Source organism: Rhizobium sp. FG96 (genome assembly GCF_057808655.1).
The window spans coordinates 57,672-170,709 of record NZ_JBMDIL010000009.1 but is presented as its reverse complement, the minus strand read 5'-3'; the positions used below and the strand labels follow the sequence as shown (position 1 = coordinate 170,709).

Below are 113,038 nucleotides of genomic sequence, written 5' to 3'. Positions count from 1 at the left end.
CCTGCAGCGAACCGCTCTCCGTCTGCCTGCATGCCGCGTCAAGGGCGGGCGAGATCCGGGGCAAGCGCGTCCTTGTGACTGGCGCAGGCCCGATCGGCTCGCTGATGGTTGCAGCTGTCAGGCACCACGGCGCCGAGGAAATCGTCGTCACCGACCTTGCTGATGCGGCGCTGCAACGGGCGACCGCGATGGGCGCGACGCGGGCAATCAATGTCTCCGCCGGGGCTTCGGCACTGGCGGAATTCGAGGCAAACAAGGGCTATTTCGACCTGGTCTTCGAATGCTCGGCGGCGGCGCCGGCCATCCGCAGCGCGATCGCCACCGTCAAGCCGCGCGGCACGATCGTCCAGGTCGGCGTCTCCGGTGAAGTGCCCGTACCCCTGAACGCCATCGTCGCCAAGGAGCTGCACATCCACGGCACGCAACGCTTCCATGAGGAATTCGCGACCGCGGTCGCGCTGATCTCCAGCCGGGCAATCGACGTCCGCCCGATCATCAGCCACAGCATGCCGCTGGAGCAGGCCGATGCTGCCTTCGTGCTGGCCGGAGACCGTACTGCGGCCTGCAAGGTACAGCTGACGTTTTAAGCGGGTAGTGAGACACCCAGCCGCTCGGCATGCGGCTTCAGCGAAGCCATGATTCCCGGGAAGAGGGCGACGCCATCCGTCAGTGCCTTGCGCTTGCGGGCAAGGCCATTTTCGCCGGGGAGGCGCACGCGGGGGACGCCGGGGCGTGGTGGGTTGCTGTGGCAGGCGTCAGCGAGCCAGCCGGTCTGGCGGAGAAACGCGTCGCGGCCGCCGAAGGCATCGGGATCGAAGACCTGCACGGTGACCGCTGCATTGGTGCCCTTCGGAGCATCGACGCGGCCGTAGCCGGCAAGACCCTGCGTGAAGGCTTCGACATGCAGCGCCATGCCATAGCCTTTCTGGCCGTGGTCGAGGCCGCCGGTCGGCAGCAGCGTACCGCCACGCTCGATGACACGAGGATCGCGGCTCGGGTTGCCGTTTTCGTCGAGCAGCCAGTCGTGCTCGTACTGCCTGCCTTCGCGGATGAGCCGCTGCGCCATGTTGACGGTGGTGATCGAGGCGCTGATATCGATAAGGATCGGATCGCCAGGCGTCGGGATGCCGTGGGCGACCGGGTTTGGCGTGTAGACGCCGCGCGTGCCGCCGAAGGGCGCGACCTGCGCGCCTGACGGGCTGGAGCTAGCGACGCTGACCATGTAGCCGCGGTCGGTGGCGAGCGTCAGGTAGGCGGCGAGGCAGCCGATATGGTGGCTGTCGGCGATCGCAACGGTGGCGGTACCATATTGCGCGGCGCGATCGCTGGCGAGCTTGACGGCTTCCGACGTCAGCCATGCGCCGGGCAGGCGCTTGCCGTTCCAGGCGATTGCCGGGCCGCGGTCGGAGATGACATCGGGAGCGCCCGATACCTTCATCACGCCGTCTGCAATGCTCTGCAGATACCAGCCGGCGAGCGCCAGGCCATGTGTCGTATGGCCGAGAAGGTCGGCTTCGACGAGAAAACGGGAGACGGCTTCGGCCTTGTCTTCTTCGAGACCGGCCGCCGCAAACAGAGATGTCGCGAAGGCGCGCAGCTTTTCTGCCTGATAGAGGGTCTCAGTCGTATCGGCCATGGGAGCCTCCGGATCGTTGAAAGGTCAGCGGGCGAGGAAACGCGGATGCAGCGTCTCGCCGCGCAGCGTTGCCAGGACGTGTTCGGCCGAGATGACCGACATGGCGCGTTTGGCATCGAGGGTGACGCCCGCCACATGCGGCGTGACGATCGTGTTGGGCAACGAGAAGAGCGGGTTGTCCTTTTCCGGCGGCTCGACGGCAAAGCTGTCGAGGCCTGCTCCGGCGAGGTGGCCGCTTTTCAGGGCGCCGATCAGCGCCGTCTCGTCGACGACTTCGCCGCGGGCGGTGTTGACGAGGAAGGCGCCGCGCTTCATCAGCCCGATGCGGCGCGTATCGATCAGGTCGCGCGTCTCTGGCGTCAGCGGGCAATGCAGGCTGACGATATCGGCAGCCGACAGAAGCCTGTCGAGATCGGTCTCGCGGGTAAAGCCGTCGAAGGCTTCAGCGGGCGTATGCGGATCGAAGGCCGAGACCTCCATGCCGAGCGCCTTCGCCATCTTGCCCAGCGTCTGGCCGATGAAGCCGAAGCCGACGAGGCCGAGGCGCTGGCCGCGCAGCTCACGGCCGTGATACTGGCCCTTGTCCCAGGTTCCGGAGCGGATCAGCGCATCCTGGCGGGAGAAATCCTTGACCAGCGCCATGATCAGCGCCAGCGCGTGTTCGGCAACCGAGATGCCGTTGCTGCCTGTGGTCATCGAGACGGGAATGCCGAGCTCGCTCGCTGCCTTGACGTCGATGTCATTCGTGCCGACGCCATGCTTGGCGATGTGGCGCAGATGCCCACCGGCCTTCATTTCCTCAGGGCCGAGGACATCGGCGAGCAAGCGGATGATGGCGCCATCGGGCTGATGTTCCCGCATCAGGCCGATCACCGTCTGGCGGTCGATATAGGGCTTGGTCTGGACGACCTTGACGTCTTCCTTCTCCAGCACATCCCGGCCTTCGGGCGCGAGTTCTCCTCCGAGAACGAGTACGGTTCTCTGCATGCCTGCCTCCTCATTTCCCCCCGGCAGAGCGGCGCGCAGGCGCCGCCCGGTCCGCTATGCGGCCTTGCGCGGCGAGCGCGCCATCAGCCGGGCGTAAGCGATGGCCGAGAGCATGTTGACGTGATTGGCCTTGCCGGTTCCGGCAATATCGAAGGCCGTGCCGTGGTCGACCGAGACGCGGTCGATCGGCAGGCCGAGCGAGACGTTGACGGCGGTCTCGAAGGCCACGAGCTTGATCGGGATATGCCCCTGATCGTGATACTGGGCGATGACCAGATCGAAGGCGCCGTTATAGGCGCGGGCAAATACCGTGTCGGCCGAAATCGGGCCGACGACATCGATGCCCTTTGCCTGCGCCAGCTCGACGGCAGGCGCCAGGAACTCGGCATCCTCGGTGCCGAACAGGCCGTTTTCGCCGCAATGCGGATTGATGCCGGCGACCGCGATGCGCGGCTTCATCCCGAGACGCATGAAGTGGTTATGACCGGCCTCGATCGTCGCCAGCACGCGCTCGGTCTTGGCGCGTTCGATGGCGCCGCGCAGCGAAACGTGGGTGGAAACGTGGATGGTGTTCAGCCGCTCGGAGGCGAGCAGCATGAAGGAGCTCTTCGAACCCGTCAGATGCGCGAGCAGACCGGTGTGGCCGTCGAAATGATGGCCGGCGAGGTTCATCGCTTCCTTGTTGATCGGTGCGGTGACGATGACATCGGCTTCGCCGGACATGGCGAGATCGACGGCGCGGCTGATGTATTTCACCGAGGCGTCGCCGGCGACCGGGCTGACCTTGCCGATCTCGGGCAGGGGCGCGCCGAGTTCGACTTCATCGACTGCGATGGTCGAACCGTCTTCCGAAGCGGCGGAGCCGAAGCGCAGGCCGCTTCCGGTGGCGCGGTCGGCGCGAACAAGCGCTTCCGTGTTGCCGACGATGACGAAATCCTTGCGCTCGCCGGCGGGCATGGCCGCCAGCGCCTTGACGATCACTTCGGGGCCGACGCCTGCGGGATCGCCGAGCGTCACTGCCACTTTTGCATTCTTCGTCATCGGTCAAATTCCCTTAAAAAGCAGCTTGATAAATGGCGCGGATATCATCGCGGGCGAGATCGCGCGGATTGTTGTCGAGCAGGCGGCGGATAGCAAAGGCGTCGTCCGCCATCGCATCCAGATCGTCGGCGGGGACGCCGAGGCCCGAAAGCTTCATCTCGATGCCGAGATCTGCGCAGAAGGCATAGGCGGCATCAAAGACCGAGCGGACGTCATCCGAAGTCTGATAGCCGAGCGCTGCCATGACGGCGCGGGTCTTTTCCGGCACTGACGGCGTGTTGAAGGCCAGGACATGCGGGAAGATCAGCGCATTGGCGGCGCCATGGGCGACATGCCAGCGGGTGCCGAGCGGATAGGCCAGCGCATGGCCACCGGCCGTATTGACCGGGCCGAGGCAGAAGCCGCCATAGAGCGACGCAAGCGAAAGACCGGCTCGCGCTTCCGCATCCGAGCCGTCCTTGACGGCGCGGGCAAGATACTTGCCGACGAGGCGGGCACCTTCGATCGCGTAGATGTCGATCATCGGGTGGGCCTTGCGGTTGGTGAAGGCCTCGACGCAATGGGCCATGGCATCGACGCCAGTTGCGGCCGTCGTGCGGGCCGGGACGGTGAAGGTCAGCGCCGGATCAATGACCGCGATATCCGCCAACATGTAAAGGCTTTCGACCGCGAGCTTCGCCATCGTCTTCGGGTCGGTGACCAGGGCGCGGGTCCCGGCCTCGCTGCCGGTGCCCGATGTCGTCGGCACCTGCGCCAGCGCCACCTTGCGCGGACCGCTGACCTTGTGCGGGCCGACGACCTCGTGAAGCGTCTGCGACGATCCGGCGAGAACGGCGGCAAGCTTGGCGAGATCCATGGCGCTGCCACCACCGAAGCCGACGATCAGCTCGGCCTGAGCGGCATTCGCGGCTTCCAGCACCTTGTCGAGATTAGGAATGTCCGGCTCGGGCGTGACATCGGCGAAGACCGACACATGGCCCGGAAGTTCGAGCACATCGACGCGCGAGGCGTTGAACGCATCCGAGATGACAAGCGTACGGGCATAGCCCTTGGCGGCGGCCCACTTGCCGAGCTTGCCCGCTGTGCCGACGCCAAACTCGATGATTTCAGGCCTGACAACCGTGATAGGCGAATCCAGACTGACCATGACACGGCTCCTCCATGATTACGGCCAAAGCCGCTATTGATGTAAAGTTGTTATATCAACTGTATGTTTCTGGCAATAAGGCGGACGATGGTTTTTGAGCAAATTCGCAGAAAACCTATGCGGTAGCTATCGATGGGCCGTCTGTATGTGCTCAATAAAGCATTGATTTTCTGTTGTTTTGTGAGCGAGAAGAGCGCTCTTCCTCCTAGTGCCCCTGTTGTTGCCGAGGCAAGAGACGCGCCGCATTCACTTGTAAATGCGATCAAGAATTTCGCGCCAGATGGCGCGAAATCCAGTCGTGTAGGGCCTCAGATCGTGACATCACTTGGCAGGCGAACATATTTGATCGCCCGGCGATAGTAGGTGTAGGCGATGTGCAGCGTTCCATCCGGTCCCTCGGTGATCGAGGGATAGGAGAATTCGCGGTTGAGCGAGTCCTTGGAGTTGTTGCTGAGGCAGTAGCCGTCGCCGGTGTCGAGATCGATGTGGGAATCGAAGCTCTGGCCGCCATTCGTCGAGATCGCCAGGCTCAGGGGCGCACGCGGAACGCCCCAGACGGCCTTGCGGCGCGTCGCAACCGGTGTTTCCGCAGCCTTTACGCCGCCCTTGTCGCTTTCGATCTCGTCATAGAGCGACTCGCGGCGGGCGTCTGATGTCTCGGCGTTGCTGTTGTTGTAAACCATGGCAATGCGGCCGTCTCCAAGCTTGGTTGCCTGGATCGAGGAGTTGTTGTTCGGCAGGTTGATCGGCTTCGGTGCCGACCAGCTCTCGCCATTATCCCCGGATTCCGATGACAGGACATGTTCGGAAAAACGGTTGCGGAAGAAAGCGACCATTTTGCTTCCGTTCAGCGGGATGATGTTCATGTGCACGGCGCCGAGGCTCTCCGGCACGTCGACCATCGTCCAGCTCTGGCCCTGATCCCGCGAGACCAGAACGCCTGCAGTATCGGCATCGCCGCTCCAGCGCTGGCCAGGCAGGCTGACACAGCGGAAGGCCGGCAGCAGCCAGTTGCCTGCGGAATTGACGACGACAGGCTGGCGCACGAAAGTGCCCGGCAGATCGCAGAGGACGCGGACAGCGCCGAACGTCTTGCCACCATCTTCGGAGATCCGGCACTTTACAACTGAGCCGTCCTGGTCGCCAGATGTCTGCGAGGTGTAAAGCAGCCAGACATTTCCGTCCGGCGCATTGAAAATCAATGGATTCTGCTCGGATTTCGCCGGATCGTCAGAGAGTTTTTCCGCTTCGGACCATTGATCCGCGCCGGGCGTCAGCCGGGACATGTAAACGGAAATGTCGCCCATTCCTTCCATCGTGCCGCCGAACCAGACGCAGGTCAGCGTACCATCCGGCAGGAAGGCAAGATTGGCGGCGTGGTTCTGGATGCAGGGGGAGGGCAGATAGGCGTCGGCCCGGCCCGGCTGGGCCGGGTTCGGGGCGATCTTGCCGGTCATCAGCGCCGGCACGGCTTCCGGCGGGAGCGCGGTGAAGCTCATGGCATCCTCCTTACGGCAGCTTTGCGTAACCTTCGGCAAGTGCGGCATATTCCGCGTCGGTGAGGGCAACGAGCGGCGGGCGCGTGCGCTTCCAGGCGGCATTGCCGGTCTTCAGGCCAACCATCGCCTTGATCGTCGGGATCTGCACGTAGGAATTGGAAAGTGTGCGGTAGCCGTTGATGCGCGCCTGCGCCGCATCGACCTTTGCCGTCTGCGCTTCGTCATGGACGTGGTCGTAAACGGTGCGTAGCGAATCGGCGACGAGGTTCGAGGTTGCCGTGATGCAGCCTGCACCGCCGGCCTTCAGCAGCGGCAGCAACAGCGGATCGGCGCCGCAGAGTACGGAGAAGCCCGGATATGCAGCGATGATCGCCTGCATGTTGTTGAAATCGCCTGCAGATTCCTTGATGCCGACGACGGTGTCAGGGAAGGCTTCGACAAGGCGGCCGATCAGCGGCACGGAGAGCGGAATGCCCGAAACCTGCGGGATGTGATAGAGGATCACCTGCAGGCGGTTGTCATTGACGCCTTCAAGGATTGCCGAATAGGCCTTGAAAAGGCCGTCGTCGGAAACGCCCTTGTAGTAGAAGGGCGGCAGCATCACGACCTTGGTGACGCCGAGCGAAAGCGCATGCTTGGTGAGTTCGATGGTCTCTGGAATGGCGGCAACGCCGGTGCCCGGCAGAAGCTTGTCCGGCGAGATGCCGGCCTTCAGCGCAGCTTCGAGCAGCATGCGGCGCTCGCCCATCGAGAAGGAGTTGGCTTCGCCCGTCGTGCCGAGCAGGGCGACGCCATGGCAGCCTTCCTCGATCAGGCGCTTGCAGTGTTCGGTAAACAGGCCGACATCCGGGCTGCCGTCGGCGTTCAGGGGTGTCGTAGCGGCGCTGAAAACGCCCGTGATCTTGTGATTGCTCAACGCATCCTCCTCTGCAGCGCAAGGCTGCTCCTGGCTATATCAGTGCGTGACTTTTCCTCGAAATGATAAGTTGTTGTCAATCTTACAAGCTGCGTCAGAATGGCATGCGTATTTTATCCTATTGAAATTAAATGCTAAAAATTTTTGTCCAAAGTTTGGAAGTTGAAATCTGTAAATTTGGATTGACAGATTTACATTATCGCGCAAATCTCTGGGTCATTGTAAAGCGTCCGGCTCGGGGAGGGTTTTCGAGTACGCGCTGTTTTGCCCATGGGAGGAATGTATGGCAGACCGTAATGACAAGAATGCTTCCACGGTGTCGCGCCGCGATGCGCTGAAGCTCGGCCTCGCCGCCGGCGTCGGCTTCACGCTGTTCGGCATGAGCGCCCGCATCGTCATGGCCCAGGAAGGCCAGGTGCTGAAGGCCATCAACCCGGCCTTCGACCAGGATTGGTCGCCGCTGCGCGGCGGTGGCCGTACGTTCCGCTGGAATTCCTTCTGGTGGGCTTCGCCGATGTATTTCGACGCCGAAGGCAAGCTCAACCCCTACGTCTTCACCAGCTGGGAATCGCCGGACAAGAAGGTCTGGACCTTCAAGATCGACCCGAAGGCCGTCTTCTCCGACGGCAGCAAGATCACCGCGGCCGACGTCAAGGGTTCGTGGGAAGTCGCTTCCCGCCCCAACACCAAGAGCCAGCGCGCCGATCAGGTCATGGGCAAGGTCGAAGGTTACAAGGATGTCGCCGGCGGCTCGGCCACCGAGATCTCCGGTGTCGCAACGCCTGACGAAGGCACCGTCGTCGTCACGCTGACGGAAGCCGATCCGATCTTCTTCATGCGCCTTGCCAACCACATCATCCCGATCACCAAGGCCTCGCAGTCGAAGGGCAGCGACGGCGAGGAAGTGGCTGACTGGTACAAGCCCGACAATAGCGCCGTCTATTCCGGCCCGTTCAAGCTGACCGCGATCGATATCGACGCGGGAACGCTGACCTTCGAGCCGAACGAAAACTTCTTCGGCACCAAGCCTAAGCTCGCCCGCATCGAGATCGCCTCGATCGAAGATAACGTCACTGCAACGCAGCTCATCAAGTCGGGCGAATACAACGCTCATACCGAGCTCGTCACCTCGACGATCATCCAGGATCTCGGCCCGGAATTCTCCGCCGGCCCGATCATCCCGACCAGCCAGCACTTCTGGTTCAACGTCAAGCGCGCGCCGATGGACGATCCGAAGGTTCGTCAGGCGCTGATCATGGCGATCGACCGCGACGGTCTCTTCAAGGCATCCTATCCGGATGGTCCGCACAAGAAGGCCGACCAGATCCTGAACTCGGTTCCGGGTGCCGACAATTCCGGCTTCGAGCCCTATCCGTACGATCCGGAAGGCGCCAAGAAGCTGCTTGCTGAATCGAGCTACGGCGGTCCCGATCGCCTGCCGAAGATCATGTTCGTCGGCATCTCGGCTCCGGCCATTCAGGCAGCTGCCCAGTTCATCGCCGAGCAGTGGCGCCAGAACCTCGGCATCACCGCCGTCGACATGAAGCCGCAGCAGGACTCCTATGCCGGTCCAGACCAGAACTCGGTCCAGATCTTCCGCGACGACGTCGGCACCCGCGTTCCGGATGCCGTGTCCTATCTCGCAGGCTGCATCGCTTCCACCTCGTCCAACGCCCAGAACAAGCTCGGCGGCTACAAGAACGACAAGGTGGATGCGGCTCTGGCAGAGGCAGCAACCAAGGCTGCCGACGATCCGGATCGCGTCAAGCTCGCTCAGGATGCCCAGAAGGCATTCCGCGACGATTGGGCGTTCATTCCGTGGTATTCTCAGGCCATGTCCCGCTGGGCAACCAAGGACGTCAAGGGCATGGAGAAGAACCTCGACTGGCAGGTCGTCGCTCCCTGGGACGTATCGGTCGGCTGATTGAGACGGTAAAGCCGGTCTCTCCAGCCCTCAAGCAACCGCGCGAAGGCCGCAAGGTCTTCGCGCAAGTTTCAAGAAGAGTAGGCGCGTTCCGCGCAGTTTGCGGTAAATGCGCCTGATAACAGGTGGGAGGTGGCCTTGCTTCGCTATGTACTAACGCGATTTGCCATCTGGATTCCGTCGGTTCTGGTCGTGATGCTCGCCGTCTATGCGATGGCCTTCTACGGCGCCGGCGATCCGATCAAGCTGATCTTTCTTCGTGCGCCGGGCGACGTCGCCTATAATCCGGAGCGCATCGAAGCCATCCGCGAAAGCGCGGGCCTCAACAAACCCTTCATCGAGCAGTTCGGCTATTACATCTGGAACCTGCTGCATGGCCAGTTCGGCAATTCGCTGACCTCGGGCCGTTCGGTCTGGGCGATGGTTTCGGCCGCTGCCCCGGTTTCCTTCAAGCTGGCGCTCTGTTCCATCATCCTGACGGCTGTCGTTGCGATCCCGCTCGGCATGCTGGCAGCGCTGAACCAGAATTCCCGCGTCGACTACACGATCACCGGTACGGCGCTGTTCCTCTGGGCAATCCCGGCCTATGTCGCCGGTCCGCTGCTGATGGTCGGCCTCATCGTGCTGCTGCCGATGATCAAGGTGCCCTATGGCTGGGGCGGCGTCTTCGACGTGCGCATCATCCTGCCGCTCATCGTGCTTTCCTTCCAGCCGATCGCGCTGATCGTGCGCCAGACGCGCGCCGCCGTCATCGAAGTGCTGTCTGAGGATTTCGTCCGCACGGCCCGCGCCAAGGGCGTGCCTGAGATGGTCGTTGCCATCAAGCATATCCTGCGCCCGGTGCTGACGCCCGTCGTCACCCAGCTCGGCCTCATCATGATCACCATCGTCAATGGCGCGATCTTCGTGGAGCTGGTCTTCGGCCTGCCGGGCCTCGGCCGCCTCACGGTCCAGGCGCTGACGAATTCCGACTATCCGGTCATCCTCGCCATCACGCTCATCGGATCCTTCCTGGTGATGATCTCGAACCTGCTCGTCGATGTGCTCTATCCGATGCTCGATCCGCGTGCCAACGACGCAAGAAGGAGCCGCTGACCATGTCCGCCATCCCTCTCTCGACAATCGAAACCGCCGACGAACTGCCGGTCAACCTGTGGCGCGACGCCTGGTACCGCCTGAAGCGCAACAAGCTTGCCGTCTTCGGCCTGATCGTGGTGCTGATCCTCGCCTTCGCGGCAATATTCGGGCCGTATCTGACGCCCTATGATTACCTGACGCAGGATCTGCAGGCCCGCAATGCCGCACCGTCGCTGGCGCATCTCTTCGGTACCGACGATCTCGGCCGCGATGTCTTCAGCCGCGTCGTCTTCGGCACGCGCACCGCCTTCCTCGTTGCCGTCATCGTCACTTTCATCGCCGTGATGATCGGCCTGACGCTCGGCGCCATCGCCGGCTTCTTCGGCAATCCGTTCGACCGCGTCATCATGTGGCTGACGGATGTGACCATGTCGGTGCCGAACCTGCTGCTCGTCGTCGTCATCAACGCCTCGCTGAAGTCGCCGATCACCAACTGGATGGAGGCGCAGTATCAGGCGACCCTCAATCCCTTCTATCGCCAGACCATCTGGGTCGACTTTCTCCTGGTCTTCGGTTCGATGGCGCTGATCTCCTGGCCGCCCTATGCGCGTCTCGTCCGCGCCCAGGTCCTGTCGATCCGCAGCCGTCCCTATATTACGGCCGCCCAGGCGCTCGGTCTTTCCAACTGGGTGATCATCAAGCGCTATGTCATCCCGAATGCGCTTGGCCCGCTCATCGTTTCGGTCAGCGCCGGTCTCGGTACCGCGATGGTTCTCGAAAGCGCTTTCAGCTTCCTCGGCGTCGGCGTCAACCCGCCGACCCCCAGCTGGGGCAACATGATCTCGGATGGTCTGCGTGTCTGGCAGCACTATCCGCATCTTCTCGCCGCTCCGGCGGCCGTGCTCGGCCTCGCTTCGGTAGCCTTCAGTTTCCTCGGCGACGGTCTCAACGACGCGCTCAACCCGCGGGGCAGCAAGTGATGAACACGAAGACATCTGAACGCCTTCTCGATGTTCGCGACCTGACGGTCGAGATCGACACCCGCCGCGGTCCCGCCGTCGTCGTCGATGGCATCGACCTCTACGTCAACAAGGGCGAAACGCTCGGCGTCGTCGGCGAATCCGGCTGCGGCAAGAGCCTGACCATGCTGTCGCTGATGCGGCTGCTGCCGAACAAGATCAAGGTCACCAAGGGCACCGCGCATTTCGACGGACGCGACCTGCAGAAGATGTCGAATGGCGACCTGCGCAAGGTGCGCGGCGGCGATATCGGCTTCGTCTTCCAGGACCCGATGACCTCGCTGAACCCGGTGATGCGCGTCGGCGACCAGATCTGCGAGCCGCTGATCTATCATCGCAAGATGAGCAAGGCGGATGCCCGCGCCCGTGCTGTGGAACTGCTGCGCCTCGTCGGCATTCCCGGTCCCGAAGAGCGCCTGATGGCCTATCCGCACGAGCTTTCGGGCGGCATGCGCCAGCGCGTGATGATCGCGATCGGCCTCGCCTGCAATCCGAAGCTCCTGATCGCCGACGAGCCGACAACGGCGCTCGACGTGACGATCCAGGCCCAGATCGTCGATCTGGTGAAGGACCTGCGCGCCAAGCTCGGCATGTCGGTCGTCTGGATCACCCACGATCTGGCGCTGATCGCCGGCCTCGTCGATCGCGTTGCCGTGCTCTATGCCGGCACCGTTGTCGAGGATGCGCCGGTCGACGAGCTCTATGCCCGTCCGAGCCATCCCTACACGCGCGGTCTGCTGTCCTCGATCCCGAAGCTTTCGGATTCCCCGGCAAGCCGTCTCTCCTCGATCGGTGGCACGCCGCCGGAGCCCGGCCGCCGCCCGAAGGGTTGCCCCTTCGCGCCGCGCTGCCCGCTGGCCGAAGCCGTCTGTCATGAGCGCGTGCCGAAGCTCGAGCCTGTTGCGGGCGCCGGCAACCACCGCGCCGCATGTTTCGTCGTCCAGAAAATGCAGGAGGCCGCGTGATGGGTGCCCAACCGCTTCTGAAAGTCGAAAACCTCGTCAAGCATTTCCACGTCAAGCTCGGTGCCTTCGGCGAGCGCGCAGCGACCGTCTATGCGCTCGACAACATCAATCTCGACATCATGGAAGGCGAGACGCTGTCGCTCGTCGGCGAATCCGGCTGCGGCAAGTCGACGACCGGCTTCACGATCCTCAACCTCTACAAGGCCACATCGGGCAGGGTGGTCTACAAGGGCCAGGATATTGCGACGCTCGATGAAAAGCAGATGCGCCCCTTCCGGCGCGACCTGCAGATCGTCTTCCAGGATCCGTATTCGACGCTCAATCCGCGCATGACGATCGGCGAAGCGATCGGCGAGCCGATCCTGTTCCACAAGCTCGCCACCAAGGCGGAGCTGAAGAGCAAGGTCGATGCGCTGCTGACCGATGTCGGCCTGCCGACCCGCTTTGCGCAGCGCTATCCCCATGAGCTCTCCGGTGGCCAGCGCCAGCGCGTCGTCATCGCCCGCGCACTCGCCTGCCAGCCGAAATTCATCGTCTGCGACGAGGCGATCTCGGCGCTCGACGTGTCGATCCAGGCGCAGATCATCAACCTGCTGCTCGACCTGCAGGAAAAATACGGGCTGACCTACCTCTTCATCGCCCACGATCTGGCCGTTGTCCGCCACATCAGCACGCGCGTCGGCGTCATGTATCTCGGCCGTCTGGCCGAACTCGCGAGCCGCGAAGAGCTGTTCGACAACCCGCTGCATCCCTATACGAAGGCGCTGCTCTCGGCCGTTCCGGAAACCGATCCGGAGCATGAGCGCACCCGCCAGCGGCAGATCCTGCAGGGCGACGTTCCGAGCCCGCTCAATCCGCCGACGGGCTGCCGTTTCCACACGCGCTGCCCCGCCGCCATGGACGTCTGCTCCAAGGTCATTCCGGAATGGAAGGAAGCAAAGCCCGGCCATCTGGTCGCCTGCCACGCCGTCAACACGGGACAGACTGCATGACGTTGAAAGCCGCCATCATTGCCGACGACCTGACGGGAGCGCTGGATACCGGCACGCCCTTCGTGGACGCCGGGCTTTCGGTGGCGGTGGCGATCGATGTCGAGACGGCAGATGAGGCGCTTGCGGCGGGGACAGATGTCGTCGTCATCAACACCGCCTCCCGTGCTTTGTCGGAAGACGATGCGGCGCGCCGCGTGCGCCAGGCGGCAGACGCTTTGAGCGCGCGGCAGCCGGCGGTCGTTCTGAAGAAGATCGACTCCCGGCTGAAGGGCAATGTGGCGGCCGAAAGTGCTGCACTCGCAGACGCGCTCGGTCTTGCCAGGATCGTCGTGGCTCCCGCCATTCCCGATCAGGATCGAACCACCTATCGCGGCTTCGTCGTCGGCCGCGGTGTCGAAAAGCCGATTGCCGTCGCCGATCTCTTTACCGGCCGCGATATGGATGTCGTGGTCGCCGACGCCGAGAGCGATTTCGATCTCGACGATATCGCCCTCGGCAATGACTGGAATAGCGTGCTGGCCGTCGGAGCCCGTGGCCTTGGCTCGGCGCTCGCCCGCAAGATCGGCCGTGCCGGCGGGCATCCGCTGCCCTTTCAGGCATCGCGCCGGACGCTCTTTGCCTTCGGGTCCCGCGACCCGATCACGGCGGCGCAGATGAACCGCCTCGAAGCCGCAGGTGCGCTGCGCGCCGTCATCGATGCGCCGATGGGCAGCGTCGAATGTGGCGAGGGGCTGGCGCTGCCGCTGCTTCTGCGCTGCACCGGCGAAATTGCCGGTGAGGGCGCAACGGTCGCCCGCCGCTTTGCAGGCGGTGTAAAATCAGTGATCGATGATACCAGGCCGGACATGATGATGGTCGGTGGTGGTGACACGGCGCTTGCGATCTTCCGCGAACTCGGCATCAAGACGCTGATGCCGAAGGGAGAAATCGAGGCAGGTGTGCCGTGGTTTGACGTAACGGCCGCCGACGGGCGGCATTTCCGGTGCGCGGTCAAGTCTGGGGGCTTCGGCAATACCGAGAGTCTGCTAAGACTGGTTCCACGGAATCAGGCGGCTTGAGCATGGTACCGGCGGGGAGAATGGGTGTGGATGAAGCAAATGGCGCATCGCTGAATGCGGGTAACGGTCCGGCTGCGAAGCCCGAGCGCGGCAAGGCCGTGAAACTCGTCGACCGTGTCTTCGACCAGATCCTCGAGCGCATCCGCGCCGGCAACTATCCACCGGATTCGCGTTTGCCGGGCGAGCATGAGCTTGCGTCGATGCTTGGCGTGTCGAGGCCGATCGTGCGCGACGCGCTCGCCAAGCTTCGCGAGCAGGGCACCGTCTACGCCCGTCAGGGCGCCGGCACCTTCGTCAGCGCCCATGGTTCGCCGACCACGCAGCTAGCCTATTCGCCGGTCAAGACGATCGCTGACATCCAGCGCTGCTATGAATTCCGCCTGACGATCGAGCCGGCCGCTGCCTTTTTCGCCGCCAAGCGGCGCGACGAACAGGCGATCCAGAAGATCGCCTCGGCACTCTCCGATCTCCGGGAAGCCACCAGCCACCAGCTGCACCGCAGCGACGCCGACTTCGTCTTCCATCGCGCTGTCGCCGAAGCTGCCAACAATCACTATTACACCGCCTCGCTCGATGCGCTGAAGCCGCATATCGCCGTCGGCATGCATCTGCACGGCCTGTCGCTGCTCGGCCCGCGCCAGGGGCTGGAGCAGGTCTACGAAGAGCATAACGAGATCTACCGGGCCGTCGCCGAAGGCCGCGCCGATGATGCGCGCAACCTGATGCAGACCCACCTCGAAGGCTCGCGCGACCGCCTGTTCGAAGGCCGCGTCCTCGATCTTTCGTTCAAATAGCCCGTCTGCCGATATCCGGAATAGCGCAGGCCTCGCCGCCTCCGAAGATGCGCGAGCGGGTGAGGAAGCGTTTCTCGCGTCCATTGTCGAGCGAGAACATCCCGCCGCGGCCGGGCACCACATCGATGATAAGCTGCGTATGCTTCCAGGCTTCGAACTGGCTGCCGCTGATATAGACGGGGACGCCGGCGATCTCGCCGAGTTTCACGTCTGTTTCCCCCACCCGGAATTCATCGGCCGGATAACACATCGGCGATGAACCGTCGCAGCAGCCGCCGGACTGGTGAAACAGGATATCCGGATGATCGGCGCGGATTTCGCCGATCAGGTCGATAGCGGCGTCGGTGGCGAGCACGCGCGGTTCGCCGTTGATTGTTTCTTCCATTTTGTTCCTCCCGTGGATGAGGAGAGGAAACCCCTCCCCAACCCCTCCCCACAAGGGGGAGGGACTTAACTTGTGGCACCGCCTCGCTTCGCAAATCAACGTTCTCGCGAACGCGAGGTTGCTATGAAGCGCGGAGAGCCCAACGGCTTAGCCCCTCCCCCTTGTGGGGAGGGGTTGGGGAGGGGACTTTCCGCCTCCGCTGACGTCCTTCTCAAAAGAACCCAAGCGCCTTCGGGCTGTAGCTCACCAGCATGTTCTTGGTCTGCTGGTAGTGGTCGAGCATCATCTTGTGGGTCTCGCGGCCGATGCCGGATTGCTTGTAGCCGCCGAAGGCCGCGTGGGCCGGGTAGGCGTGGTAGCAATTGGTCCAGACGCGGCCGGCCTGGATTTCGCGGCCGAAGCGGTAGGCGCGGTTGCCGTCGCGGGTCCAGACGCCGGCGCCGAGGCCGTAGAGCGTGTCGTTAGCGATCTCGAGCGCTTCCTTCTCGTCCTTGAAGGTGGTGACGGAGACGACCGGGCCGAAGATCTCTTCCTGGAAGACCCGCATCTTGTTGTGGCCCTTGAAGATCGTCGGCTTGACGTAGTAGCCGCTGGCGAGCTCGCCGCCGAGATCGTTGCGGGCGCCGCCTGTCAATACCTGGGCACCTTCCTGCCTGCCGATGTCGAGATAGGCGAGGATCTTTTCCAGCTGCTCGCTCGATGCCTGGGCGCCGATCATCGTCGTGCTGTCGAGCGGGTTGCCCTGCTTGATGGCTTCGACGCGCTTGATGGCTTTTTCCATGAAGCGGTCGTAGATCGACTCCTGAACGAGCGCACGGCTCGGGCAGGTGCAGACTTCGCCCTGGTTCAGCGCGAACATCGCAAAGCCTTCGAGCGCCTTGTCGAGGAAGTCGTCATCCTCGGCCATCACGTCGGCAAAGAAGATGTTCGGCGACTTGCCGCCGAGTTCCAGCGTGACGGGGATCAGGTTCTGGCTGGCATATTGCATGATCAACCGGCCGGTCGAGGTCTCGCCGGTAAAGGCGATCTTGGCGATCCGCGGGCTCGTTGCCAGCGGCTTGCCGGCTTCGAGGCCGAAACCGTTGACGATGTTGAGGACGCCCGGCGGCAGCAGGTCGCCGACCAGTTCGGCCCAGACGAGGATCGACGCCGGGGTCTGTTCGGCGGGCTTCAGCACGACGCAGTTGCCGGCGGCAAGCGCAGGCGCGAGCTTCCAGGCAGCCATCAGGATCGGGAAATTCCAGGGAATGATCTGGCCGACGACGCCGAGCGGCTCGTGGAAGTGATAGGCGACCGTGTCATTGTCGATCTCGCCGATAGAGCCTTCCTGGGCGCGGATGCAGGAGGCGAAGTAGCGGAAATGGTCGATCGCCAACGGAATGTCGGCCGCCATGGTTTCGCGGATCGGCTTGCCGTTGTCCCAGGTTTCGGCCTGTGCCAGAAGCTCCAGCTTGTCTTCCATGCGCTGGGCGATCTTCATCAGGATATTGGAGCGTTCGCCGGGTGCCGTGCGGCCCCACTTGTCCTTGGCCGCATGGGCGGCGTCGATGGCCGCGTTGATATCCTTCTCGTCGGAGCGCGGGATTTCGCAGAGCTTGCCGCCGGTGACCGGCGTGATGTTGTCGAAATATTTGCCGCCGATCGGCTCGCGCCACTCGCCGCCGATATAGTTGCCGTATTTCAGCTTGAACGGCGACTCGACGATTTTCTGATGCAGCATGTCATCCTCCCTTGATGATGCCTGGTTCAGGAGTGAACCGGTGGAGGAAATCTGCTCGTCTTTTGCTCTTCGAAATACCCGCCCGGAGCAATGCCGCACTGCACACTGTCGCAGCGCTGCGACAGGCGAGAACCCTCAGTGGAGGTTCAGTCGCTTCATCTTGCGGTGAAGCGTAGCACGGCTCATGCCGAGATTGGCGGCCGCCTGCGAGACATTGCCGTTGGTGCGTGTCAGCGCCCGGAGCAGGGCGGCGCGCTCGGCATCCATCAGCGCTTCCTCGCCGTCAGCTGGGCGGCTTTCCTGCAGGGCGTCGGCGGCCGGGATACCGGCGGCGATCCGGCGGTCGTCGAGTTTGAGGGCCAGCCGGGCGGCGCGGGTTGCGCCAAGCACGAGGTCGTGCCGGTCGACGGCAAGTAGCGCCGCAGCCGAATTCGTACCGGAGGGCACCATCAGGAAGCGCGAACCGGCAAAGGCACTGCGGAAGATGTTGAGCTCGATGCGCATCGCCGCGTCGCGCACGGCTTGTGCCAGGATCGACAGGGTCATCTCGTTGACGTCGTCGCGGCAGGTGGAGATGTCGAGCGCGGCAGCCAGCTGGCCGCGATGGTCGCGGATCGGTGCGGTGGTGCAGCTGAGCTTGATGTTGGAGGAGAGAAAATGCTGGTCGCGAAAGATCGAGACGGAGCGCTCGTCGGCGAGCGCCGTGCCGATGCCGTTGGTGCCGATGCTCGCTTCGGTCCAGACTGAGCCGGTCCAGAGGCCGAGGTCGTTGAATTCCTTATCGTCGGCACTCGCGCCGCGCCGCTCAAGCGCGACGCCCTCGCGGCAGGTCAGAAGCAGGCAGCAGCCGGCTTTGCCGACCGTCAGGAACAGCTTGTCGAGCTCGTCGTTTGCGTCGCGGATCAGCTGTTCGGATTGTTGGCGGGCGAGGCGGAATTCTTGCTCGGTCAGCCGCAGCGGCGCGCGCTTCTCTTCAGGGGTCAGCTGATGCTTGTCCATGCAGCGACGCCAGGAGGCGACGATCGGGGAGCTGGCGGCGGCAGAGTTCTGCTGCGCCCACGTATAGACATGGTCGGCATGCGCTGTGAATTCGTGCATCTGCTCCTCCCACGGAACGTAGACCGCAGTCTGGGGCAAATACCGTCTCATTGCAATTCTGCTTAATTAAGCAGCCCATTCCATGCCGCAGGGGAACTGTCGCAGATCTGCGACAGTTCGATGCGTCAGCTGGCCTTCGGCTGTGCGGCAGGCAGAAGCTTGCCGCGGGCGATGAGCCAGAGCGTGCCGATCGCGATAAAGCCGACGATGGCGTTGACGGCGATGAAGATCACCACCGCAAGGCCCTGGAGTGCGGCATCGCTGCTGTGGCTTGCGACGCGGATGGCGGCTGTCGCCAACGCCGTGGCGCCGAAGGTGAAAGCCCAGTAAGAGCCGGTGAAAGGCTGCTTGGTGATCCACGGCAGCAGGCGCAACAGGATGGCGGCCTCGAGGATGGCGTAACCCAGCATCGCATGAAGCAGCATATCCGGCGTTCCGCCATTGACGCTCAGATAGGCGACGCTGCCGACGGCCGGAGGGGCAAGCTGGATGCCGAGCGTCGGGCGCAGCTGTACCGCAAGTTCCGGTGCCGTCAGCAACCGGTGCAGCAAGACCGAGTCGATCGCCAGCCAGGCGAAGAAACCGGCGCCGAAGGCGAGCTGACCGAGCTCCTGAAAGCCGAGCGCACCGAGAACGATAGCGGTGACGAAAGAGCCGGCAACGGTCGGCAGGTAGAGGACCGGCGTCGTCGTGGTCACGTCGCGGCCGCCCTGCCACAAGGCTCCGGTCCGCCACAAGGCGAAAGCGAAGGTGAAGACGAAGCCGACGGCAAAGAGGATTTCGGTCGCCGGCCGCGAATAGGGCAGCAGCGCGAGCCCTGCGAGCATGGTCGCGACACCGGCGAGGCCGACGAAGCAGCATTGCACCGCATGTTCCAGCTCCGCCAGCGCTTCGCCGCGGGCGTTCAGCCACTTCAGGCCATAGAGAACGCTGACGACGAACCAGACGGCGACTGCCAGCAGGCTGAGGATCTCGCCCGGTGCTGCGGGCAGGCCCCACACGGAGGCGGCCGCCCGCCAGCTATTGCCGAGCCCGGCAATGCCGAGCACCATGCCGAAGAAGGATGCCGGGACGCGCGGCATCTGAAAACCGGTCCTTGCCGGCATGTCTGCAGCTTGCATTGCCATGACCTCGCTTCATCAGGGGAGCGGAAGGCGGCGCGCCTCCCGCATCGTCGAATGCACTTACTTGGCGATCGCCTCGGCGGCGTCGAGAACGCGGGCAGAATAGACCATGGCGGCGCCGGCATTGATAGCCACCGCAACACCGAGCGCTTCGGAGATCTCCTCCTTGGTCGCGCCCTGCTTCAGGGCTTCGGTCGTATGGACGGCGATACAGCCATCGCAACGCACCGTGACTGCGACTGCGAGCGCGATCAGCTCGCGGTGCTTCGCATCCAGGTAATTCGTCTTCTGCCCGGCGGTCGAGAGCGTCTGGTAGCCCTTCACTGTCTCCGGAACGGTCTTGCCGAATTCACCGATCCGGGCGATCAGCTGGCTACGATATTCTTTCCAGTTCAACATGACTTTGCCTTTCCATCATCTGCAGCAGCTCTCTCGCTGTCTGTTGAGATGGAATATGGACTTTTCGTGTGATCCGATGAATGTTTCAGAAGTTCAATTTCTAGCGCGATCGTCTCATGGATATTCTCAGCCGCCTTATCGACCTTGCCGGGCTTCGCACCAGCCTGGACATCCGCTGCCGCCTCGAAGGCGCCTTCGAGATCGACCACGAACCGGCCGGCCGTGGCGTCATCCCGTTTCATGTGGTCCTGTCCGGCAACTGCCGCCTGCGGCTTCCCGACCGGCGGGTGGTTGAGCTGACCGCAGGGGATTTCCTCATGCTGCCGCGCGGCGAGGCGCATCTGATTGTCGGCCGGGAGGGCGGTGCCGGGCCGCCCCCGGTGCGGTTGACACATGACGGCATGCTGCCGGTGCGCGAGAACTGGGAGGGAGCGCCCGATGTGGATCTGCTTTGCGGGCATTTCGATTCGGCTACCGGGTCGTCGTCGCTGCTGCTCGATACCTTGCCCGATGTCTTTCATGCCTCGCTTGCCGGAGCGCAATCGGAGGAGACGCTGAAGCTGCTGGTCGGCATCCTGCGCGACGAGGCGATGCATCAGGAAGCCGGCGCGCTGACGATCGCGACGGCGATCTGCCTGGCGCTGCTGACGATGGCACTCAGAGCGCAGAATACGGCCGCGCTCGGCACTGCGGGTCTCCTGGCGCTGATCGCCAATCCGCGTTTCTCGCGGGCATTGAAGGCTGTGATCGCGAACCCGGCGGAGGATTGGACGATCGACCGGCTGGCCTCGCTCAGCGCCATGTCACGCGCCACCTATGCCAGACAGTTCAAGGAAACGTCGGGGATGACGGTGGCGGGCTTCGTGACCGATCTCAGGATGACGCTCGCCAGCGACCTGCTGATCCGCACCCGCCGAACAGTCGCCGATATCGCCGCCGAGGTCGGCTATGACTCGGAGGCGGCCTTCGGCAAGGCATTCAAGGCAAGGCGTGGAGTGCCGCCGGCGCGCTTCAGGCAGCAGATGGTCTGAAGCGCGCCGGGCTTTTCGTCAGGCGACGGCGCCGAACTGGGCGTTGTGCAAGCGGGAATAGGCGCCATTGCGGGCAAGAAGTTCGGCATGCGTGCCTTGCTCCTCGATGCCGCGGGGACCCATCACCACGATCCGGTCGGCGTTGCGGATGGTGGCCAGGCGGTGGGCGACGACGAGCGTCGTGCGTCCTTCCGACAGTTCCGAAAGCGCCTGCTGGATCGCATATTCCGTTGCCGTATCGAGCGCCGAGGTCGCCTCGTCGAGGATCAGGATCGGCGGGTTCTTCAGGAATATACGGGCGATTGCCAGGCGCTGCTTCTGGCCGCCCGAGAGCTTGACGCCACGCTCGCCGGTCGGCGTATCGAGACCCGCGGGAAGCGAACGGACGAACTCGTCGAGCGACGAGCGCCTGAGTGCTTCCATGATGTCCGCATCCGATGCGCCGAGACGGCCATAGGCGATATTCTCGCGGATGGTCGAGCCGAACAGGAAAACATCCTGCTGCACGATGCCGATCTGGCTGCGCAGCGAGGCCTGGGTCATGTCGCGGATATCGATGCCGTCGATGGTGATGGCGCCCGATGTCACATCGTAGAAGCGCGGCAGCAGCGAGCAGATCGTCGTCTTGCCGGCGCCCGACGGACCGACGAAGGCGACGGTCTCGCCTGCAGAGATCGTCAGGTTCAGCTTGTCCAGCACCTTGCCGTGATCGGAATAGCCGAAGGAGACGTCCTTGTAGGCGATATCGCCGTGCAGCGATCTGACGGTGACGGCATCCGGACGGTCGGCAAGATCCGGCTCGGTGTCGATCAGCGAGATGAAGCGCTTAAAGCCGGCAATCCCCTTCGGATACATTTCGAGCACCGAGGTGATCTTGTCGATCGGGTGGAAGAAGACGTTGACGAGCAGCAGGAAGCCGACGAAGCCGCCATAGGTCAGCTCGCCATTGACGACGTAGAAGGTGCCGGCAACCATGATGACCAGCTGCACCAGCCGGGTGCTGAGATAGCTGAGCGCTATGCTTGCCGTCATATAGCGATAGGCACTGAGCTTTGTCTCGCGGTAGCCTTCGTTATTGAGGGCGAAGAGCTCGCTCTCATAGCCTTCGTTGCCGAAGGCCTTGACGACGCGGATGCCGCCGACGCTTTCCTGAACGCGGGTGTTGAAGTCGCCGACCTTGCGGAAGAGGTTGCGCCAGGTGACCGTCATCTTGGCGCCGTAGCGGCTGACGAGCCAGGTCATGAACGGCACGATCGTCGTCGTCAGCAGCGCCAGCTTCCAATGCACCGTGAACATCAAGATGAAGGCGCCGATGAAGGTCATGATGGCGATGAACACGTCTTCGGGACCATGATGGGCGACTTCGCCCACCTCTTCGAGATCCTTGGTGACGTGGGTGATCAGGTGGCCGGTCTTGTTGTTGTCGAAATAGCTGAACGACAGCTTCTGGATGTGATCGAAGGCCTGGCGGCGCATGTCCGACTCGATCGAGATGCCGAGCGCATGACCCCAATAGTTGACCACAGCCATCAGGCCGGTGTTGACGGCATAGACCGCGAGCAGTGCAGCCGCGACGGCGGCGATCAGCCCCCAGTCACGGCCGGGAAGCAGCTCGTCGACGAAGAGCTTGACGGCAAGCGGAAAGCCGAGCTCCAGGAGGCCGGCAATGACGGCGCAGCCGAAATCAAGGAAAAACAAGCGCTTGTAACGCGCATAGTAGGAGAAGAAGCGACGAAACATGAGTGCCCTCCAGGGCAGTATCTGTCAGGATCGTAGGATGGGAAGCGGGCCGAACAGACGAGCCCAATCGGCACCGCTGTTCAGCGTTGTGTTGTGCCGAGATTTCGCATCGTGACGATCCTCCTTCATGAGTCGCTGCAGGGACTTATAGTATGACAGCATCGCGCTGTCACTACAGATTGTGCTGAAAACAAGAAAGCCCGGCGAGGCTGCGCGTCGCCGGGTTCTGAGAATGCAAAGCGTCAGGGCCTCACTTCGGCGTAACGTCGAAGCCGAACCACTTTTCCGACAGCGTCTTGATCGTGCCGTCGGCCTTGGCGGCGGCGATCGCGTCGTTGAACATCGCCTTCAGTTGGGTGTCGTCCTTGCGCAGGCCAACCGAGCTGCCACGGCCGAGGAAGCCACCCTGGAAGCGCGGACCCGTCGTCGTCATGTCCTCGTTGCCCGGCTTCTGCGAAGCGGTGGTGAGATAGGCCATCGAGGCCATGACCAGATCGACACGGCCGGCCTTGAGGTCGAGGTCGTGTTCTTCGGTCGTCTTGTATTCGCGTACGTCGACGACGCCCTTCAGGTATTTGTCGACGAAGGCGGCGGCGGTGGAAGCGGTCTGGACACCGATGGTCTTGCCCTGCAGCGCCGGTTTGATCTTCTCGATCTCGGCGGCGGCGCCGGCCTCGTCGCTGGCGAGCGAGAAGACCTGGCCCTTTTCAGGCAGGCCTGCCAGATCGCTTTCCTTCGAGGTGGCGAAAGCCTGGCCGGTGGAGCCGTAGGAATCGCTGAAGGCGATCACTTCTTCGCGCTTGGCGGTCGCCGACATGCCGGAGATGATGGCGTCGAACTTGCCGGCATTCAGGCCCGGGATCATGCCGTCGAAGTTCTGGACGACGACCTTGCACTCGACCTTCATGTGGGCGCAGAGATACTTGGTGAGCTCGATCTCGTAGCCGTCGAGCGTGCCGTCCGGCTTGGTGAAGTTGTAAGGCTTGAACGCACCTTCGGTGGCGATCGTCACCGTCGTCCACTTCTTGTCGTCGGCATGGGCGATGCCTGCGGTAGCAATAACCGCCGTTGTGGCTGCTGCGGTCAGAACCCGCGAAAGAATTGTCATTTTAGCTCCCCTTTTCTTGGTTTGGGCTGAGAGATTATTTGCTGATGAACTGCCGGAAGCGTTCCGACTGCGAATTGGCAAAGACGTCCTGCGGGCGACCGTCTTCCTCGACGACGCCTTGATGCAGGAAGACGACGCGGCTGGATACGTCGCGGGCAAAGCCCATCTCATGGGTGACGACCAGCATCGTGCGGCCTTCTTCGGCGAGCGCGCGCATGACGCGCAGCACTTCACCGACGAGTTCCGGGTCGAGCGCCGAGGTCGGCTCGTCGAACAGCATCACCTTGGGGCGCATGGCGAGCGCGCGGGCAATCGCGGCGCGCTGCTGCTGGCCGCCGGAAAGGTGCGCCGGATAGAAATTGCGCTTCTCTGCGATGCCGACCTTGGCAAGCAGCGCTTCTGCTTCCTCGATGCATTCGGCGCGGTTGCGCCCCTGCACGTGAACGGGTGCCTCGATGACGTTTTCGAGCACGGTCTTGTGGGACCAGAGATTGAAGCTCTGGAACACCATGCCGAGCTGCGAGCGGATGCGGTCGACCTGCTTGCGGTCGGCCGGGCGGCTGCCGCCCTTGGCGTCGGGCAGCATGCGGATCGTTTCGCCGGCCACCGTCACTTCGCCGGAATTCGGCGTCTCCAGGAGATTGATGCAGCGCAGGAAGGTTGACTTGCCGGAGCCGGACGAGCCGAGGATCGAGACGACGTCGCCCTCGTGGGCATCGAGCGAAATGCCCTTCAGCACTTCGACATTGCCGAAGCTCTTGTGCAGGTTCTTGACGCTGAGAGCGGTTGCCGCGGTCATCGGGCGTCTCCTTCAAGTGCGGGCGCAGCTTTCACTGCCGGATGATAGGGAACGGGCTGGCGCAGATGCGGGCTCAGCCAGTATTCGACGAGATGGACGAGCCGGGTCAGCAGGAAGTTGATCGCCAGGTAGATGGCTCCGGCAACGATGAAGACTTCGATCGCCCGGTAGGATTCCGAGATGATGCGGGCGGCGACGCCGGTGACTTCCATCAGCGTGATGATCGAGGCGAGCGAGGTGGCCTTGACCATCGAGATCATCTCGTTGCTGTAGCCGGGCAGAGCCTGGCGGATCGCCAGCGGCAGCACGATGCGGCGGAATTGCATCAGGCGTGGCATGCCGCAGGCGCGGGCCGCTTCGATCTGGCCGAAGGGAACCGAAAGCAGGCCGCCGCGGATGATTTCGCTGGCATAGGCGGCGGTATTCATGGTCAGCGCCAGCACGGCGCACCAATAGGGCTCGCGCAGAAACGGCCAGAAGATGCTGTGGCGGACGGCCGGGAACTGGCCGAGGCCGTAATAGAGCAGGAAGATCTGGACGAGCAGCGGCGTGCCGCGGAAGACGAAGACATAGCTGCGGGCGAACCACTCAAGCGCCTTGTTGCCGGAAAGGCGGCAGAGCGCGATGGCCAGCGCCAGGACGGCACCGAGCGCAATCGAGGTAGCAGCAAGCTCGAGTGTCAGCGGAATGGCTGAAACCAGGCTGACGAAGGTTTCAAACAGAAATTGCCAGTCCATCAGCCTCTCCTCACGCCACGCGAAAAGTGCTTTTCGGCACGCCGCAGAAACAGGCCGGAGCCGGTGGAGATGACGAGGTAGATACCGCCGGCAATGACATAGAAATCGAAGGGCAGGCCGGTCGAGCCGGCGGCGATCTGCGTCTGGCGCAGCAACTCGGCGACGCCGGTGATGGAAACGAGGGCGGATTCCTTCAGGACGACCTGCCAGACATTACCGAGGCCGGGTAGCGCATGGCGCAGCGTCAACGGCGCGACGATGCGGCGGAAGCGCAGGGCGCGGCCCATGCCGCAGGCGATCGCCGCTTCGATTTCACCGGGATGGACCGCCTTGAAGGCGCCGCGGAAGACTTCGGTGAACTGGGCGCCGGAGGTGACGCCGACGGCGAGCGAACCGGCAAGAAAGCCCGGGAAGCCGAGAAAGCCCTCGGCGCCGAACAGCTTGCCGATCGCGGTGACGGCAGCGCTGCCGCCGAAATAGAAGAGGTAGATGACGAGCAGATCCGGGATGCCGCGAAGGACTGTCGTATAGGTATCAGCCGCGATCTTCAGGCCGCGGCCACCCGATATTTTCGCCCATGCGCCGAAGGAACCGATCACGGCGCCGGTCGAATAGCCTGCGAGCGCGATCAGAACGGTCATCCACGCGCCTGCAAGCAGCGCCTTGCCCCATCCGTCGGGGCCGAAGCTGATAAGCTCGAGGATGCCCGGCTGGTTCATGACGCCTGCCTTTCGGGAAGCGGCGGCTGCACGTCGTCAGGGATCGGATTGACGAATGGCGTCCCATCGAGGCGGCCCTTCAGGTCCGCCTTGGCCGCCTCGATGAGATAGGGATTGCGGATCAGGTCGATGGCGGTGCTCGCCATGACCTTCGCCGCGTGTTCCGTGCCCTTGTGGGCAGCCGGAAGTTTGCCCTGGGCAACGAGCTGCCAGGAATGGCCGGGCGTGCCGATCGCATAGGTGGCGCCGCGCATCTGGACGGTCGGAACCACCCAGCTGACGCTGCCGACATCGGTGGAGCCGACGATGGAGCTGTCGCCGGCATAAAGCGGGAAGATTTCCTCGCAGAGCGGCTGGTCCTTCTTCGGCTTCAGGCCGAACCGGGCGTAGGACGAGGCGATGTCCTCGGGGCTCATCGTCGCCTGGAACTTGCGGGCCGTCTCGCGGTCGGCATCGTCGAAGACGGGTGCGCCGAGGCGCTGGAGATTGGCAAACATCAGGTCTTCGAGCGGCACATTGCCGACGAGATTGGCGTCGCCGCTGATCACTTCGCTGCGCACCGTGGTCTCGGTCATCAGCGCAGCACCCTCGGCGACCTTCTTGACGCGGGCGACCAGCGACAGCAGTTCGGGCAGGTTGCGGGCGCGCACGAGGTAGCGCACCGTTGCCTTGGCCTGCACGACATTCGGTGCCGAACCGCCGGTATCGGTCACGGCATAGTGGATGCGCGCGCTCGACGGCATATGCTCGCGCATATAGTTGACGCCGACATTCATCAGTTCGACGGCATCGAGCGCGCTGCGGCCGAGATGCGGAGTGGCCGAGGCATGCGAGGCGCGGCCGCTGAAATGGAAGTTCAGCTCGTTGCAGGCGAGCGAGACCGGATTGTTGACGCCTGCAAAGGCTGCCGGATGCCAGCAGATGGCGATATCGACATCGTCGAAGACGCCGGCGCGCACCATGAAGCCCTTCGACGAGCCGCCTTCTTCGGCCGGGCAGCCGTAATAGCGGATGCGGCCCTTCAGGCCGTTCTCGGCGAGAAAATCCTTGACGGCGGAAGCCGCCAGCATCGATCCGGCGCCGAGCATGTTGTGCCCGCAGCCGTGGCCGTTGCCATTCGTGGAGGCTTCGCGCTTTTCCGCGAGGCCGGCAACCTGGCTCAGGCCGGGCAGGGCGTCGAATTCGCCGAGAATGGCGATGACCGGACCGTCTTCGCCGGCTTCCCCCATCACAGCCGTCGGCAGGCCGGCAATGCCGCGTTCGACCCTGAAGCCCTCGGCTTCCAGCTGGCGGGCATGCTCTTCGGCGGAGCGATACTCTTCGTAATTCGTCTCCGGCATATCCCAGATGCGATCGCTCAATGCGGCGAAGGCTTCGCTCTTGGCTTCGACGATGTCCCAGACGGCTTCGGTGTTTTTCATGACTTTCAAAACGGCTTCGTTTCGCATAGTATCCAAAATTGGCGCCAATTTAGGTTACAAAAAATTTTCGCGCAATCCATGGGAATGAATAAATTTCGGACGAACTCAAACGATTGCCACGCCTACAGAATTTGAAACAGGCGTGTTATCGGTGATGAAAAAGGGGATTGGAAATGGCTGACGTCGTGATGGAAGAAGGGCCGGAATCGGCCAGCGCGCGCGACGTGACTGACTTCATCCTGCAGGACATTCTGGCCGGTGTGCTGCTGCCCGGCACCTGGCTGAAGCAGATCGACCTCGAGCGCCGCTACAAATGCACACGCCCCGAAGTACGCCGCGCGCTGGATCGGCTGGCGCAGAAGCGCCTTGTCGAGCATGTCCCGAACCGCGGCTACCACGTCTATGAGCCGGATGGCCGCCGCGCCCAGGAAGTCAGCGAAATCCGCATCATCCTGGAGACCGCGATCGCGGCAACGATCGTTTCGAACGCTGCGGGCGACGAGATCGCCAAGCTCAGGAAGCTTGCCGATCACTTCGACCTGATGGTGCTGAACGGAACGATGCTGGAGCTCTACGAAGCCAATCTGGCCTTTCATCGCCAGCTGCTGACGCTCGGCGGCAATATCGAACTCGTCGATCTCATCACTGAAATCCGGCAGAGGACGTCTTCAGCACCAGTCTCGCAATGGCGCACGCGCGCCCGGGTCGAACAATCAGGCCGCGAGCATCATCAGATGATCGATGCGATCGCGGCCGGAAATGTCGAAAAGCTGAAGGAGTTGGTCCGCCAGCACATCCTGCAGCGTTGATGAAAGCGGGCCGGGAGCCTCGTCTCCCCCGGCCCGCACGGTCATGATCAGTTGGACTGCCAGCTCTTGACGAGCTCGTCGTAATTGACCGTGACCGGCTTTTCCTTCTCGTTCTCGATCTTCAGCTGCGGAGCGAGGTTGCCCTTGGCGACGGCATCCTTGTTCCAGTATTCGAGATCGTGCTCCTCGGCGAGCTTCGGCCCGATGTCACCCTGAACCTTGGCGCGTTCGAGGCGCTGCAGCACCTTTTCCTGCTCGGAGCAAAGCGAATCCATGGCTTCCTGCGCGGTCTTGGCGCCGGAAGAGGCGTCACCGACGGCCTGCCACCAGAGCTGTGCGAGCTTCGGATAGTCAGGAACGTTGGTGCCGGTCGGCGACCACTGGACGCGGGCGGGCGAGCGATAGAACTCGATCAGACCGCCGAGCTTGGGAGCGCGCTCCGTGAAGCTCTTGTCGCGAATGGTCGACTCGCGGATGAAGGTCAGGCCGACATGGCTCTTCTTCACGTCCACGGTCTTCGACGTCACGAACTGCGCGTAGAGCCATGCGGCCTTGGCGCGGTCATCGGGGGTCGACTTCATCAGCGTCCAGGAACCGACGTCCTGATAGCCGAGCTTCATGCCATCCTTCCAGTAGACGCCGTGCGGTGAGGGCGCCATGCGCCATTTCGGCGTGCCGTCCTCGTTGACGACGGGCAGGCCGGGCTTGACGGCATCAGCCGTAAAGGCCGTGTACCAGAAGATCTGCTGAGCCACTTCGCCCTGCGCCGGAACCGGGCCGGATTCGGAGAAGTTCATGCCCTGCGCTGCCGGCGGGGCATAGGCCTTCAACCAATCCAGATATTTCTGGATCGAGTAGACGGCGGCCGGGCCGTTGGTATCGCCGCCGCGAGCGACGCACGAGCCGACGGGACGGGAGTTCTCGTCGACCTTGATGCCCCACTCGTCGACCGGAAGACCGTTCGGGAGGCCCTTGTCGCCATTGCCGGCCATCGACAGCCAGGCGTCTGTGAAGCGCCAGCCGAGCGACGGGTCCTTCTTGCCGTAGTCCATATGGCCGAAGACCTTCTTGCCGCCGATGTCGCGGCCGGTGAAGAATTCGGCGATGTCCTCATAGGCCGACCAGTTGACCGGGACGCCGAGATCGTAGCCGTACTTCGCCTTGAAGTCGGCCTTGTTCTTCTCGTCGTTGAACCAGTCGTAGCGGAACCAGTAGAGGTTCGCGAACTGCTGGTCGGGAAGCTGATAGAGCTTCTTGTCCGGCGCGGTCGTGAACTTGGTGCCGATGAAGTCGTCGATGTCGAGACCGGGATTGGTGACATCCTTGCCTTCGTTCGCCATCCAGTCGGTCAGCGAGCGGGCCTGCTGGTAGCGCCAATGGGTGCCGATCAGGTCGGAGTCGTTGACATAGGCGTCGTAGATGTTCTCGCCCGACTGCATCTGCGTCTGAAGCTTTTCGACGACGTCGCCCTCGCCGATCAGGTCGTGGGTGATCTTGATGCCGGTGATCGCCGTGAAGGCCGGCGCCAGCACCTTGGATTCATATTCGTGGGTCGTCAGGGTTTCGGAAACGACCTTGATGTCCATCCCGGAGAAGGGCTTGGCAGCGTCGATGAACCACTGCATCTCCTTTTCCTGGTCGGCGCGCGGGAGCGACGATAGATCGCCGATCTCCTTGTCGAGGAAGGTTTTCGCCTCGTCCATGCCGGCATAGGCAGAGCCCGTCATTGCCAGCAAAATGCCTGCTGTCGTCGCTAGTAGATGCCGTCGCATAATATCCTCCCAGGGTTTGCGATTGCAGTCTTCACGTCTCAGGCGGCCAGTACCCCCGGCCATCTGTCTCACCTTGGCATCACACGTATCGGAACACGCCGATGGCGTAGATCACGGAGATGCCAAGAGCCCACCACAGGCCGGGTCCGACAAGACCCAGCCATGCCAGATGAATGAACGCTGCCCCCAGCAGCGAAATGAACAGACGGTCGCCGCGCGTCGTCTCGAAGCGCAGCAGGCCGGTGCGCGGCGAGCCGCCGGGCACGAAATATTCCCAGACGCTCATGCCGACGAGCAGCATCAGGATCGTCAGGAAGAACAGCGCCGTCGGCAGCGTCCAGGCCATCCAGGAAAAGGTCATGGTCGTCTCCTCCTCAGACGCGGCCCAGGGCAAAGCCCTTGGCGATGTAGTTGCGGACGAAATAGATGACGAGGGCGCCGGGCACGATGGTCAGCACCCCGGCCGCCGCCAGCACGCCCCAGTCCATGCCCGCCGCCGAAACGGTGCGCGTCATGATCGCCGAGATCGGCTTGGCGGCCGTCGTCGTCAGCGTGCGCGCCAGCAGCAGCTCGACCCACGAGAACATGAAGCAGAAGAAGGCGGCGACGCCGACGCCGCTCGCAATCAGCGGCATGAAGATCTTCACGAAGAAGCGTGGGAAGGAATAACCGTCGATATAGGCCGTCTCGTCGATTTCCTTCGGCACGCCGGACATGAAGCCTTCGAGGATCCAGACCGCCAGCGGCACGTTGAACAGGCAGTGCGCCAGCGCCACCGCGATATGGGTATCGATCAGCCCGAAGGCCGAATAGAGCTGGAAGAAGGGCAGCGCGAAGACCGCCGGCGGCGCCATGCGGTTGGTCAAGAGCCAGAAGAACAGGTGCTTGTCGCCGAGGAACCGATAGCGCGAGAAGGCGTAGGCCGCGGGCAGGGCGGCCAGAACCGAAATCACCGTGTTCATAACGACATAGATGATCGAGTTGATATAGCCGTTATACCAGGACGGATCTGTGAAGATGACCGCGTAGTTGGCGAGCGTCGGGTTCTGCGGCCAGAGCGAGAAGGCGCCGGTGATCTCCGAGTTCTCCTTGAAGCTCATGTTGACGAGCCAGTAGATCGGCAGCAGCAGGAAGACGATGTAGAGCGTCGAAACCACCCAGGAGAAGTTTCCGGCAGGCTTGTATTTCATTGTCTGAGCCATGGTCCTCTCCTTTCTCAGCTGTTCGCGTCGCTGCTGGTCATGACCGTGTAGAAGATCCACGACAGCAGCAGGATGATCAGGAAGTAGATGATCGACATCGCGGCAGCCGGGCCGAGATCGAACTGGCCGACGGCCATCTTCACGAGGTCGATCGACAGGAAGGTCGTCGAATTGCCGGGACCGCCGCCGGTAACGACGAAGGGTTCGGTATAGATCATGAAGCTGTCCATGAAGCGCAGCAGCACGGCGATCAGAAGCACCCTCTTCATTTTCGGCAGCTGGATGTAGCGGAAGACGGACCAGCGCGAGGCGCCGTCGATCTTGGCCGCCTGATAATAGGCATCTGGGATCGAGACGAGGCCGGCATAGCAGAGCAGCACGACAAGGCTCGTCCAGTGCCAGACATCCATGACGATGACGGTGATCCAGGCATCGACGGGGTCGCGCACATAGTTGTAGTCGAGGCCGATCGCTTCCAGCGTATGGCCGAGCAACCCGATATCGACGCGGCCGAAGACCTGCCAGATGGTGCCGACGACATTCCACGGAATGAGCAGCGGCAGCGACATCAGGACGAGGCAAACGGGAACGCCAAGCCCCTTCTTCGGCATGTTCAGCGCGATGAAGATGCCGAGCGGGATTTCGATCGCCAGAATGATCAGCGAGAAGGCGAGGTTGCGCTGCAGCGCTTCCCAGAAGCGGTCGGATTCCAAGGTCTGCACGAACCAGTCGGTGCCCGCCCAGAAGAATTCATTGTTTCCGAACGTATCCTGCACCGAGTAATTGACTACGGTCATCAGCGGGATGACGGCGGAGAAGGCGACGAGCACCAGCACCGGCAGAACCAGAAACCAGGCCTTGTTGTTCCAGGTCTTTTCCATGCTCAGCCCTCCCTGCCGACGCGCCAGGAATTGGCGTAGATGCTGATGGCATTGGGATCGAAGCTGACCCTCGCATCCTCGGGGATTTCGCCATCTTCCGGCACGACGATCGCCATCGGCTGATCGGCGAAGCGGGCGCGGACGATCTTCTGTCGGCCGATATCCTCGACCTTGGAGATCGAGACCGGCATGCCCTCCCGGCCGAGCCGGATGAATTCCGGGCGAATGCCGAGCTCGACCTTCGATGCGCCTGATATGTTCGGCGCATAATCGAGGCTGATCGTCTCCTGCCCGACGCTGACGGTGTTGCCGGAGACCTTGGCGGGCATGACGTTCATGCCGGGCGATCCGATGAAATAGCCGACGAAGGTGTGGCTGGGGCGCTCGAAGAGTTCCGCCGGCGTGCCGATCTGGACGATCTCGCCGTCATACATGACGACGACCTTCTCGGCGAAGGTCAGCGCTTCCGTCTGGTCGTGGGTGACATAAACCATGGTGAAGCCGAACTGCTTGTGCAGCCGCTTCAATTGCGAGCGCAGCACCCATTTCATATGCGGATCGATGACCGTCAGCGGCTCGTCGAACAGGATGGCGTTGACGTCGTTGCGCACCAGGCCGCGGCCGAGGGAGATTTTCTGCTTCTGGTCGGCCGTCAGGCGCTGCGCCTTGCGCTTTGCCCAGTCCGAGAGGTCGATCATCTCGAGAATTTCGCGGACGCGGCGATCAACCTCTGGCTCGGCAATGCTGCGGTTGCGCAGCGGAAAGGCCAGATTGTCGTAGACGGTCATCGTGTCGTAGATGACCGGGAACTGGAAGACCTGTGCTATGTTGCGCGCCTGCGTCGAGAGATCGGTGACGTCGCGGCCATCGAACAGGATGCGGCCATGCGACGGCTGAAGAAGTCCCGATATGATGTTGAGAAGCGTGGTCTTTCCGCAACCTGACGGGCCGAGCAGCGCATAGGCGCCGCCATCGGCCCATTCGTGATCGACTTCCTTGAGGGAATAATCCTTGTCGGACTGCGGATTGGGGCCGTAGGCGTGGCGGATATGGTCGAGCGTGATGCGTGCCATGTGAGCCTCCTATGCCCCCTGATCCGGAGTGACGATCGCCCGGCCGTCCGGACCGAAGGCCATCAGGTGACGTGTATCGAGATAGACGGCGATCTCGGTATCGGGATCGATGTCGTGGATGCCATGTGCCAGCATCACCCATCGCACGCCGTTGAAATCGACATGGACGAAGCTTTCGGAGCCGGTGATCTCGGAGATCTGCGTTTTCGCGATCAGCTTCGGCGACGCCTGCGTTTGTGCGGCCAGCGCCAGATGGTGCGGGTGGAAAGCGATGGTGACGGGGCCGTGGGCCATGCCGGAAAGATGCGCCGGCGCAGCGAACTCGACGCCGCTTGCGTGCCGCAGGATCGGGCCGCTCTTGACGACATCGATGAAATTCAGCGGCGGATCGGCGAAGGTCTTGGCGGTGACGAGATCGACGGGGCGGCGATAGACGCCGATCGTCTTGCCGAATTGCGTGACCCGGCCTTCGTTCAGCGTCGCGGTATTGCCGCCGAGAAGCAGAGCTTCCGAGGGTTCGGTCGTCGCATAGACGAAGATCGCCCCGGAGGCTGCGAAGATGCGCGGCAGCTCCTCGCGAAGCTCTTCTCGCAGCTTGTAGTCGAGATTGGCGAGCGGCTCGTCGAGCAGCACGAGGCTGGCATTCTTGACGAGGGCGCGGGCAAGCGCCGTGCGCTGCTGCTGGCCGCCGGAGAGATTGAGCGGCGTACGGTCGAGATAAGGCGTCAGCTTCATCAGGTCAGCGGCCTTGCGCACCTCGATGTCGATGGCCTTGGCATCGCGGCCGGCAATGCGCATCGGCGAGGCGATGTTCTCGTAGACCGACAATGCCGGGTAGTTGATGAACTGCTGATAGACCATCGCGACATTGCGCTTCTGGACCCGCACGCCGGTGACGTCGGCGCCGTCGAAATGCACCGATCCGCTGGTCGGGCGGTCGAGCCCGGCCATCAGCCGCATCAGCGATGTCTTGCCGGAGAGCGTCGGTCCAAGCAGGACGTTCAGCGATCCCCGTTCGAGTGTCAGATCGGTCGGGTGAATGTGGTATTCACCCCCCACCATCTTGGCGGCATTGCGCAGTTCGAGCATTCCGGTTCCCGTGCCTCCTCAAGACGGGGACCACATGCCGTTCCTATCCGGCGAGCTGTGCGGGCAGGGCGGCGATGTACTCCTCCAATGTCTGCATCTGTTCCGTCGTCATGTGTAGTCCGGCCTTCGTCCGCCTCCAGAGAACATCCTCAGCGGTGAAGGCCCATTCGTTCTGCATGAGATAGCGCACTTCGGCCTCATAGAGATCCGACCCGAAATGCCGCCCGAGATCGGCGGTCGAAGCCGCCTTGCCGAGCAGGATGGTGGCCCTGGTGCCGTAGCGGCGCGTCAGCCGCCGCGCATGGGCCGGCGCCAGGAACCGATAGGCCGCCTGCAGCTTGGCCACTTCCGCCTCGTAACCCTGCGCCGGAAAGTCGCCGCCCGGCAGATGGCTTTTCGCCGTCCACGGCGAACCCTTGATGCCGATCGCTTCGCCGATCTTCTCCAGCGCATGTTCCGACAGGCGCCGGTAGGTGGTGAGCTTGCCGCCGAAGACATTGAGGAGCGGCGCGGCATTCGCCTCGCTGCCGTCTTTTCCTTCAAGCTTCAGCACGTAATCGCGCGTCGCTTCCTGCGCCTTCGAGGCACCGTCGTCGAAGAGCGGGCGGACGGCGGAATAGGTCCAGACGATATCGTCGGCCGTGACCGGCTCCTTGAAGTATTCGCTTGCCGCCTTGCAGAGATAATCCGTCTCTTCAGCGGATATCCTGACATCCTTGGGATCGCCGCCATAATCCCGGTCGGTGGTGCCGATCAGGGTGAAGTCGTCCTCATAGGGAATGGCGAAGATGATGCGGTTATCAGGGTTCTGGAAGAAATAGGCCTTGGGACCGTCGAACTTCTTCCTGACGATGATATGGCTGCCCTGGACGAGGCGGACATGGCGGGCCTCGTTCTGGCCAAAGGCTGAACGGATGACGTGATCGACCCAGGGACCGGCGGCATTGACCAGCATGCGGGCCTGATGCGTCTCGCTGCGGCCCGAGAGCGTATCCACCGTCTCGACGACCCACAGCCCATTCTCGCGCCGCGCCGACACCACTTTGGTCCGCGGCATGATCAGCGCGCCCTTGTCGGCGGCGTCCCTGGCGTTCAGCACCACCATGCGGGCATCGTCGACCCAGCCGTCGGAATATTCGAAGGCTTTCGTAAACAGCGCCTTCAAGGGCTTGGCTGCCGGATCGCGGCGCATGTCGAGCACCGATGTCGGCGGCAGGAGCTTGCGGCCGCCGAGATGATCATAAAGGAACAGACCCAGCCGGATCAGCCAGGCCGGGCGGATGCCGCCCTTGTGATAGGGCAGGACGAAGCGCATCGGCCAGATGATATGCGGCGCCATCGCCCAGAGCACTTCGCGCTCCATCAGCGATTCCCGCACGAGGCGGAACTCGTAATGTTCGAGATAGCGGAGCCCGCCATGGATCAGCTTGGTGGCGCCCGATGAGGTGCCGGAGGCGAAGTCGTTCATCTCCGCCAGCGCCACCGAATAGCCGCGCCCCGCCGCATCACGCGCGATCCCGCAGCCGTTGATGCCTCCGCCGATCACGAATAGGTCGTGCAGTGTTTGGCCCACATTCCCCTCCCGTGCGTGCCATCAGTTTCGATTACCCTCCCCGGCAAACCGAAACTTGAGAGACTAGAAGTGAAGATGAACCGAATGTCAAACGAATGTTTGCGGGGGCCGAAAACGATCTCAGGGGCGTGAAACATTGCTCAGCTGTGCAAAGAGCGAAAATCCAGCTTTCGGATTGAGTTAGCGGTTTGACGGGCCCTCAGGCCCGCTCTTCCCAGATCTTGGCTGTTTCGACGATCGTCGCCACGGCCTTTTCCATATCCTGGATGCTGACCCATTCGAGCGGCGAGTGGAAGGCATGGCCGCCGTCGAAAATGTTGGCGGTGGGCAGGCCCATGAAGGAGAGGCGCGAACCATCGGTGCCGCCGCGGATGCTGCCGCGCACCGGGTTCATTCCGGCTCGGCGGATCGCCTCGATTGCGTGTTCGACGATCTCCGGATTGCGGTCGAGCACCGATTTCATGTTGCGGTACTGGTGTTTGACCTTGAACGTGTAGGAGGAGCCGGGATAGGCGGCGATGACCTCCTTGACGATCCCTTCGAGCAGTGCCTCCTTCTCGGCAAGGCCCTCATCGACGAAATCGCGGATGATGAAGCCGAGCTCGGCCTTTTCCATCGATCCCGTCACGCCGGTCGGGTGGATGAAGCCTTCGCGGCCGGATGTGGTCTCGGGGGCGATATGCTTCGGCAGCTTGGCGATGATCTCCCCGGCGATCTTGATGGCATTCTCCATCTTGCCCTTGGCAAAACCCGGATGCATGGCGACACCCTGGATCGAGATCTCGACGCCGTCGGCCGAGAAGGTCTCGTCCTCGATCTCGCCGGCGGTCGAGCCGTCGATCGTATAGGCGAATTCGGCGCCGAGCTTCTTCAGGTCGACCTTGTCGACACCGCGGCCGATTTCCTCGTCCGGCGTGAAGAGGATCTTGATGGTGCCGTGCTTGATCGAGGGATTGTCGACCAGAACCTTCGCCGCCGTCATGATCTCGGCAAGGCCGGCCTTGTCGTCGGCGCCGAGCAGCGTCGTGCCGTCTGTCGTGATGATATCGTTGCCGATCTGGTCCTTCAGCGTCGGATGATCGGAGACGCGGATCACCTGTTGTGGATCGCCGGCGAGCCGGATGTCGCCACCCTGATAGTTGCGGACGATCTGCGGCTTGACATTGGTGCCGGTGAAATCGGGCGCCGTGTCCATATGCGAACAGAAGCAGATGACCGGGACGGTCTTTTCCGTGTTGGCCGGGATCGTCGCGTAGACATAGCCATGTTCATCCAGATGCGCGTCCGAAAGGCCGATCTCCAGCAGTTCCTCGACCAGCACGCGCCCGAGATTCTTCTGCTTTTCGGTGGAGGGCTGGCTCTTCGATGTCGGGTCGGACTGCGTGTCGATGACGGCGTAGCGCAGGAAGCGGTCGAGAACGGAGCTGGTCATGGGGTCATCCGGTGATTGCCTGTGGGGAAGACCGGTATAGACCGTGACGGCGCCAAGGTGAACGACGTTTTGTGCTTTCAGCGGAGGACAGCACGCAGGCGCGGCGCGGCGAAATCCAGGAATACCCTGAGCTTCAGCGGCAATACGCCCTGCGACAGATGCACGAGATGGACGGGCGAAGGCTGCTGCTCGAACTCTTCCAGCAGCGGTACCAGCAAGCCGCCTTCGACGGCGCGTTTTGCCTGGTAGGAGAGGACCCGGGTAATCCCGAGGCCCGCCACCGCAGCATCGACGGCGGCTTCCGCCGTGTTAACCGACAGCCGCGGGTGGATCGGCGCGGCGATCTCCTGATCGTTTTCCCGCAGCGTCCAGAACTGCGCCGAAAAGATGCCCTCGAAGGAAACGCAGGCGTGATCGGCAAGCTCGCGCGGATGCGCCGGACGGCCGTGGCGCCGGAGGTAATCGGGACTGGCATAGATCGTCCGGCGGATACTGCCGAGCCGGGTGGCGATCAGGTTGTTTTCCGAGAGAGTGCGGATACGTAGCGCCACATCGATATGCTCGTCTGCCAGGCTGACCGGCCGGTCGCTCATCGTTAGCCGCATGTTGATGTCGGGGAATGCCTTCAGGAAGTCGGTGATCACAGGCAGGACATGCAGCCGTCCGAAAACGATCGGCGCCGTCATCGTCAGATCGCCCTTGGGGGAGAGATACTCGCCGGATGCGCGCCGCTCCGCTTCCTCGACGCGGCCCAGGATCTCGCGCGCCGCGCTCACATAGCCTTCGCCTGCTTCCGTCAGCGAGATCCGGCGATTGGTGCGCCTGATCAACCTGATGCCGAGATGGGCCTCGAGCTCGGAAATCTTGCGGCTGACCGTCGGCAGCGGCGAGTGCAAGGCGCGCGAGGCCGCCGACAGGCTGCCGTTCTCCACCACGGCTAGAAGCACGCTCATCGCATCGAGACGATCCATTTTGCCTTCCGGAAAATGAGAGGATGATTATCGAAATCACTATCTACTACAGGAAATCGGAAATCACTAGGTTTCTTCGCAGGTCATCTGGGCCAACCGCTTCAACCCGCTGCGAAAGGAACCCCGCCATGAAGCTCTATCATTTCCCACTCTCCGGCCATGCGCACCGCGCCGTGCTTTTTCTCTCGCTCCTCGGGGTCAAGGCGGAGCTGATCGAAGTCGATATCCCCAATGGCGAGCACAAGTCGCCGGAATATCTGAAGATCAATCCGTTCGGCCAAGTGCCGGTGCTCGACGACGATGGCGTGATCGTCAACGATTCCACTGCGATCCTCGTCTATGTCGCCAAAAAGCTCGGCCGCAAGGACTGGCTGCCGGATGACCTGCCTTCGGTTGCCAAGGTGCAGAAGTGGCTTGCCGTAGCGGCAGGCGAGATTGCCTACGGCCCGGCCGCGGCCCGTCTGATTACGGTGTTCGGAGCGAACTTCCGTCCTGAAGAAGTGATCGCCCGTGCGCATCGTATCCTGACGCTGATCGATGCCGAGCTCGAAAAACACCGCTTCATCATCGGCGACCGTCCGACGATCGCTGACATCGCGCTCTACAGCTACATCGTCAACGCACCGGAAGGGAATGTCGATCTGACGCCCTACCAGGAAGTGCGCAACTGGCTCGCACGGATCGAAGCCCTGCCGGGCTTCGTCGAATTCCGCAAGACCGCAGCCGGTCTTGCTGCCTGATCGCAGGCTGCGGCCGGAATTGTCCGGCCGCTTTTCTCACAGGAGGCACCAATGCTTGATGGCGTCGAAAAACCAGCTTCGCCCTGGCATGAGGGCGAAATCGAGTTGCAGCGGAGCGTTGGCGTCGCCGAACAGATGGAACCTGTCGGCCGCCGGGTGCTGCGCACCTTCCTGCTTGATCAGCATCGCGAGTTCTATCCGCTGCTGCCCTTCATCGCGATCGGCAGTGTCGATCCCGATGGTTGGCCCTGGGCGACGATCCGCGCCGGAAAGCCGGGTTTCATGCATTCGCCCGATCCGCTGACGCTGACCGTCGAAGCCGGCCGCGAGTCAAGCGATCCGGCAGAGCGCGGCATGGAAGACGGCGATCCGATCGGCCTTGTCGGCGTAGACCTCATCACCCGCCGCCGCAACCGTCTGAACGGCACGGTCAGCCGCAGCAGCGACGACCGCTTCGATGTCGGCGTCGGCCAGAGCTTCGGCAACTGCCCGCGCTACATCCAGAACCGTTATTTCGAGTTCGTCCGCGATCCGGCCGCGCCATCTTCCTCCACGGCAATCGCCTCCGACGGACTGGATGCGGCAGCGCGCAAGATCATCGAAGAGGCCGACACATTCTTCGTCGCCTCCTATGCCGATCGTCCCGATGAAGGGCGGCAGGTCGACGTCTCGCATCGCGGCGGCAAGCCGGGCTTCGTGCGGATCGAAGCCGATGGCAGCCTCACCGTGCCTGACTTCAACGGCAACCTGTTCTTCAGCACGCTCGGCAATTTCATCATCAACCCGCGCGCCGGCCTCGTCTTCGTCGATCACGAGACCGGTACCGTGCTGCAGCTGACGGGCAGCGTCGAGGTCATTCTCGACTCGCCGGAGATTGCCGCGTTCGAGGGCGCGGAACGGCTGTGGCGCGTCAAGCCTCAGAAGATCGTGCTGCGGCCGGATGCCTTGCCGCTGCGCTGGACCTTTGCCGAAAACGGCTTCTCGCCGAGCAGCCTGATGACCGGCAGCTGGATCGAGGCCGACCGCCGTCTGAAGGCGGCGGCCAAGGCCAGGGCATGGCGGACATTCCGCGTCGAGAAAGCGGTCGACGAGAGCGAGACGATCCGCTCCCTCTATCTGGCGCCCGTCGATGGCGACGCTTTGATCCCTCATCTGGCCGGTCAGCATCTGCCGGTGAAGATCGCCGACGGCGATGAGGCGCTGCGCCGCAGCTATACGATCTCAAGCGCACCATCAGACGGTTATTACCGGCTGAGCGTCAAGCGCGAGGGCAGGGCATCGCAACGGCTTCACGCGCTGCAGCCGGGCGACGAGATCGAGGCGATGGCGCCCGGCGGCGCCTTCACGATCGAGGCCATGGAGCGCAAGCGGCCGGCCGTGCTGCTGGCCGCCGGCATCGGCATCACGCCGCTTCTGTCGATGCTGCGTCATGTGGTGCACGAAGGCGACCGCACGCGCCACCGCCGCCCTATCTGGCTGTTCCGCTCGTCGCGGACGCGCGCCGAACGTGCCTTCGATCGCGAGATCGCCGAACTGGTCGAGCGCAGCCAGGGCACCGTCCATGATATCCGGGTGCTGAGCACTCCCGCCTCCGGCGACGAGGGCAGCTATGACGCTGCAGGCCGGATCGATATGGATCTGTTGAAGGCACATCTGCCGTTCGGCGATTATGATTTCTATCTCTGCGGCCCGGCCGCCTTCATGCAGTCGGTGCACGATGGCTTGCGTGGGTTGAACGTTGCGGAAGAGCGTATCCATGCGGAAGCCTTCGGTCCCTCGGCGCTGAAGCGTGATGCCAAACCGGTCGCTGCAGCAGCAGCGCCCTCAAAACCGGCGGCCACCGAGCCGTCGCGGGTGATCTTCACACAGTCCGCCAAGGAAGCGCGCTGGAAGCCGGGTGACGGATCGCTGCTGGAATTTGCCGAAGCGCGCGGGCTGACGCCCGCCTATGGCTGCCGCGCCGGCAATTGCGGCGATTGCAAAACGCGGATCGTAAAGGGCGATGTCACCTATATCACGGAGCCGAGCTATCCCGTCGAAGCGGGCCAGGCGCTGATCTGCAGTGCGGTTCCGGCCGAAGGCGGCGCCCTGCATCTGGAGCTCTGAGGCGGGCTCACTGCCTTGTGAACGAACAATCCTCGCGGTCGCCGGTTAGCCAGATGACATCAGAGGAGTTTTCAAGATGTTGAAATCGCTCATCACGGCATCGTTCATCGCCGCCTCAATGGCATCCGCGGCGCTTGCCCAGACGACGGTCAGCCCCCCGGGCGGTGCATCCGGCGGTGGCATGACCGGATCGCACCAGTCGATCAGCCCCAATATCGGCGGCGGTACGACCGGCCGAACGGCAACCGATCCCGGCATCACCAACAGCACCATCAACCCCGGCACCGTCGATCTCAACAAGGGTGGCCGGACCATCAATCCGGGTGGCGTCAACCGGGCCATTCCCCCGTCTATCCCGTGCGCCGGACAGCAAAACAATGGCGGCGATGCTGCCGGCACAATGGCGCCCGATTGCGCGCAGTAAAAAGCTTCGAAACGATGATAAAGGCCCGCTCTAACATGCGGGCTTTCTTGCATTAACCTGGCCTATACCAAGAAATGCGATACTCGTTTTGCGTTCTTTACCAGGTGGCACACGTTGATGGAAAATCTGTCCCACTATCAAACAGGAGGGACAGCATGAACGCTGCACCAAATTACGGTCTGATAGGTCTGGTAAGCGTAACAATGATCGTTATTGCTGCCGCCGTTTTGACTTACGCCGCGTGAGTCAAACAGACCATGTCATATCGCGCCAAATCTCATAAGGCGCTTGGCGAAGGCATCTCCCGGGCCTCGTTAAGCTTACCCCGTAACCACCATATCAGCATTCACTTGAATCCTTGATATTTCAAGGCATTCTCCGGCCGTGGCCACACAGCCGGTTGAAGTATTGCGTACCGGCTTCCTAGTACGCCCGCCTCCCTGCTTTACCGGGAGGCGGGTGTCCTTTGGGCAACAGCTCTATGCATTGCGAAGAATCCGCGCAAAGGCGAATAGACCCTCTTGAAATTCCAAAACCGTGACGCTATCTAGCGCTCACCACCCGTATCGATGGCCTGCGCGGCTGACCTCTGGTCCGCTGAGCTTTCGCCGTCCGGGCAATAAAGAAAAGGCGCTCCCCTCTGGGTCGAGCGCCTTTTTCTTTTTCGGCAGTCATTTCAGGTTCGCCGCCCAGGCGGAGACTTCGCGGCCCAGCGTCTGCAGATGATCGGCGGCCGAGAAGCCTGAGAGCTTCTTGCGCGGCACCAGATCGTGGTCGCCATCTTCCAGCCAGAGTATGCGGATCGCCTTGGAAAGTGTGTAACCCTCGACCTCCGGTCGGGTGCCGAAAGGATCGCGGGTGCCCTGGACGATCAGCGCCGGGGTCCGGAGGTTTTCCAGATGCGCGGTGCGCAGTTGCGCCGGTTTTTCCGGCGGATGGAAGGGATAGCCGAGGCAGAGGAGGCCGGCGATCTTGCCTGTGGCATGAAGCTCGTCGGCCACCATGCTGGCAACCCGCCCGCCCATCGACTTGCCGCCGATCACCAGCTTGCTCTTAGCGCCGAGCGCCGCAACGGCATCGCGATATTCCGGCTGCAGCGTCTCTGCCTTCGGCGGGGGCTTTCGCTGATCCGAGGTGCGGCGCGCCGCCATATAGCCGAATTCGAAACGGGCGACGCGGAAACCGGCATCGGCGAGTGCTGCCGCAGCAGCGTTCATCGACTTGGAATCCATCGGCGCACCCGCGCCGTGGGCGAGTAGGATGGTGGTTCCGGCATCATCGGGGCCGGTGATGAGAAAGCGGCTGTCCATCAGGACGTTCTACCGCCTGACGAACTGTCCGGCCAGTCCCTCAATGGAAACGCGGCAGGTCGGGAAGGTTGGAAAATTCCTCGGTGAGGATCTCGGTCAGCGCCACCAGCACTTCCTTGCGTGAAAAGCCGGCTGCCTCGAAACGATCGATCAGATCGACGGCGTCAAGTTCCACTTCGCCGCGGCAGTGCTCGACGCGATCTGCAGATACCAGCATTGCTTCCTCAAGTGTCAGCATCTTCGTGCTCCCTTCTGAATAAGCAACTTTCGAGAGCGCAGTTGGTTCCGCGTTCTCGGAGGGGAGCCCGCACGTCGCGGGCTCCGCCAAGCTCAGAGAGACTTGAAGACCGTATCGATGGCGCCAGCTGCCGCCTTGACGACGATATCGGCCTCCTCGCGGGTCAGGCAGAGCGGCGGTGCGAAGCCCAGGATGTCGCCCTGCGGCATAGCGCGGCCAATGACGCCGCGCTCGAGAAGGGCGGCGGCAATCTGCGGGCCGACCTTGCGGGAGACGTCGAAGAATTTGCGGTCGTCCTTGTCCTCGACGAATTCGATCGCCGCCATCAGGCCGTCGCCGCGCACTTCGCCGACATGCTTGTGAGAGCCGACGGCCTTGGCGAGTTCGCTGCGGAAGTACGCGCCGGTCTCGCCGGCATTCTTCACGAGATCGAGCTCGTCGATCAGTTCGAGATTGGCGATGCCGGCCGCCGCGCAGATCGGGTGCGCCGCATAGGTCCAGCCGTGGCCGATCGCGCCCATCTGATCGGAACCCTGGACCAGCACCTGCCAGACCTTGTCGGAAACGATGGTGCCGGAAAGCGGCGCGTAGGCCGAGGTGAGGCCCTTGGCGATGGTGATGAGACCTGGCTTCATGCCGTAGTGATCGGAGCCGAACATGGTGCCGAGGCGGCCGAAGCCGGTGACGACTTCGTCGGCGACGAGCATCACGTCATACTTGTCGAGAACCGCCTGGATCTTCTGCCAGTAGCCCTTCGGCGGCGGCACGATGCCGCCGGTGCCGAGGATCGGCTCGCCGATGAAGGCGGCAACCGTATCCGGGCCTTCAGCAAGGATCATCTCTTCCAGCTTGTCGGCGCAATATTGCGAGAACTGCTCCTCATCCATCGAGCGGTCAGGGCGGCGGAAGTAATAGGGCGCTTCCGTATGCAGAACCGGTGCGCGCGGCAGGTCGAAGGCCTTGTGGAAGAGTTCGAGCCCGGTCAGCGAGCCGGTCATGACGCCGGAACCGTGGTAGCCGCGCCAGCGCGAGATGATCTTCTTCTTCTCCGGCCGGCCGAGGATGTTGTTGTAGTACCAGATCAGCTTGATGTTGGTCTCGTTGGCATCCGAACCCGACAGGCCGAAATAGACGCGGCTCATGCCTTCAGGCGCCCGGTCGATGATCATCTTCGACAGCGTGATCGAGGCTTCCGTGCCGTGGCCGACATAGGCGTGGTAATAGGCGAGGTTCTTTGCCTGGTTGGCGATCGCATCGGCGATCTTCTGACGGCCGTATCCGACATTGACGCAATAGAGACCGGCAAACGCATCCAGGCTGGTGCGGCCGTTGGTATCGGTGATGTAGGCGCCTTCACCCGAGGAAATGACGCGCGTCGGCGTCTCGCCGCGGGCATGCATGCCCATATGCGTCGAGGGGTGGAAGAAGTGGTCGCGGTCCCAGGCGTTGAGTTCGTTGCTTCTGTCGAGCATGGCTGATGTCCTTGATGTCTGGATTGGGAGGACCGCTTACGCGGCAGTGTCGATGCAGAGGTATTTGAGCTCGGTGAAGGCCTCGATGCCATGGCGCGAGCCCTCGCGGCCGATGCCGGATTGCTTCCAGCCGCCGAAGGGGATCGGGCCGCCTGTGATCTTCACCCGGTTGATGGCGACCATGCCGTATTCCAGCGCCCGGCCGAGCCGCATCTGGCGCGCGCCATTGGCGGTCACGACATAGGCGACGAGGCCGTATTCGGTATCGTTCGCCTTGGCGACGACTTCCTCTTCGCTGTCGAAGACCGTGATCCCAGCGACCGGGCCGAAGGTTTCTTCGCGCATGATCAGCGCGTCAGCCGGAATGTTCGAAAGCAGGGTCGGTTCGTAGAACAGTTTGCCGGCCTTGTGGCGCTTGCCGCCAGTGATGAGCTTGGCGCCGCGCTTCAGGGCGTCCTCGACCTGTTCCTCGACCTTGGCGACGGCCCGCTCATGCATGAGGGGACCGATCTCCGCATCCGCCGAGAAGCCGTCGCCGACCTTCAGCTGGCGGATGCGCGACGCGAAAGCCTGTTCGAAACGCGGGGCGATCGAGCGATGCACGAAAATCCGGTTGGCGGCGAGGCAATCCTGCCCCGACGTCGCGAACTTGGCATCGATGGCGATCTTCACGGCCTGCTCGACATCGGCGTCCTCGAAGATGATCAGCGGCGCGTGGCCGCCGAGTTCCATCACCAGCCGCTTCATGGTCGGCGCGCATTGTGCCGCAATCAGCCGCCCGATACCGGTCGAGCCGGTGAAGCTGACGGCACGCACCCGGTCGTCCTCGCAGAGGCGCCCGACGATAACAGCGGCATCGCCGGTAACGACGTTGAAGACGCCGGCGGGAATGCCGGCACGCTCACCGAGTTCGGCGAGAGCCAGTGCAGAGAGCGGCGTTTCGGAGGAGGGGTGGGCAACGACGGTGCAGCCTGCTGCAAGTGCCGCGGCCGCCTTGCGGGTGACCATGGCAGAGGGGAAATTCCAGGGGGTGACGATCGCGGTGACGCCGAGCGCCTCGCGGCGCACGATCATTTCGGCGCCCGGAAGGTGGCTCGTGACATTCTCGGCATTCAGCCGTTTGCCTTCCTCGGCATACCATTCGATGAAGGATGCGGCATAGTCGATCTCGCCGAGAGACTCGGCGAGCGGCTTGCCCTGCTCGAGCGTCATGATCAGCGCCAGATCGTCCTTGGCGGCGAGCATCAGATCGTACCATTTTCTGAGGATGCGGGCGCGCTCCTGCGGCAGCAGTCCGCGCCAGGCGGGCAGCGCCCGCGAGGCGGCATCGATGGCCGCGGTGGTCTCGGCGGCGCCGAGGCTTGCGACCCAGGCGACGGTCGCGCCGCTTGCCGGGTCGGTGACCTCGAAGCTCTTGTTATCGGCAGCGGACGTCCAGCGGCCATCGCAATAGGCGAGGTCGCGCAGCAGATGCCTGTCCTTGAGACGCGAAAGCGCCTGATGAAAATCGGGGCGGGCAAAAACCGCGGTCATGTCCTGTCTCCTCGTTACCGACACCGAAGTCTTTCACGGGAGGAGGCGAGATTTTGTCCTTTGAGGGCGCTTCAAACAGAGAGATTGTCTAAGGCTGAGCGCCGGGCCGCATGATCTCTCTATGCGTCGTTCGAGGTTTCGCCCGGCTGTACCAGAGCGGCGACCGGCAGCACGGTCTCGTCCTTGACCGTCTTGGTGACGATATAGGTGAAATAGCGCTCGATCCCGAGCTCGCGGTCGAGCAGCCCGTCGATCAGCCGCTGGTAGGCATCGATATCGGGGGCGGCGATCCGCAGGAAGTAATCGACCCCGCCGCCGACGGACCAGCAGCCGACGATTTCGGGGATACCGGCGATCGCCCGCTCGAAGCGTTCGAAATCGCTCTGCCGGTGGTTGGCCAGCGTCACCTCGACCATGACGCTGGCGACCGGGGCGATTTTGCGCAGCGCGATGCGGGCATGATAGCCGGTGACGATCCCTGCCTTCTCGAGCTTGCGCAGCCGCATCCAGCAGGGCGTCGGCGAAAGGCCGGCCTTTTCTGCCAAAGCAAGTTTGGTAATGCGGCCATCCCGCTGAATCGCATCGAGAATTCTGAGGTCGATGGCGTCTAACTTCATGATCTTTCCGGGCTTGCAAATCATTTCATGAGCGAAGCGCGACAATGGAAGCGCATTTTGCCGTCGTCAATCCGGCGATCGAAATCGCTGTCTTCCTGTGCGCAAGCAGTCGTTAACCATCGCCGGTCTAACGATTGTGCTGACAAAACGGGATGATTCGATGGATGCCTCTCCTGCGGCGCTTCTGGCCGCTCTCAAGAACAGCGAACTTTTGATCGTGCGTGACGTGACCAAGGCGGGCGATGTCGATCGCTGTGCCGAGACGCTCGATAACCTGCATGGCGAGGCAGCCGTGACATTCTGGAAGGCCGAATGCCGCCGGCTGGCGGACGAGCTCGGCCAATGCGGCCTGTCGGAAGACGCCGTGCGCGATCGCGTCCTCGATTTCCAGGCAACGGTGCAGACGGCGCTCGTCCAGCGCCATCAGGCACGGGCTCTCTCGGCAACGCGCGCCGAGCAGCAGAAGAAGCGCCGCACAGCCTGAACCGTCACTGCCGGCGCAGGCTGATCTCGCTTGTGGTCACCGACTTGCCCGACGCCGGATCCTTGTCGATCGTCTGGATCAGCAGCTGACTGTTGCCGCGCTTGCGGATCGTCATGTTGGCATTGCGGTCGCCGTTGACGAGCCGCGCCCAGCGCACAGCGAGATTGATCACATCCCCCTGGCGGCTGCCCGAGAGCTGCGACGGCGAGCCGGACGGGCCGGTATAGTTGCCGGAATAGCGCGTGCCGCGCGCCGAGAGGTCAGCGGAGATCGCCCGGTTGACCACCAGAAGACCCCGGCAATTGCCTCGCATCGAGATCGAGGCACCCGGTGCATCTATATTGAATTTGCAGGAAACATTGATCGGCGAGCTGCCGATCTTTCTGAGCACCTTGCCGGTGCCTGTCCAGCTGCCGCTGAGCGGCTGCAGGAAACCCGCCTCGTCGGCGGCGGCCGGAGCGGCGGCACAGAGACCGGCAAGAACTGCAATAAGACGTGCTTGACGACGCATGATCTCAATCCCCCTGAGCGGAATTGGGACAGAACGCGGTCCATCACCCGCCGGTTCCGCGCCCGGCACTCAAAGCCAGTTGATGCGCTTCAGCACGTAGAGCGTGGCGACCGAAGTCGCCGCCACGAAGGCGACGATGATGATGAAGGCCCAGGTGTCGTTGACCCCTGGAATGCCGCCGACATTCATGCCGAAGAGGCCGGCCACCACGCTCGGCGGCAAGAGCAGCGCCGCAAGCGCGGCAAGCCTGTTGGAGTTGCGGGCGATGCGCTCGCTGATGACGGTCGAAAGGTCGTCATGCAGGATGCCGGTGCGGTCGCGGATCGCGTCGAGATATTCGATGAAGCGCATCAGCTTGTCGATGACCTCGCGCATCCGGAGCTTGTCGCGCTCGGCAAGCCAGGGCGCATCGTCGTGCTCGATACGGTTCAGCGCGTCACGCTGCGGAGCGAGATAGCGGCGCAGCTGAACGGCGCGGCGGCGCAGCAGCTTGAGCCGCTCGCGCACTTCGGCGGCCTCGCCATGAAAGATCAATTCATCGAGCTCGTCGACTTCCTCGTCCATCTGGTCAAGAACGGGCTCCAAGTCTCTGACAAGCTTGTCGCTCACGAGCGCCAGAAGTTCGCCGGTGCGCTTCGGCCCCTTGCCCTTTTCCAGCGCCTGGCGGATGTCGCGCAGCGCCGTGATATAGTGTCCGCTGTCGCGCAGGGTGATGACGCGGTTTTCATCCACCCAGGCATGCAGCGGGACGAGATCGAGATCGACGGGCGCGTCTTCGGCCTCTTCGGGCGGTGCCGCGCAGACGCCGCGCAGGATGATCAGCAAACCGTCGTCGACGGGCTCGACACGCGGGCGGGATTCGTCTTCCAGCAGGGCATCCGTCACCAGCGGATCTAGGCCGCCACGCTCGGCAACCCAAGCGGCCGCGGCAACGTGATCGCGTTCCAGGTGAACCCAGAGAATGCCATCGGCAGGCTTCCAGTCGCGCAGACCGGAGGCACCGATCTCGCGACAGCCGCCCTTGCCGTCGAGTAGCACCGCAAAGCGAATGCCCGGCTCGGCGCCGTAATTCAGCTGGATCTTCGGGGCCGCAATTTCCATCCGCTCGCCATCCTCCCGTGGAATGCAAAAAGAAAGCGAAATCATACGCCTATATGCGCATGGTTTAGCACTTCGCGAGGGCAGACGGAACTACAGTTTCTGATCGGTGATTGCCCGCCCGCTACTCGGCGGCCGCGGCAAGGCAGCCGTCGATGATGGTGCGGATTTCGGCGCGGCAGGAACCGCAATTGGTGCCGGCATTGAGCGCCTTACCGATCGCCTCGACCGAATGACAGCCATTGCGGATCGCGCCGGTGATCTGGTTGACGCCGACGCCGAAGCACGAGCAGACGGTGGCGCCGGGATCCGGCTGATCCGCTCCCGGCCGCCCGGCCGCGATCGCAAAGCGCTTGCGCAGATCGCCGTGCGAGGCGGTTAGCTGCTGCACGGCCCAGGCCCGGGCAACGGCGACCGGTTCGGGAGCGACGAAGAGGGCGGCGAGCAGCCGGGTGCCGTCAAAGAAGGCGAGCCGCGTTTCGCCGGTCGCCCCGTCGCAATAGCCGAGCGGCTCGACATCGGCAGGGATGCCGAGATGCTTGCGGCACCAGTTCGCCCAGTCGGAAATCCGGGCGCAGGCCGCGAATTCCAGCCGCCAGCCGCCTTCCGCCTTGGCGAGAGCCCAGTAATCGCAATCAAGGTTCTCGGGCCTCGCGGCGGAAACGGCAAAGCCGTAGTGCTCTGCCTTGAGCGGTCGTGCCCTGACGGCGACGTTTTTCGAGGCAGGCTGGCCGGAGACGGGATCGACAACGGGTGCCACGGCCGCATCGATGCGGGCGCGAGCCGAGAACTGGCCGTTCCAATGCATGGGAACGAAGATACTGCCGCGTGCCTGGCGCTCGCTGATCAGCGAGCGGACGACCGCCGTGCCATGAGGGCTCTCGATCTCGACCAGACCGGCGCCGCGGATACCGAGCTCGATGGCGTCCCGCGGATGGATTTCGGCGAAGGGTTCGGCGATATGGGCGGAAAGGCGGGCGCTCTTTCCGGTGCGCGTCATCGTGTGCCACTGGTCGCGGATGCGGCCGGTGTTCAGTGTTAGCGGATAGTCCGCGCTCGTCCTGTCCGTTTCCGGAGGGTTGACGGCAATGAAGCGGGCGCGCCGGTCGGGATGGAAGAAGCCGCCATCGGCGAAGAAGCGTTTGCCGCCGGGGGGAGTGGGAGTCTCGGCCAAAGACGCTGGCCATTGGAAAGGGTGCAGCGCCCGATAGGCTGCGTCGTCGATGCCGGCATAGGCGCCGATATCGAAATCGCGGCTGCCCTCATTTTCGAAGGCCGAGAGGGCGGCATGCTCGGCAAAGATCGCTGCCGGATCGGCAAAACCGAACGCCGCCCCATGGCCCATGCGCCGTGCGACTTCGGCAAGCTGCCACCAGTCGGCACGCGCTTCGCCGGGAGCCGGCAGGAAGGGGCGTTGGCGCGAGATGCGGCGCTCGGAATTCGTCACCGTGCCATCCTTCTCGCCCCATCCGAGCGAGGGGAGGAGGACATCAGCATGGCGCGTCGTGTCCGTGTTCCCAACGATATCGGATACGACGACGAAGGGGCAGGCGGCGATCGCCGCCTCGACGGCATCAGCGTCGGGCATGGATACGACGGGATTGGTCGCCATGATCCAGAGCGCCTTGATGCGGCCTTCGGCGACAGCGCTGAACATGTCGACCGCCTTCAGGCCGGGCTTGGCGGCAATGCCGGGCGACGACCAGAAACGCTGCACGCGGTCGCGATCCCCAGCATTCTCGATTGCCATATGCGCGGCCAGCATATTGGCCAACCCGCCGACTTCGCGCCCGCCCATGGCGTTCGGCTGACCGGTCAGCGAGAACGGTCCCATGCCGGGACGGCCGATCCGCCCGGTCGCCAGATGGCAGTTCAGGATGGCATTGACCTTGTCGGTGCCCGATACCGACTGATTGACCCCCTGGCTGTAGCAGGTGACGGTTTTCTCCACCGTCTCGAACAGCCGGAAGAATTCGCGCAGCTGCATGGCGGGAAGGCCGGTACGCTCCAGGAGTTCATCCCAGCTGAGAGCCGCCGCGGAGGCAAAGGCCTCGGCGAAGCCCACCGTATGGGCGCCGATATAATTCTGATCGATCGCCGGGCTGGTCGCCAGATGCGCGAGCAGGCCGGTAAACAGCGCCACATCGCTATCCGGACGGATCGCCAGATGCAGGTCGGCAATATCGGAGGTCATCGTCCGGCGCGGATCGATCACGACGATCTTCATGCCGGGCCGAGCCGCTTTGGCGGCGGCGAGCCGCTGGTAGAGAACGGGGTGGCACCAAGCGAGGTTCGAGCCGGTCAGGATGACGAGATCGGCAAGCTCGAGATCCTCATAGGTGCCGGGGACCGTATCCGATCCGAAGGCGCGGCGATGGCCGGCGACCGAGGACGACATGCAGAGACGGGAATTGGTGTCGATATTGCCGGAGCCGATGAAGCCTTTCATCAACTTGTTGGCGACGTAGTAGTCCTCTGTCAGCAGCTGGCCGGAAACGTAGAAGGCCACCGCATCAGGGCCATGTTCGGCGATGGTTTCGGAGAATTTCGTCGCGACGAGGTCGAGGGCGGTGTTCCAGCTGGTCCGCGCGCCATCGACTTCAGGATAGAGCAGACGGCCGTCGAGATCGATGGTCTCGGCAAGCGCCGAGCCCTTGGAGCAGAGGCGGCCGAAATTGGCGGGATGATCGGGGTCGCCCTTCACGGAGACCGATCCGGTGTCCTCGACCTTGGCGATGACGCCGCAGCCGACGCCGCAATAAGGGCAGGTGGTTTTGGTTTCAGTGGGCATGGGGGTTGGCCCTCAGGTCGCCGAGTGTGTGGCTACCCCCCTCTGTCCTGCCGGACATCTCCCCCACAAGGGGGGAGATCGACACGTGGCATGCATCTCCCCAAACAATGAAGGTTGAGGCGAGCGGGTGAGCCCAGCCAATCTCCCTCCTTGTGGGGGAGATGCCTGGCAAGGCAGAGGGGGGTAGCTCCGAACGCATTCGTCTGATCACTCCGCCGCCATCATCAAACTCTCGAACGCAATAAACAGCGCCCCATCCTCATTCCGTACAGGAATCGTTCGCACCACCCCGTCATCGGCCCCAAGCGCCTTGCCGGTTTCCAGTGAGATCACCCAGTTGTGCAGCGGGCAGGTGACCGCCTTGCCGTGAACGATGCCCTGCGAGAGCGGTCCGCCCTTGTGCGGGCAGTGGTCTTCGATTGCGAAGACCTCGTTTTCGGCCGTGCGGAAGACGGCGATCTTTCCCTGCGGGGTCTTCACGCAGCGCGCGCCGCGCAGCGGGATGTCCGAGATATCGCCGATCGAGATCCAGTTCATATCCATCTCCTCACTCCGCCGCTTCGCTGAAGCCGACGGTCGCCATCGGCTTGAACTCGTGCTTGTCCTTGCCGGAGACGCGCTCCGACCAGGGATCGACTTGGGCAAATTTCTGCGAGAAGACGAAGCGCCCGTAGTAGCCGGTGCGCTTCTCGGTATCCTCCATGATCTGCCGGCGGATTTCGTCGAGGCCGATGCGCTTGGCCCATTTGTAGATGCGCTCGAGATAGCGGCCCTGCTCGCGATACATCTGCGTCAGCGCCACGATATACTCCAGCGCTTCGTCCTCTGTCCTGACAAGGCCGAGCACTTCGGTGCCCTTGATGTCGAGACCGGCAGCACCGGCGAAATGGATCTCGAAACCGCTGTCGACGCAGATCACGCCGATATCCTTGCAGGTCGCCTCGGCGCAGTTTCGCGGACACCCTGAAACCGCCAGCTTCAGCTTTGCCGGCGTCCAGGAGCCCCACATGAATTTCTCGATGCGGATGCCGAGGCCGGTCGAATCCTGCGTGCCGAAGCGGCACCAGTCGGAACCGACGCAGGTCTTCACGGTGCGCAGCCCCTTGGCATAGGCCTGGCCGGAGATGAAGCCGGCCTTGCCGAGATCGGCCCAGACGGCGGGAAGGTCTTCCTTCTCGATGCCGAGCAAATCGATGCGCTGGCCGCCGGTGACCTTGACCATCGGTATCTCGAATTTGTCGATGACATCGGCGATGGCGCGCAGCTCGTTGGCATTCGTCACGCCGCCCCACATGCGCGGCACGACCGAATAGGTGCCGTCCTTCTGGATGTTGGCATGGACACGCTCGTTGATGAACCGCGACTGGTAGTCGTCGGCATATTCATCCGGCCAGTCGGCGACCAGATAGTAGTTCAGCGCCGGGCGGCACTTGGCGCAGCCGCAGGAGGTCTTCCATTCCAGTTCCTGCATGACAGCAGGAATGGTCTTCAGCTTCTTTGCCTTGATCAGGCGGCGCACGTCGTCATGGCCGAGCTCCGTGCAGGTGCACATCGGCGTGACCGCGGCTGGGTTATAGGCATCGCCGAGCGTCAGCGACATCAGCTGTTCGACGAGGCCGGTGCAGGAGCCGCAGGAGGCCGAGGCCTTCGTGTGTGCACGCACATCATCCAGCGAGGTCAGCCCCTTGGCACTGATCGTCGATGTGATCTTTCCCTTGCAGACGCCGTTGCAGCCGCAGATTTCCGCATCATCCGGCAAGGCTGCAACGGCCGCCATAGGGTCCAGCGGCGACCCTCCCTGATAGACTTGACCGAAGATCAGCGTGTCGCGCATCTGCGAGATGTCGGTCGCCTTCTTCTTCAGGTCGTTGAACCAGGCGCCATCGGCCGTTTCGCCATAGAGCACGGTGCCGATGATCCGGTTTTCCTTGATGACGAGGCGCTTGTAGACGCCCGCGGTCGCATCGCGCAGGACGATTTCCTCGCGATCGTCGCCATCGGCAAAGTCGCCGAGCGAGAAGAGCTCGATGCCGGTCACCTTGAGCTTGGTCGGCGTATCCGAATGGACGAAGGCAGGCTTGCTGTCTCCCGCCAGATGCGAGGCAGCGACCCGCGCCATCTCGTAGAGGGGGGCGACCAGGCCATAGACCATGCCGCCCACTTCGGCGCATTCGCCGACCGAATAGATATCGCCATCCGAGGTCTGCATCCCGGCATCGACGACGATGCCGCGGTTGACCGCGAGGCCGGCATCCTTGGCGAGATTGACGTTCGGACGGATGCCGACAGCCATGACCACGAGCGTCGCCGGAATGATCGTGCCGTTATCGAGCTCGATGCCCTCCACCTTGCCGTCGCCGACGATCGCCTTGGTATTGGCCTTGCAGATGACCTTGATGCCGCGTTCCTCGACGGCCTTCTGCAGCAGGTAGCCGGCCGCCGGATCGAGCTGGCGCTCCATCAGCGTCGGCATGACGTGGAGAACGGTGACGTCCATGCCGCGCTGGGCAAGACCGGCAGCCGCCTCGAGACCGAGCAGGCCGCCGCCGATGACGACCGCCTTTTCACGCGACTGGGCGGCAAGCAGCATGGCCTGCACGTCGTCGAGATCGCGATAGGTGATGACACCCGGCAGGTCCTTGCCGGGAACCGGGATGATGAAGGGCACGGAGCCGGTGGCGATGACCAGCTTGTCGTAGCTTTCGGTGACGCCGTGATCGGAGGTCACGGTCTTTGCGTCGCGGTCGATGGCGACGATCTTGTGGCCCTTGTAGAGCGTGATGCCGTGGTCGATGTACCAGCCGTCGCCGTGGATGACGATCTGCTCGTAGGTCTTCTCGCCGGAGAGAACCGGCGAGAGCATGATGCGGTCGTAATTGACGCGCGGTTCGGCGTTGAAGATGGTGACGGCGTAGCGGCCGGGCGCCTGTTCGAAGAGATGCTCCAGCATGCGCCCGGGCGCCATGCCATTGCCGATGATGACGAGTTTCTCGGTCATGGTGTTACTCCGCAGCTTCGACGAAGCGGTGACGCTCGTAGAGGAACTTCAGCACGGCCTCGCGGCATTTGAGGTAGGTTCGGTCGGAGGCGAGCTCGATGCGGTTGCGCGGACGCGGGATCGGCACGTCGAGGACTTCGCCGATCTTGGCCGCCGGGCCGTTGGTCATCATCACGATCCGGTCCGAGAGAAGCACCGCTTCGTCGACATCGTGGGTGATCATCACCATCGTGTTGCCGAGCCGGGCATGGATCTCCATGACGGCATCCTGCAGATGGGCGCGGGTTAGCGCATCGAGCGCGCCGAACGGCTCGTCGAGCAGTAGGATCTTCGGCTCCATGGCAAGCGCCCTGGCGATGCCGACGCGCTGCTTCATGCCACCGGAAATCTCGGCGGGGCGCTTGTCCTTGGCGTGAGCCATCTGCACGAGGTCCAGATTGGCCATCACCCAATCATGGCGCTCCGCCTTCGTCTTGCTGCCGCCGAAGACCTTGGAGACGGCCAGATTGACGTTCTCGTAGACGGAGAGCCAGGGAAGCAGCGAATGGTTCTGAAAGACGACGGCGCGTTCCGGCCCCGGCGCGTTCACTTCGCGGTTTTCCAGCAGGACGGCGCCCGAGGAGACGGGCGTCAGTCCGGCGATCAGGTTGAGCAGCGTGGACTTGCCGCAGCCGGAATGGCCGATGATCGAGACGAATTCGCCCTTGGCGATCGTCAGGTTGATCCCCTTCAGGACTTCGGCATGAACGCCGCCGCGATCGAAATGCTTGTCGATATGGTCGAGCTTCAAATAAGCGGTCATCTCTGATCTCCTCAATTTGCCGAAGCGCCGCGGGTGATCAGCCGGCCGGCTGCCGCCACGAGCTTGTCGAGGGCGAAGCCGACGACGCCGATATAGGCGAGGGCGACGATGATGTCGGGCAGGCGCGACGAGTTCCACGCATCCCAGATGAAGAAGCCGATGCCGACACCGCCGGTCAGCATCTCGGCGGCGACGATCGCCAGCCACGAGAGACCGACGCCGATGCGCAGGCCGGTGAAGATGTAGGGGGCGGCCGAAGGCAGCATGATCTTGAAGAAGAACTCGATCTGGTTCAGCCGCAAAACCTGCGCCACGTTGCGGTAATCCTGCGGGATGTTGCGCACGCCGACGGCGGTATTGATGATGACCGGCCAGATCGAGGTGATGAAGATCACGAAGATCGCCGAAGGATTGCTGTCCTGGAAAGCCGCGAGCGACAGCGGCAGCCAGGCGAGCGGCGGCACGGTGCGCAGCACCTGGAAGATCGGGTCGAGACCGCGCATCGCCCAAACCGACTGGCCGATGATCGCGCCGATGACGATGCCGCCGACAGCGGCAAGTCCGAAGCCATAGGCGACCCGCTGCAACGAAACCAGCACGCGCCAGCCGAGGCCGATATCCTGCGAGCCGTAGTTGAAGAACGGGAAGGCGATCAGATCGTAGCTTTCCTGCCAGACTTGATGCGGCGAGGGCAGCGAGGCCGTCGGCGACGAACAGAGAAGCTGCCAGACGCCGAGCATCACTGCGAGCACGACGAGCGGCGGCACGACATTGCGGGCGGCGGCTGTCGCAAGCTGCCGGACATTGACGCGGCGCGAAGGCGCCTTGCTCAGGCGCACCACGTTTGCCGTCTTGGGGGCAGGCTGCGCTGGGGTAATCGGTTCATTCTTTGCGAGGGCTGACATGCGATCGCTCCTTAAGGCAAGAAAAGGCCGGCGCGCCCGTCACGCGCCGGAGGCGGGGAACTAGGACGCGGCCTTGATGGCAAGGCTGTCGAGATAGCCGGAGGGGTTCTCGGGATCGAAGACCTTGCCGTCGAAGAAGGTCTCCTTGCCGCGCGAGGAAGAGGCCGGAATATCGGCGGCGGCGACGCCGAGATCCTTGGCGGCCTGGCGCCAGATATCTTCGCGGTTGACCTTGTCGACCAGCGCCTTGATGTCGGTGTCGGGCGCGAACTTGCCCCAGCGGATGTTCTCGGCCATGAACCAGGTGTCGTGGCTCTTGAACGGGTAGGAAACGCCGCCCGCCCAGAATTTCATGTGGAGATCGGTGCCGTGGGCGACACGGCCATTGCCGTAGTTGATGTCGCCCTTGAGGCGGCCGAGCACGTCCTTCGGCGGCACGTTGAACCATTGGCGCTTGCCGAGGATCGTCGCCATCTCTTCCTTGTTTTCCATGCTGTCGCACCATTGCTGGGCTTCCATCACGGCCATCAGCAGGGCCTTGGCGGCGTTCGGGTTCTTCTCGATCCATTCGGTGCGCATGGCGAGCGCCTTTTCCGGGTGGCCCTTCCAGAGCTCGCCGGTGGTCGCCGCGGTGAAGCCGATGCCCTGATTGACGAGCTGCTCGTTCCAGGGCTCGCCGACACAGAAGACGTCCATGTTGCCGACCTTCATGTTCGCCACCATCTGCGGCGGTGGAACGACGATGGTCGAAACGTCCTTGTCGGGATCGATGCCACCCGCGGCGAGCCAGTAGCGGACCCAGAGATCGTGCGTGCCGCCGGGGAAGGTCATTGCCACCTTCACTTCGCCGCCCGCAGCCTTCTTCTTCTCGAAGGCGGCCTTCAGCTTGGAAGCGTCGAGCTGCACGCCGGTCTCGGCATATTCCTTGGCGACCGAGATGCCCTGGCTGTCGTAGTTCAGCCGCGCCAGGATCGACATCGCCACCGGCTGGTTGTTCTGCGTCACCTTGCCGGCCTGCATCAGGTAGGGCAGCGGCGACAGGATATGGGCGCCATCGATGCCGTTCGCCGCGCCTCCGAGCACGAGATTGTCACGGGTGGCGCCCCAGGATGCCTGCTTGGCGACGTCGACATCGGGCATGCCGTGCTTTTCGAAGAGGCCCTTCTCCTTGGCGACGATCAGCGGCGCGGCATCCGTCAGTGCGATGAAGCCGAGCTTGGCGCCCGTGACTTCAGGCGTGGCAGCCGCCGCAAAGGCGCCGGATGGGAAGGCTGAGCGGACCGCGCCGATCAGGGCTGCCGTCGCTGTCGTCTTCAGAAGATTGCGGCGGCTGAAGCTGCCGGTGAGGATCTTGGTCATGCGCAGTTCCCCTTATTGTCGAGTGGTCGCCGGATTTTGGGCACAAAAAAACGCCGCTCGGAGATTGCGTCTGCGGGAAGGGAGGGTCCCGGACAGCAAAAACCTTGCGACGTCGATGTCTCTTGCAAGCGCCTATCGCGCGCTCATCTGCCTGGATCGCCGTTGATCCGGGCGCTATTAGCCCTGCAAAGGCCGTGCCAATTTCAGATCGCTGCCGTCAATTGATTGAAAGCGTTTGGTATTCTGCCTTGAAATGATGGCAAGTGAATTTTTATGCGTTCTAAAATTCTGCGCATCTTTTATGCGAATGCCTGGATGGAAGCGGACCGCGCTGCTAGCAATTTGTGCAGCGCGGCAGACCTTCAGCCCTCGTCCAGCTGCCGGATGGCGATCGATGCGCTCTTCACTTCGAAGCCGTTGATGTAGGCAGCGAAGTCGCCCGGATCGAAGATGCGGCCGTCCATGAAGCGCTCGCCATCGCGGTCTCCCTCGATGCGAACATCGGCATCCTCGGGCGTGCAATCGTCGCCGAGTGCGGCGCGGTAGAGGTCCGGCCGATAGGCGGAAGCGGCGGCGCGCGCCAGCGTCAGGCTGGGCTCGGCCTGGCCCCAGCGGATCATCTGGCTGTAGATCCAGAGCGCCTGGCTCGGGCGCGGATAATTGGCGAACTGGCCGTGGAACTGGAAATAGTTCTCGATGACGCGACGGTTGCCTTTGGCGTCGAGGCTGAACTCACCAGCAAGAACGTGTCGAATGATCTCGACAGGCGCCGCGATGTAGCGCAGATCGGCGAGGACATCGGCAAGCGCGTCATGGTTTGCCGCGTCGTCGCACCAGCGCGCGGCCGCATCGAGTGCAACGATCAGCCGCGAGACGGTCTCCGGATGGCGCTCTGCCCAATCCGGCCGCATGCCGATTACCTTTTCTGGAGCCGACGGCCAGATATCCTGCTTGGCGGCGACGATGCGGCCGACGCCGCGCTCGGAGGCAATCATGTTCCAGGGCGCGCCAACGCAAAAGCCGTCGATCGCGCCGGCGGCAAGCGCATCCGATGTCAGCGGCGGCGGGACGACGACGAGCTTGACGTCATGATCGGGATCGATGCCGCCGGCGGCGAGCCAGTAGCGGAACTCGTAATTATGCGAGGAGAAGGGATAGGTCATGCCGAGCGTCGGCATCGGTTCGCCGCGTGCCCGCATATCGGCAAGCACGGCGGCAAGCGCCTTGGCGTTCTCCATCGCGCTCGCGGTTTCCCCGGTACCCGCGACCTGCTGCATGCGTTCAAAAAGCCGCGTCGAAAGCGTGATCGCATTGCCACCGCGGCCGAGCGAGAAGGGCGTGATGGTCGGCGATGGATTGGAGCCGAGGCCGAGCATGGCGGCAACCGGCATCGGCGAGAGCATGTGGGCAATGTCGAACTGCCGGAAGGCCAGGCGGTCGCGGACATTCGCCCAGGACACATCCTTCACCAGTTCGAGTGCGATGCCCTCCCTGGCGGCAAAGCCGAATTCGGCGGCGGCGATCAGCACCGATGCATCGACAAGCGGGATGAAACCGGCGCGGAGAACTCTCGGTCCCTCGCCGTTGGACAGGGCGGGAGAGGCGATGCGGGCGCTGCCGCTGGCAATCTTGGTCAAGGCATTCACTCCAGCGTCCTCCAGGCGCTTATTGCATCGCGGGCCGGGCTCACATCAGCAGCCCCGCAGCCGTCACGACACTTTGCGCAATTTCGGACATTTTCTTTTTCTCGTTCATTGCCGTCTGGCGAAGCAACGCAAAGGCTTCCTCTTCCGAAAGGCCCCGCATCCGCATCATGATGCCCTTGGCCCGCTCGATCACCTTTCGCTCCTCCAGCGCTGATTTGGCGTCGGCGAGTTCCCGTTGCAAGCGGCTGAAGGCATTGAAGCGGCTGACAGCCATGTCGAGGATCGGCTTGACGCGCTCCTTCTTCAGCCCGTCGACGATGTAGGCGGAGACGCCGGCTTCCACGGCGGCCTCGATCGAGGCGGTATCGGAGCGATCGACGAACATGGCGATCGGGCGGCTGATCGAGCGGGTCAGCTGGAAGAGATGTTCCATCATGTCCCGGTTCGGATTCTCGATGTCGATGATGATGACATCGGGTTTCAGCGTCTCGATGATCCGCGCCACGCCCTGCACCTCATGGATGACGGTGACGCGCATATGCCCCGCCTCCCGCAATCCCTCTTCGATGATCGAGGAGCGGATCGCGTTTTCATCGATGACAAGGATCGTCAGGTCGAAGTGGCTCATGCAGCATTTATGACGCAGTGCAGCAATGCTGGCAAGCGGATGGCTATAAAAATGGGCAGTATCAACAAAAGCCTACGAAATAGGCTCTTGTTGATACTGAAGCTAATCACGTGACGGCGAGGCCGCCTTCATCGAACAATCGGATATCCGCCGGAGCAGCGCTGAGAAAAATCCGGCCTCCGGTGTTGATCTCCGCCGCCGAGCGATATTCGACGGTGACCGGCTGGCCGTCGGGCAGCTGGCAATAGAGATATTGCGTGCCGCCGAGATATTCGGCGAAATCGACCGTTGCCTCCAGCCCGTCCGTGCCGGTGGTGCTGACGGTCAGATGCTCAGGCCGAATCCCCAATTTCACCTTGGCGCCCGATACCAGTGCGCTCCCGGCGAGACCTGATTGGACCGCCTGTCCGCCAGCCGAAACCCGGCCCGCGCCCTGCCACACGGCGTCGAGCAGGTTCATCCGCGGCGAGCCGATGAAGCCCGCGACGAAGGTATTGGCCGGGCGCTCGTAGATTTCGCGCGGCGTGCCCGATTGTTCGATGCGCCCGTCGCGCAGCACGACGATCTGGTCGGCGAGCGTCATCGCCTCGGTCTGGTCGTGCGTCACGTAGATCATGGTGTTGCCGAGCTCGCGATGCAGACGGGCGATCTCGATGCGCATGGAGACGCGCAGTTCGGCATCGAGGTTCGATAGCGGCTCGTCGAAGAGGAAGACCTCGGGCTTGCGCACGATGGCCCGGCCGATCGCCACGCGCTGCCGCTGGCCGCCCGATAGCTGGCCCGGGCGGCGGTCGAGAAGGTGGTCGATCTTCAGGATCGCCGAGGCGGCCTTGACGCGTGCCTCGATCTCACCCGCTTGCGTGCGTGCCATTTTCAGCCCGAAGGCGAGGTTTTCGCGCACGCTCATATGCGGATAGAGCGCATAGGACTGAAAGACCATGGCGATGCCGCGGTCCGAAGGATCGAGATCGGTGACGTTGCGCCCCTTGATCTCGATCTCACCATCGGTGACGTCCTCCAGCCCGGCAATCATCCGCAGCAGGGTCGACTTCCCGCATCCGGAGGGGCCGACGAAGACCACGAAGGATCCCTCCGATATCGTCAGGTCGATGCCATGGATCACATCCAGGCTGCCGAAGCTCTTGCGAACTCCGGCAAGTACGACGCCTGTATCCGCCATCTTATTCACCGCGCGCCTCGCCGGCGCGGACCCAGACGAGCATCTCGCCCGGCTCGCGGTTGTCCCAGAAGGGGTAGGGCACGAAGCGGGCGGTGGCCGGCTTCGCGGAGGGCGGCGTGGTCCGGTAGAGATCGGCGCCCCAATCCGAAGCATCGCGGCTGACGGGCAGGTCGAGAGCGACCGCGCCGCGAAGCCCCGCGATTTCAGAGACCTTCGCCTTCGACGGATCTGCCGAAAGCGAAATACCGTTCAGCCCGGCGCCATTGTCGGTCTCCTCGACGCAATAGACCAGCGGCCCGCGCATCAGTGCGGTGCGGCCGGCATCCTGGCGGACGAGCGGGTTGGCGAAGAGCTTGCGCGCTGCAAGCGGAATGACGAGATCGACCGCATCGCCACTCTTCCAGTCGCGCTCAATCCGCGCATAACCGTCCGTTGAGATGGATTCGATGCCGATGCTCTCGCCATTGACCGAAAGCGTGGAGCCGTCCGCCCACTCCGGAATGCGCAGCGACAGCGCGAAGCGGGCCGGGTGGTCGAGATTGAGGTCGAAATGGATCGCTCCATCCCAGGGGTAGCGGGTTGTCTGCGCCAGCTCGACCTTGGTGCCCGAGAGCTCGAAGCGGGCCTTGCTTTCTCCATAGAGATGAACGGCAATCTCATCTTCGGCGACCGCATACATATAGGAGCCGACGGAGGCCAGCAGGCGGGCGATATTCGGCGGGCAGCAGGGGCAATGGTGCCAGATCCAGCGGTGATGCTTGCCGGCGCTTTCCAGCGGGTTTTCGTAGAAGAAGGTCTTGCCATCGAGCGAAAGGCCGGCCATTGCGCCGTTATAGAGCGCCTGCTCCATGATATCGGCATAGCGCCGGTTCGGGCCGCGGCCCAGCATTCGGTTCGCCCAGAAGACCAGACCGACGGAGGCGCAGGTCTCGGCGTAGGCGCTTTCGTTCGGCAGGTCGTAATAGTCGGTGAAGCCTTCGTTGGACGCCGCCGGGCCGATGCCGCCCGTCACATACATCTGCTTCGTCGTCAGGTCGTCCCAGAGCGTTTCGAGTGCCGAGGTCAGCGTATCGTCATTATACTCGGTGGCGATGTCGGCCATGCCGGCATACAGATACATGGCGCGCACGGCATGGCCGACGACCTTTTTCTGATCGCGCACCGGCACATGTGCCTGACCATATTCATAGGTCTTCTGGTGGAAATCGGCCGCACTGCGGCCGTCGCGCACCGCTTCTTCCGTGAAGAAATGCGGCTCCTGTCCGCGCTCGTCGACGAAGAATTTCGAGAGGTCGAGATATCTCTTCTCGCCGGTGACGCGCGCCAGCTTTACCAGCGCCAGTTCTACTTCCTCGTGGCCGCAATAGCCGGCGAGCTTGCCCGGGCCATGGCCGAAAACGGTGATCAGGTAATCCGCATAGCGGCACATGATGTCGAGCAGCTTGCGCTTGCCGGTCGCCTGGTAATAGGCGACTGCACCCTCGATCAAGTGTCCGGCGCAATAGAGTTCGTGGTGGTCGCGCAGGTTCGTCCAGCGGCGGCCGGGCTGCACGCGCTGGAACCAGGCGTTCAGGTAGCCGTCCTTGTCCTGCAGCTTCTCGTACATGTCGATGATTTCGTCGACGCGCGCCTCAAGCTTCGGATTGGCGCGGCGATAGAGCGAATAGGCGACAGTCTCGATCGATTTGCCGAGGTCGCTGTCCCAGAACATCTGTGTGGAGCCGCCCCAGGGGCCGATCGGGATGACGACGCCGGGGCTCGGCTGGCTGACATCGATCGCCTGGATCATGCCGGCCTCGACGCAGCGGTCGAGCAGCGTTTCGGCCGTTGAATCGCAGATCGCATCCTGGCGATCGCCGAAAAGGCCGGCGAGCTCGACGCTCGGTACGGGCAGGGGGCGGAACTGGCGGTCTCTCTTCAGCTTGTTCATGGCTTCATCCATTTCGTTGAAAGATCATCATTTCACCGCGCCGGCCATCAGCCCGCGCATGTAGTAGCGTTGCAGAAGCAGGAAGACGATCAGGCAGGGGATCGTCATGACGACCACACCGGCCTGAACCGCACCCCAGTTGATGGCGCCGAGGCGCCCGGCGCGCACTGCCGTCATCAGGACGGGCAGCGTGTATTTCTCGTTGCTGGAGAGCAGCACGAGAGCGGCAAGGAACTCGTTCCAGGCATTCAGGAACGCAAAGATCGCAACGGTCGCCACGCCCGGCAGGACCAGCGGCAGAAGCACCCTGACCAGCAGTTTAAGATCCCGCGCGCCGTCGATACGGGCGGCTTCCTCGATCTCCTTCGGCACGGCATCGAAGGCATTGCGCATCATGAAGACCGAGAAGGGGAGCTGCAACGTCACATAGACAAGCGTCAGCCCAAGCAGCGAGTTGTTGAGGCCGAGCTTGGCGAGAATGATGAAGAGCGGCGTCAGGATCGACTGGAACGGGATCATCAGCGTGGCGATGATCAGCACGAAAAGCACATTCTTCAGCGGGAAGCGGTAGCGCGAGAAGCCATAGCCGGCGAGCAGGCTGACGGCGACCGTCAGCACCACGGTGGCGAGCGACACGAAGAGCGAGTTGATCATGTGCTGCCAGATGCCGGCGCCGAACGTATCTAGCAGGGCATAGGCATCGAAGCTGACGCCCGTCGTCGGCCATGGCGGCAGCGGCGGCAGGCTCGCTTCCGTACCATGCCGGAACGACGAGAGCAGGGCGATGACGAACGGCGCCAGGAAAAACACCGAAATAGCGATCCCGGCGACGTGATAGGCCGATTGCGAACGGAACCGCTTGCGGGCGCGGCGTTCTCTGGAGGTGGTCATCAGCGCTCCTCCCCGACACGCAGCAGCCAAAGCTGGACGATGGAGATCGCCACCAGGATCGCCAAGAGCGCGATCGACAGGGCCGCGCCGTAACCGAGATTGAACGACACGAAGGACTGGTTGAAAATGTAGTAGACCACCGAGATCATTTTGTTCTGCGGCCCGCCCGAGGTCATGATGTAAAACTGGTCGAAGGCAAGAACCGAGCCGGTGACCGAGACGACGAGCGCGAGCGCGATCGTGCGACGCATCAGCGGCAAGGTCAGATGCCGGAAGCGCTGCCAGCGCCCGGCGCCATCGATGCGCGCGGCTTCCGTGAGTTCGGATGGGATCGCCTGCAGGCCGGTCAGCAGGATGATCATCGTGAAGCCGGCGATCTTCCAGACGACCATGACGACGATCGTCGCAAAAGCGGTGTCGAAGCTTGCCATGATATTCGGGCTGCGCTCGACGAGGCCGAGCGCCCGCAGCGCCGGGCCAAAGAAGCCGCTATCGACATTGGCAAGCCAGACCCAGAGCAGGGAGGCGGTCGCAAGCCCGACGACGACGGGCAGGAAGATGATCGTCCGGTAGGTGCTGACGAAGCGCCGTTCCTTCTCGACGAAGATCGCAAGCGGAAAGGCAACGGCAAAGATCGCGATGGTGACGATGACGGTGTAATAGGCGGTGAAGTTCAGCGCCGCCATGAAGCGGCTGTCGTTGAACATGCGGGTATAGTTGGCAAAGCCGATCCAGCGCTGGGCGCCCATCAGCGGCCAGTTGTGCAGGCTCATCCAGCCGGTGAAGATCACGGGCATCACGAAGAAGACGATGACGAGCGCCATGGCCGGCGCGATATAGAGAAGCCCGCGCCATTGCGATCTGCGCCGCCTCTTGCGGCTGCCGGCAGGGCGCTGGGGACCTGAAACGGTCATCGAAATGCTCCGCATCTTTCATTGCTGCATGGAATGGATCGGCCGGAGAGCTGCCACTGCTCCCCGGCCGCGGCCGGGAGAGATTATTGGCCGCTGTCTATGATCGACTGCATCTCGGACTGGGCGCTCGAGAAGGCTCCGTCTTCGTCGTCACCGAAGATCGCTGCATTGGTGAAGGTCGCCCAGGGGCCGTTGGCGCTGTTGATCAGGTCGTTGAACTGCAGCGTATAGGGCGTCTTGGCAATCGAGATCGCCTTCAGGCCGACCTGCATGCGCGGGTCGAGCCCGGCAAGCACCTGATCGGCAATGTCGCCGCGGGTCGGAAGGCTGCCATACTTGGCCATGACCTTCTGGCCGTCCATCGAATAGATATATTCGAGGAACTCCTTCACCGCGTCGATCTTCTTTGTGCCCTTGGTGATGACGAAGTTATCGCCACCGGCAAAGGACGACGGCTTGCCATCGACGCCGGGGATCAGCGTCACGCCGAAATTGATATCGGGATGGCTGGTGACCAGCGTGCCGATTGCGAAGGCGCCGAGCGACTGCTGGCCGATCTTACCGTTGGTGAAGCTCAGGAAGTTCGAGCCGTTATCGCTGGCCGCACCTGCCGGAACCAGGTCCTTCTTGACCATATCGCGATAGAAGCCGACGGCCTTGCGCATCTGCGGCGTATCGAGCGTCGCGGTCTTGCCGTCCTCGGAGAGGATATCCGCACCCGCGCCCCAGACGAGTGGCGTGAAGGTGAAAATCATGCAACCGCCGCAACCGCCGCCGGAGAAATAGAAGCCGTAGGTGTCGTCGCCGAGCTTGCGGATCTTCTCGGCATTGGCCGAAATCTCTTCCCAAGTGGTGGGCGCCTTCTCGGGATCGAGCCCGGCCTTCTTGTAGAGGTCCTTGTTCCAGGCGAAGACCGAGGTCTCGACCGAGAGCGGCAGACCATAGATCTTGCCGTCATAAGTGCCGAGGCGAACATGCGACGGCGACAGCGAGTTGAAGTAGGGCAGGCTCTTTGCCCAGTCCGAGAGGTCTTCGAGCTGGCCGGCCGCAGCAAAGGCCGGCGTATAGATCAGGTCCATCGACAGCGCATCGGGCGCCTGACCACCGGCGATCGCCGTCGCATATTTCTGCACCAGTTCGCTGAATGGCACTTCGGTGGCGACGACCTGGTTCTCGTGGCTGGAATTATAGGCTTCGACAACCTTCTTGAAGGCGTCGCCGATGCCGGAACGGACCCACATTTCGATCTTCTCGGCAGCCGAGGCTGTCGATACGAGGCTAAGGGTGGCAATGCTCGTTGCCACCAACAGACGCTTCATCATGGCACTCCTCCCAATATGGCGCGTCTCCTTCGCGCCGTTTCTAAATCCCGAGGGCGTCGCCCCCGCATGTCTGCCGCACGACGAGGCGGCACGGCAATTTCCGCACGCCGGGCTCCACCGGGCGTCCCTCCGCAAGCGACAGGATCGTCAATCCTGCCTGCCGCCCGAGCTCCTTCAGCTCCATATCCACCGTCGTCAGCGGCGGCCGGGTCTGCGCCGCGACAATCTCCCAATTGTCGAAGCCGACCACCGACACATCCTGCGGCACCTTGATGCCGCGCTCGCGCAACGCATCGATGACACCGCGGGCGATCTGGTCGTTGCCACAGAAGATGCCGTCAGGCTTCTCGCCTCCGGCATTCCAGAGCCTCGCCACCGCATCATGCCCCCAGCCTTCCGACCAGACGCCGAAGAGAACCGGCACGCCGTCGCCTGCCACCTCGCGATAGGCATTGGCGCGCTCGCGAACCGAGACGAAATCCTCCGGCCCGGTAATATGGGCGATCCGCCTGCGCCCGAGTTTCCGCAGCCACTCCGTCGCAAGCCGCGCGCCATGCCCATCGTCGGAACTGAACGTGACGCTGTCGGGCGCGCCTTCGGTAAAGGCATAGACGACGGGCACGTTCAGGTTCGACAGATCGACTGGTAACCGTCTGTCCAGGCGCTTTCCTGTGGCAATGATTCCATCCACCTGCTTGTCGAGCATCGCATCCACATGGATCTGACCGAGCGCCGGATCATCCTCGATCGCGCAGAGGAAAACCGAGACGCCATGATCGACCAGCGCTTCGGAAACACCGGCCATGACAGGCAGCGTGAAGCGACCGTAAGTGTCGTTCGTCAGCAGCCCGATGGTGAAACTGCGCTTGCTCAGGAGACCGCGCGCCAGAGCATTCGGCCTGAAGCCGATCTCCGTCGCAATGCGCTTCACCCGCTCGCGGGTCTCGGCGCCCATGCGGCCCGTATCGTTCAACGCCTTCGATGCCGTCGATATGCTGACGCCCGCAGCCGCAGCCACGTCATGGATGGTAATCCGCCCGCGTTTTCCTCCCGAGATGTTCAGCTTTTCCTCCTAAGCTTTGCGGTGAGAAAACCTTTTACCAAGTGCTGTGTCAAGTGAGAAAAGGTTTTCTCTCACGCAAATGTTGGCCGATGGCGAGAACGAAATTGTGGTGGTCGCTGTCGCATTCCAACGGAGGGCGTTCTTGGCAAATTGTCGTTGCGGTGGTAATTTTTACCACCGAGATGGAGAATACTTCATGGCCAATGTCGAGAAGATCAGCGTTTCAATGACGCCGCAGCAGGCGGAGTTGCTGAGAGACGCCGTCAGCAGCGGCGCCTATGCGAGCAGCAGCGAAGTCATCCGCGAGGCGATGCGGGACTGGTCCGCAAAGTGGGAGACCCGGAAAGGCGACATCGAACGTCTGCGGCGCCTCTGGGCTGAGGGCAGGGCCAGCGGAGAGCCTGTCTCGGTTGACTTCGAGACGCTGCGTGACGAAGCGCGCCGGGAGTTGAGCGCGGCTCGCAAAAATGCCGGTTGATCTGGTCTGGCTGCCGCAGGCTCTCAAAGATGTGCGCGACATCTACGTGCGCATCGGCTTGGAGCAACCCCAGGCGGCCGAGCGCTTCTTCGACAGTTTTGAACGCAAGGCGAAGCTGCTGGCCGAACAGCCGCGTATGGGAGCGCGTCACCCGGAGATCGGACCGGGTGCGCGGATGCTGGTCGATGCGCCGTTTCTGATCCTCTACGAAACCATCCCCGATGACGATGACATGCCGGTTGAACGCGTTCAGATCGTTCGCGTCGTCGATGGCCGCCGTGATCTTCGCGGCCTGTTGATTTAGGTGCAGGGAATCGCCGCCCAATCAATCCGCTAATAAAGCAGCAGTTTACGAAGTTTCGGCAGCGATCCTTAACGTCTGGGGCGTAGAGAGGTCGGATGATGGTGCTGCGTGGGGATCCGTCGTCTGCGATGAGAGAGAGACTTTACTATGTCGATCGCCTGAGGGTCTTCGCCTTCGGCCTGCTGATCCTTTATCATTCCTCGGCCGCCTTCTTCCCTGACATGGGCTGGCTGCTGCATAGCGAGAATACCAGCCGCGGCCTGTCGCTGGTCATGGATTTCCCGCGTGCCTGGCGCCTTGCGCTCCTCTTCTTCATCTCCGGCATGGGCGTCGCCTTCACCTTCAAGCCGGAGCAGGGGCTGACCTTCATCTACAAGCGCACGGTGCGGCTGCTTATCCCGCTGCTCTTTGCCATGGCGGTCATCGTCGTGCCGCAGGTCTGGTACGAGCGGATGTATGAGAACGGCTATACCGGCTCGTTCCTCGAATTCTGGCTGACGCGCTATTTCACCGAGGGAAAATATCCGACGGGTAATTTCACCTGGGCGCATATGTGGTTTGTTGCCTATTTGCTGGTGATGTCGGTGATCTGCTATCCGATCTTCCAGTATCTGCTGCGGCCCGGAAATCCGATCTTCGCCTGGTTCGAGCGCGTCGCCAAAACCGGCGCCATCTACCTCTTCTTCCTGCTGCCGCTCGGCCTCAATCTGGCGCTGTCGCCGATCTACCCGCGTGAGACCAATGCGCTCTATAATGACGGCGCCTGGTTTGCAGTCTGGGCCAGCTGGTTCGGCCTCGGTTTCCTGATTTCCCGCCATCACCGGGCGCTGATCGGCACGCTGATCGCGCGCCGCTATGTCAGCGGCGGGATTGCGCTTGCGACCACCATCTGGCTCTACCTGGCATCCTGGACCGTTGCGCCGGAGCAGGCAATCGGCAGCTACGATGTCAATGAAACACTGCTTTTCAAGACCAGCGTCTTCCTGCTCGCCTGGAGCATGATTTTGACCCTGATCGGTTTTGCGGCGCGCTATCTCAATCAGCCGAGCGAGCGGCTGGTGACGATGAACCGGCTGGTCTTTCCGCTCTACATCGTCCACCAGACAGTGACCGTCGGAGCGCTCTACTATGTCCTGCCGCTCGATCTGCCGGCGATCCAGAGCTTTGCGCTCGTCGCCGCAACAACCGCCGTCGTCTCGATCGCTTTCGCGGTTGCCGTCGATCAGCTGCCGAGCCCGCTGCGTCAGCTGGTCGGCCTGACGGAGAAGCCGCAGCCTGCGCGTGACGGCGAAGCTTTGGAGCGCTCGGCGCGGCGTGGATAATCGCCGCTCTGGCGGGTTCCAGCGCGCCGATGGCGTCAATGCGCTTGCCTAATCTTCGGGGCAAATCCTATCGTGCATGATGTCGCCGAACCGAACGGATTGCATCATGACCGCTACGCGCCCGATGCCTGAAGAGAAGGGCATTCTCGAATTTCTCGAAATCTGCAGCAGCGTCTATTCGGATGACGCCGTGTCGCAATCGATCGAGGCACAGCGGGCGCAATATGATGCGCTCTGCGCCCGCTTCAGCCCGCCGCTCCCGGATGGTCTGACATTCGCCGATAGCCGTATTCGCGATGTCCCGACGCGGCGCTATCGCCCCGCGAAGGTCAGAACGCCGACGTTGCTCCTCTATCTGCATGGCGGCGGCTTTGTCGTCGGCTCGCTGGAGAGCCATCATGCGATCTGCGCCGAGATCGCCGATTTCGCGGGCGCCGAGCTCGTTGCCGTCGACTACCGGCTGGCACCGGAGCATCGGTGGCCGGCGCAGACCGATGATTGCTTTGCCGTGCTGGAAGCTCTCGCCGCAGGCGGCAGCCGCATCGTCCTGATCGGCGACAGCGCCGGCGGAAATCTTGCGGCCGGGCTCGCCCTGCGGGCTCGGGACAAGGGGATTGCGGGCATTGCAGGTCAGGTGCTGATCTATCCGGCGCTCGGCGGCGATCTGACGACGGGCTCCTATGTCGAGATGGCCGACGCGCCAGGACTGACGACAGCCGATGTCGCCTACTACCGCGAAGTGCTCCAGGCGCCGCCCGGCGATCCCGTCGCCGGTGCGCTCGCCGCCAAGGATGTCAGGGGCTTGCCGCCCGCCTATATCACCGGGGCAGCCTTCGACCCCTTGCGTGACGATGCCCGCTACTATGCGGCGCGGCTGGCGCAAGCGGGGATCGAGGTCTGGTTCCGCGAGGAGCCGCAGATGGTTCACGCCTGGCTGCGCGCCCGCCATATGAGCGAGGGCGCCAAGCAGGGCTTTCGCGCTGTCTGCGAAGCCGTCCGCCGGTTTGCGGCGGGCTGACGCTCACATCAGGTCGCGGGGGATGCGCATCTCCGCAAATACCTTTTCGAAGACCTGCACCTCACCCTCATAGGCGGTCACCACGGCGCTGATGATCCAGTCGCTGGCGCTGCAGGCGATCTTTGCCGTCGCAATCGTCCGCACGAACCAATCCGGGCGGCGCATGTCGCAGGTCCAGGTCGAAATACCGGTCATCGACAGGGGGGCGCCCGGCGTGATCGACCAGACTTCTTCGCGCAGCTGCCGGGTCGAGAGGCCGGTATCCGGATGTTCGAACAGCCCGGTATCCTCGTGGATGCGGTAGTCGGTGCGATTGGCCGAGAGGTCCTTCAGGACCTGCCGCTTGGTGACGCCAGGCGCATGCTCGATATATTTCGGCAACGGATCGGGGTTTTCAGGCTCGGGGATCGCAATCTTCTCATGCGCGCCGAGCAGCGGCAGGCCGAGGCCGAGCGAGGCGATATCGATCTCGACGCCGTCATCTTCGGGCGGCGGCAGGATCATCGGCCAATAGGCGGTCGAGATCGCCAGCCGGATCCGGTGCCCCTTGCGGAAGCGATAGCCGCAGGCATCGAGCTCGAGCCGGATCGAGATCTTCTCGCCTGGTGTCAGCGCCTCCGGCTCCGCATTGCCGTTGCGATGGGTGAGATTGATTACCCCGAAGGCAACGCGGGTCGCCGTTCCATCCGGATGCACATCGACGAGACGGGCGCAGAGATTGCCGGTCCTTGCCTGCGTGCGCAGAGCGAGCGTCAGCACCGGGCGGCCGAGATAGTCGTGATCGGCAGCAAGCGGGACCGTTTCGAAAGTCAGTGAGCCCGCATCGTCTGAGCGCTGGTCGAGCGCCATTTCGGCATCCGGCTTCAGCGTGAAATACTCGCCCGACGACGTGCCGGTATCGAGCGGCGAGCGCAGATAGACGGCGTGTTCCGGCGCCTGCGGGATCGGCATGCCCTCGGTCAGCTTGCCGAATTGCTCGACAAAGAAGCACTGCATCTGCGGCTTCGACCAGAGGTCCTTGGCGACCCAGAAACCGGGATCGAAATCGCGGCGCGGGGCAGGGCGGATGGCGTCGAGAATATAGGCGCGCGTCTGCGGCAGACGGTCGATGCCGTTCTCCTCGCCACGCAGCCACTTGTTCCACCAGGCGATCGCCTCGCCATGGAAATCGGTGCGCGGTTTCGGCCAGGCGAAGTGCGGGTATTTGTGCACCCAGGGGCCGATCAGCGCCTTCGCCTTGTCGCCCAGCCCCTCGACCGCCATCAGCGGCGTGTTGCGATAGCCGTCGGCCCAGCCGGCGATCACGAGCGCCGGGATCTCGACCTCTGAGAAATCCTCGGAGATCGAGCCATGCTGCCAGAATTCGTCGCGGCGCTGGTGGCTCAGCCACTCTTCCATGAAGAAGGGTTCGTGTTCCAGCCGCTCCAGCCACATCTCCTTCCAGCGCGCGCCGACAAGGGCGGGATCGGGCGACCGCGACTGATAGCCGAGCATGGTCGCGGCCCAGGAGAGCTGCGCCGAGAGATGGCAGCCGTTCTTGTAGTGAATGTCGTCGTTATAGCGATCGACCGTGGAGGCGATGGAGATGACTGCCTTCAGCGCCGGCGGGCGCAGTGCTGCCACCTGCAGGCTGTTGAAGCCGCCCCAGGAAATGCCCATCATCCCCACGGAGCCGTTCGACCAGGGTTGCGCCGCAATCCAGGCGGTCAGTTCGCAGGCATTGGCAAGCTCGAGCTCGGTATATTCCCCGTCGATGACACCGTCGGATTCCCCGGAGCCGCGAATATCGACACGCACACCGGCAATCCCTGCCGCTGCAAAGACCGGATAGGTCGACTCGTCACGCAGGCAGGTCCCATCTCGCTTGCGATAGGGCAGGAACTCGAAAACCGCGGGAACGGGATCGCTTTCGGCCCCATCCGGCATCCAGATGCGGGCGGCAAGCCGCGTCCCGTCCTTGAGCGTGATCCAGTGGTTCTCGATGGTGGTGAAGCCGCGCGCGGTCATGTCTTTTCCTTCATGCACTGTCATGGGAACGAGGCGGCCTGCGCCGCCCCGAAATCTCAGTTGCCGGCGCTCTCCATCCGGCGCGTCGCCAACACGCGCTCCAGCCAGCCGATCTCCATCTCCGGTACCGACTTCAGAAGCAGGTCGGTGTAGTCGTCGAAGGGCGGCGAAAGCGCCTTAGACTTCGGCCCGAACCGCACCAGCTTGCCACGGTGCATCACCGCAACGCTATCGGCAATCGCCCGGACGATCGCGATATCGTGGGTGATGAAGATGCAGGAGAGCTGCTCTTCCTCCTGAAGCCGCATCAGAAGCTTCAGGATGCCCTCGGCGACCAGCGGGTCCAGCGCCGAAGTAGGCTCGTCGCAGAGAATGAGCTCCGGCTTCGCGGCGAGTGCCCGGGCGATTGCGACGCGTTGTTTCTGGCCGCCCGAGAGTTCGGCGGGATAGCGGTCGATGAAGCCGTTGCCCATCTCGATCTGGTCGAGCAGTTCCTTGACGCGCGCAGTCTTCTTCGCGCCCCGCAGGCCGTAATAGAAGGTCAGGGGACGGCCGATGATATCGCGCACCGTCTGGCGCGGGTTCATGGCGGTATCGGCCATCTGGTAGATCAGCTGGATCCGCCGCAGGTCGTCGTTCGGCCGGTTGCGAAGGCTCGGCGTCAGCGGCTTGCCATCGAAGATGATCTTGCCCTCGTTCGGCGGAAGCAGCCCGGTGATCACCCGCGCAAGGGTGGATTTCCCCGAACCGGATTCACCGACGACGGCGAGCGTCTGTCCTTTCGGCACGTGAAGAGAAACCCCGTGCAGAACCTTGAAACCGTTGGAATATTCGGCGCTGATATTCTCGACCTTGAGCAGCGCGCCGGATTGATCCAGCGCTTCGTCGCGCGCCGCCTGCCGGACGTTGACCAGCGCACGCGTATAGTCCTGCGCCGGCGCCTCGATGATCTGTTGCACGCTGCCATATTCCACCGTCTTGCCGTGGCGGAGAACCATGATGTCGTCGGAGATCTGGGCGACGACGGCAAGGTCGTGGGTGATGTAGAGGGCCGCCGTATGCGTCTCCTCGATCGCGTGCTTGATCGCCGCGAGCACGTCGATCTGCGTCGTCACGTCGAGTGCCGTCGTCGGCTCGTCGAAGACGATGAGCGACGGATTGGAGCAGAGCGCCATCGCCGTCATGGCGCGCTGCAGCTGGCCGCCGGAGACCTGATGCGGGAAGCGGTCGCCAAAGGTTTCGGGGCTCGGAAGACCCAGCACCTGGAAGAGATAAAGCGCGCGCTTGCGCGCCTCCTCCTTGCTCATCAGGCCATGCTTCACGGAAGCTTCGATCACCTGGTCGCCAAGCTTGTGGGCTGGATTGAAAGCGGCGGCCGCCGACTGCGCGACATAGCAGACACGGGCGCCGCGGATCTGCCTGATGCCGCCCTTGCCGAGCGGCAGGATGTCCTTGCCCTCGAGCAGCACTTCGCCGCCGGTGATCTCGGCGCCGCCGCGGCCATAGGCGAGCGCCGAAAGGCCGATCGTCGATTTGCCGGCGCCGGATTCGCCGATCAGGCCGAGAACCTTGCCCTTCTGCAGGTCGAAGGAGACGCCATCGACGATCGTCACCCGCTTCGGCGGCTCGCCCGGCGGATAGCTGGTGGCCTCGATCTTCAGATTGCGAACTGAAAGAAGCTCAGGCATCGCCGCGTCCTCCCTTGAGGCTGGATGTGCGTTTCAAAAGCCAGTCGACGACGAGATTGACGCAGACCGCGAGCGCGGCGATCGCCGTACCCGGAACCAGCGCTGCGGAAATCCCGAAGATGATCCCGTCCTTGTTGTCCTTGACCATGCCGCCCCAGTCTGCGGCCGGCGGCTGGATGCCGAGGCCGAGGAAGGAGAGGGTGGAGAGAAAGAGGATCGAGAAAGCGAAGCGCAGGCCGAATTCGGCCAGCAGCGGCGAAAGCGTGTTCGGCAGGATTTCGCGGAAGATGATCCAGAGCTTGCCTTCGCCGCGCAGCTTGGCGGCCTCGACGAATTCCATGACCGCGACATCGAGCGCCACGGCGCGGCCGAGGCGGTAGACGCGGGTGGAATCGAGGATTGCCATGACCAGGATCAGGATGACGATATTCTGCGGCAGCACGGCGAGAACCACCAGCGCGAAGATCAGCGTCGGGATCGACATCATCAGGTCGTTGAAGCGTGAGAACACGGTGTCGATGATCCCGCGCGACACGGCGGCCGTGAAGCTCAGAAGGATACCGAGCGAGAAAGAGATCAGCGTTGCGCCGAGCGCCACGAAGAGCGTGGTGCGGGCGCCGTAGATCAGCCGCGAAAGGATATCGCGGCCGAGATTGTCGAGGCCGAAGAAATACTGGTTGTCGGCGACCTGCCAGACATTGCCGACGACCTCGGTCTCGCCATAGGGGGCGATCCAGGGCGCGAAGATCGCGAAGATGAAGGCAATGACGATGCCGATGATGCCGATCCAGGCGGTGATGGGGATATCTCTCAATCTCATCGCGGATGCCTCAGTCTCGGGTTGGCGACGATCGCCAGAATGTCGGCAATCATATTCAGGAAGATGTAGACCGCAGCGAAGATCAGGCCGCAGGCCTGGACGACGGGCATGTCGCGCACCGTGACCGCATCCACCATGTACTGGCCCATGCCGGGATAGACGAAGACCACCTCGACGACGACGACGCCGACGACGAGATAGGCCAGATTGAGTGCCACGACGTTGATGATCGGCGCCAGTGCATTGGGTGCGGCATGCTTGACGATCGAGCGGAAGGCGCCGAGGCCCTTGAGCTCGGCGGTTTCCATATAGGCCGACGACATGACGGAAAGGATTGCGGCCCGCGTCATGCGCATCATGTGCGCAAGGACGACCAGCACGAGAGTTGCTGTCGGCAGCGCGATCGCCTTCAGCCGCTCGACGAAGCCCATGCTGTCATAGACCGTTGCGGGGAAGGTCGCGACGCCGAGTTTCACGGCGAAGAACATGATCAGCAGGTAGCCGATGAAGAACTCGGGCAGCGAGATCGCCGCAAGCGAAATGACGTTGATGATCTTGTCCGGCATCCGGTTTCGGAAATGCACCGAAAGCATGCCGAGCGCCACGGCAAGCGGTACCGAGATCAGCGCGGCGAAGCCGGCCAGAAACAGCGAGTTGCCCAAGCGCTTGCCGATCTGCTCGCTGACCGAGTTCTTGCTGGCCCATGAGGTGCCGAAATCGCCCTGGACGGCATTGCCGAGCCACTCGACGTAGCGGGTCGTCACCGGCCGGTCGAGGCCGAGATCCTGGCGGATATTGGCGACCGCCTGCGGCGTTGCCGACTGGCCGAGATAGGTCGTCGCAAAATCGCCGGGCAGCGCTTCGAGGCCGCCGAAGATCAGGATCGATACGGCAAAAAGCAGGACGAGCGAGAGCACGAAGCGCTCGATGATGAGGGCGAACAGCGGAAAGCGCTGTCGGAATCTGAGACCCGGCAAAGGGTTGCCGGTCGATGAACTGGGCATGGCGAAGGCCTCGCGCTGAAACGTCAGGGGGACCGCAAGCCTTGAGCTTGCGGTCCTGGTTCAGTCAGAGATGGCGGGGAAGCCCCCGGCCGTCAGGCATCGAGCCAGACGCGGGTGGCGACATAGCCGTTCGACATGTCGTTGCCGATATCGTGGACATAACCCTTTACCTGCTTCGAGCAGGCGTTCACGAAGTCGTTGAACATCGGCAGGATCAGGCCGCCTTCGTCGCGCACCATCATCGCCATGGTGCGGTACATGTCCTTGCGCTTGGTCTCGTCGAGTTCCGAGCGTGCTTCAAGGAGCAGCTTGTCGAAGTCGGGACGCTTGAAGCGGGTGTCGTTCCAGTCGGCCGTCGAGAGATAGGCCGTAGAATACATCTGGTCCTGCGTCGGGCGTCCGCCCCAGTAGGAGGTCGAGAAGGGCTGGACGTTCCAGACGTTGGTCCAGTAGCCGTCGCCCGGCTCGCGCTTGACCTCGATCTCGATGCCGGCCTTCTTGCAGCTTTCCTGGTAGAGAACGGCGGCATCGACGCCACCGGGGAAGGCGACTTCGGAGGTGCGCAGCAGCACGGAGCCGCTGTGGCCGGACTTCTTGTAATGGAAGGCCGCCTTGTCGGGATCGTAGGCGCGCTGCTCGATCCCCTCGGGGAATAGGGCGTAGGTGTTGTTGATCGGGAAGTCGTTGCCGACCTTGCCGTAGCCGCCGAGGATCTTCTTGACCATCGTCTCGCGGTCCATGGCGTATTTCAGGGCAAGCCGCAGGTCGTTGTTGTCGAACGGCGCCTTGTCGCAATGCATGATGAAGACGTAGTGGCCGCGGCCCGAGGTCGAAAGGATCTCGACAGTCGGCGCGCGCTTCAGGAGATCGACGGTCTTCGGATCGACGCGGTTGATATAGTGAACCTGACCCGAAGAAAGCGCGGCGATACGGGCGGTCGCGTCGTTCATGCCGATGATTTCGATGGAATCGACATAGCCGCGGTCCGAACGCCAGTCGTCGGCATTCTTTTCGAAGGTGGCGCGAACGCCGGGCTCGAAGCTCGTCAGCTTGTAGGGGCCGGTACCGATGGAGGCGAGCGGATCGTCATTGCCGCCATTCGGCTGGATGACGAGGTGGTAGTCCGTCAGCAGCAGCGGCATATCCGCATTGCCTTCGGTTAGCGTCAGGACGAGGTTGCCGCCGTCGGCCTTGACGTCCTTGATCGAGCCGAGAACGCCGAGCGCGCCGGATTCCGACTTCTTGTCGGTGTGGCGCTTCAGGGTGGCGACGACGTCGTCGATCGTCAGTTCCTTGCCGTTGTGGAACTTCACGCCCTTGCGGATCTTGAAGGTCCAGGTGGCCGCGTCCTTCGACGGTTCCCAGGATTCGGCAAGCGAGGGGACGGCGGCACCGGTCAGCGGATCGGATTCGACCAGCATGTCGCCCCAGCAGCGGCCGACGCAGAACATGAATTGCGAGAGAAACTTCGCCGGGTCCTTGGAGTCGGTGGCAGCGCCACCTTCAAGGCCGAGCTTCAGATGGCCGCCGCGCTTCGGTTCGGCGGCTTCGGCGCTTTCGGTGAAAAGCTTGTCGGCGACGGCAAGCGTCAGGCCGGCAGCCATGGCGCGTCCCAGAAATTCGCGGCGGTTCAGCCCGCCCGCGGTGACGCGGCTTGCGAGATATTTTGTGTAGTCGTTCATTCCCCTGTTCCTTCTTGTCTCGATTGAAGAATTGGCAAGTGGACCGCAGAACCGGTTTCCTCTTCCGGTGCCAGGTCCATGTTCGTTCGGGAAAACGTCGCGGTTGGTGCCGCCCTTATCTTCCTTTCTCGGTTCGACGATTGCGCGTGGGTTTGGGCGCCAGCTTGATGGCGCGGCGATCGGGAATGCCGGCGGTTGTTGTTGTCCGGCTTGTTTCCTGAAGATCGGAATTCTGGGTAAGGATGGCGCCCGCGATGGCGAGACGACAGCGGGCCGCATGCGTTTTGGCTGCGGCGGAGGGCAGGGAAGTCAGCAGCTCAAAGGTGGTCAAGCTACGTCCGTTCAACCTAGGCTACCTCCGCTCTTTCTGCGGGGGAGCCTTTGAGAGCCGCCCCGGCAATGAATATGCATAGGATCGAATTAAGGGCCACTTTGACCGGCCGGGGGGCCGGTGAAACGACATCATATACATCGTCTGCGACATATCGAGCATATGCTCGCCCGAAGGGCGATTTTGCATTGACGGTTACAAGCCGTGCTGAAGTCGAATAGCAAGAGGCCGATCCTGCAGATGAGGATCGGCGCCTATCTCTCTGGTTGTATTGAGTGATTTCGCTGCCGTTATTGGCCGCCGATTCCGAAGCCCCGCAAGGCGCAGCCTTGCGGGATCTGCTTTCGGAAATGGAAGCCGGCAGACAGATCATCGTCTCATCCCTGCTTTCTCTGCCCGACATGGCGGCCAGCCCCATCCGGGGCGGGGAGCGAGGCGTGGGCTTCGGCGATCGCCTTGGCCTCCGCCAGGATTTCCGGCGGCGCCGGAACGGCCTTGCCAGCCTTCGAGTCGACATGCAGCAGCATCTGCTCGCCGGTCGCGAGCACCTCGCCGCTTGCCGCATCGCAGATGCTGTGGAAGACGTGGAGCCGCTTCTCATCGACCGACAGCAGCTGGCAGGTTGAATAGATCGCCTGGCCGAGCTTGGCTTCGCCGAGATGCCGGATATGGGTCTCGACGGTGTAATAGCTGTGCCCCGCCTCGACATAGGCAAGACCGGCACCGATCAGCCGCAGCAGCGCATCCGTGGTGTCGCCGAAGACCTGCAGGTACCGGTGTTCGGTCATGTGGCCGTTGTAATCGACCCAGGCGGGGCTGACCTTGGTATCGACCAACCGCAGCGGACCGGAGGTCTTCGGCTGCTCGGCCGCTTTCGCGCCCGCCCAGAGCGAATGCTCGAAATCTTTCAGCAGCTTGCCGGCGCCCCAGCCCTTGCCGCCATCGCCGGCTTTCAGCGCCTGCAGGATGCCGGTCAGGTTTTCATCGCGAATGCGTTCCAGTTCACGGATCGACCGGCCCTCGGCCTGATCGTCGGACTGCTGGCCGATCTTTTCGACGAGCGCATCGTCCAGGTCGACGACATCGGTAAGCTTCGTCCAGGGCCAGGCGAGGCAGGGGCCGAACTGCGCCAGGAAGTGGCGCATGCCCGCTTCGCCGCCGGCGATCCGGTAGGTCTGGAACAGGCCCATCTGCGCCCAGCGCAGGCCGAAGGAATAGCGGATGACATCGTCGAGCGTCTCGACCGTGCAGATGTCGTCATGGATTAGCCACAGGGCCTCGCGCCACAGCGCTTCCAGAAGACGATCGCCGACGAAGGCCTCGATCTCCTTGGCGATATGCACGCCCTTCATGCCGATCGGCGGCAGCTTTTCCATCGCCGCCTTGATGGTCGCATGGCTGGTCTTCTCGCCACCGACGATCTCGACGAGCGGCAGCAGATAGACCGGGTTGTAAGGGTGGGCGACGAAGAGCCGGTCGGGAAACTGCATGTCGCGCTGCAGATCGGTCGGCAGAAGGCCCGAGGTCGAGGAGCCGATCAGCGCGTCCGGACGGCAGGCGGCGTCGATCTGGGTCAGCACGTTGCGCTTGAGATCGAGCCTTTCCGGCACGCTCTCCTGGATCCAGTCGGCATCGACGACGGCTTCTTCCAGCGTCTTGCAGAACGTGAGTTTGCCGCGCGGGGGGAGGGGTGCGCCCGTCAACATCGCATAGGCGCGCTCGGCATTGGCGATCACCTCGCCTACGATGCGGCTCGCTTCCTGATGCGGGTCGAATACGTCGACATCGATGCCGGCAAGCAGGAACCTGGCGATCCATCCGCCACCGATGACGCCGCCGCCGACACAGGCTGCCTTGTTGATCTTGATCATGCAGCCCTCAACGTTTCCTGAGCTTCAGTTTTTCACGAACGGCATCCGGCCCGATGATGCGCGCGCCCATGCCTTCGATCACCTGCACGGCCTTCTCGACCAGCTGCGCGTTGGTGGCGAGCAGGCCCTTGCCGGCATAGAGATTGTCTTCGAGGCCGACTCGCACGTTGCCGCCGGCAAGCACCGCGGCAGCCGGATAAGCCAGCGCATTGCGGCCGATCGAAAAGGCCGAGAAGGTCCAGTTCTTCGGCACGTTGTTGACCATCGCCATGAAGGTGTTGAGATCATCCGGCGCACCCCACGGAATACCCATGCAGAGCTGGATCAGCACCGGATCCTCGATCAGCCCCTCCTCGGCGAGCTGCTTCGCAAACCAGAGATGGCCGGTGTCGAAGGCCTCGATTTCGGGGCGCACGCCGAGATCGGTCATCTTCTTCGCCATCGCCCGCAGCATCGAGGGCGTGTTGGTCATGACGTAGTCGCCGAGACTGAAGTTCATCGTGCCACAGTCAAGCGTGCAGATCTCGGGCAGGCATTCGGCGATATGGCTGACACGCTCGCTGGCGCCGGCCATATCGGTTCCGGCGGGGTTAAGCGGCAGCGGCCTTTCGACATCGCCGAAGATCAGGTCGCCGCCCATACCGGCCGTCAGGTTCAAGACGACATCGACATCGGCGGAGCGAATGCGGTCCGTCACTTCGCGGTAGAGATCGTTGCGGCGGCTGGCGGCGCCGGTCTCCGGATCACGAACGTGACAGTGAACAACGGCCGCCCCAGCCTTGGCGGCGTCGATCGCGGAATCCGCGATCTGCTTGGGAGTAATGGGAACGTGGCTGGATTTGGAAACCGTGTCACCGGAGCCGGTGACGGCGCAGGTGATGAAGACATCGCGGTTCATCGCAAGAGGCATCGTATTCTCCCTCGTATTGCACCCATTACGCGGCAATCGGGACGCCCATGCTTTGCATTAACGGAAGTGATTGATACAGTATCGGTAATCTGGAGACTTCATGCTCACCCGCTCTAACGACCGCCTCGATCTCGATCTTCTCGTCCTGCCGGAGACGAACCTCATTCTGCTGGCCTCCGTCATCGAGCCGATGCGCGGCGCAAACCGCATCGCCGGTAGCGAGCTCTATCGCTGGCGGCTGCTGACGCCAGATGGCGCTCCGGTGCTGACGACGAGCGGCATTCCGGTGCCTGCAGCCGGTGCATTCAGCGCCGCGCGGGAGGACGCGCCGCTCTTCGTTCTCGCGAGCTACAACTGGCGGCAGAGCGCCACGGCCACGCTGAAGATGCAGCTCTCGCAGGCGGCGCGCCATCGCAGCGTCATCGCCGGGATCGAATCCGGCACATGGCTGCTCGCCGAATCCAGCCTTCTCGATCGCCTGACGGCAACGATCCACTGGGAAGATTTCGAGGATTTTTCGCTGGCTTATCCGCAGGTGAAGGCCGTCAAGGACCGCTTCGTCATCGACGGAAAGCGGCTGACCACGGCAGGCCCGCTGCCGACCGTCGACTTGATGCTCGAGATCATCCGCCAGCGGCAGGGCTACTCGCTGGCGCTCGAGGTCAGCCGTCTGTTCAGCTACGAGCAGGTGTCGTTCCACAACGAAAGCCAGCTTTCGCCCTCTGCCGCGGGCCTCAGCATGCGCGATCCGCGCGTGGCGTCGGCCGTGCGGCTGATGGAAGAGCATATCGAACAGCCGGTGATGCTCAGCCGCATCGCCAAACGCGTCGGCGTCAGCGCCCGTCATCTGCAGGGATTGTTCCAGGAGAGCATCGGCGCGCCGCCGCATGTGCACTATCTGGCGCTGAGGCTGAACGCGGCGCGGCGCAAGGTCATCGAGACCAAGGCTTCCTTTGCCGATATCGCCGCCGCCACCGGCTTCAACTCGGCCTCCGCCTTTGCCCGCAGCTATCGCGCCAGCTTCTCGGAAAGCCCGTCCGACACCCGCAGGCGCCTGCGCCGCCCGGTTACACCAGCGCCTGATAGCCGATCGGCTTGAAGGCGTCGCGCACCATGTCGGCCAGTTCGCGTACGGCTTCGGTCGAGTGATAGGGGTTGCGCCGCAGCACGACCTTGGACGTATCGACCGGCGCAAAGCCGTCATCGGCCGTCAGTTCGCGGCAGCCCGGCGGAATGTGGCTGCGCGACAGCGTCGTCACAGCAAGCCCGGCCACGACGGCGTTCTGCAGGCCCGAGCTGGTGTCGGCAATAAAGGCGATGCGGTAGCGCCGCCCCATCTGGTCGAGGGACCGCAGGGCGAAGTCCCGGCACCAGTTCGAATTCCTGTAGATGGCGATCGGCATCGGATCGAGATCGTGCAGGCGGTGGACCTGCGACGTGACCCAGACGGTCGGATCGATACAGAGAACCTCGCCGCTCGACTGGTTTCCCCAGTCGAAGACGACGGCGAGATCGAGCTCGTCTCGCTCCAGTGCCGCGAGGTTCCTGACGGTGTAATCGCAGGAGACCGTCACCTCGACGGCCGGATGGCGGACCGCGAATGCCGCAAGCGCTGCCGGCAGCACCGTCTGGCTGTATTCTTCGGGGATGCCGATACGGACGGGGCCGTCCAGCTCTTTGGTACGGATCGTCGCCGCCGCTTCATCCAGGAGATCGATGACGCGCTGTGCATAAGGTAGAAGCTGCAGCCCCCAGCGCGTCGGCACCACGCCGCGGGCGCCGCGCTCGAACAGCGTCTCGCCGATCGTTTCCTCGAGCTTCTTGATCTGTGCGCTGACGGCCGATTGCGTCCGGCCGATCGCCTGCGCAGCCGACGAAAAATTCGACGTCTCGACGACGACAAGGAAGGTGCGCAGCAGATCGCTTTCGATGGGTTGACGCATTCTCAAGCCACAAAAAAATCAGATGGCAGCTATCTCAACTATTCGTTTGCTTAATGTCAAGAACGGTAGCAAACAAGGCAAATCAGACCTCTGGTTCGGGAAAACCAATGTCACTCCATACAGACGTCCGCCCGCTCGGCCTGAGCGAGCACGAAAAGGGCGTCATTCTGGTAGTTGCCGCCACGCTGGCTTGGAGCGCGAGCGGCATCTATTCACGGCTTCTGTCCATCGACGCATGGACGACGATCGCCTGGCGTTCGCTGTTCGGCGGATTGTTTCTCTTGATACCGAGCTTCTTCCTCGAAGGCGGATTGTCGAGAAAGCAGTGGGCCTCGATCTTCCATCCCTCGGGGATCGCGATGATCGCCTGCCAGACCTTCTGTCAGGCCTGCTTCATCGGCGCGCTCTACACCACGAGCGTCGCCAATGTCGCCGTCATCTATGCGACGGCTCCCTTCATCGCCGCACTCCTCGGCTGGGTCCTCCTCAAGGAGCGGGTCGGCAGCCGCACGATGATTGCCGGCGGCGCCTGCCTTCTCGGCGTCATCATCATCGTTGCCTCGTCGATCGGCGGCGGAACCGGCTTTGGCGATCTGCTGGCGCTGGGGATGACGGCCTCCTTCGCGCTGATCATCGTCATCCCGCGCATCAGCCCCGGCGTGCCGAGCCTGCCGCCGACCATCGTCAGCGCCTTCCTGACGCTGGCGATCTTCTCGCCCTTCGGTTCGGTCGGCTCGATCGACACTTATAACTGGGTGGTGCTGGCGGCCTTCGGCGCCACGAATTTCTCGATCGCGCTGGTCCTGTTCCTGGCCGGTGCCCGGCGCATGCCGCCGGCTGAGGCGGCGCTGATCGGCACGATGGAAATCGTGCTGACGCCCTTCTGGGTCTGGCTGTTCTTCGCCGAGCAGCCGCCGTTGGCGACGCTCCTCGGCGGCGCCGTGATCGTTGCGGCCGTCGTCTGGCATACGGCGGGCGACCTGCGGTCGAGCCGGCGCGGGCTGGCGAAAGGCTGATGCTCCGCAGGAGTTTTCGCCAGCCGTCTTGACCGCGCTTTCGCATTGGTGTTGATCCGATGCCTTCGCGAAACTATTTGCGCTCAGGTTGCGCTGCCTTTGGGTGGCGCGAAGCGCTCCGGAATATACCCGATGTCGAAATCCAAGCTGAGGAGAGATGCCGATCTCCTCTTGCACCGAGGAACCAGAACCGAGGAGGCCTACCCGGCGAGCCGCGCCCGCAGGCCGGCCGAGGTGCAGCGCCTGATCGGCGCGATCGGCAGCCTGATGCTTGCCGATGGCACGCCGATGATGGAAAAATTCGTCGCCGGCAAGATCTTCCACCTGCTGCAGCAGCCGGGCGCGGTCTCGACCCGTCCCGCAACACCGCTGAAGCTGGTGCCGCAGCTGCAATTCGCGTTGCGCCAGATCGCTTCCAAGGGCAAGCCCTTCGCCGAGGTGGCGGCCGCCATCAACGACGTTGCGAAGAACCTCGACTGGGTCTCCAGCAAGACCGGCCCCTTCGCCAGCATGAATATCGAGACCGCGCATGCGCATGCGATTATCGCCGGTGCGTCGGGCCTCGAAGAGCGGGAAGACGTGACGCTCGGCCTGACGATCATGGAGCCCTACAGCCGCTTCCCAGATCACGTGCAGTATCGCGCCCGCGTGTTCCTGGCGCTCTCCGATTGCGAATTCCTCTGCGACGACCGCGGCTGGCAGCAGGCCACGCCGGGCTCCGCTTTCTATAACGAAGCCGGTCACACCGTCGCCATGCGCTGCACTGCGCGGCCGCTCCTGGCGGCCTGGTGCCAGATGGAGCGCTGAACTCTTTCACTGTCGCAAGCCGCACCAGCGGCCGATTTTCGCTGTCCTGAGTATAGGCAACACGGTTCGACAACGCCGCAGGAAAATCAAATTCCTCAGAGCCTATGAGAACAGCATAGTTATTCTAGTAAATCTGTAGACATAAATTACTTTGCTCGACGAGATCTTTCGGAGGGCTATCATGGACATTTCAAGACGCGCTTTTACGGCTGCACTCGCAGGCGCTGCCGCTACCCTGCCATTCATCAAAGCCGGTACGGCCGCCGCAGCCGACAAGGTCGTGCGCATCGGCTATCAGAAATACGGCACGCTGGTGCTCTTGAAGGGGAAGGGCAGTCTGGAAGCCAAGCTGCAGGCGATCGGCTATTCGGTCGAGTGGACCGAGTTTCCCGGCGGGCCTCAGCTGCTCGAGGCGCTGAATGCCGGCGCCGTCGACTTCGGCTCCACCGGCGAAACGCCGCCGATCTTCGCCCAGGCGGCCAGCGCGCCGCTGGTCTACGTGGCCCATGAACCGCCCGCGCCGCGCGGCGAAGCGATCCTCGTTGCGAAGGACAGCCCGATCAAGGCGGTTGCCGATCTGAAGGGCAAGAAGGTCGCCTTCAACAAGGGCTCCAACGTCCACTACCTGCTGGTCAAGGCGCTTGAGGAAGCGGGCCTCACCTATGCCGATATCGAGCCCTCCTTCCTCGCCCCGGCCGACGGCCGGGCGGCCTTCGAGCAGGGCGCCGTCGATGCCTGGGTGATCTGGGATCCGTTCCAGGCCTCAGCAGAAGAGGCGATCGAAGCGCGCGAGCTCAGAAACGGCGAGGGCATCGTCCCCAACCACCAATTCTATCTCGGCACCAAGACGCTGGTCGACGGCCATGCCGAAGCCGTCGATACGGTCATTGCCGCGATCGCCGAGATCGACGAATGGGCCAAGGCCGACGTTTCCGCCGCCGCCAAGGAACTCTCGCCGCTGGTCGGCATTCCCGAGCCGGTGCTCGTCAAGGCGCTGGAGCGCCAGTCCTATGGCGTGAAGAGCCTCGACGATACCGTCGTCGCCCAGCAGCAGGCGATCGCCGACACCTTCTTCGAGCTGCAGCTCATCCCGAAGAAAGTCACGATCGCCGACGCCGTGCGCCGCGCCAAGGCGTGAAAGCTGCTAGTCACAGGTCACCGCGTTCCAGCCTTGGGGGACGCCCTGTTCCTCGCGGACGAACTCGAAATTCTCGAAGTCGGCGGCCATCAGGATGACGTTTCTGTCGGGTTGCCCATCGGCACCGCGCAGATAGATGCGGCGGCGGGTCGGGAAGACCAGTCCTTCGAACGTCCGGTCATCATAGGAATAGTGAGCGGCGATACCGCCGCCCGCGATCTCCACCGCATAGTCCTGGCGCCGGATCAGGGCGTTGCTGTCGAAGTAGAGCACTTGTTCGGTGGAATGCGTGACGTAGGAAGCCGGGAACCGGACTTTTATGGCCCGCCAGACTTCGCCGTCCTCGTGCCACGGTTCGATCTCTTCGCAGCTGACGCCATCGGTCAGCAGCGAGAATGGCAGTGTCAGGTAGGTCCACATCGCGTATCCGGCGAAATAGACGAGCTGTGAGGCGCTCCATGGCACATTCGGCGTGAATGACTGGCGCGGATTGTCCAGCCATTCGAGCGTCGCGCCTGCGGCGCTTTCGACTGCAGTCCGGAACGGTTCGTAGATGCCGATCTGTTCCGGTGCCAGAAATGGATCGAAGGTCGTCTTCTGCAGGCGCGTATCGATTGTCACCCGCGTCGGCCTTTTCGCAAAGGCCTCTTGGCCGCGAGCTTTCAGCGCCAGACCATCCGGCGTCATCGTCGCGGTGATCTTGCGGATGCGCTGCCATCTGTCGAGGCCGCCATGGGCCTCGATGGAGGATTTGATCAAGTCGAGCATTGTCAGACCTTTCTGTATTGCAGAGGTTTGGCCTCAGGCCGCCTTCTGGCGCTGATCGGGTGCGCTGCGGCTACGCGAAGCGGCAATCGCCCGGTCGGTGAGCTCCGAAGCAATCAATGCGGCGGCGACCAGACCTGCGGCGACGAAGCCGAGATTTTGACTGCCGACGATGTCGATGGCCGTTGCGCCGATGATGCCAGCCGCGGTGGTTCCGAGAAAGACCGCAGAGTTGTTGAGGCCGAGCACGATCGGCGCAATCTGCGGCGCGATGCCGACGATGCGGTGCTGCTGCGGCACGGTGCTGCCCCAGCCACAGGCGCCCCAGAGCAGGACGGCGGGCACGGCAGTCCATAGGCTGGCGCCGCTCCACTGCAGAAGCAGGAAGTTCACAAGCACCATGCCGAGCATCGTGATCAGCACTTTCCGCGAACCGATCGCGTCGATCAGCCGCCCGGCAAGCAGGTTGGAGACCGTTCCGGCCGCGCCCCAGAGCACCAGAAGTCCGGCGAGGATCGCCGTGTCGCCACCGATCGTGCGGCCGAAGACGACCGAGAAATAGGTGTAGATGGTAAAGGCAGCGCTGAAGAACAGGAAGGTCGTGGTCAGCGCCAGACCGATCCTGGCATCGGCGAGCGGCGCCAGACGCTTGCCGAGCGAGACGGCAGGCGGCATCGGAATATGCGGCAGGAAGACAAGCACGCCGGCGCCTGCGATGGCCGCCAGTGCCGAGACGAAGACCATCGTCCAGTGCCAGTCGCCGAGACCGCCGATCAATGTGCCGATCGGAGCGCCAAGGGCGGTCGAGACGGTCATGCCTGTGGCGACGACCGAAAGCGCAAAGCCGCGCTTCTCGGGCGCCACGATCGACGCGGCCGAGCCGGTTGCCGTCGGGGCGAACATGGCGGCTCCGAGACCGGCGAGCGCGCGGGTGGCGAGCGCCATTTCGAAATTGGGTGAGAGCGCCGTTGCGAGATTGGCGATGACGAAGATGCCGAGGCCGGCAAGCAGCAGCCTGTTGCGGGGCATATATGCCGCAGCCGCCGCAATGACAGGCGCCAGAACCGCGATCGTGGCCGCATAGATCGTTGTCATCTGCCCGGCAGCGCCGATGCTGACGTTGAAGTCGCGGGCGATTTCAGGCAGCACGCCGGCAACGACGAAACTGTCGGTACCGAGCGCAAACATGCCAAGGGCAAGAACGAGAAGTCGTCTGTCCATAAAAGAATGATCCGTTTTGAAGATATGTCACGGCAAGGCAGTGGCGCCGGCGGCCAAGTGGGAGAATGGCCGCCGGAACCAGGCTGCAGTTACTTGCCCTGAATGAGCAGGCCGAGCGGCGCCAGCGGGCCGACCGGAATGAACTGGTAGGAGGCAAAGCCGCCGGTCACCAGCGGAAGGCCTTCGACTTCGGTCTTCGCCTGCTCGATGGAATCCACGTTCATCAGGAAGATGACGCCCGGGGCATCCTGGCGGGCCCAGAACTGCTCGATCTTGCCACTGAGATAGTGCTGCAGCGTTGCGGGCACTTCCTTCGGCATGATCTCGCGGCGCTGCTCGTCTGTGACGGGCTTGATGATCGATCCGATAGCTAGAACTTTCATGATTTTTCTCCGCAGAAAGCGTTGAGTTGCGAAAGGGAAACTAGCGATCGTCGGCATCAATCACTATCGGCGTAAACGCCAACTTTAGCATGGTTTACGCCAGGGGCGTCAGTGCTCGGATCGGCATCGGGAGGGGCGCCTGATCTGCTGGCGCTGACCAGACCGGCCGAAATTTTGTCGCACTTATTGAAGCGAACGGGGCGAGCGGTACCTTGAGCGGAGTTACTCGCTGCTCCACGGAGGGTTAGACAGTGGAAAAACGTCCTGCGCCGTCGCTCAAAACGCCTTCAGACCTGAAATCGAATGCCATCACCGACATATCGGCGGCGATGACCGCGATCCTTGCCGATGTCTTCACTCTGTATTTGAAGACCAAGAACTTCCATTGGCACATGTCCGGCCCGCATTTCCGCGACTATCATCTGATGCTCGATGAGCAGGCCGAGCAGATCTTCGCGATGACCGACGATATCGCCGAACGGGTCCGCAAGATCGGCGGAACGACGCTGAAGTCGATCGGCCAGGTGTCCCGCCTGCAGCGCCTTTCGGACAATGACGCGGATTACGTGACGCCCGACGACATGCTGGCCGAGCTCAGGGACGACAACAAGCGGCTCGTCGAGATGTTCCGGGAGGTGCACAACCTGACCTCCGAGCATAATGATCACGCAACGACCAGCCTGATCGAGAACTGGATCGACGAGACCGAGAGGCGCGTGTGGTTCCTCTTCGAAACGACACGCACCCGCTAGAAACACGGTTACCCAATTTCAAAGGCCCGGAGCTTAGCTTCCGGGCCTTTGTGTTAAGCCAGAACCGACGACAGAAATTCCCGCGTCCGCTGCTCGCGCGGTGCGCCGAATATCTCCTCGGGCGCGCCTTGTTCGCAGATCCGGCCCTTGTCGAAAAAGCAGACGCGATCGGAGACTTCCCGGGCGAAGCGCATTTCATGGGTGACAAGCAGCATGGTCAGGTCATGCTCGTGCGCCAGGCCGCGGATGACGGAGAGCACTTCGCCGACCAGCTGCGGATCGAGCGCCGAGGTCGGCTCATCGAAGAGAAGCACCCGCGGGCGCATCGCCAGCGCCCGGGCGATCGCCACGCGCTGCTGCTGTCCGCCGGATAGCTGTGAGGGATAGAAGTCCTTCTTGTCTGTGAGACCTACCATGTCGAGCAGCTGCAGCGCCCGCGCCTCGGCTTCTGCACGCGCAATGCCGAGCACCCGCAGGGGTGCTTCGACGATATTGCGCAGCACCGTCATATGCGGGAACAGATTGAAGCTCTGGAACACCATGCCGACATGGTTGCGGATCTGGCGCAGATGGCTTTCCGAAGCCTTGAAAGGGCCTTTGCCGTTCGGCTCGTGATAGGACATGTCCTGCAGCGTCAGCTTGCCATCCTGAAACGGCTCGAGCGTCATCAGGATGCGCAGCACGGTGGATTTGCCCGACCCGGACGGGCCGATCAGCGTCACCTTCTCGCCCTTCTTGACGCTGAAATTGAAGTCGTCGAGCACCGTTAAGGGGCCGAAGCGCTTGGCGACGTTGGAAAATTCGATGATGGGCGGATTGTTGTTCTCGGTCATCGCAAGGGGATTCCTGCTTTCGGAAGGGCTTTCTGCAGGCGGTGGAGACCGGCCGAGCAGATCAGCGTCAGGAGGAGGAAGATCAGGCCGACAAGCGTCAGCGGCACGAGATATTCGAAGGTGCGTTCGCCGATCATGTTGGCAAGGCCCATCATCTCCATGACGGTGACGACGGAAAGGACCGGCGTTTCCTTGATCATGGCGACGAGATAATTGCCCATGGCCGGCACGATCCGTGGGATGGCCTGCGGGATGATGATGTCGCGATAGGCCTGCATGCGCGTTAGATTGAGGGCCGTCGCCGCTTCCCACTGGCCGCGGGCGACGGCCTCGATGCCGCCACGATAGACCTCGGATGTATAAGCGGCATATTGCAGGCCGAGGGCGATGGCGCCCGTGAGGAAGGCCGGAAGCACGACGCCGAAATCGGGCAGAACGTAATAGAGAAAGAAGAGCTGCACCAGAAGCGGCGTATCGCGCAGGAATTCAACGACGAAAGCAGTCGTCCAGGAGATCGCGATCACGCGGCTGCGGCGCAGTAGCGCGAAGACGAGGCCGAGAACGAGCGCGATGGCAAAGCCTGCCGCCGCAGCCTTCAGTGTCACCGTCAGGCCGATCAGGATGATCGGCAGGATCGAGCTCGTATAGGTGAGCCAAGTCGTCGTATCCCATTCGTATCCATACATCATGTGGTCATATCCTCACGAACGGGGCATCTGCGGGAAGGCGTGGCCACGCCGCACGAAATGCTCGATCACCCGGATCGCCACCATTAGCACCAGCGACATGGCGAAGTAGCAGAGGAGCGTGATCGAATAGATGCTGGCGCTATCCAGCGTGATGTTGCGGATCGATTGGGCCGCAAAGGTGAGATCGGCAATCGATATCAGCGACACGAGCGAGGAGAGCTTGAGCGTCTCGATCGCCAGATTGCCGAAGGCCGGCATCATCTCGACGATCGCCTGCGGCAGCGAGATGCGAAACAGCGTCTGGAAACGGCTGAAATTCAGGGCGCGGGCGGCCTCCAGCTGCTGCACAGAGACGGATGACAGCGCCCCGCGCACGATCTCGGCGCCATATCCGCCGGCATGGGCCGCCAGCACCAGGATACCCGTCGTGATCGGATCGAAGCTCAGGCCGACGAGCGGCAGCGCGTAGTAAAACCAGAAGAGCTGAACGAAGAGCGAGGTGCCGCGGAACACCTCCGTGTAGCACAGCGCGACAGCCGAGAGGATGGGTCCTCCTTCGACGCGCAGGATGCCGAAAATGAAAGCGAGCACCGCGCCGACGGCAATCGACGCCAGCGTGATCGTCATCGTGATGAATGCACCATGCCAGAGCATCGGCAGGTAGGCTGTCCAGTTCATACGGAAGTCTCCTGATCGTTAGGAGCGGCGCCCGACCGATCGGATCGGGCGCCTTCTGCCGTTACTTGCCGGCGCAGAGGTCGTCGACCTTCTTGTCGGCCGCTGCAGCGATACTCTGTTCGGACAGGCCGTACTTGGTGAGGATCGCCTTGTACTCATCCGTCGTGCGGAACTTGACGAGGGCGGCGTTGAAGGCGTCGCGCAGTTCCTTGTCTTCCGGCCGGAAGGCAAAGCCACCATAGTTGCGAACCGGCGCATCCTTGACGATCGGGTCCGTGAACGGCGCGACCTGCTCGACCTGGGCCTGGCCCTTTGCGAGTGCGGCAACGGTCAGTTCGGTCGCTGCATAGGCGTCGGTGCGGCTCTGCACGGTCGGGATAGCATCGGCATTGGCCGGAATGAAGACGATCTGCTCATCCTTGACGCCGACGGCGCGCAGGAAGTCGACATTGTTGGCGCCGGAGACGACGGCCACCGTCAGCGACGGATCCTTGGCGATGTCGGCATAGGTCTTCAGGCCCTTCGGATTGCCCTTCTTGACGAGCAGGCCTTCGCCATAGGACGAGTTCGGCTCGGTGAAGGCGACCTGCTTGCAACGTTCCGGCGAGATGTTCTGCTCGGCCGCGGCAAAATCGAAGCGCTTGGCTTTCAGGCCCGGGATCAGCGTGCCGAATGGCGTGACCGTCCAGTTGATCTCTTCGATCCCCATGGATTTCAGCACGGCGCTGGCGACATCGGGACCGATGCCGGCAGAGGTGCCATCGGGCTGCATGTAGGAATAGGGCACTTCATTGGCGGTCGCGGCACGGATGTACCCCTGCTGCTTGACCTCCTCGAGTGTCAGTGCGCTGGCAGACGTTACGCCCAGCATCAGTGCAAGGGCGGAAAGGCCGGCGATTGTCTTGATTGGCATGCGAATTCTCCTCTGGTTAGGGTTTTGCTGTCCGTTTTCGGATCTCGCGGGTTCTCTACGGTTAGGTCTCCTCCGTGATCGTGGCGATCACGGAAAGGCAGTCGCCGGCCTTGATCAGGCCGGGTACGTGGCGAGCCGCGAGCACACCATCCATGGCGGCGCGGTACTCGATTGGCGCAATGCCGGTTTTGCCGACGGGGTAGACACGGGCGATGACCTCGCCTGTCCTGACCGGATCGCCGAGATCGGCGGCGAAGGCGATCAGTCCCTCATCCTGCGCAAAGGTGAAGCAATCGCTCGATGGCATATCCAACCAACGAGTGGGCGCGGCATTCGGTTCACCCGAAAGGATCCCGGCATGCCGCAGGAGATTGAGGCTGCCCTTGCGGGCGATCTCGATCGACCGCGCCGTGGCCGTCCCGGCGCCGCCGAGTTCGGTGGTGACGAAAACCTTGCCCATCTCCTCGACTGTCGTATCGAGCATGCCGACCGCGTCGATCTCCAGCATCTTCATCGAGAAGGGTGCGGCGAAGGCCGCGACGGCATTAAAGCAGCGCGCTTCCTGATCCTTGTCCGGCAGTTCGTGGGCTGCGGCATAGGGCAGGAAATCCAGTGTCCTGCCGCCGGAGTGGAAGTCGAGGACGATATCGGCGAGCGGTATGAGATGACGCGTGACGAAGTCGGCGATCTTCTCCGTTACCGTACCATCCGGACGGCCCGGAAAGCTGCGGTTCAGATTGCCCCGGTCAATCGGCGAAGTCCGCGTGCCAGCGCGAAACGCGGGATAATTGAGCGCCGGAACGATGATGACGCGTCCGTTGATCGCGGCGGGATCAAGCGTCTGCGCCAGTTCGAAAAGTGCCGCCGGCCCCTCATATTCGTCGCCATGGTTTGCCCCGGTCAGAAGCGCGGTCGGGCCCTCGCCGTTGGCAATGACGCAGATCGGGATCATCACCGAGCCCCAGGCGCTGTCATCGCGGCTATAGGGCAGGCGCAGATGTCCGTGCTGCACGCCCTTGCCGTCGAAATCGACGGAAGGGGTGATCGGCGAAGGACGGAGCGCGGCGCTGGTCAGCATTGCCTCAACCCTTCACGAACAGCTGGCGCGGCACATTCGACAGGCATTCGACGCCGGTGTCGGTGATCGCGATGCTCTCGGTGATCTCCAGCCCCATATCCTCGAGCCAGAGACCGGTCATGAAATGGAATGTCATGCCGGGCTTCAGCTCCGTCCGGTCGCCGGGGCGCAGGCTCATGGTGCGCTCGCCCCAATCCGGCGGATAGGAGAGCCCGATCGGGTAGCCGGTGCGGTTGTCCTTGATGATCCCGTATTTCTTCAGAACGGCAAAGAAGGCGTTGGCGATGTCCTCGCAGCTGTTGCCCGGCTTGGCCGCTGCAAGCCCGGCTTCCATGCCTTCGAGGGTCGCCTTCTCCGCATCGAGAAAGGCCTGCGTCGGCTTGCCGAGAAAGACGGTGCGCGACAGCGGGCAATGATAGCGCTTGTAGGCGCCGGCGATCTCGAAGAACGTGCCCTCGCCAAGGCGCATCGGCTTGTCGTCCCAGGTGAGGTGGGGCGCCGAAGCGTCGGCGCCCGACGGCAGAAGCGGCACGATTGCCGGATAGTCACCGCCGAACTCGGGCGTTCCCCTGATGCCCGCGTCATAAATCTCGGCCACGAGATCGCATTTGCGCATGCCGGGTTCGACGACCTCGACGATGCGCTTGTGCATCAGTTCGACGATCTTGCCGGCCTTGCGCATATAGTCGAGTTCGGTCGGGCTCTTGACGGCGCGCTGCCAGTTGACGAGGCCGGCTGCGTCCTTGAAGCGGGCGTGGGGCAGGTTCTTCTGCAGCGAGGCGTAGGCTGCCGCCGAGAAATAATAGTTGTCCATCTCGACGCCGACGGTCAGCCCCGACCATTTGCGCTCGTCGATGATCTGCGAGAGCAGATCCATCGGGTGGCGCTCGGTCGACTGCACATAGTGGTCCGGGTAGCCGATAATATTGTCATGGTGCAGGTAAGCGGTGCGCTTGGCGCCGTTGGCATCCTGCTTGCGGCCATACCAGATCGGCTCGCCCGATGGCGGCACCAGCACGCATTGATGCACATAGAAGGACCAGCCATCGTAGCCGGTGAGCCAGTGCATGTTGGACGGGTCGGTGACGACGAGCAGGTCGATCCCGGCCTTTTCCATGGCATGACGGGTCTTGGACAGGCGCTCGGCATATTCCTCACGCGTAAAGTTCAGCGTCACGCTCACGCGGCATCTCCCATTTCTCTTTTGTTTTCGATTGTCTGACCGCTGCCTGCCGCTGTTGCGCGGCTGACGGCCAGATTGGCGATCGCAGTGTCCTGCACGCCGGTCCCGGTCAGGTCGGCAAAGGTTATGTCCCCGGCGCTGACGCGACCCTTCGCCGTACCGGCGATCACCGCACCGAGCTCGGCGAATTGCTGTTCCGGCGTTGCGGCGCCTGCCTTGATGGCGTGGTGCAGCTCGCCGAGAATGCGCGTCTGCGAAAGGCGATCGGCGATATAGGTGGCGCGGGCGAAGACGGCAGGGTCGATCTCGTTCTTGTGCTCAGAGTCCGATCCCATCGCCGTCAGATGCTGGCCGGGCTCGAGCCAATCGGCCATCAGGATGGGCTTTTCGGCCGGTGTCGTCGTGACGACGATGTCGCTGCCGCGCATCGCCTCGCGCGGATCGGAGAAGGTGGTAACGCCGATGCCAAATTGCCGCGCGCATTCGGCCGCGAGCTTTTCCGCCTTTGCATGATCACGCGCCCAGATGCGCGCCGATTTGATCGGGCGCACCAGCATCAGCGCCGAGAGCTGCAGCTGCGCCTGCATGCCGGCGCCAAAGATCGTGGCGACGGACGCCTCCGCGCGCGAGAGGTGCCGGGCGGCAACCGCACCGGCTGCGGCGGTGCGCACGTCGGTCAGATAGCCGTTGTCGAGAAGCAGGGCTTCGACCAGCCCCGTCCTGGCGCTGAACAGGATCATCAGCCCGTTGAGGCTCGGCAGGCCGAGCTTCGGGTTGTCGAAGAAGCCGGGGCTGACCTTGATCGCGAAGCCATCGAAGCCCGGCACATAGGCCGTCTTGACGTCGACCTCACCGCGGAATTCGGGAATGTCGAGCCGCAGGATCGGCGGCATCGCCACCGGCTGCGTCGCCAACGCCAGGAAGGCCTGCTCGATGCAGTCGACGGCCGAAATATCAAGGCTGACGACGGCGCGCAGGTCCCGTTCCGTCAGGATGCGAATGCGGCTCATGCAGCACCTCCCTCGACGATATCCCGGTGAACCCTGGCGTCGATATTGCCGCCCGAGAGGATCACGACAGTGGGGCCGGTGAGTTCGACTTTGCCTGCGAGAATGGCGGCAATGCTGACCGCTCCGGCGCCCTCGACGATCTCGCCCTCTTCGCGCGAAGCGTGGCGGATTCCCGCGGCGATCTCGTCTTCGGTCAGCAGGACGATCTCGTCGAGCAGATCGCGGCAGAGCGGGAAGGTCACGCGGTTCGAAAGGCCGATGCCGCCGCCGAGCGAATCCGCCAGCGTCTCCTCTTCGCGCACCGCGACGGGCCTGCCGGCGGCAATCGATGCATGCATGGCGGCGCCACGCTCCATCGAGATGCCGACGATCCGCGCCTGCGGCCTCAGCGCCTTGACCGCGACGGCGATGCCGCCCGCCAATCCGCCACCGGACAGGGGGATGAGAACGGTCGCGAGATCGGGCAGATCCTCGACGATTTCGAGGCCGATCGTGCCCTGACCGGCAACGACGTCAGCATGATCGAACGGCGGGATCGGCGTCAGACCGCGGCTTTCGACCAGCCGCTCGACCTCATCCTGCGCATCGTCCTGCGACACGCCGACAATGCGGATTTCGGCGCCGAGCGCCCTGATGGCCTCGACCTTGTTGGCCGGTACCAGCGATGACATGCAGACGGTTGCGGGAATGCCGAGCGCCTGCGCGGCATAGGCAACGGCGCGGCCGTGATTGCCCGTCGAGGCGGTGACGAGGCCGCGCTCGCGGGCCGCAGGGTCTAGCGCGAGAATGGCATTCGTCGCGCCGCGCAGCTTGAAGGCGCCGATCGGCTGGCGAGTCTCGAGCTTGAGATGGACTGGCTGGCGGGCACGCTTGGAGAGGGAAGGGGAGCGAACGAGCGGCGTGCGCGTCACGCGTCCGCGGATGCGATCGGCAGCGCGCTCGATGTCAGCCAGGCTGACCGGCAGTGTCTCGTTTTCTGTTGATCTCGGCTCGCTCTTCATGATTGTCATGTTGAGAGCGAAGTAAAATCATGTCAATTATTATATTGTAATGATTCAATGATTGTCCTGAACCGGACATCATCCGATGGAGCCGACGTCATAGACGGGCGGCAACTGCTCGAAAGCCTGGCGCACTGTCGTCAGCGCTTTCCGGAGTGTCGCGTGGCTCATCCGCCCGCCAAGGCAGATCCGGATGCCGCCGCCATGGCCGGGGCCGGCAATGAAGGGCTCCGACGGCGTGACCGCGACATTCTGGTTGGCCAGCGAGCGCACTAGGCCGTCTTCCGTCCAGTGCTGCGGCACCTTCAGCCAGGCGCAGAGCGAGAGAGGGTGGCTGGAGGCGAAATGGTCGCCGAGGATTTCGGCGGCGATGCCTTGGCGCGTCCGCGCCTCATCGCGCTGTATCGCCAGCAATTCCTGTGCTGTGCCGTTCTCGACCCAGCGCGTGGCGATCTCGGCCGTGAGATAGGTGCCGCTCCAGCTCGATACCCTAAGAATGGAAGCGGCACGGATGGAATAGGCCGGTGGGACGACGAGGTAGCCGACCCGCAGGCCGGTCAGCACCGTCTTGGTGAAGCTTGTGGCGAAGAAGCCGAGATCGGGCAGTAGCTCGGTGATGGAAGGCAGGTCCTCCTCGATCATCGGTCTGTAGACCTCATCCTCGATGACGAAGATGCCGTAACGCTGTGCAATCTCGGCGATCGCGCGTCGGCGCTCTGCGCCGGCGACGTGGCTCGTCGGGTTGTTGAGCGTCGGAATGAGCACCAGCGCCCTGACACTGCCCACGGCGCAAGCCGCTTCCAGCGCATCGGGCAAGATGCCCTCGGCATCTGTCGGCAATCCCTTCAGGCTGAAGCCGAGGATATTGGAGAGCCCGATGATCCCGTGGTCGGTGAGGTTTTCGCACAGCACGACATCGCCGGAGCGGATGATGCAGCTCAGGGCGAGGAAGATGCTGTGCGCCGCCCCGTTGGTGACGAGGATGCGCTCGGCGCCGGCGCTGACGCCCATCGGCTGCAACCAGAGCCGTGCTGCCTCGCGATGACGGTCGAGCCCGGCGATCGGCCGGCAGGGCCGCATGAAGCTCGCAATATCGCTCTCGGCAAGCTCGCGAAAAATCTCACGGGAAGCATCCTCATGGGCATCGAGATAGACGGCGCGGATGATCGAGAGGTCGAGCACTTCGTTCTGGCTGTGATCGAGCATCATCCGGCCCGCGCGATCGGTGACGCGCGCCTTGACGAAGGTGCCGCGGCCGATTTCGCCGCTGAGATAGCCGAGCCTCTCCGCTTCCTTGTAGGAAAGGCTGACGGTTTGGACCGACAGGCCGAGTTCCCGCGCCAGGTCGCGATGCGTCGGCATCCGGTCCATCGGCTTGAGGATGCCGGAATCGATATCGGCGATGATCCGCTCGGTCAGAGCCGCATGCTTCGTCTCGCCCTTCTGCTTCGCCACGCTCGGCCGCCAGACGACCGGCTTTGTCGCGGGAGTCGGATCGGTGGCGAAAGGATTGGCTTGGCGGCGCATGAATTGTCTCGTTTTGAAGGCGATAATTTCATGACATTATGCACGCTTCGAGCAGAAAGATGAAGCGCCCCGCGCCGCCGATCGCGATCAGCCCGCAAAAACCACTCAAAGCGTTACGCCGCCGCTGTTTTTTGGCTCTCAGATCCCGGAGCCGTCGAGATTCTGTTCGTCCTCGCCTTCCCAGGGTGTGGGCATCGCGGCGCGGCTCACGTCCACCGTTGGAAGCGGCATCCAACACTTCAGTTCCGGTTCGGCATATTCGATGATCTGCCCCGGCGAAGAATCGGATGCCCGCCAGCCCTCGGCGCCAAACCGGTCGCCATTCGACCAATAGGCAAGATCGACCTCGGCAGGCCCCTGTTCGACGGCGCGGATCGTCACAAGGATCCGGCTGCCGTCTCTCGGTGCGCTTGCCATGTGGCGCCAACGGTCTGGTTCGGCCATTTTCTTCCTCCCATGTTGATCTTCGTCAGTCTCACGCCTCGAATAGCGCTCGTTCATCAGCAAACTTCCCAGCGATGAAATCGCAGACCGCACGTATCGGCGTCTCCTTGCGATCCTGGCGCCGTGTGAGCAGCCAGATTTCGCGCGGCGGCGGAACCGGCTCAAGCCGGCAGAGCCTGAGGGAGCGCTCGGCGCGTCCGATATAGTGGGGCAGAAGCGCCAATCCGGCGCCCGATCTGGCGGCGGTTGCCTGCGCGACCTGATTGTTGGCGCGAAACACCAGCCGTTCATTCGGGAACTCCCGGGCAAGCCATGCGGCTTCCGGCAGATAGGAATTCGTCTCATCAAACCCGATGAATTTCGGCGCAGCACCTTCCTCCACCTCTTGGCAGATGACCGGCGTGCCGTAGAAGCCGAACGCCATCGGCAGCAGCAGCTTTGCCATCAGGTCTCCATCCTGAGGCCGGCCGAGACGAATGGCAATGTCTGTTTCATGACGCTCAAGGCTCACCGAGCGAAGATCAGTGGCGAGATCGATGTCCAGTCCGGGAAACTGAAGCGGGATTTCGGCCAGGCGCTCCGTAAGGAAACCCTGCGCAAGCGCCGGAGGGGCATTGATGCGAACCAGCCCCCGGGGCGCGCCATCAGTGCCGCCGCGTACCAGCGTCTGAACTGCCGTCTCCATGTCGCTGGCAACCGCGAGCGCCTGCGTGCCCGCTGCTGTCAGGACGTAACCATCCGGCCGTCTCTCGACCAGCTTCTCGCCGAGCGTCGCCTCGAGCGAGCGGATCCGCCGCGCGATGGTCGCGTGATTGACCGACAGGGTGCGGGCCGCCGCCGAGAGGCTGCGATGCCGCCCGAGCGCCAGGAAGACGCGGATGTCCTGCCAGTCAGGCTCTGTGCGTTTTTTCTCAGCCACTGAGAACCAATAGCCAATTTCACACAAGAAGTCACCAGCCTACCTCTGGTGGGCAAGACAATCAGCCCGCCGGCTGACCGCAGTCAGCGGCCGGACAAGGAAGGAAATCATTATGAGCAGCGAACAGAAAGTCGTCATCGTCACCGGCGCCTCGCAGGGCCTGGGTGCCGGTATCGTCAAGGCCTATCGCGAGGCGGGCTATGCCGTCGTCGCTAATTCCCGCAACATCAAGCAATCCGCCGACACTGGCATCGTCGCGGTGCCCGGCGATATCGGCGAACGCGCCGTCGCGCAGACACTCGTCGATACCGCCATCGAGCGCTTTGGCCGCATCGATACGCTGATCAACAATGCCGGCGTTTTCATCGGCAAGCCCTTCGTCGACTATACGACGGACGAGCTCGCCAATGTGCTGAAGGTCAATATCGAGGGCTTCTTCCATATCACGCAGCTGGCGCTGCCCCATCTGGAAAAGCATCACGATGGGCATATCGTTCAGATCACCACGACGCTTGTTCATCAGGCTCTCTCCGACGTGCCGTCGGGTCTCGCCCTGCTGACCAAGGGCGGCCTTGATGCTGTCACCCGCGGTCTGGCGATCGAATATGCAAAGCGTGGCGTGCGGGTGAATGCCGTGGCACCCGGCATTATCAAGACGCCGATGCATCCCACCGAAACCCACGAATTTCTCAAGGGCCTGCATCCGGTCGGCCGCATGGGCGAGATCGGCGATGTCGTCGATGCCGTGCTCTATCTCGAGCGCGCCCGCTTCCTGACCGGCGAAACCATCAATGTCGATGGCGGCCAGCACGCCGGACGCTGGTAACTCACGCTTGCCCGCGTTCTGCGCGGGCAGCTCTCCACGTTCATCAACCGCCGCGTCGGATCAGACGACCGGCATAGCGAAGGTAAGAACCATGCCTTATGTGAATATCAAGGTAACGCGTGAAGGAACGGTGCCGGGCGCGCAGGCTACGACGCCGGAGCAGAAGAAGGCGCTGATCAAGGGCGTCAGCGATCTGCTTTTCGAAGTGATGGGCAAGCCGCATGCTTCGACATTTGTCGTCATCGATGAGGTCGAATTGGAGAACTGGGGCGTCGGCGGGGTGACCACTCCGGAATTTCGCCGGAAGCAGGCTGAACAAGACGCCAAATCCGAATAGGGTTGCCGGCGGGCGCCAGAGAAAAGGAGGTCGTGACCATGGAATCCCGGAAAGACAGCCGCATCACCGATCTCTTCGGCATCGATCTCCCCATCATCCAGGCGCCGATGGCGGGAGCCACGACGCCGGAGATGGTGATGGCGACGAGCGAGGCCGGCGGTCTGGGCTCGCTGCCCGGGGCAATGCTGACGGTCGAACAGATGCGAAGTGCGCTCGACCAGATTCGCGCCGCGACGCGAAAGCCTGTCAACGTGAACTTCTTCGCGCATGCCGCTCCTGAGCCGGACCCCTCCGCGCAGATGCTGTGGCGGGCGGCGCTGTCTGCCTACTACGTCGAGCTCGGTCTCGATCCGGCCGATGCTGTTCCATCGTCCAATCGCGCGCCGTTCGACGCGGCTTTCTGCGAGATCGTCGAGGAGTATCGTCCCGAGGTCGTCAGCTTCCATTTCGGCCTTCCGGGCGACGCGCTGCTTGCAAGGGTGAGGGCGACGAATGCCAGGATCATCGCTTCTGCCACCACGGTAGCCGAGGCGCGCTGGCTCGAAGAGCGCGGCGTCGATGCCGTCATCGCGATGGGATACGAGGCGGGCGGTCATCGCGGCAACTTCCTGAGTATGGATATGGCAACCCAGGTCGGGACTTTCGCGCTCGTCCCGCAGATCGCCGATGCCGTCTCGGTGCCGGTGATCGCCGCTGGCGGCATTGCCGATCAGCGCGGTGTGCGCGCCGCCTTCGAGCTCGGCGCATCCGCCGTCCAGGTGGGCACGGCCTATCTCCTGACGCCGGAAGCAAAAGTTACGGACTTTCACCGCCAGGCGCTACGCGCCGGAGGCGCGGACAAGACGGCGCTGACCAATGTCTTCACGGGGCGGCCGGCCCGCGGCTTCATGAACCGGCTGATGCGTGAGATCGGCCCGCTCTCGGATATTGCTCCGGCGTTTCCAACAGCCGGTGGCGCCCTGATGCCGTTGCGCACGGCGGCCGAAAAGACCGGCAGCTCCGATTTCTCAAGCATGTGGTCCGGGCAAGCCGCGGGGCTGGCAAAGGAGAGATCCGCTGCCGAGCTCACCCGCTATCTCGCCGCGGCGATCAGGCAATAGGGCAGTCCGCTCCCTAGTGCTCCGAACTCAACGCATGCTTGACCCGCAGGATCGTCAGGCAGACCGTACCGATGACGATCGGGATCGAGACCAGCATCACCAAGGGATCGATGTGATATCCCGCATGATCAGCGGTTTCGAACACGACCTTCAGCAGGCTGAGCAGGTAATAGCTGATCGCGATGATCGAGAAGCCCTCGACGGCGCGCTGGATCTTCACCTGTGTCGCCGCCCGTTCGGCCATGGCCTGGATCTGCACGGCGTTCTGGTGTTCGATCTCCACCTGAATGCGCGTCTGCAGAAGGTCGATCAGGTGGGTGGTCGCCTGTGAAAGCTGTTCCAGCCGAAGCGCCGTCGCCTGACAGGTACGGACGGCGGGCTTGAAGCGGCGCGCTACGAAAGTGCCGTAGCGCTGGATGCCGGGCACATGGGTTTCGCGCAGCAGCGCAATGCGTTCCTCGACAATAGTCGTGTAGGCGCCGGTGGCGCTGAACCTGTTGCGGGTCTCGGCGGCTGCCGAAATGATCTGCGAGGAGAGCACCGTGATATCGGCCAGCAGCTCCTTGTGTTCGTCTGCCGGGATCAGCAGATTACGGTTCGTCAGCTCGATCAGTTTCCGGTCATAGGCGCCGATCATCGGGGCCAGACGATGAGCGACCGGCAGGCCGAGCAGGGCCATCGCCCGGTAGGTCTCGATCTCGAATATGCGCCGGACCATCCGGCCGAGTCGATGGGCGTTCAGATCCCTGTTGAAGAGCAGGATACGGCTCGACCCATCCTGCCGCACCTTGAAATCGGAGCAGACGAGGGCGGAGCCACCACCGATGAAGGAGGCCGCGGTGTCGCCGAAGCCGAACCTTGCCAGATGCGGCGGGAGGTCCTCGGCGGTTTCGTCGACGACCAGGATTGCTACTCGGCAGATCTGTTTTGGCGATGCGATGCCGGTCAGTTCCACCACTTCGCTATCCGATAGTTCGGAGGACGGCCATTCCGCTGCGTCGGCAGAGAGTTTTCGAAGCCGCGTCACCGTTACGAATTCGGTGTGCCGCTCGACGCGGACTGCGACATCCGCTTCATTCGACAGGGTGTCGTGAAATCCCATATGGCTCGCCGCACTGCCTTCGCCCGGCATGATGGCGACATGCTCGACGAAAGCCGGGCCATCGAAATAGATCGACGGGCGCGCATGTAGTTCCGCATTGAAATCCGACGACGATTCCATTTCTGCTCCATCCCCAAGGTGGGAGGACGCTACAAAGGGAGATTTGAGAAGAAAAGCGGTAACCGCGGCTCGAATTAGGTTTGCCGCATAAATATCGATTTAACTCAATGGCGAGACGGCGGAGTGCCGAAGTCGCGCTATTCGAACAGATCCGGATGGTCCGCTTCGATCTGCGGCAGGTCCGAGAGAATGCCGTTCAGATGCGCGCGCATCGCCGCGTCGGCCGCATCGGAGTTGCGCGTATCGATCGCGGTGATGATTGCCTCATGCTCGGCGATCAGCCGCAGCATGGAATCCGGATGGCGGAGCTGCAGGTTGCAGACGCGGTCCATATGCGCCTTGATATCGGAGATGGCGTTCCAGGCGAGGCTGCAGCCCGCGCCCTCGGCGATCGCGATGTGAAACTGTTCGTCCTCGCGGCGGAAGGCGTTGTGGTCCTGCGCCTCCATGGCGGCGCGCTGGCGCATGAGGATCGTATCGATCCGCCGCCGCGTCCAGGTGTCGAAGCTTTCGCTGGCGCGCCGCGCAACGGCGGTCTCCAGCGCCTCACGCACGAAGCGGGCTTCCATCATCTGCCGCGCCGAGATGCGGACGACGACGGTTCCGCGATTTGGGCGGATGTCGACGAGCTTGGATTTGCCGAGCGCGATCAGGGCTTCGCGCACCGGCTGGCGCGATACGCCCATGCGGGTGGCGATTTCCTGTTCCGAAAGCCGCATGCCGGGAGCGAGCTCCAGCTGAATGATCAGCTCGCGCAGGTCCCGCTCGACCTGTGCTGCGGCGGTTTCGCCGGTCTCAACCTTTAAAGTTTCGAGGTGCATATCTCGTGCCGCCGTCATGCGTTGACATCCATTTAAAACCACCATACAGTACCATACAATTCAAACGCAACATAAATCCGGCGGTGCAAAAGCCGGGCAAATAGGGAGGGGCCGGCAGCTTGCGTCCGGCCTTGAGGAAGCATTGTTGTCTAAAATGTCGAACTTCATCACGCCCGATTCCAGTGATCCGCGTCTCCACATTAAATCCCGCTATCAGATGCTTGTCGATGGCAAGTCTGTCGACGCATCGTCGGGCAAGACGATCGATCGCGTCAGCCCCGGGCATGCGGGTGTGGTGGTCGGCACCTGGCCGGATGCTTCGGCAGATGACGTGAGACAGGCGATCGCGGCTGCCCGCCGCGCCTTCGATACCGGCCCCTGGCCGCGGATGTCGGGCGCCGAGCGCTCCCGGCTGATGTTCAAGGTCGCCGATCTCATCCTTCAGAAGCAGGAAGAGCTGGCATTGATCGAAAGCCTGGAGGTCGGCAAGCCGATCGCGCAGGCGCGCGGCGAAATCGGCTTCTGCGCTGATCTCTGGTCTTATGCGGCGGGTCAGGTTCGCGCGCTCGAGGGGCAGTCCCACAACAATATCGGCGATGACCGCCTCGGCCTCGTGCTTCGCGAGCCGGTCGGCGTCGTCGGCATCATCACGCCCTGGAATTTCCCCTTCATCATCGCCTCCGAGCGGGTTCCCTGGGCGATCGGCGCCGGTTGCACCGTCGTCCTGAAGCCCTCGGAATTCACCTCGGGCACCTCGATCCGCATGGCGGAACTGGCCCGCGAAGCCGGCATTCCCGATGGCGTCTTCAACGTCGTCACCGGCTACGGCGATCCGGCCGGTCAGGTGCTCGCCGAAGATCCCGGCACCGATATGGTCGCATTCACCGGCTCGGTGCGCGTCGGCACCAAGCTCGGCGAAATTGCAGCGCGCAGCGTCAAGCGCGTCGGCCTGGAGCTCGGCGGCAAGGGTCCGCAGATCGTCTTTGCCGATGCCGATCTGGAAGCTGCCGCCGATGGCATCGCCTATGGCGTCTATCACAATGCCGGGCAGTGCTGCATTTCCGGCAGCCGTCTTCTCGTCCAGGAAGGTATCCGCGATGCGCTGATGGAGCGGCTGCTCGATATCTCGCGCAAGGTCACCTTCGGCGATCCGCTGAACGAGCGCACCAAGATCGGCGCAATGATCTCGGAGGCCCACGCCGCCAAGGTCCATTCCTATGTCGAAGCGGGCGTCAAGGAAGGCGCCGAACTGCTGCTCGGCGGCGCGCGGGCAGGCGAGGGGGCCGGTCTCTATTATGCGCCCACGGTCTTTGCAGGCGTCACGCCCGATATGTCGATCGCCCGCGAGGAGATCTTCGGGCCGGTGCTTTCGACGCTGACCTTCAAGACGGCCGACGAGGCGGTGGCGATGGCGAATGCCAGCGACTACGGGCTTTCGGCCTCCGTCTGGACCAAGGATCTCGAAACCGCGCTGCAGAGCATCCGCCGCATCAGGGCCGGCCGCTGCTGGATCAACAGCGTCATCGACGGCACGCCGGAGCTGCCGATCGGCGGCTACAAGAAAAGCGGCCTCGGCCGCGAGCTCGGCCGCTACGGCTTCGACGAATATTCGCAGTTCAAGGGCATCCATGTGACGCTCGGGCGCCCGGCGCCCTGGTTCGCCTGATGATTAAGCAGGTCCTTTCGCCAAGGCAGGAGAGCGGAAGGGCTTGATGGGGGAAATCTCGGCTGGCGCGATCTTTGGTCGGAGCTCGCCAGCCGAGAATTGGGTCTTTCGACCCGTATTGCACATCCAAAGGGAGGATACGCAAATGAAACTGACCAATCTTAAAGCCGCGGTGCTTGCCGCGGGCTTTGCCGCCATGGCCTCGTCGACGGCGCTTGCCGCAGACGTCAAGGCGACGATGATCATCTATCTTGATCCGAGTGTGCAGTTCTTTAACCCCGTGGTGAAGGGCGCACAAGATGCAGCGGCACAGTTCGGCGTCGATCTCGACGTGCAATATGCCAACAACGATCCGGTTCGCCAGAACGACCTGATCGAGAGCGCAACGGCAAGCGGGGTCGACGGCATCGCCGTGGCGATTTCCTCTTCGGATGCGTTCGACAGCAGCATCTGCGCCGCCGTCAAGGCCGGCATTATCGTCATCGGCTTCAACAATGACGACCTCGAAGGCGCCAAGGGCAATTGCCGCCAGGCCTATGTCGGCATGGATGAGTTCGCATCGGGCTATGAACTCGGCAACCGCATGATCAAGGAGTTCGGCCTGAAGTCCGGCGACGTCGTCTTCAATCCGCGCGAAATCCCCGAGGCGAGCTTCGCCGTCGCCCGCGGCGGCGGTATCGAAAAGTCGATGAAGGAAGCCGGCATCAAGGTCGAGACCGTACGCGCCGGACTGGACCCGGCCGAGGCGCAAAACATCATCGCTCAGTTCCTGGTCGCCAATCCTAATGTCAAGGCGCTGTTCGGCACCGGCTCGGTCACCTCGACCGTCGGGGCAGGCGCAATCAAGGATGCCGGCGCCAAGATCCCGTTCGGCGGCTTCGACCTGGCGGTCGAGATCGTCAACGCGGTAGAATCCGGCGCGATGTTCGCCACCATGGACCAGCAGCCTTACCTGCAGGGCTACTATCCGATCGCCCAGATCGCGCTCGCCAAGAAATACGGCCTGACGCCGACCGATGTCGATACCGGCCAGGGCGCCTTCCTCGACAAGTCGCGCATCAGCTCGGTCAAGCCGCTGATCGGCAGCTACCGCTAAGCGACAGACAAGGGGAGCCGCCTTTACGGCCGGTTCCCCGCTCTCCCAAAAATCGAGTACCAGACCGTGACACCTATTCTTGCAGAGAGTGCCGCGCCCCGGTCGCGGACCCAGAAACAATCGATCCTCAAACAGATCATGGGCAAACCGGCAGGCGCAATCTTCCTCGTCTTCATGACGCTGCAGATCGTCTGCATCGTCGGAGCGCTGCTCTATCCCGATGACTTTCGCTACCTGTCGCCGCAGAACCTGACGATCCTGATGAAGGCGATCCCGGTGCTCGGCTGCCTGGCGCTCGGCGCCGGCGTGCTGATGATATCCGGCGAGTTCGATCTTTCGATCGGCTCCGTCTACACCTTTACCGCCATCCTGATGGCAAGCCTCGTCAATCTCGGCATCAGCGCCTTCATCGCCGCGCCGATTGGCATTCTGGCGGGCGTGATGATCGGGCTTCTGAACGGCCAGATCACGCTGCGCTTCGGGCTTCCGTCATTCATCGTGACGCTCGGCGGCCTGCTGTTCTGGCGTGGCGCCGTGCTGCTCTATAACGGCGCCGTTCAGGTCCGCTTCGATCCGGAAGCCGTCTTTACAAGCCTGTTTTCGGGCAGTCTTTTCGGCATCAACGCGGCCTTCATCTGGATCATACTGCTGGTCGCAGCCTTCCATCTGCTGCTTCACAGCCACCGCTTCGGCAACCACGTCTTTGCGACCGGCGGCAATCGCGGCGCAGCCGAGGCGATCGGCATCAATACCGGCCGCGTCAAGCTGATCGGATTTGCGATCGCCGGTGGCATGGCGGCTGTTGCCGGGATACTGGCAACGACGCGCGTCGGCAGCGTTCAGCCCGGGCAGGGCGCGGGTCTCGAACTGCAGGCGATCGCCGCTTGCGTGATCGGCGGCCTGTCGCTGCGCGGTGGCCGGGGGTCGATCATCGGCATCTTCCTCGGCGTGCTGCTCATCCACACCATCACCGATGTCCTGCTGCTCCTGAGAGCGCCGGGCTTCTATCTCGACATGTTCATCGCGACGCTCATCGTGCTGGCGGCAATCTTCAACCATCTCATCGAGCGGCGGGGGCTTGCGTGATGTCGAAACCCAATCTTCTCGAACTCCACAACATCTCCAAGAGTTTCGGCGCGCTGACTGCGCTCAGCAACCTGAGCTTCCATATCGGCGAAGGCGAAGTGGTCGGCCTGCTCGGCGACAACGGCGCCGGGAAATCGACGACGGTCAACCTGATCTCCGGCATCCACAAGCCGACCGACGGATATCTGACGGTCGACGGCAAGCGGACGCTCTTCACCTGCCGTTCGGATTCGGCCGACGCCGGCATCGAGACGATCTACCAGCATACGGCGCTGGTCGATTCCCTCTCGATCACGCGCAACATCTTCATGGGCCGCGAATTGACCGATCGCTTCGGTTTTCTCAGGCAGGCAGAGATGCGCGAGATTGCCATGGAGGTGCTGAAGAACGCCGTCCATATCGCCGGTATCGACTCGCCCGATACGCTCGTCGGCAATCTTTCCGGCGGCCAGAAGCAGGCGGTGGCGATCGCCCGCGCCGTCTATTTCAAGAAGCGCGTCCTGCTGCTCGACGAGCCGACCTCGGCTCTCTCCGTTCGCGAAACGGAAGCGTTGCTCAACCAGGTGCTGAAGCTGAAGGCCGAGAATGTCTCCAGCGTGCTCGTCACCCACAATCTCTACCATGCCTACCAGGTCTGCGATCGCTTCGTGATCATGAGCCACGGAACGAAGGTATTCGACGTCGAAAAGGCCGACACGACCGTCGGACAATTGACCGAGTATGTCGTGCTGAGCTGACACAGATGTTCAAGATAAGAGGCAAATGAATGACCCTATCTGTCAAAACCCGCCAGGTCGTCGGGCCTGAGGATGCCGCGCGCCGCAATACGCAGGGACTGCGTGAAGGCTTCGTCATCGAAAACCTGTTCCGCCCAGGCGAGATCAACCTGACCTACAGCCATCTCGACCGGATGATCGTCGGCGGCGTTTCGCCGACCCGGGAAGCCCTCGAAATCTCCTGCGTTCCCGAGACCGGAACGGATGCCTTTCTCGAACGCCGCGAGGCGGCGATCGTCAATATCGGCGGCGCCGGTAGTGTCACGGTTGGGGACAAGACCTACGAACTTGGTTTTCAGGAGGCACTCTATGTCGGCATGGGGGCGTCAGCCCTTCGCTTCGAGAGCCGCGATGCCAGCGGGCCGGCGCTTTTCTATCTGCTGAGCGCACCCGCCCATCGCGCCTGCCCGACGGTCCTCATCACCCGCGATATGGCGCGCAAGGTGGTGCTCGGTTCTGCAGAAGAGTCCAACGCGCGCACCATCAACCAGTATGTGCATCCCGATGTCTGTGACAGCTGCCAGCTTCTCGTCGGCTTGACGATGTTCGAGCCGGGCTCGGTGTGGAACACGATGCCGGCGCATGTCCACGACAGGCGGATGGAGGTCTATCTCTATTTCGGCATGCAGGAGCAGACGCGCATTTTCCACTTCATGGGAGAGCCGAGTGAAACCCGGCACGTCGTCCTGAAGAACCACGATGCGGTCCTCTCGCCGGGATGGTCGATTCATTCGGGCGCCGGCACCGGACGCTACGCCTTCATCTGGGCGATGGCGGGCGATAACATGAGCTTTACCGATATGGACAAGGTTCCGATGGACGCGCTGCGGTGACCGGCTTCGATCTGAGCGGCCGCTGCGCCGTCGTCACCGGCGCCAATACCGGCATCGGCCAGGCGATCGCAGCCGGCCTTGCAAGCGCCGGCGCCGACATCATCGGCGTCGGGCGCTCGGCGATGACGGAAACGGAGGCGCTGGTGCGCGGCCACGGCCGCAGCTTTCGCACCATCGCGGCTGATCTTTCAAAGACAGAGGCCGCACGCGCTGTCATCGAACAGGCCGTCGCTGCCGGAGCAACGCCTGATATTCTCGTCAACAATGCCGGCATCATCCGCCGCGCCGACGCGCTGGATTTCACCGAAGAGGATTGGGATGCCGTCATCGACACCAATCTGAAATCGGCCTTCTTCCTCAGCCAGTCCTTTGCGAAGAATGCGATCGCGTCCGGACGCAGCGCCAAGATCATCAACATCGCCTCTCTCCTGTCTTTTCAAGGGGGTATCCGCGTTCCCTCATACACGGCCGCAAAGAGCGGCCTTGCCGGCCTGACGCGGTTGATGGCGAATGAATGGGCGAGCCGGGGCATCAACGTCAATGCGATTGCGCCCGGCTATGTCGAGACCAATAATACCGAAGCGCTGCGCGCCGATGCCGAACGCAGCGCCGATATCCTGAAGCGAATTCCGGCGGGCCGCTGGGCGCGTCCGGACGATATGGTGGGTGCGGCGATCTTCCTTTCCGCTCCCGCTTCCGATTATGTGCATGGTGCCATCCTGCCCGTCGACGGCGGATGGCTAGCCCGATGAAAGGATCATGATGTCATTCTTCTCCCTTCCCGAAGACACGGTCTGGACCGAGGTCGCCCCCGGCAACCGCCGCGCCGTTCTGAGCCAGAGACCCGAAATGATGCTGGTCGCCTTCCGCTTCGAGGAGGGTGCAGTCGGCGCGCCGCACTCGCATCCGCATACCCAGGTCAGCTATGTCGCCGAAGGCGCATTCGACGTCACCGTCGACGGCAAGACGACCCGGCTGGAGCAGGGCAGCAGCTTTATCGTCGCCCCGAACCTCGTGCACGGCGTCGTGGCGCTAGCGCCCGGCCTGTTGATCGACACGTTCACGCCGCGCCGCGACGATTTCTTATAAGCCAGCCCGCCGCGCAAGAGCCCCTCAGACACCGACGCGCGTCAGCGCGCCGGCCTCTGCCGATGGTCTCTGCCCTTTTGTCCTGAGCAGCTCGGTTGCCGTATCGAAATCGACGGCGCGCGAGAACAGGAAGCCCTGGCCGAGCACGCATCCCATCGCAACGAGATCCGAGACCTGGCTTTCGATCTCGATGCCTTCGGCAACGACGCGGATGCCGAGCTTGCCGGCGATGCCGACAAGGCCTTCGACGATAGCGGCGCCCGGCTCCTCGTGGATGAGCCGATCGACGAAGGATTTGTCGATCTTGATGATATCGACGGGAACGGTGAGCAGGTGGGTGAGGGAGGCATAGCCCGTGCCGAAGTCGTCGAGCGCGACGCGCAGCCCCTGCTCCCGAAAGGTGCTGATCTCCTCGCCGATCATGTGGTCGCGGGGGTCGAGATAGACGGACTCGGTCACCTCCAGGATTACATGTTCCAGCGGCACGCCCTTTGCGGTGAAATGCTCCTGCAGCTTTGCCTGGAGATTGCCGGTGTGGAAATCCGCGGCTGACAGGTTCAGGCCGACGTGTTGCAGCGGCAGGCCGAGATCGAGCCAGCGGCGCATGTCGGCGGCGACGGTCACGAGCATGAGCTCGGTGATCTGCAATGCGATATCGCCATCCAGCATCGCCTCATGGAAATGCGCCGCCGCAACGACGTCGCCCGAGGCCGTCCGCATCCGGCAAAGCGCTTCGAAGCCGACGATCTCCTTCGTGTCGAGCCGAACGATCGGCTGGTAGTGCGCCTCGATCCGTCCTTCGGCGAGCGCAATGCCGACATCGCGAATTGCGCGGAACCTGCGTGTCAGCGCCGTGCCCATGCCGGGATAATAGGCTGTGAACTGGCCGCGATAGCGCGATTTGCCGTGATAGAGCGCGATATCGGCGTTCTGGCGCGCGTCGCCATTGCCGGAGATAGCGCCGCCTGCGGTCACCGACGGGAACACGACATGCCTGTCGCATTGCGCCGGGCGCTTGATTTCACGGAGTATGGCGTTGCAGTGCTCGGTCAGCTCATCAATGCCGATGCCGTCGAAGATCACGGCAAATTCGTCGCCACCGAGCCGGAAGGTCCGATCCCTGGGCACGGCGGCAGCAATACGCCGCGCCACCGTCTGGATCAGGGCGTCGCCCGCGCCATGGCCGAATGTGTCGTTGACCAGTTTGAGATTGTCGATATCGGCAAGCAGCAGGCCGAAGTCGCTGTTTGCGGCCTGCAGGCCGTGCAGCACTTCGTTGAAGCGCGCCCGATTGGCCTGTCCCGTCAGCGCATCTGTATAGGTGAGGCGTTCCCTTTCCCGGGTGCGCTCGTCGCGCTCGATCGCGATTGCGCAGAGATGCGTGCAGGTCTCGATGACTTCCTTGTCATGGCTCTCGGGATGACGGCCGTTGCCGAAATAGAGGGCGAAAGTGGCGATGACCTTACCGCCGCTGATAACAGGCGTCGACCAGCAGCCTAGGAGCCCGAGCGGCAGGGCAAGCGCCCTGTATTTGGCCCAGCGCGCGTCGCTCGCGATATCCGTGACGATGACGGGGACGCCATAATAGGCGGCGGTGCCACAGGAACCGGCAAGCGGGCCAATCTCCAGATTGTCGAGTGCATCGCTGTAATGCTTCGGCAGGGAGGGAGCTGCGAGCGGGTGCAGCACGCCGTTTTCAACGCGAAGGACCGAACATTGAATGCCCGGCAGGCGGGCTTCCACCAGACGGCACAATGTTTCCAATGTTTCGGTGAGCGGCTCGCCCTTGGCGATCCGTTCGAGAACTTTGTTTTGCAGTTCGAGCATATCGGCGCCAATGAGGTTGGAATACTCAGGGTAGGCGCAGAGACCACAAATCTCGTTTCCGGAACTGCTAAAATACGATCTATCGTTGTTTTTTAATGTAGGCCGACTGTCGGGAGATGCCGATCTTCGCAACCGGCACCTCCTAGTCTGGCACATTAGCGCAGATCGTCGCGCTTCCCGTCGACGAGATGCGGAAGGGCTTCGAGCGTGCCGGGCTGCAACTCGGCGGGGAGGAGCGCCTGCGGCATATCCTGGTAGCAGACCGGCCGCAGGAAGCGGCGGATCGCGAGCGTGCCGACCGAGGTCGTGCTGCTGTCCGATGTCGCCGGGAAGGGGCCACCGTGGACCATGGCATGAGAGACTTCGACGCCCGTCGGCCAGCCATTGGCAAGGATGCGCCCGGCGCGCCGCTCGAGAACCGGAATGAGCGGTCCGGCTGCGGCGACGTCCTCGGGCTCGAGATGCAGCGTTGCGGTCAGCTGTCCCTCGAGCTGTTCGGCGGCGTCCCGCATTTCATCGACGCTGTCGCAGACGATCAGCAGCGAGGCTGATCCGAAGATTTCCTGGCTCAGCTCCGGATTGGCGAGGAAGCTCTTCACATCGGTCTTGAACACCGCCGCGCGGCCGCGGTTCGGCCCTGCGGGCGGCTGGCTTTCGGCAGCCGCCGACACGCCGTCGTGAGCAGCAAGCGCATCTCGCCCGGCTTCGTAGGCTGCATGAATGCCGCTCGTCAGCATCGGTGCCGGCTGGTGCGCGCCGAGCTCGGCTTCGAGCGTCTGGAGGAAAGCCGAAAGCCCTGCGCTCTGCTGCACGAACATCAGGCCCGGGCTGGTGCAATATTGGCCGGCGCCGAGCGTTAGCGATGCGGCATAGCCCTTGGCGATCGCTGCAGCGCGCTTTTCGATCGCCTGTGGCATGACGAAGACGGGATTGACGCTGCTCATTTCGGCATAGACGGGGATTGGCTCGGGGCGGGCCGAAGCCAGCGCCACCAGAGCAAGGCCGCCGCGCCGTGATCCGGTGAAACCGACCGCCTTGATCTTCGGGTTCTTGACCAGTGCCGTGCCGGTGGCGATTTCGCCGGGGAGATAGGAGAACACGCCTTCCGGCATTCCCGTCCGTTCTGCGGCGCTGCGGATGGCGCGGGCGACAAGTTCGCCGGTGCCGAGATGTGCGGGATGTCCCTTGACGACGACAGGGCATCCAGCCGCCAGCGCCGACGCGGTGTCTCCGCCCGCAACCGAGAAGGCGAGCGGAAAGTTGCTCGATCCGAAAACCGCCACGGGGCCAAGCGGGATCTGGCGCATGCGCAGATCCGGGCGTGCCAGCGGCTGGCGATCCGGCAGGGCGCTATCGATGCGTAGATCGAGCCATGCGCCATCGCGCACGGTCTGAGCAAAGAGGCGCAACTGGTTCAGTGTGCGTGCAAATTCGCCTTTGAGCCGCCCCTCCGGCAGGCCGCTTTCCGCACCTGCGCGTTCGATGATGGCCGCCTGGGAGGCGTCGATCTCTTCGGCGATTGCG

At 63.0% G+C, this 113,038-nt stretch carries 107 protein-coding genes (2 of these 107 only partly in view); 33 read left to right on the top strand and 74 right to left on the bottom strand.

What is annotated here, in order from left to right:
- Positions 1-587 carry the 3' portion of an L-idonate 5-dehydrogenase gene (locus ACODR6_RS19325; RefSeq protein ID WP_489023713.1) on the top strand. 448 nt of this gene lie to the left of the window's left edge, so 587 of the gene's 1,035 nt are visible here — the last part of the coding sequence; its start codon lies beyond the left edge, outside the window; the stop codon is at positions 585-587.
- On the opposite strand, the gene ACODR6_RS19320 is transcribed toward ACODR6_RS19325, so the two are convergent.
- The 6 genes from ACODR6_RS19320 to ACODR6_RS19295 all read right to left on the bottom strand — a co-directional run bounded on the left by ACODR6_RS19320 (position 584) and on the right by ACODR6_RS19295 (position 7,226).
- Entirely contained in the window at positions 584-1,636 is a 1,053-nt protein-coding gene (locus ACODR6_RS19320) for an Ldh family oxidoreductase (protein ID WP_489023711.1), read from the bottom strand. The genes ACODR6_RS19325 and ACODR6_RS19320 overlap by 4 nt on opposite strands.
- A gap of 24 nt (positions 1,637-1,660) precedes the next feature.
- The gene (locus ACODR6_RS19315; protein ID WP_489023709.1) at positions 1,661-2,623 is read right to left on the bottom strand and encodes a hydroxyacid dehydrogenase; all 963 of its coding nucleotides are present in this window, start codon (positions 2,621-2,623) and stop codon (positions 1,661-1,663) included.
- A 54-nt stretch (positions 2,624-2,677) separates the two neighbouring features.
- Positions 2,678-3,664 carry a 4-hydroxythreonine-4-phosphate dehydrogenase PdxA gene (gene pdxA / locus ACODR6_RS19310; RefSeq protein WP_203430967.1) on the bottom strand — a complete coding sequence of 329 codons (987 nt, stop codon included), beginning with the start codon at positions 3,662-3,664 and terminating at the stop codon, positions 2,678-2,680.
- A 13-nt stretch (positions 3,665-3,677) separates the two neighbouring features.
- The gene (locus ACODR6_RS19305) at positions 3,678-4,811 is read right to left on the bottom strand and encodes an iron-containing alcohol dehydrogenase (protein ID WP_489023706.1); all 1,134 of its coding nucleotides are present in this window, start codon (positions 4,809-4,811) and stop codon (positions 3,678-3,680) included.
- Positions 4,812-5,119: 308 nt separating this feature from the next.
- A complete protein-coding gene (locus tag ACODR6_RS19300; RefSeq protein WP_489023704.1) occupies positions 5,120-6,310 on the bottom strand; it encodes a sialidase family protein in 1,191 nt (396 codons plus the stop codon).
- A gap of 10 nt (positions 6,311-6,320) precedes the next feature.
- Entirely contained in the window at positions 6,321-7,226 is a 906-nt protein-coding gene (locus tag ACODR6_RS19295) for a dihydrodipicolinate synthase family protein (RefSeq protein ID WP_489023702.1), read from the bottom strand.
- A gap of 283 nt (positions 7,227-7,509) precedes the next feature.
- Between ACODR6_RS19295 and ACODR6_RS19290 the strand changes: the two genes are divergently transcribed.
- The 7 genes from ACODR6_RS19290 to ACODR6_RS19260 all read left to right on the top strand — a co-directional run bounded on the left by ACODR6_RS19290 (position 7,510) and on the right by ACODR6_RS19260 (position 15,055).
- Positions 7,510-9,150 (top strand): ABC transporter substrate-binding protein, encoded by a 1,641-nt coding sequence (locus tag ACODR6_RS19290; RefSeq protein WP_148194671.1) that lies wholly within the window; start codon positions 7,510-7,512, stop codon positions 9,148-9,150.
- A gap of 138 nt (positions 9,151-9,288) precedes the next feature.
- Positions 9,289-10,245 carry an ABC transporter permease gene (locus tag ACODR6_RS19285; RefSeq protein ID WP_413711506.1) on the top strand — a complete coding sequence of 319 codons (957 nt, stop codon included), beginning with the start codon at positions 9,289-9,291 and terminating at the stop codon, positions 10,243-10,245.
- Between the two features lie 2 nt (positions 10,246-10,247).
- Positions 10,248-11,207, top strand: coding sequence for an ABC transporter permease (locus ACODR6_RS19280; RefSeq protein ID WP_130283804.1), 960 nt, complete (start codon positions 10,248-10,250; stop codon positions 11,205-11,207).
- A complete protein-coding gene (locus tag ACODR6_RS19275) occupies positions 11,207-12,211 on the top strand; it encodes an ABC transporter ATP-binding protein (protein ID WP_413711505.1) in 1,005 nt (334 codons plus the stop codon). The genes ACODR6_RS19280 and ACODR6_RS19275 overlap by 1 nt, the downstream gene beginning before the upstream one ends.
- A complete protein-coding gene (locus ACODR6_RS19270; protein ID WP_489023698.1) occupies positions 12,211-13,203 on the top strand; it encodes an ABC transporter ATP-binding protein in 993 nt (330 codons plus the stop codon). Before ACODR6_RS19275 ends, ACODR6_RS19270 begins: the two co-directional genes overlap by 1 nt.
- Positions 13,200-14,261, top strand: a complete 1,062-nt coding sequence (locus ACODR6_RS19265; RefSeq protein WP_489023696.1) for a four-carbon acid sugar kinase family protein — start codon at positions 13,200-13,202, stop codon at positions 14,259-14,261. The genes ACODR6_RS19270 and ACODR6_RS19265 overlap by 4 nt, the downstream gene beginning before the upstream one ends.
- A 26-nt stretch (positions 14,262-14,287) precedes the next feature.
- The gene (locus tag ACODR6_RS19260) at positions 14,288-15,055 is read left to right on the top strand and encodes a FadR/GntR family transcriptional regulator (RefSeq protein WP_203430961.1); all 768 of its coding nucleotides are present in this window, start codon (positions 14,288-14,290) and stop codon (positions 15,053-15,055) included.
- Here the strand turns inward: ACODR6_RS19260 and ACODR6_RS19255 are convergent.
- The 5 genes from ACODR6_RS19255 to ACODR6_RS19235 form a co-directional block, all read right to left on the bottom strand.
- Positions 15,048-15,440: a DUF779 domain-containing protein gene (locus tag ACODR6_RS19255; RefSeq protein WP_199625292.1), complete on the bottom strand. Its 393-nt coding sequence runs from the start codon at positions 15,438-15,440 to the stop codon at positions 15,048-15,050. The genes ACODR6_RS19260 and ACODR6_RS19255 overlap by 8 nt on opposite strands.
- Before the next feature lie 211 nt (positions 15,441-15,651).
- Complete coding sequence (gene adh / locus ACODR6_RS19250) at positions 15,652-17,160, bottom strand: aldehyde dehydrogenase (protein ID WP_489023693.1); 1,509 nt, start codon at positions 17,158-17,160, stop codon at positions 15,652-15,654.
- Positions 17,161-17,295: 135 nt separating this feature from the next.
- Positions 17,296-18,258 (bottom strand): helix-turn-helix domain-containing protein, encoded by a 963-nt coding sequence (locus tag ACODR6_RS19245; protein WP_449097768.1) that lies wholly within the window; start codon positions 18,256-18,258, stop codon positions 17,296-17,298.
- A gap of 125 nt (positions 18,259-18,383) precedes the next feature.
- A complete protein-coding gene (tehA, locus tag ACODR6_RS19240) occupies positions 18,384-19,385 on the bottom strand; it encodes a dicarboxylate transporter/tellurite-resistance protein TehA (protein WP_413711501.1) in 1,002 nt (333 codons plus the stop codon).
- Between the two features lie 57 nt (positions 19,386-19,442).
- Positions 19,443-19,781, bottom strand: coding sequence for a carboxymuconolactone decarboxylase family protein (locus ACODR6_RS19235; protein ID WP_199625288.1), 339 nt, complete (start codon positions 19,779-19,781; stop codon positions 19,443-19,445).
- Positions 19,782-19,897: 116 nt separating this feature from the next.
- Between ACODR6_RS19235 and ACODR6_RS19230 the strand changes: the two genes are divergently transcribed.
- Positions 19,898-20,812, top strand: a complete 915-nt coding sequence (locus ACODR6_RS19230; protein WP_489023690.1) for an AraC family transcriptional regulator — start codon at positions 19,898-19,900, stop codon at positions 20,810-20,812.
- An 18-nt stretch (positions 20,813-20,830) separates the two neighbouring features.
- On the opposite strand, the gene ACODR6_RS19225 is transcribed toward ACODR6_RS19230, so the two are convergent.
- The 6 genes from ACODR6_RS19225 to ACODR6_RS19200 form a co-directional block, all read right to left on the bottom strand.
- A complete protein-coding gene (locus ACODR6_RS19225; RefSeq protein ID WP_130283824.1) occupies positions 20,831-22,552 on the bottom strand; it encodes an ABC transporter ATP-binding protein in 1,722 nt (573 codons plus the stop codon).
- 250 nt (positions 22,553-22,802) lie between these two features.
- Complete coding sequence (locus ACODR6_RS19220; protein WP_489023687.1) at positions 22,803-23,660, bottom strand: transporter substrate-binding domain-containing protein; 858 nt, start codon at positions 23,658-23,660, stop codon at positions 22,803-22,805.
- A 34-nt stretch (positions 23,661-23,694) separates the two neighbouring features.
- Positions 23,695-24,459, bottom strand: a complete 765-nt coding sequence (locus ACODR6_RS19215) for an ABC transporter ATP-binding protein (RefSeq protein ID WP_489023685.1) — start codon at positions 24,457-24,459, stop codon at positions 23,695-23,697.
- Complete coding sequence (locus tag ACODR6_RS19210; RefSeq protein ID WP_489023683.1) at positions 24,456-25,196, bottom strand: ABC transporter permease; 741 nt, start codon at positions 25,194-25,196, stop codon at positions 24,456-24,458. Before ACODR6_RS19210 ends, ACODR6_RS19215 begins: the two co-directional genes overlap by 4 nt.
- On the bottom strand, positions 25,196-25,915 hold the full coding sequence (locus tag ACODR6_RS19205; RefSeq protein ID WP_449097762.1) for an ABC transporter permease: 720 nt from the start codon (positions 25,913-25,915) through the stop codon (positions 25,196-25,198). The genes ACODR6_RS19210 and ACODR6_RS19205 overlap by 1 nt, the downstream gene beginning before the upstream one ends.
- A complete protein-coding gene (locus ACODR6_RS19200) occupies positions 25,912-27,336 on the bottom strand; it encodes a M20 family metallopeptidase (protein ID WP_489023680.1) in 1,425 nt (474 codons plus the stop codon). Before ACODR6_RS19200 ends, ACODR6_RS19205 begins: the two co-directional genes overlap by 4 nt.
- 173 nt (positions 27,337-27,509) lie before the next feature.
- Between ACODR6_RS19200 and ACODR6_RS19195 the strand changes: the two genes are divergently transcribed.
- On the top strand, positions 27,510-28,145 hold the full coding sequence (locus tag ACODR6_RS19195; RefSeq protein WP_489023678.1) for a GntR family transcriptional regulator: 636 nt from the start codon (positions 27,510-27,512) through the stop codon (positions 28,143-28,145).
- A 47-nt stretch (positions 28,146-28,192) separates the two neighbouring features.
- Here ACODR6_RS19195 and ACODR6_RS19190 read toward each other — a convergent pair whose 3' ends face one another.
- The 9 genes from ACODR6_RS19190 to ACODR6_RS19150 form a co-directional block, all read right to left on the bottom strand.
- Positions 28,193-29,917 carry an ABC transporter substrate-binding protein gene (locus ACODR6_RS19190; protein ID WP_413711493.1) on the bottom strand — a complete coding sequence of 575 codons (1,725 nt, stop codon included), beginning with the start codon at positions 29,915-29,917 and terminating at the stop codon, positions 28,193-28,195.
- Positions 29,918-29,996: 79 nt separating this feature from the next.
- Positions 29,997-30,278 (bottom strand): DUF2160 domain-containing protein, encoded by a 282-nt coding sequence (locus tag ACODR6_RS19185; protein ID WP_112711968.1) that lies wholly within the window; start codon positions 30,276-30,278, stop codon positions 29,997-29,999.
- Between the two features lie 13 nt (positions 30,279-30,291).
- Positions 30,292-31,119 carry a carbohydrate ABC transporter permease gene (locus ACODR6_RS19180; protein ID WP_489023675.1) on the bottom strand — a complete coding sequence of 276 codons (828 nt, stop codon included), beginning with the start codon at positions 31,117-31,119 and terminating at the stop codon, positions 30,292-30,294.
- A gap of 14 nt (positions 31,120-31,133) precedes the next feature.
- Positions 31,134-32,000 (bottom strand): carbohydrate ABC transporter permease, encoded by an 867-nt coding sequence (locus ACODR6_RS19175; protein ID WP_112711964.1) that lies wholly within the window; start codon positions 31,998-32,000, stop codon positions 31,134-31,136.
- Positions 32,001-32,002: 2 nt separating this feature from the next.
- Entirely contained in the window at positions 32,003-33,073 is a 1,071-nt protein-coding gene (locus tag ACODR6_RS19170) for an ABC transporter ATP-binding protein (protein WP_489023672.1), read from the bottom strand.
- Positions 33,074-33,082: 9 nt separating this feature from the next.
- Complete coding sequence (locus ACODR6_RS19165; protein ID WP_489023670.1) at positions 33,083-34,162, bottom strand: ABC transporter ATP-binding protein; 1,080 nt, start codon at positions 34,160-34,162, stop codon at positions 33,083-33,085.
- A gap of 43 nt (positions 34,163-34,205) precedes the next feature.
- Positions 34,206-35,735 carry a glycerol-3-phosphate dehydrogenase gene (gene glpD, locus ACODR6_RS19160; protein ID WP_489023668.1) on the bottom strand — a complete coding sequence of 510 codons (1,530 nt, stop codon included), beginning with the start codon at positions 35,733-35,735 and terminating at the stop codon, positions 34,206-34,208.
- Between the two features lie 199 nt (positions 35,736-35,934).
- Positions 35,935-37,167: a peptidase T gene (pepT, locus tag ACODR6_RS19155; RefSeq protein ID WP_489023666.1), complete on the bottom strand. Its 1,233-nt coding sequence runs from the start codon at positions 37,165-37,167 to the stop codon at positions 35,935-35,937.
- Between the two features lie 77 nt (positions 37,168-37,244).
- Positions 37,245-38,138 carry a LysR family transcriptional regulator gene (locus ACODR6_RS19150; RefSeq protein ID WP_130280980.1) on the bottom strand — a complete coding sequence of 298 codons (894 nt, stop codon included), beginning with the start codon at positions 38,136-38,138 and terminating at the stop codon, positions 37,245-37,247.
- Positions 38,139-38,266: 128 nt separating this feature from the next.
- Here ACODR6_RS19150 and ACODR6_RS19145 point away from each other — a divergent pair, with 128 nt between their 5' ends.
- The 3 genes from ACODR6_RS19145 (at position 38,267) to ACODR6_RS19135 (ending at position 41,408) form a co-directional block, all read left to right on the top strand.
- Entirely contained in the window at positions 38,267-38,878 is a 612-nt protein-coding gene (locus ACODR6_RS19145; protein WP_112717636.1) for a glutathione S-transferase family protein, read from the top strand.
- A 51-nt stretch (positions 38,879-38,929) separates the two neighbouring features.
- Complete coding sequence (locus tag ACODR6_RS19140; protein WP_489023663.1) at positions 38,930-40,984, top strand: pyridoxamine 5'-phosphate oxidase family protein; 2,055 nt, start codon at positions 38,930-38,932, stop codon at positions 40,982-40,984.
- Between the two features lie 76 nt (positions 40,985-41,060).
- Positions 41,061-41,408, top strand: coding sequence for a hypothetical protein (locus ACODR6_RS19135; protein ID WP_489023661.1), 348 nt, complete (start codon positions 41,061-41,063; stop codon positions 41,406-41,408).
- A gap of 671 nt (positions 41,409-42,079) precedes the next feature.
- Here ACODR6_RS19135 and ACODR6_RS19130 read toward each other — a convergent pair.
- The 5 genes from ACODR6_RS19130 to ACODR6_RS19110 all read right to left on the bottom strand — a co-directional run bounded on the left by ACODR6_RS19130 (position 42,080) and on the right by ACODR6_RS19110 (position 46,578).
- Positions 42,080-42,718, bottom strand: coding sequence for an alpha/beta hydrolase family protein (locus ACODR6_RS19130; protein WP_489023659.1), 639 nt, complete (start codon positions 42,716-42,718; stop codon positions 42,080-42,082).
- Between the two features lie 40 nt (positions 42,719-42,758).
- The gene (locus ACODR6_RS19125; protein ID WP_112717644.1) at positions 42,759-42,956 is read right to left on the bottom strand and encodes a hypothetical protein; all 198 of its coding nucleotides are present in this window, start codon (positions 42,954-42,956) and stop codon (positions 42,759-42,761) included.
- Positions 42,957-43,048: 92 nt separating this feature from the next.
- On the bottom strand, positions 43,049-44,428 hold the full coding sequence (locus tag ACODR6_RS19120; RefSeq protein ID WP_199625270.1) for an aspartate aminotransferase family protein: 1,380 nt from the start codon (positions 44,426-44,428) through the stop codon (positions 43,049-43,051).
- Positions 44,429-44,464: 36 nt separating this feature from the next.
- Entirely contained in the window at positions 44,465-45,961 is a 1,497-nt protein-coding gene (locus ACODR6_RS19115; protein WP_489023656.1) for an NAD-dependent succinate-semialdehyde dehydrogenase, read from the bottom strand.
- Between the two features lie 119 nt (positions 45,962-46,080).
- Positions 46,081-46,578 carry an Lrp/AsnC family transcriptional regulator gene (locus tag ACODR6_RS19110; protein ID WP_112717883.1) on the bottom strand — a complete coding sequence of 166 codons (498 nt, stop codon included), beginning with the start codon at positions 46,576-46,578 and terminating at the stop codon, positions 46,081-46,083.
- Positions 46,579-46,738: 160 nt separating this feature from the next.
- Here ACODR6_RS19110 and ACODR6_RS19105 point away from each other — a divergent pair, with 160 nt between their 5' ends.
- Complete coding sequence (locus tag ACODR6_RS19105) at positions 46,739-47,062, top strand: DUF6074 family protein (protein WP_354541143.1); 324 nt, start codon at positions 46,739-46,741, stop codon at positions 47,060-47,062.
- A gap of 4 nt (positions 47,063-47,066) precedes the next feature.
- On the opposite strand, the gene ACODR6_RS19100 is transcribed toward ACODR6_RS19105, so the two are convergent.
- From ACODR6_RS19100 to ACODR6_RS19025, 16 genes are all read right to left on the bottom strand, one after another.
- Positions 47,067-47,573 (bottom strand): hypothetical protein, encoded by a 507-nt coding sequence (locus ACODR6_RS19100; protein ID WP_112717650.1) that lies wholly within the window; start codon positions 47,571-47,573, stop codon positions 47,067-47,069.
- A gap of 69 nt (positions 47,574-47,642) precedes the next feature.
- Positions 47,643-48,674 (bottom strand): CorA family divalent cation transporter, encoded by a 1,032-nt coding sequence (locus ACODR6_RS19095; protein ID WP_489023653.1) that lies wholly within the window; start codon positions 48,672-48,674, stop codon positions 47,643-47,645.
- A gap of 121 nt (positions 48,675-48,795) precedes the next feature.
- Positions 48,796-51,462, bottom strand: coding sequence for a nitrate reductase (locus ACODR6_RS19090; RefSeq protein ID WP_489023651.1), 2,667 nt, complete (start codon positions 51,460-51,462; stop codon positions 48,796-48,798).
- 207 nt (positions 51,463-51,669) lie between these two features.
- Entirely contained in the window at positions 51,670-52,005 is a 336-nt protein-coding gene (nirD, locus tag ACODR6_RS19085) for a nitrite reductase small subunit NirD (RefSeq protein ID WP_112717658.1), read from the bottom strand.
- A 4-nt stretch (positions 52,006-52,009) separates the two neighbouring features.
- Positions 52,010-54,460 (bottom strand): nitrite reductase large subunit NirB, encoded by a 2,451-nt coding sequence (nirB, locus tag ACODR6_RS19080; protein ID WP_489023648.1) that lies wholly within the window; start codon positions 54,458-54,460, stop codon positions 52,010-52,012.
- A gap of 4 nt (positions 54,461-54,464) precedes the next feature.
- Complete coding sequence (locus ACODR6_RS19075) at positions 54,465-55,262, bottom strand: ABC transporter ATP-binding protein (RefSeq protein WP_489023646.1); 798 nt, start codon at positions 55,260-55,262, stop codon at positions 54,465-54,467.
- A gap of 11 nt (positions 55,263-55,273) precedes the next feature.
- Complete coding sequence (gene ntrB, locus ACODR6_RS19070; protein WP_489023644.1) at positions 55,274-56,167, bottom strand: nitrate ABC transporter permease; 894 nt, start codon at positions 56,165-56,167, stop codon at positions 55,274-55,276.
- Between the two features lie 60 nt (positions 56,168-56,227).
- A complete protein-coding gene (locus tag ACODR6_RS19065; RefSeq protein WP_489023642.1) occupies positions 56,228-57,526 on the bottom strand; it encodes a CmpA/NrtA family ABC transporter substrate-binding protein in 1,299 nt (432 codons plus the stop codon).
- Positions 57,527-57,888: 362 nt separating this feature from the next.
- A complete protein-coding gene (locus ACODR6_RS19060; RefSeq protein ID WP_489023640.1) occupies positions 57,889-59,163 on the bottom strand; it encodes a CmpA/NrtA family ABC transporter substrate-binding protein in 1,275 nt (424 codons plus the stop codon).
- 49 nt (positions 59,164-59,212) lie between these two features.
- On the bottom strand, positions 59,213-59,800 hold the full coding sequence (locus ACODR6_RS19055; protein WP_112717670.1) for an ANTAR domain-containing response regulator: 588 nt from the start codon (positions 59,798-59,800) through the stop codon (positions 59,213-59,215).
- A gap of 106 nt (positions 59,801-59,906) precedes the next feature.
- Positions 59,907-60,980: an ABC transporter ATP-binding protein gene (locus ACODR6_RS19050; RefSeq protein ID WP_203430935.1), complete on the bottom strand. Its 1,074-nt coding sequence runs from the start codon at positions 60,978-60,980 to the stop codon at positions 59,907-59,909.
- 1 nt (position 60,981) lies between these two features.
- Positions 60,982-62,910 carry a glycoside hydrolase family 127 protein gene (locus tag ACODR6_RS19045; RefSeq protein ID WP_489023637.1) on the bottom strand — a complete coding sequence of 643 codons (1,929 nt, stop codon included), beginning with the start codon at positions 62,908-62,910 and terminating at the stop codon, positions 60,982-60,984.
- Positions 62,911-62,937: 27 nt separating this feature from the next.
- On the bottom strand, positions 62,938-63,801 hold the full coding sequence (locus ACODR6_RS19040) for a carbohydrate ABC transporter permease (RefSeq protein ID WP_203430933.1): 864 nt from the start codon (positions 63,799-63,801) through the stop codon (positions 62,938-62,940).
- Complete coding sequence (locus tag ACODR6_RS19035; protein ID WP_203430932.1) at positions 63,801-64,715, bottom strand: carbohydrate ABC transporter permease; 915 nt, start codon at positions 64,713-64,715, stop codon at positions 63,801-63,803. The genes ACODR6_RS19040 and ACODR6_RS19035 overlap by 1 nt, the downstream gene beginning before the upstream one ends.
- Before the next feature lie 83 nt (positions 64,716-64,798).
- A complete protein-coding gene (locus ACODR6_RS19030; protein ID WP_112717678.1) occupies positions 64,799-66,037 on the bottom strand; it encodes an ABC transporter substrate-binding protein in 1,239 nt (412 codons plus the stop codon).
- Positions 66,038-66,077: 40 nt separating this feature from the next.
- Complete coding sequence (locus ACODR6_RS19025) at positions 66,078-67,100, bottom strand: LacI family DNA-binding transcriptional regulator (RefSeq protein ID WP_489023862.1); 1,023 nt, start codon at positions 67,098-67,100, stop codon at positions 66,078-66,080.
- Between the two features lie 196 nt (positions 67,101-67,296).
- Here ACODR6_RS19025 and ACODR6_RS19020 point away from each other — a divergent pair, with 196 nt between their 5' ends.
- The 4 genes from ACODR6_RS19020 (at position 67,297) to ACODR6_RS19005 (ending at position 70,222) form a co-directional block, all read left to right on the top strand.
- The gene (locus ACODR6_RS19020) at positions 67,297-67,578 is read left to right on the top strand and encodes a ribbon-helix-helix domain-containing protein (protein WP_130281015.1); all 282 of its coding nucleotides are present in this window, start codon (positions 67,297-67,299) and stop codon (positions 67,576-67,578) included.
- The gene (locus ACODR6_RS19015; protein WP_489023633.1) at positions 67,568-67,882 is read left to right on the top strand and encodes a type II toxin-antitoxin system RelE/ParE family toxin; all 315 of its coding nucleotides are present in this window, start codon (positions 67,568-67,570) and stop codon (positions 67,880-67,882) included. Before ACODR6_RS19020 ends, ACODR6_RS19015 begins: the two co-directional genes overlap by 11 nt.
- A gap of 128 nt (positions 67,883-68,010) precedes the next feature.
- A complete protein-coding gene (locus ACODR6_RS19010; protein ID WP_489023631.1) occupies positions 68,011-69,204 on the top strand; it encodes an acyltransferase family protein in 1,194 nt (397 codons plus the stop codon).
- Positions 69,205-69,310: 106 nt separating this feature from the next.
- The gene (locus tag ACODR6_RS19005; protein ID WP_489023629.1) at positions 69,311-70,222 is read left to right on the top strand and encodes an alpha/beta hydrolase; all 912 of its coding nucleotides are present in this window, start codon (positions 69,311-69,313) and stop codon (positions 70,220-70,222) included.
- A 3-nt stretch (positions 70,223-70,225) separates the two neighbouring features.
- Here the strand turns inward: ACODR6_RS19005 and ACODR6_RS19000 are convergent, their stop codons facing one another.
- The 8 genes from ACODR6_RS19000 to bcoG form a co-directional block, all read right to left on the bottom strand.
- Positions 70,226-72,229: a CocE/NonD family hydrolase gene (locus ACODR6_RS19000; RefSeq protein WP_489023627.1), complete on the bottom strand. Its 2,004-nt coding sequence runs from the start codon at positions 72,227-72,229 to the stop codon at positions 70,226-70,228.
- 56 nt (positions 72,230-72,285) lie between these two features.
- A complete protein-coding gene (locus ACODR6_RS18995) occupies positions 72,286-73,917 on the bottom strand; it encodes an ABC transporter ATP-binding protein (protein ID WP_489023625.1) in 1,632 nt (543 codons plus the stop codon).
- Positions 73,910-74,737, bottom strand: a complete 828-nt coding sequence (locus tag ACODR6_RS18990) for an ABC transporter permease (RefSeq protein WP_130281027.1) — start codon at positions 74,735-74,737, stop codon at positions 73,910-73,912. The genes ACODR6_RS18995 and ACODR6_RS18990 overlap by 8 nt, the downstream gene beginning before the upstream one ends.
- Positions 74,734-75,741 carry an ABC transporter permease gene (locus tag ACODR6_RS18985; RefSeq protein WP_489023622.1) on the bottom strand — a complete coding sequence of 336 codons (1,008 nt, stop codon included), beginning with the start codon at positions 75,739-75,741 and terminating at the stop codon, positions 74,734-74,736. Before ACODR6_RS18985 ends, ACODR6_RS18990 begins: the two co-directional genes overlap by 4 nt.
- Before the next feature lie 92 nt (positions 75,742-75,833).
- On the bottom strand, positions 75,834-77,423 hold the full coding sequence (locus ACODR6_RS18980) for an ABC transporter substrate-binding protein (RefSeq protein WP_112717696.1): 1,590 nt from the start codon (positions 77,421-77,423) through the stop codon (positions 75,834-75,836).
- A 115-nt stretch (positions 77,424-77,538) separates the two neighbouring features.
- Positions 77,539-77,754 carry a hypothetical protein gene (locus ACODR6_RS18975; protein ID WP_489023619.1) on the bottom strand — a complete coding sequence of 72 codons (216 nt, stop codon included), beginning with the start codon at positions 77,752-77,754 and terminating at the stop codon, positions 77,539-77,541.
- Between the two features lie 377 nt (positions 77,755-78,131).
- Entirely contained in the window at positions 78,132-79,625 is a 1,494-nt protein-coding gene (locus ACODR6_RS18970; RefSeq protein ID WP_489023617.1) for a carnitine 3-dehydrogenase, read from the bottom strand.
- Positions 79,626-79,632: 7 nt separating this feature from the next.
- Complete coding sequence (gene bcoG, locus ACODR6_RS18965) at positions 79,633-80,535, bottom strand: 3-dehydrocarnitine:acetyl-CoA trimethylamine transferase BcoG (RefSeq protein WP_489023615.1); 903 nt, start codon at positions 80,533-80,535, stop codon at positions 79,633-79,635.
- 100 nt (positions 80,536-80,635) lie between these two features.
- On the opposite strand from bcoG, the gene ACODR6_RS18960 reads away from it, so the two are divergent.
- Positions 80,636-81,634 carry a GlxA family transcriptional regulator gene (locus tag ACODR6_RS18960; protein WP_489023613.1) on the top strand — a complete coding sequence of 333 codons (999 nt, stop codon included), beginning with the start codon at positions 80,636-80,638 and terminating at the stop codon, positions 81,632-81,634.
- On the opposite strand, the gene ACODR6_RS18955 is transcribed toward ACODR6_RS18960, so the two are convergent.
- Entirely contained in the window at positions 81,603-82,478 is an 876-nt protein-coding gene (locus ACODR6_RS18955) for a LysR family transcriptional regulator (protein WP_199625243.1), read from the bottom strand. The two genes, ACODR6_RS18960 and ACODR6_RS18955, sit on opposite strands and share 32 nt — an antisense overlap.
- A 107-nt stretch (positions 82,479-82,585) precedes the next feature.
- On the opposite strand from ACODR6_RS18955, the gene ACODR6_RS18950 reads away from it, so the two are divergent.
- The 3 genes from ACODR6_RS18950 (at position 82,586) to ACODR6_RS18940 (ending at position 85,439) form a co-directional block, all read left to right on the top strand.
- On the top strand, positions 82,586-83,494 hold the full coding sequence (locus ACODR6_RS18950) for a DMT family transporter (RefSeq protein WP_489023610.1): 909 nt from the start codon (positions 82,586-82,588) through the stop codon (positions 83,492-83,494).
- A 132-nt stretch (positions 83,495-83,626) separates the two neighbouring features.
- Positions 83,627-84,301 (top strand): dimethylsulfonioproprionate lyase family protein, encoded by a 675-nt coding sequence (locus ACODR6_RS18945; RefSeq protein WP_112717710.1) that lies wholly within the window; start codon positions 83,627-83,629, stop codon positions 84,299-84,301.
- A gap of 181 nt (positions 84,302-84,482) precedes the next feature.
- Positions 84,483-85,439, top strand: coding sequence for a sulfonate ABC transporter substrate-binding protein (locus tag ACODR6_RS18940; protein WP_489023608.1), 957 nt, complete (start codon positions 84,483-84,485; stop codon positions 85,437-85,439).
- A gap of 6 nt (positions 85,440-85,445) precedes the next feature.
- Here ACODR6_RS18940 and ACODR6_RS18935 read toward each other — a convergent pair whose 3' ends face one another.
- From ACODR6_RS18935 to ACODR6_RS18925, 3 genes are all read right to left on the bottom strand, one after another.
- A complete protein-coding gene (locus ACODR6_RS18935) occupies positions 85,446-86,207 on the bottom strand; it encodes a hypothetical protein (protein ID WP_489023606.1) in 762 nt (253 codons plus the stop codon).
- Between the two features lie 33 nt (positions 86,208-86,240).
- On the bottom strand, positions 86,241-87,425 hold the full coding sequence (locus ACODR6_RS18930; protein WP_489023604.1) for an MFS transporter: 1,185 nt from the start codon (positions 87,423-87,425) through the stop codon (positions 86,241-86,243).
- A gap of 89 nt (positions 87,426-87,514) precedes the next feature.
- On the bottom strand, positions 87,515-87,808 hold the full coding sequence (locus tag ACODR6_RS18925; protein WP_489023602.1) for a hypothetical protein: 294 nt from the start codon (positions 87,806-87,808) through the stop codon (positions 87,515-87,517).
- A 251-nt stretch (positions 87,809-88,059) separates the two neighbouring features.
- Between ACODR6_RS18925 and ACODR6_RS18920 the strand changes: the two genes are divergently transcribed.
- On the top strand, positions 88,060-88,560 hold the full coding sequence (locus tag ACODR6_RS18920; protein WP_246777637.1) for a Dps family protein: 501 nt from the start codon (positions 88,060-88,062) through the stop codon (positions 88,558-88,560).
- A 53-nt stretch (positions 88,561-88,613) separates the two neighbouring features.
- Here the strand turns inward: ACODR6_RS18920 and ehuA are convergent, their stop codons facing one another.
- The 11 genes from ehuA to ACODR6_RS18865 form a co-directional block, all read right to left on the bottom strand.
- Positions 88,614-89,393, bottom strand: coding sequence for an ectoine/hydroxyectoine ABC transporter ATP-binding protein EhuA (gene ehuA / locus ACODR6_RS18915; protein WP_489023600.1), 780 nt, complete (start codon positions 89,391-89,393; stop codon positions 88,614-88,616).
- Positions 89,390-90,082, bottom strand: coding sequence for an ectoine/hydroxyectoine ABC transporter permease subunit EhuD (gene ehuD / locus ACODR6_RS18910; RefSeq protein ID WP_199625236.1), 693 nt, complete (start codon positions 90,080-90,082; stop codon positions 89,390-89,392). The genes ehuA and ehuD overlap by 4 nt, the downstream gene beginning before the upstream one ends.
- A gap of 12 nt (positions 90,083-90,094) precedes the next feature.
- On the bottom strand, positions 90,095-90,760 hold the full coding sequence (ehuC, locus tag ACODR6_RS18905) for an ectoine/hydroxyectoine ABC transporter permease subunit EhuC (RefSeq protein WP_130281052.1): 666 nt from the start codon (positions 90,758-90,760) through the stop codon (positions 90,095-90,097).
- A gap of 61 nt (positions 90,761-90,821) precedes the next feature.
- Positions 90,822-91,673 (bottom strand): ectoine/hydroxyectoine ABC transporter substrate-binding protein EhuB, encoded by an 852-nt coding sequence (ehuB, locus tag ACODR6_RS18900; protein ID WP_130281054.1) that lies wholly within the window; start codon positions 91,671-91,673, stop codon positions 90,822-90,824.
- 61 nt (positions 91,674-91,734) lie between these two features.
- The gene (doeB, locus tag ACODR6_RS18895) at positions 91,735-92,748 is read right to left on the bottom strand and encodes a N(2)-acetyl-L-2,4-diaminobutanoate deacetylase DoeB (RefSeq protein ID WP_489023860.1); all 1,014 of its coding nucleotides are present in this window, start codon (positions 92,746-92,748) and stop codon (positions 91,735-91,737) included.
- Positions 92,749-92,755: 7 nt separating this feature from the next.
- Positions 92,756-93,934, bottom strand: coding sequence for an ectoine hydrolase DoeA (doeA, locus tag ACODR6_RS18890; RefSeq protein ID WP_489023596.1), 1,179 nt, complete (start codon positions 93,932-93,934; stop codon positions 92,756-92,758).
- A complete protein-coding gene (gene eutC / locus ACODR6_RS18885) occupies positions 93,931-94,944 on the bottom strand; it encodes an ectoine utilization protein EutC (protein ID WP_489023594.1) in 1,014 nt (337 codons plus the stop codon). Before eutC ends, doeA begins: the two co-directional genes overlap by 4 nt.
- Complete coding sequence (eutB, locus tag ACODR6_RS18880; protein WP_489023592.1) at positions 94,941-95,954, bottom strand: hydroxyectoine utilization dehydratase EutB; 1,014 nt, start codon at positions 95,952-95,954, stop codon at positions 94,941-94,943. Before eutB ends, eutC begins: the two co-directional genes overlap by 4 nt.
- Before the next feature lie 69 nt (positions 95,955-96,023).
- Positions 96,024-97,472 carry a MocR-like ectoine utilization transcription factor EhuR gene (ehuR, locus tag ACODR6_RS18875; RefSeq protein WP_489023590.1) on the bottom strand — a complete coding sequence of 483 codons (1,449 nt, stop codon included), beginning with the start codon at positions 97,470-97,472 and terminating at the stop codon, positions 96,024-96,026.
- A gap of 138 nt (positions 97,473-97,610) precedes the next feature.
- A complete protein-coding gene (locus ACODR6_RS18870) occupies positions 97,611-97,916 on the bottom strand; it encodes a hypothetical protein (protein WP_112717736.1) in 306 nt (101 codons plus the stop codon).
- 31 nt (positions 97,917-97,947) lie between these two features.
- The gene (locus ACODR6_RS18865; RefSeq protein ID WP_489023587.1) at positions 97,948-98,835 is read right to left on the bottom strand and encodes a LysR family transcriptional regulator; all 888 of its coding nucleotides are present in this window, start codon (positions 98,833-98,835) and stop codon (positions 97,948-97,950) included.
- A 112-nt stretch (positions 98,836-98,947) separates the two neighbouring features.
- Between ACODR6_RS18865 and ACODR6_RS18860 the strand changes: the two genes are divergently transcribed.
- The 3 genes from ACODR6_RS18860 to ACODR6_RS18850 are packed head-to-tail and all read left to right on the top strand — an operon-like array spanning position 98,948 to position 101,098.
- Positions 98,948-99,661: an SDR family NAD(P)-dependent oxidoreductase gene (locus ACODR6_RS18860; RefSeq protein ID WP_489023585.1), complete on the top strand. Its 714-nt coding sequence runs from the start codon at positions 98,948-98,950 to the stop codon at positions 99,659-99,661.
- Positions 99,627-99,998 (top strand): tautomerase family protein, encoded by a 372-nt coding sequence (locus ACODR6_RS18855; RefSeq protein WP_489023583.1) that lies wholly within the window; start codon positions 99,627-99,629, stop codon positions 99,996-99,998. Before ACODR6_RS18860 ends, ACODR6_RS18855 begins: the two co-directional genes overlap by 35 nt.
- Positions 99,999-100,000: 2 nt before the next feature.
- Entirely contained in the window at positions 100,001-101,098 is a 1,098-nt protein-coding gene (locus ACODR6_RS18850) for an NAD(P)H-dependent flavin oxidoreductase (RefSeq protein WP_489023581.1), read from the top strand.
- A gap of 13 nt (positions 101,099-101,111) precedes the next feature.
- Here ACODR6_RS18850 and ACODR6_RS18845 read toward each other — a convergent pair whose 3' ends face one another.
- Positions 101,112-102,320, bottom strand: coding sequence for a DUF3422 domain-containing protein (locus tag ACODR6_RS18845; protein ID WP_489023579.1), 1,209 nt, complete (start codon positions 102,318-102,320; stop codon positions 101,112-101,114).
- Between the two features lie 137 nt (positions 102,321-102,457).
- A complete protein-coding gene (locus ACODR6_RS18840; RefSeq protein WP_489023577.1) occupies positions 102,458-103,159 on the bottom strand; it encodes a GntR family transcriptional regulator in 702 nt (233 codons plus the stop codon).
- Between the two features lie 136 nt (positions 103,160-103,295).
- Between ACODR6_RS18840 and ACODR6_RS18835 the strand changes: the two genes are divergently transcribed.
- The 7 genes from ACODR6_RS18835 to ACODR6_RS18805 all read left to right on the top strand — a co-directional run bounded on the left by ACODR6_RS18835 (position 103,296) and on the right by ACODR6_RS18805 (position 109,687).
- A complete protein-coding gene (locus ACODR6_RS18835) occupies positions 103,296-104,807 on the top strand; it encodes an aldehyde dehydrogenase family protein (RefSeq protein ID WP_489023859.1) in 1,512 nt (503 codons plus the stop codon).
- A 145-nt stretch (positions 104,808-104,952) separates the two neighbouring features.
- Complete coding sequence (locus tag ACODR6_RS18830) at positions 104,953-105,903, top strand: sugar ABC transporter substrate-binding protein (protein WP_112717750.1); 951 nt, start codon at positions 104,953-104,955, stop codon at positions 105,901-105,903.
- Between the two features lie 66 nt (positions 105,904-105,969).
- Positions 105,970-106,989, top strand: coding sequence for an ABC transporter permease (locus ACODR6_RS18825; protein WP_489023574.1), 1,020 nt, complete (start codon positions 105,970-105,972; stop codon positions 106,987-106,989).
- Complete coding sequence (locus ACODR6_RS18820; protein WP_112717754.1) at positions 106,989-107,726, top strand: ATP-binding cassette domain-containing protein; 738 nt, start codon at positions 106,989-106,991, stop codon at positions 107,724-107,726. The genes ACODR6_RS18825 and ACODR6_RS18820 overlap by 1 nt, the downstream gene beginning before the upstream one ends.
- 29 nt (positions 107,727-107,755) lie before the next feature.
- On the top strand, positions 107,756-108,598 hold the full coding sequence (kduI, locus tag ACODR6_RS18815; protein ID WP_489023571.1) for a 5-dehydro-4-deoxy-D-glucuronate isomerase: 843 nt from the start codon (positions 107,756-107,758) through the stop codon (positions 108,596-108,598).
- Positions 108,595-109,350, top strand: a complete 756-nt coding sequence (kduD, locus tag ACODR6_RS18810; protein ID WP_489023569.1) for a 2-dehydro-3-deoxy-D-gluconate 5-dehydrogenase KduD — start codon at positions 108,595-108,597, stop codon at positions 109,348-109,350. Before kduI ends, kduD begins: the two co-directional genes overlap by 4 nt.
- Before the next feature lie 7 nt (positions 109,351-109,357).
- The gene (locus ACODR6_RS18805) at positions 109,358-109,687 is read left to right on the top strand and encodes a cupin domain-containing protein (protein ID WP_112717760.1); all 330 of its coding nucleotides are present in this window, start codon (positions 109,358-109,360) and stop codon (positions 109,685-109,687) included.
- Positions 109,688-109,711: 24 nt separating this feature from the next.
- Here ACODR6_RS18805 and ACODR6_RS18800 read toward each other — a convergent pair whose 3' ends face one another.
- Positions 109,712-111,514: a bifunctional diguanylate cyclase/phosphodiesterase gene (locus tag ACODR6_RS18800; protein ID WP_489023567.1), complete on the bottom strand. Its 1,803-nt coding sequence runs from the start codon at positions 111,512-111,514 to the stop codon at positions 109,712-109,714.
- A gap of 155 nt (positions 111,515-111,669) precedes the next feature.
- A protein-coding gene (locus tag ACODR6_RS18795) for an aldehyde dehydrogenase (NADP(+)) (protein ID WP_203430901.1) crosses the window boundary here: on the bottom strand, positions 111,670-113,038 show its 3' portion. The gene runs 218 nt beyond the window's last position; 1,369 of the gene's 1,587 nt are visible here — the last part of the coding sequence; its start codon lies off the right edge, out of view; the stop codon is at positions 111,670-111,672.

What these genes read in the sequence shown, in the direction of transcription:
- ACODR6_RS19320 (WP_489023711.1), bottom strand. Translation starts at nt 1,636, where the DNA reads ATGGCCGATACGACTGAGACCCTCTATCAGGCAGAAAAGCTGCGCGCC.
- ACODR6_RS19315 (WP_489023709.1), bottom strand. Translation starts at nt 2,623, where the DNA reads ATGCAGAGAACCGTACTCGTTCTCGGAGGAGAACTCGCGCCCGAAGGC.
- pdxA (WP_203430967.1), bottom strand. Translation starts at nt 3,664, where the DNA reads ATGACGAAGAATGCAAAAGTGGCAGTGACGCTCGGCGATCCCGCAGGC.
- ACODR6_RS19305 (WP_489023706.1), bottom strand. Translation starts at nt 4,811, where the DNA reads ATGGTCAGTCTGGATTCGCCTATCACGGTTGTCAGGCCTGAAATCATC.
- ACODR6_RS19300 (WP_489023704.1), bottom strand. Translation starts at nt 6,310, where the DNA reads ATGAGCTTCACCGCGCTCCCGCCGGAAGCCGTGCCGGCGCTGATGACC.
- ACODR6_RS19290 (WP_148194671.1), top strand. Translation starts at nt 7,510, where the DNA reads ATGGCAGACCGTAATGACAAGAATGCTTCCACGGTGTCGCGCCGCGAT.
- ACODR6_RS19280 (WP_130283804.1), top strand. Translation starts at nt 10,248, where the DNA reads ATGTCCGCCATCCCTCTCTCGACAATCGAAACCGCCGACGAACTGCCG.
- ACODR6_RS19275 (WP_413711505.1), top strand. Translation starts at nt 11,207, where the DNA reads ATGAACACGAAGACATCTGAACGCCTTCTCGATGTTCGCGACCTGACG.
- ACODR6_RS19270 (WP_489023698.1), top strand. Translation starts at nt 12,211, where the DNA reads ATGGGTGCCCAACCGCTTCTGAAAGTCGAAAACCTCGTCAAGCATTTC.
- ACODR6_RS19265 (WP_489023696.1), top strand. Translation starts at nt 13,200, where the DNA reads ATGACGTTGAAAGCCGCCATCATTGCCGACGACCTGACGGGAGCGCTG.
- ACODR6_RS19255 (WP_199625292.1), bottom strand. Translation starts at nt 15,440, where the DNA reads ATGGAAGAAACAATCAACGGCGAACCGCGCGTGCTCGCCACCGACGCC.
- adh (WP_489023693.1), bottom strand. Translation starts at nt 17,160, where the DNA reads ATGCTGCATCAGAAAATCGTCGAGTCGCCGTTCAAGCTGAAATACGGC.
- ACODR6_RS19245 (WP_449097768.1), bottom strand. Translation starts at nt 18,258, where the DNA reads ATGCACGAATTCACAGCGCATGCCGACCATGTCTATACGTGGGCGCAG.
- tehA (WP_413711501.1), bottom strand. Translation starts at nt 19,385, where the DNA reads ATGGCAATGCAAGCTGCAGACATGCCGGCAAGGACCGGTTTTCAGATG.
- ACODR6_RS19235 (WP_199625288.1), bottom strand. Translation starts at nt 19,781, where the DNA reads ATGTTGAACTGGAAAGAATATCGTAGCCAGCTGATCGCCCGGATCGGT.
- ACODR6_RS19230 (WP_489023690.1), top strand. Translation starts at nt 19,898, where the DNA reads ATGGATATTCTCAGCCGCCTTATCGACCTTGCCGGGCTTCGCACCAGC.
- ACODR6_RS19225 (WP_130283824.1), bottom strand. Translation starts at nt 22,552, where the DNA reads ATGTTTCGTCGCTTCTTCTCCTACTATGCGCGTTACAAGCGCTTGTTT.
- ACODR6_RS19220 (WP_489023687.1), bottom strand. Translation starts at nt 23,660, where the DNA reads ATGACAATTCTTTCGCGGGTTCTGACCGCAGCAGCCACAACGGCGGTT.
- ACODR6_RS19215 (WP_489023685.1), bottom strand. Translation starts at nt 24,459, where the DNA reads ATGACCGCGGCAACCGCTCTCAGCGTCAAGAACCTGCACAAGAGCTTC.
- ACODR6_RS19210 (WP_489023683.1), bottom strand. Translation starts at nt 25,196, where the DNA reads ATGGACTGGCAATTTCTGTTTGAAACCTTCGTCAGCCTGGTTTCAGCC.
- ACODR6_RS19205 (WP_449097762.1), bottom strand. Translation starts at nt 25,915, where the DNA reads ATGAACCAGCCGGGCATCCTCGAGCTTATCAGCTTCGGCCCCGACGGA.
- ACODR6_RS19200 (WP_489023680.1), bottom strand. Translation starts at nt 27,336, where the DNA reads ATGAAAAACACCGAAGCCGTCTGGGACATCGTCGAAGCCAAGAGCGAA.
- ACODR6_RS19195 (WP_489023678.1), top strand. Translation starts at nt 27,510, where the DNA reads ATGGCTGACGTCGTGATGGAAGAAGGGCCGGAATCGGCCAGCGCGCGC.
- ACODR6_RS19190 (WP_413711493.1), bottom strand. Translation starts at nt 29,917, where the DNA reads ATGCGACGGCATCTACTAGCGACGACAGCAGGCATTTTGCTGGCAATG.
- ACODR6_RS19185 (WP_112711968.1), bottom strand. Translation starts at nt 30,278, where the DNA reads ATGACCTTTTCCTGGATGGCCTGGACGCTGCCGACGGCGCTGTTCTTC.
- ACODR6_RS19180 (WP_489023675.1), bottom strand. Translation starts at nt 31,119, where the DNA reads ATGGCTCAGACAATGAAATACAAGCCTGCCGGAAACTTCTCCTGGGTG.
- ACODR6_RS19175 (WP_112711964.1), bottom strand. Translation starts at nt 32,000, where the DNA reads ATGGAAAAGACCTGGAACAACAAGGCCTGGTTTCTGGTTCTGCCGGTG.
- ACODR6_RS19170 (WP_489023672.1), bottom strand. Translation starts at nt 33,073, where the DNA reads ATGGCACGCATCACGCTCGACCATATCCGCCACGCCTACGGCCCCAAT.
- ACODR6_RS19165 (WP_489023670.1), bottom strand. Translation starts at nt 34,162, where the DNA reads ATGCTCGAACTGCGCAATGCCGCCAAGATGGTGGGGGGTGAATACCAC.
- pepT (WP_489023666.1), bottom strand. Translation starts at nt 37,167, where the DNA reads ATGACCAGCTCCGTTCTCGACCGCTTCCTGCGCTACGCCGTCATCGAC.
- ACODR6_RS19150 (WP_130280980.1), bottom strand. Translation starts at nt 38,138, where the DNA reads ATGGATCGTCTCGATGCGATGAGCGTGCTTCTAGCCGTGGTGGAGAAC.
- ACODR6_RS19145 (WP_112717636.1), top strand. Translation starts at nt 38,267, where the DNA reads ATGAAGCTCTATCATTTCCCACTCTCCGGCCATGCGCACCGCGCCGTG.
- ACODR6_RS19140 (WP_489023663.1), top strand. Translation starts at nt 38,930, where the DNA reads ATGCTTGATGGCGTCGAAAAACCAGCTTCGCCCTGGCATGAGGGCGAA.
- ACODR6_RS19135 (WP_489023661.1), top strand. Translation starts at nt 41,061, where the DNA reads ATGTTGAAATCGCTCATCACGGCATCGTTCATCGCCGCCTCAATGGCA.
- ACODR6_RS19130 (WP_489023659.1), bottom strand. Translation starts at nt 42,718, where the DNA reads ATGGACAGCCGCTTTCTCATCACCGGCCCCGATGATGCCGGAACCACC.
- ACODR6_RS19125 (WP_112717644.1), bottom strand. Translation starts at nt 42,956, where the DNA reads ATGCTGACACTTGAGGAAGCAATGCTGGTATCTGCAGATCGCGTCGAG.
- ACODR6_RS19120 (WP_199625270.1), bottom strand. Translation starts at nt 44,428, where the DNA reads ATGCTCGACAGAAGCAACGAACTCAACGCCTGGGACCGCGACCACTTC.
- ACODR6_RS19115 (WP_489023656.1), bottom strand. Translation starts at nt 45,961, where the DNA reads ATGACCGCGGTTTTTGCCCGCCCCGATTTTCATCAGGCGCTTTCGCGT.
- ACODR6_RS19110 (WP_112717883.1), bottom strand. Translation starts at nt 46,578, where the DNA reads ATGAAGTTAGACGCCATCGACCTCAGAATTCTCGATGCGATTCAGCGG.
- ACODR6_RS19105 (WP_354541143.1), top strand. Translation starts at nt 46,739, where the DNA reads ATGGATGCCTCTCCTGCGGCGCTTCTGGCCGCTCTCAAGAACAGCGAA.
- ACODR6_RS19100 (WP_112717650.1), bottom strand. Translation starts at nt 47,573, where the DNA reads ATGCGTCGTCAAGCACGTCTTATTGCAGTTCTTGCCGGTCTCTGTGCC.
- ACODR6_RS19095 (WP_489023653.1), bottom strand. Translation starts at nt 48,674, where the DNA reads ATGGAAATTGCGGCCCCGAAGATCCAGCTGAATTACGGCGCCGAGCCG.
- ACODR6_RS19090 (WP_489023651.1), bottom strand. Translation starts at nt 51,462, where the DNA reads ATGCCCACTGAAACCAAAACCACCTGCCCTTATTGCGGCGTCGGCTGC.
- nirD (WP_112717658.1), bottom strand. Translation starts at nt 52,005, where the DNA reads ATGGATATGAACTGGATCTCGATCGGCGATATCTCGGACATCCCGCTG.
- nirB (WP_489023648.1), bottom strand. Translation starts at nt 54,460, where the DNA reads ATGACCGAGAAACTCGTCATCATCGGCAATGGCATGGCGCCCGGGCGC.
- ACODR6_RS19075 (WP_489023646.1), bottom strand. Translation starts at nt 55,262, where the DNA reads ATGACCGCTTATTTGAAGCTCGACCATATCGACAAGCATTTCGATCGC.
- ntrB (WP_489023644.1), bottom strand. Translation starts at nt 56,167, where the DNA reads ATGTCAGCCCTCGCAAAGAATGAACCGATTACCCCAGCGCAGCCTGCC.
- ACODR6_RS19065 (WP_489023642.1), bottom strand. Translation starts at nt 57,526, where the DNA reads ATGACCAAGATCCTCACCGGCAGCTTCAGCCGCCGCAATCTTCTGAAG.
- ACODR6_RS19055 (WP_112717670.1), bottom strand. Translation starts at nt 59,800, where the DNA reads ATGAGCCACTTCGACCTGACGATCCTTGTCATCGATGAAAACGCGATC.
- ACODR6_RS19050 (WP_203430935.1), bottom strand. Translation starts at nt 60,980, where the DNA reads ATGGCGGATACAGGCGTCGTACTTGCCGGAGTTCGCAAGAGCTTCGGC.
- ACODR6_RS19045 (WP_489023637.1), bottom strand. Translation starts at nt 62,910, where the DNA reads ATGAACAAGCTGAAGAGAGACCGCCAGTTCCGCCCCCTGCCCGTACCG.
- ACODR6_RS19040 (WP_203430933.1), bottom strand. Translation starts at nt 63,801, where the DNA reads ATGACCACCTCCAGAGAACGCCGCGCCCGCAAGCGGTTCCGTTCGCAA.
- ACODR6_RS19035 (WP_203430932.1), bottom strand. Translation starts at nt 64,715, where the DNA reads ATGACCGTTTCAGGTCCCCAGCGCCCTGCCGGCAGCCGCAAGAGGCGG.
- ACODR6_RS19030 (WP_112717678.1), bottom strand. Translation starts at nt 66,037, where the DNA reads ATGATGAAGCGTCTGTTGGTGGCAACGAGCATTGCCACCCTTAGCCTC.
- ACODR6_RS19020 (WP_130281015.1), top strand. Translation starts at nt 67,297, where the DNA reads ATGGCCAATGTCGAGAAGATCAGCGTTTCAATGACGCCGCAGCAGGCG.
- ACODR6_RS19015 (WP_489023633.1), top strand. Translation starts at nt 67,568, where the DNA reads ATGCCGGTTGATCTGGTCTGGCTGCCGCAGGCTCTCAAAGATGTGCGC.
- ACODR6_RS19010 (WP_489023631.1), top strand. Translation starts at nt 68,011, where the DNA reads ATGAGAGAGAGACTTTACTATGTCGATCGCCTGAGGGTCTTCGCCTTC.
- ACODR6_RS19005 (WP_489023629.1), top strand. Translation starts at nt 69,311, where the DNA reads ATGACCGCTACGCGCCCGATGCCTGAAGAGAAGGGCATTCTCGAATTT.
- ACODR6_RS19000 (WP_489023627.1), bottom strand. Translation starts at nt 72,229, where the DNA reads ATGACCGCGCGCGGCTTCACCACCATCGAGAACCACTGGATCACGCTC.
- ACODR6_RS18995 (WP_489023625.1), bottom strand. Translation starts at nt 73,917, where the DNA reads ATGCCTGAGCTTCTTTCAGTTCGCAATCTGAAGATCGAGGCCACCAGC.
- ACODR6_RS18990 (WP_130281027.1), bottom strand. Translation starts at nt 74,737, where the DNA reads ATGAGATTGAGAGATATCCCCATCACCGCCTGGATCGGCATCATCGGC.
- ACODR6_RS18985 (WP_489023622.1), bottom strand. Translation starts at nt 75,741, where the DNA reads ATGCCCAGTTCATCGACCGGCAACCCTTTGCCGGGTCTCAGATTCCGA.
- ACODR6_RS18980 (WP_112717696.1), bottom strand. Translation starts at nt 77,423, where the DNA reads ATGAACGACTACACAAAATATCTCGCAAGCCGCGTCACCGCGGGCGGG.
- ACODR6_RS18970 (WP_489023617.1), bottom strand. Translation starts at nt 79,625, where the DNA reads ATGATCAAGATCAACAAGGCAGCCTGTGTCGGCGGCGGCGTCATCGGT.
- bcoG (WP_489023615.1), bottom strand. Translation starts at nt 80,535, where the DNA reads ATGCCTCTTGCGATGAACCGCGATGTCTTCATCACCTGCGCCGTCACC.
- ACODR6_RS18960 (WP_489023613.1), top strand. Translation starts at nt 80,636, where the DNA reads ATGCTCACCCGCTCTAACGACCGCCTCGATCTCGATCTTCTCGTCCTG.
- ACODR6_RS18955 (WP_199625243.1), bottom strand. Translation starts at nt 82,478, where the DNA reads ATGCGTCAACCCATCGAAAGCGATCTGCTGCGCACCTTCCTTGTCGTC.
- ACODR6_RS18950 (WP_489023610.1), top strand. Translation starts at nt 82,586, where the DNA reads ATGTCACTCCATACAGACGTCCGCCCGCTCGGCCTGAGCGAGCACGAA.
- ACODR6_RS18945 (WP_112717710.1), top strand. Translation starts at nt 83,627, where the DNA reads ATGTCGAAATCCAAGCTGAGGAGAGATGCCGATCTCCTCTTGCACCGA.
- ACODR6_RS18940 (WP_489023608.1), top strand. Translation starts at nt 84,483, where the DNA reads ATGGACATTTCAAGACGCGCTTTTACGGCTGCACTCGCAGGCGCTGCC.
- ACODR6_RS18935 (WP_489023606.1), bottom strand. Translation starts at nt 86,207, where the DNA reads ATGCTCGACTTGATCAAATCCTCCATCGAGGCCCATGGCGGCCTCGAC.
- ACODR6_RS18930 (WP_489023604.1), bottom strand. Translation starts at nt 87,425, where the DNA reads ATGGACAGACGACTTCTCGTTCTTGCCCTTGGCATGTTTGCGCTCGGT.
- ACODR6_RS18925 (WP_489023602.1), bottom strand. Translation starts at nt 87,808, where the DNA reads ATGAAAGTTCTAGCTATCGGATCGATCATCAAGCCCGTCACAGACGAG.
- ehuA (WP_489023600.1), bottom strand. Translation starts at nt 89,393, where the DNA reads ATGACCGAGAACAACAATCCGCCCATCATCGAATTTTCCAACGTCGCC.
- ehuD (WP_199625236.1), bottom strand. Translation starts at nt 90,082, where the DNA reads ATGATGTATGGATACGAATGGGATACGACGACTTGGCTCACCTATACG.
- ehuC (WP_130281052.1), bottom strand. Translation starts at nt 90,760, where the DNA reads ATGAACTGGACAGCCTACCTGCCGATGCTCTGGCATGGTGCATTCATC.
- ehuB (WP_130281054.1), bottom strand. Translation starts at nt 91,673, where the DNA reads ATGCCAATCAAGACAATCGCCGGCCTTTCCGCCCTTGCACTGATGCTG.
- eutC (WP_489023594.1), bottom strand. Translation starts at nt 94,944, where the DNA reads ATGAGCCGCATTCGCATCCTGACGGAACGGGACCTGCGCGCCGTCGTC.
- eutB (WP_489023592.1), bottom strand. Translation starts at nt 95,954, where the DNA reads ATGACAATCATGAAGAGCGAGCCGAGATCAACAGAAAACGAGACACTG.
- ehuR (WP_489023590.1), bottom strand. Translation starts at nt 97,472, where the DNA reads ATGCGCCGCCAAGCCAATCCTTTCGCCACCGATCCGACTCCCGCGACA.
- ACODR6_RS18870 (WP_112717736.1), bottom strand. Translation starts at nt 97,916, where the DNA reads ATGGCCGAACCAGACCGTTGGCGCCACATGGCAAGCGCACCGAGAGAC.
- ACODR6_RS18860 (WP_489023585.1), top strand. Translation starts at nt 98,948, where the DNA reads ATGAGCAGCGAACAGAAAGTCGTCATCGTCACCGGCGCCTCGCAGGGC.
- ACODR6_RS18855 (WP_489023583.1), top strand. Translation starts at nt 99,627, where the DNA reads ATGTCGATGGCGGCCAGCACGCCGGACGCTGGTAACTCACGCTTGCCC.
- ACODR6_RS18845 (WP_489023579.1), bottom strand. Translation starts at nt 102,320, where the DNA reads ATGGAATCGTCGTCGGATTTCAATGCGGAACTACATGCGCGCCCGTCG.
- ACODR6_RS18840 (WP_489023577.1), bottom strand. Translation starts at nt 103,159, where the DNA reads ATGACGGCGGCACGAGATATGCACCTCGAAACTTTAAAGGTTGAGACC.
- ACODR6_RS18835 (WP_489023859.1), top strand. Translation starts at nt 103,296, where the DNA reads ATGTCGAACTTCATCACGCCCGATTCCAGTGATCCGCGTCTCCACATT.
- ACODR6_RS18830 (WP_112717750.1), top strand. Translation starts at nt 104,953, where the DNA reads ATGAAACTGACCAATCTTAAAGCCGCGGTGCTTGCCGCGGGCTTTGCC.
- ACODR6_RS18820 (WP_112717754.1), top strand. Translation starts at nt 106,989, where the DNA reads ATGTCGAAACCCAATCTTCTCGAACTCCACAACATCTCCAAGAGTTTC.
- kduI (WP_489023571.1), top strand. Translation starts at nt 107,756, where the DNA reads ATGACCCTATCTGTCAAAACCCGCCAGGTCGTCGGGCCTGAGGATGCC.
- ACODR6_RS18805 (WP_112717760.1), top strand. Translation starts at nt 109,358, where the DNA reads ATGATGTCATTCTTCTCCCTTCCCGAAGACACGGTCTGGACCGAGGTC.
- ACODR6_RS18800 (WP_489023567.1), bottom strand. Translation starts at nt 111,514, where the DNA reads ATGCTCGAACTGCAAAACAAAGTTCTCGAACGGATCGCCAAGGGCGAG.